We start from the raw sequence: 110,522 nt of genomic DNA on the forward strand, positions 1-110,522 counted from the left end.
TTCCCCAGGACGTCGCCGTAGTGGGCTTCGACGACATCGAAGACGCGCGCTTTTCCAGCCCGGCACTCACCACCATCTCCCCCGGCCGCGAGGAACTGGCCCGCCTGGCCGTCGACCGGGTGCTCGCGCGCATCGAAGCCGGCGACGACGCCGCAGAATCGGTGCACGTGGAGGTCGGCTATTCGCTCGAGGTGCGCGCGTCCACGGTCCCTATCTCTGCAAAGCCAGCCCCTGCCACCATGGAGACCCTGCTCCACGACTAAGCCGGCCGATGCGCCCTTTTGCCACCGCGGTGTTGACAGCACCCAAATGATGCCGTACCTTCAAATTTACATCGATGTAAATTGCGTCGAATACCCATTTCTAGTGGCTTCCCGACAGCGTTGTGGGAAGCAGATAGCAGGTACCCAGTGAAGAAGCTGATGGCCGCCTTTGCGGCTTCCGCCGTCGTCGTTTCCGGCCTGTCCGGCTGCGCCGCCGCTACCCCCGCCGCCAGCGACGGGCCCGTCGCCCTGACCTTCTGGCACGGCTACACCGAGGCCGACGGCGACGTGCTCAACGGCATCGTGGAGGACTTCAACGCGTCGCAGGACGACGTGGTGGTCACCACCCAGACCAAGACCTGGGCGGTCATCGACGACACCCTCCTCACGGCGCTGTCGTCGGGCGAAGGCCCCCAGATCGTCGCCATGCCCGCCGAGCGCCTCCCGGTCTACGCATCCAAGAAGGCCCTGGTCAACCTCGATGACTTCTACGCGGCTGACACGAGCAACACGGCGGAGCTGAATGCCGAGGCCGTTGCGATGGAAACCGTCGACGGCTCCAAGTACGGCGTCCCGACCGGTTTCGTGCCGCTGTCGGTCTTCTACGACAAGGACAAGCTGGCCGCGGCCGGCGTCACGACGTTCCCGACCACCTGGGACGACTGGGTCGCCGCGGCGAAGGCCACCACCATCGACGCGGACGGTGACGGCACGCCCGAACAGTACGGCATGGCGCTGCCCGACCACGGCACCGTCGGCAATGGCGTCTGGGCGAGCCTCTTTGAGGGCGGCGGCGGCTCGATCACGAACGACGACGGCACCAAGGCCACCGTGGACTCGGCCGCCAACGTCGACACCCTCACCTACTGGGCCGACGCCGTGCAGCAGGATTTGATCTCCCCCACCGGTCTGGATGGCATCGACGCCGACGCCCTCTTCACCTCGGGCAAGGCTGTCATGCACATCGGCGGCCCCTGGATGACGGGTCTCGCCACCGACGCCGGCATCAACTACGGCATCGCGGCCATTCCGGCCGGCCCCGACGCTCAGGCCGCGTCGGCGATCGGTGTCTCCATGGCCGTCACCGCTCAGGCGACGGACGCCGAACAAGCCGCCGCGCAGGACTTCCTGGCTTACTTCAACAAGAAGGATGTGGCCACAGCATGGTCGCTCGGTTCCGGCTGGCCGGCGCTGCGCACCGACGTGACCGCGGAAGACGTCAGCGCGAACGCCACCGTCGCCGCCCTCACCGAAATCTCTGACACCAGCCGGGCGCTTCTGCCCGGCGTCGTGAACAGCACCGACGCGCTGACCGCCGTGGACGAGGCCACCCAGAAGGCACTTGCCGGCGGTGACCCTGCCGAGCTGCTCGCCGCCGCACAGGCATCCGTGCAGCAGGCGCTGGACAACTGAGCCGGAATCCGATGACGACTTCATCCCTCCAACGACGCCGACCGTGGCGCCCGCCCGGTCAGCTCGGCGGCAGACGACCGCTGAACGACGGCTTCCGCCGGCGGGCCGTCGTCGTCGGGTTCCTGGCCCCGGCCCTGATCCTCCTCACGGCCTTCGTGGGCTGGCCGATGTTCTCGGCCCTCCGGCTCTCCTTCACCGACGCCAGCGGATTCGGGCAGGAAACTTGGGTGGGCCTGGAGAATTATGCGCGGGTCTTCACCGATCCGAGCATCCTGCAGTCGATCGGGAACACCGCGTTGTACGCCGTGTTGTTCACGCCCGTCGCCCTGATCGTGGCGCTGGTGCTCGCCCTCGCAGTCAACAGTCCCCAGCTGCCGTTCCGCGGATTCTTCCGCACCACCCTGTTCCTTCCGTTCATCGTGTCGCTGGCCGTCGCGGCGTTCGCCTGGTCGTACCTGCTCGACCCGCAGATCGGGCTGTTGAACTATTGGTTGCAGGCCGTCGGTATTCGGATCGGTAACGTGCTGGAGGACCCGGCGCTGGCCATGCCGACCGTGGTGCTCGTGGCCGTGTGGAAGAGTTTCGGCTTCTACATGGTGATCTTCCTGGCAGGCCTGCAAGACATCCCTAAGAGCCTGTACGAGGCGGCATCGCTCGACGGCGCGAACGGGTGGCGCCGGTTCACGAACGTGACCTTCCCGATGCTCAGCAACACGATGGCGTTCGTGGTGGTGATCGCGCTGATCGCCGCGCTGCAGGCATTCGACCAGATCTATGTACTCACCGGAGGCGGCCCGTACCGGAGCACCCAGACGATCGTGATGGAGATCTACCAGTCCGGGTTCAAGGACCTCGAACTCGGCTTCGCCTCCGCGCTGTCCTACGTCCTGCTGGTGGCAACTCTGCTCCTCAGCCTCGTGCAGTTCCTATTCTTCGGTCGGCGTGGAGAGGACACCAGCTCATGACCAGCACCCTCAGCCGGGCGGCGCTCCCGACCCCGGCATCCACCCGCACCGCTCGCCGACGCCCACCACGGATCAGCCTGACCCAGGCGCTCTACTTCGTCGGTTTCCTGGTCGTGACTGCGGCGATCATGCTGCCCGTCATCATCATTGTGTTGACCGCGTTCAAGCCGGCCTCCGAAGTCAACGCCTTCCCACCCACGCTCACCCCGACCCAGTGGACGCTCGACAACTTTCGGGCGATCTTCTCCGAGCTGCCATTCGCGCGGCTGATCGGCAACAGCTTCGTCTTCGCCGGCGGGGTCACCCTGTTCGCCCTGGTGTTCGACTCGCTCGCCGCCTACGCGTTAGCCCGGCTGGATTTCCGTGGCAGCAAGGTGCTGTTGATCGTCATCATCGCCAGCCTGATGATCCCGTTTCAGGCGACGCTGATCCCGATCTACCAGCTGGTCTCCGACCTGGGCTGGGTGAACACCTTTGCTGGGCTGATCCTGCCGCGGGCGGCCGACGCGTTTGGTATCTTCTTCCTCCGGCAGTTCTTCCTGTCCCTCCCGCGGGACCTCGACAATGCCGCCCGGATCGACGGCGCCTCCGAGTTTCGGGTGTTCTGGAGCGTGGTGCTGCCCAACGCCATCCCGGCGCTGCTCACGCTGGGCATCTTCACCTTCGTCAACAACTGGAACGACCTGCTCTGGCCGTTGGTGTTCACCACAGAATCGGACCACGGCACCATCACGTCGGGCCTGACCCTGTTGACCGGGCCCGGCGGCATCATCCCCCAGGGCGTGATGATGGCCGGCGCCCTCATCGCCGTGCTGCCGCTCGCAATCCTCTTCCTGCTGGTTCAGCGGCGCTTCATTGAGAGCGTCGCGAGCAGCGGCCTGAAATAGGCCGCCGCTATCCACTGACCACCATCACCACCGAATCGAGCAACATGACCTGGTTTGACGACGGCCGACTGCACTTCGCGGTCGGCATCGAGGACACCTTCGTGCCGCAGGCCCGCCTGGGCGAGCGCGCCATTGACGAATACGAGCTCACCGAGCACTACGCGCAGTACGCCGGCGACCTGCAGTTGGCCAGCGACGTGGGCGCCGAGATGGTGCGCTGGGGGGTGCCGTGGCATCGGGTGGCCGCCGAACGAGGCCGATGGGACTGGTCGTGGGTGGACGGCGTGATGGCGCGGTATGCCGAGCTGGGGCTGCGCCCGGTGATCGATCTGCTGCACTACGGCACGCCTCTCTGGCTCGAGGGCCAGTTCTCCCACCCGGACTATCCCGACCACGTCACCGAGTATGCACAGCGGTTCGCCGAACGGTACGGCGACGTCGCCACCGATTACACGCCGGTCAACGAGCCCGTCATCCACGCCCTGTTCTCTGGCGAGTACGCGTACTGGCCGCCCTATCTCTCGGGCCCGACCGGCATGGTGAGCATCGCCACCGCCCTCGCTGAGGGGTTCGTGAAGACTCAGCACGCGATTGCGTCGGTGCTTGGTGACCGGGCCACCTTTGTGCACGTTGATGCGGGCATCCGGTACTCGGGCGCCCTGGATGCCCCCGAGCACGCGGACACCGTCACGCGGCTTCGGCACCAGGGATTCCTCGTCGAGGATCTCGTCACCGGCGCCGTCGGACCGGACCACCCGCTGCTGGGCCAGCTGGAACGGGGCGGCGCCGACGACTCTCTCCTCGACTGGTTCCGGGCGCATCCGGTTCGGCCCGATGTCATGGGCGTCAATTACTACCCGCTGCACTCCACCGAGGTGTTCGAGGCGGGCATCCATCACGGCGGCGGTTTCGCCGATCCTCGCCCCTATGAAGACACCGGCACGGAGGGCCTGAAAGACGTACTCACCACCTGGGCCGACCGGTATGGCGCACCCGTGATGCTCACGGAGACGAGCGTGACCGGCACGGTCGATGAACGGCGTCGATGGCTCGATGCCTCGGTCGGCGCGCTCCACGAGCTCAAGGCCGACGGCGTCAACGTTGTGGGGTACACCTGGTGGCCGCTGTTCGATATGTACGAATGGACCTGGCGCCACACCGAGGCACCCCGGGCAGACCACCTGCTGACGATGGGTCTGCATGACCTGGTGGAAACACCGTCGGGGAGCCTGGCCCGTCGACGCAATCCCGTGGCTGATACCTTTCAGCGGCACGCGACGCAGGCTCGGCTGGCGCCCGCTGCGATGGTTGAGGATTCGGCTGACGTCGTCGCCTGACACCGGCAACAGACACGTCACCTCGACCAGGGCCGTGGGTACCCACACTGGGGGTTAGCGGATGCGCCCCGTGCGCTCATACGCTCCAATCTGCGTCGTGTCGGCGCGCCCACGCGACGGGAATCCCTTGGACTCTGCCTTTAGCCGGTTGGTACCGAGACCCAGAAGATGGCGCGCTGCTGCGCTGGTGGACAGGCGCTGAGCGGTCAGATCAGCGGCGCACCGCCGAACCCATGCCGGTACCGCCGCCTGCCTACCACCCGGAACGTGGTGAGAGTGGCGAGACCGACGGCACAATCGACGCGTTCGCCTCTGTGGAGATGACCGTCATGAAGAGCGGCACCCTCACCATCATTAAGGCGAGCGTTGCCGACTACGAGCTGGACTCGAACGGAGACTGGATCGGCTTCTAACCCTGTAAGAGCCGGGATGCTGCGGCTTGGTCGAGCCCCCGGGCGCACGGCCCTGTTCTGAGTGAAGAGGGCGCGGAGCATCCTAGGCTCAGAGGTATGGCACCCGAGATCAGAGCCGCGTATGCCCGCCGTGCGGCGGAGTATGCGGAGCACCTGGGCTCGATCACGTCGGTGCATCCAGCGGACCTGCAGCTTGTCACCGGGTGGGCAGATCGGCTCGACGGGCCACTGATCGATGCCGGCTGCGGCCCGGGGCAGTGGACCGGGCAGCTCGCCGAGCGTGGGGTGAGGATTCGAGGTGTCGACCTGGTGCCGGGCTTCATCGACCACGCCCGACAGGCCTATCCGGAAGTGTCTTTCGCGATCGGCGACATCGGTGCGCTGCCGGAACCACCCGGCACGGTTGCGGGCGTCCTCGCCTGGTACTCCCTCATTCACCACGAGCCGAAATCACTCCGGGATGCGCTTTCCGAGTTCGCGCGTGTGCTGCGCCCGGGCGGCGAGCTTCTGCTCGGCTTCTTCGAGGGCCCGGTGGTCGAACCGTTCGAGCACGCGATCACGACGGCGTATCGATGGCCCGTAGCGGCCCTGAGCGACGAACTCCGCGCCGCTCACTACGACATCATCGAGACCCACACCCGCACCGGTCCCGGGCACCGGCCTCACGGCGCACTCCGCGCCTGCCTCTCCGCCAGAGCGGATGCCGCGAGAGCGTTGCCAGCCACCAGTCAGTTGGAGAGTAGGCGGTAGGGGCCTATGGGAGCCCCTACCGCCCAGCAGTGGTCGGTGTGCCACACCCACGGAGCCCACACCGCGGCAGATGGTTCCAAGCGGCACGGGCACTGCCTACCCCGTTCAACCGTGCTGCTTGATGCGAATGACCCCAATCTCGGGGCTCATCGCCATCTCTGCCGGCGGTGCCGTGCGGGGCCAGGTCCAGGCGGAGCGCAGGATGAAGGCCAGGATCAGCACCTCGACTCCGATGGTGAAGCCGTAGTAGAAGGCCCAGTCCCAGGACGCCCCGGCCGCGTTGAACACGCAGATGGGGATGAAAAGCACGGCAACGACGAGGTTCGTAGCACGGTTCACCCGGGCGGGCAGCGTCATGGAGAGCAGCACCATCAGGGTCGGGATCGCTATGAGCGCGAAGAAAATTGAAATCAATGTCCCGCTGATCTCGAACGCAAAGATGTCGCCTCCCCGGATTTCGTCGATTTCGCCGGGCTGGTAGAGGTGGAAGTAGTCGATGTATATGACGAGGAACATGAAGCTGGTCCAGGCTGCCGCGAGCTTGGCCTGCACTGAGATCCGCTGGTCTTCCAGCGCGGTGGTGGTGTGTTGACGTGTTTTCATCAGGTACTCCGTTGTTGTGGTGAGGATGGGTTGGTCCACGATCGCTGACGACGACCGCGGGCACTTTCTGTCCTTACGGTTGTAAGGATGAGAGCCATGCTAGCCTTACGTCCGTAAGTGCACAAGAATGGATCTATGGCATCGCGCACACCGCTCAGCAGGGATCGGATCATCAACGCCGCCGCCACCGTCGCTGATGGCGCGGGGGTCGCCGCCGTGAGTATGCGCAGTGTCGCGAAGGTTCTCGGCGTTGAGGCGATGTCGCTTTACCATCACGTGCCGAGCAAGGAGGCGCTGCTCGATGACCTGGCCGACTGGGTGTTCGCGAGGATCGAACTGCCCGAGGTCGGCGATAGCTGGCGGGAGGCGATCACCGCCCGGGCACGATCGGCACGGTCGGTGCTCACCGCTCATCCCTGGGCGCTGGGGATGATGGAATCGCGCCCCAATCCCGGCCCGGCGCTGCTGCAGCACCACGACCGGCTACTCGGCGTGCTCATGGCGGAGGGCTTCAGCGCCGCGCTCGCGACACACGCGTTCTCCGCGCTCGACGCCTACGTGTATGGGTTCGCGCTGACCGAGACGAGCCTGCCCTTCGAACCGGGGGACGGCGCCGAGGAGGCGTTCGCCGTCAAGGTCGCGGCGCCGGCGGAGCTGTATCCGCACATTGCGCGCTCGCGCGCCGAGCTGTTCGGCGGGGGCGGTTATGCGTTCGCGGACGAGTTCGACTATGGGTTGGAGCTGCTGCTGGAGGGCCTGGGGCGTCGGGTCGCCGACGCGAGCCCCGCGTTACCTGGGCGGGTAACGCATCCCTGATGGGCCTGAGTCAGCTCTACCCATAAGCGCTCGTCACAAGTCAGATTTCCAATCTCGACGCCCTGGGGTGCTACGGTATCCGAGGCCCACGCAGGGCCACGACAATCTTCGATCGAAGGCAGGTGAGCGGCCATGGCTGGTGATAGTCCGCGCTCCACTCCCTCGGCGAATGTCGTTTTCGCTCTGACCTTCTAGGCCGGGCGTCGCGCTGGGAGTGGCGCGCAACTGAACCTCCATTGCGAGGTGACCTCTGGTGCACCGTCGAATCCCGACGTCTGCCTAGTCACCTCCGGCTTGCTCACGTGCTCTCGTCGACCGAACGACGGAGTAGGACCATGGCACTCATCGACAACGGCATCTACGTGACCGGGCAGCGCACCTCCAGCCCCCACAGCCTCGACGAGACGTACCGCCAGTTGCGCGAGTGCGAGGGAATGGCGTGGATCGGCTTGTACCGGCCCGATGCAGACGAGATCCGCAGCGTCGCCGACGAGTTCTCGCTGCATCCGCTGGCCGTGGAAGACGCGCTCAAGGGCCACCAGCGGGCCAAGCTGGAGCGGTTCGGCGACACCCTCTTCGTGGTGCTGCGGCCGGCCTGGTACCTCGACGCCGAGGAGCGGGTGGAGTTCGGTGAGGTGAACGTGTTCATCGGGCCGGGCTTCGTGGTGACCGTGCGGCACGCCGAGAACCCCGACCTGGCCAACGTGCGCCGGCGGATGGAGCAGAACCCGGCCCTGCTCGCGCTCGGACCCGAAGCAGTACTGCACGCCGTGCTCGACGAGGTCGTCGACGCCTACTCCCCCGTCGTCGCCGGCCTGGAGAACGACATCGACGAAATCGAGAACCAACTCTTCGGCGGCGACCCGTCGGTGTCGCGGCGCATCTACGAACTGCTCAGCGAGGTCATCGACTTCCAGCGCGCCACCGGGCCGCTGCGCGGCATGCTCGAGGCGCTCCTTCGCGGCTCGGAGAAGTACCAGGTGGACGTGGAGCTGCAGCGCTCGTTCCGGGATGTGCTCGACCACGTGCTGCGGGTCACCGAGCACGCCGCCTCATTCCGGGCACTGTTGGAGAACGCGCTCACCGTGCACGCCACCCTGGTGACGCAGCAGCAGAACGACGAGATGCGTCGCCTCTCGGAGGCCGGGCTGGCCCAGAATGAGGAGACCCGACGGTTGTCAGAGGTGGGCCTGGCCCAGAACGAGGAAGTGAAGAAGATCTCCTCGTGGGCGGCGATCCTGTTCGCGCCGACGCTGGTAGGCACGATCTACGGGATGAACTTCGACAACATGCCGGAGCTGCACTGGCAGTTCGGGTACCCGGTGGCCGTGGCGGCGATGGGAGTGATGGGGCTGGGGCTGTGGGGGATCTTCAAGAGGCGGAAGTGGCTGTAAGGCTGGCTCCGAAACCGTGCAGGGCGCCGAAGAAGGCTTGGCTGGTTCGTCGCGCAACCTTCCGAAGCGAACTAGCGAACGGATGACCGCGCGCGGCCGGAGTACCGTTTAGTCGTGCCCCCTCGCCGCAAGTTCTCAGCCGTTTCACCCGCAGCGCGTGCGCGCTACGCGAAGCGCCGGCAACGACGGCTCGCCCGCGTCGACAACGACCTCACCGCGTCACAGTGGGCTGACCTCCTCGCCGCTTGGGGAGGGTGTGCATACTGCCAAGCAGAGAGCCCGGCCCTGCAGCGTGACTGCATCATGCCGATCTCTCGGGGCGGCCGGTACACCCTCGAGAACGTGGTTCCCGCCTGCCCGTCTTGCAACGCGAGCAAACACAACAACGAAGTCACCGGGTGGCTCCGGCGCAAGCATCTCGACGAGCGCGCGTTCCTGCTCCGTTACGCGACGATACTGCCGACGCTCCTCCCTACAGGTTAGGGCTGCCAACGCTCCTGGGCGCATGGCCCCGGGCGGGCGCTCTCTGCCATAGGTTGCCTCTTCGGGGGTTCGTGGGGCCACGATCGGCGGACGCTCTCTGCCGGCTATGGCTTGCACCTTAGACCTGCTGAATGGAGCTGGGCGGCGGCCGGCCCGCTGCGGCCGGGCAGGTACCGAAGCCGCCGTCGGGGAGCCTGGCCCGGCGACGCAAACCCGTGGCTGATACCTTTCAGCGGCACGCGGCCCAGGCTCGGCTGGTGCCCGATGCGAAGCTGTCTTCGCCGTCGATGACACTGCCGTGAATATTGGTCGGGGATTGATTTGATAAGCACCTGAACACGAGTAGCTTTGAGGAGTGGCTGAACGGTTCGGCTGCGTGCCCGGGGGAGGACGTTGCAATGGGTCCGGTCGCTGCAGACGGCGCAAAAGAGACTCTCGAAACGGTCGATGGAATTCTCCATCTGCGCTGGCAGCCCGGGGCTCACATTCAGATCGAAGATGCCCACCTCGCGATGGCGAAAGTTAACGACGCGTGCGGGAACGAACGTCGGGGCATGCTCGTCGATATGGCAGCGGTCGGGTCGGTGAGCCGAGAGGCCAGGTCCGTGTGGTCTATTCCCTGCAGCGCCTCGCGCATTGCTCTTCTGGGCAAATCACCTGTTGACCGAGTCTTGGCGAATTTCTTTCTCGGTGTGCACATTCCGCCGTGTCCGACCAAATTCTTTACCTCGCGCAGCGAAGCCATGAAATGGCTTACTGCCGGTGTCTAAGCGTGCAGAAGCGCTGCGCAGAGTGCGTCTTTGGGTGATATGAGCTCGGGAGACGACGCCGATGACCCTCGTTTGCAGCAGTTGGTGGAGGGGGTTGTCCGGTTGGCTGCCGGCGACCTGGACGCGCGGATAGAGCCGTCTGACTTGAGGGATGACATCGACGCTGTGATCACCGGCGTCAACCTCCTCGCCGAGGAACTCAGCTACATCTACTCGAATCTGGAACAGCAGGTTTCTGACCGTACCGCCATGCTGCGGCAAACTCAGGCCGAGCTGGAACAGATGGCAAAGACTGACGACTTGACGGGCCTTGCGAATAGGACCCTGCTCAACGAGCGAATCAACGAGGCAGTCCTGGCCAGCACGGACAGTGGAAAACCCCCGGCTGTGCTGGTGCTGGACGTGGATTCCTTCAAAGCCGTCAATGACGCTCTGGGCCATGGGGCCGGTGACGCAGTACTGATCGAGGTTGCCCGGCGCCTCAAGTGCGCCGTACGGGCCGTCGATACCGTGGCACGTCTGGGTGGGGATGAGTTCGCCATCCTCATCATCGAAGCGACGGAAGAGGAAGTCCTGAATATTGCGCACCGGGCGTCGGCGCAGCTTCAGGACAGCGTGCAGGTTGGAACCGAAACCGTCTGGGCGATGGCCAGCATCGGGGTGCGTATCGGCACGCCGGGCCATCCAGCTGAGTCGCTGATTCGGGATGCTGACATCGCCATGTACCAGGCGAAGGCGCATGGCCGCAACAACATCCAGCTGTTCCACCCCGACATGCTCGACTCTGTCCGTGAACGCTCACGCATCACAGCCGAGCTTCGTAACGCCGTCGCCGGCGGCGAGCTGGCGCTGCGTTACCAGCCGGTGGTTGAATTGGCCTCAGGAACAGTCATAGGTTTCGAAGCCCTCCTTCGGTGGCACCATCCGGTGCGCGGACTCATCATGCCGGATAGCTTCATTCCCATCGCGGAAGAAACCGGCTTGATCCTGGAATTAGGACGTTGGGTGCTTCACGAAGGAGTCGCCCAGTTGCGACGCTGGAGCGAAACCGAGCCTGAGCTCACAGACTTCTGCCTACACATCAATCTTTCCGCCGCCGAACTGCTGCGCGGTGACCTGCTGGAAGATGTCAGGGAGACGCTCGCTAGGAATCATGTGGCTCCGCCTCGATTGGTTCTGGAGATCACCGAGACCGTCTTGATGTCGAAGGGAACGGCGGAAGAACAGGTCTTGGGCGAGCTGCGAGATCTCGGTGTGGGGCTGCAAATTGATGACTTCGGCACCGGCTATTCGTCCATCAGCTATCTCCGAACGCTTCCAGCAGACACGGTCAAAGTCGACCGTTCCCTGATTCAGGACATGGCATCGGACCCACAGCAGCAGAAATTCGTTGCTGCCATTCTCCAACTGATTTACTCGGCGGGCCTGAAGGCGATCGTCGAAGGCATTGAGACCGCCGAACAGGCGATTCTGCTGCAGACGATGGGTTGCCTATACGGACAAGGCTATTTCTATGACCGCCCGCTACCGCCCGAGATGGTTCTGGGGAGGCTCAGGAGTCTCGCGCAGCGTCAGTAGAGTGAGATCATGTCAAAGCTTTGGGAGCAAATGCTACTTGTTCCATCGGTAGTGCGCCTCACCTCCCGGGCACCGAAGGACCCGTCAGCGGCGTGGGACGGGTACTGGCGCGGAATCCGCACCACCGGCCGTTCGGGAGACGTGCTGTGGGACTCCGGATCCCAGACCGAGCTCGAGCAGTACACCGACGCCGTCCTGGGACATTTCAATCCGGCTCTTCCCGTCATCGACATTGGATGTGGCAACGGAACCAATACCCGCTGGCTTGCTGGTCTTTTCCCGAGGGCTTTCGGCGTTGATGTATCGGTCGGAGCCATCGCGCTAGCGAGGCGGGAAGCCGCAGGCCTCCCCAACGTTGAGTTCCTGGCTATGGATGCAACGGAACCTGGTGCTGGAAAGCACCTGCTGGAGTCAGTGGGGCCTGCCAACGTTTTTGTTCGCGGAGTTTTTCATGTGCTGAAACCAGACCAGCAAGCCAACCTGGCTACCAACCTACGCACCGTTGTCGGGAACAACGGCCGGGTATTCCTAGCCGAAACCAACTTTCCCGGAAGCAGTCTCGCCTACCTGCAAGAGCTGGGCGCCACCCGGCGAAGCATGCCACGGCAGTTGCAAAGGGCATTGGAACACCTGCCCCGCCCCGGACATTTTGGCACGCAGGAACGGCACAACACCTTCCCGGACTCGGACTGGCACTTGATCGCCGACGGGCCGGCACACATCGAAGTGACTCCTATGAACGCCAACGGCCATTCGCAGCATGTTCCGGGATATTTCGCTCTATTAGCCGGCGCCTAAACACCTCGCCGTGAGCGCCTATGGCTGGTGATGGTCCCCGCTCCACTCCATCCGCGGGTGTCGTTTTCGCCCTGTGGCTCCTTCTCTGCTCAGCCCCGCTCGTGCACCGGTCTGGCACTCGCCGGGGGCTCTCCGACCTCTTGGATCGAATGGCCGCCGCAGGCCGTCTTGGTAACGCTGGCCCGTTCGATTCGAGACACGGTGAACCATCGCATTGCGTCGCGCAGTCGGCACCACCCGACCAGGTACCACTGGCCGTTCGCGCAGGCGAAGAGCACGGGTTCGACGTCGCGTGTGGTCGTGGTCCCGTCTCCCGATGTGTAACGAAGACGGAGTACTCGCTGCTCGGCCATCGCCTCCTCCAGTGCCGATCTGATTGCTCGTGAAGCGGAGGGCGGCGCGTTCACCCACACTCGGCCGGCCAGCTCGTCGGCTCGTGCTCGGGTTCGGGGATCGAGGACGTCCAGGATCTTCTTGATGCCGGCTGCGGCCAGATCGGCGTAGGGGGCATCGGACGCAGCGGACACGGCTGCCATGAGCGCCACGGCCTGCGACGGGGACAGGCTGACCGGCGGCAGGGACGCGCCTATAGCCAATCCGTAGCCGCCGCCCGGACCTGGGCGCGACCAGAGAGGCGCGCCGCTGTTCTCTAGCGCAGCGAGGTCTCTCTTGACGGTGCGCACCGACACTTCGAACTCTCTCGCCAGCCGCTCGGCGGAGCAACCCCGCGATCCGTTGCGGCGTAGCATCTCGGTCAACGCATGGAGTCGTTCTGTTCGCTTCACCGTTCGGCCCGCAGCAAATTCATGACATAAATAGTGACACACACCTGCCGGTAGTGCCAACGAGAGTAGTGACATGACAACTACATCGAGCAGTCCCACCATCATTCTCATCGCCGGTCACTGGCTCGGCGCTTGGGCGTGGGATGAAGTTCTTGAACACCTGAAGACCGACCTCTCTCGGGCAATCGCGCTGACTCTGCCCGGTCTCGACGGGGACGATCCTGAGCGTGCGGCGAAGACCCTCGACGATCAGGCCGCAGCGATCCTGGACGTCATCACTCGACTCAATGACTCTGAGCATCAGCCCGCGATCATCGTCGCTCACAGTGGCGCAAACGCCCCCGTCAGCCTCGTCCTGGACCGGCACCCCGAGCTTGTCCATCGGGTGGTGTGGGTCGATTCCGGCCCAGTGGCGACGGGAAGCGTCTACGCCCCCGACCTCCCGGAGGATATGGAGGAGCTTCCGCTGCCGCCGTTCGACGTTCTCGCCCAGCAGGCGAGCCTCGAAGGTCTCAGCGCAGAGGTCCTCGAGCGTTTTCGGGCCCGGGCGGTGCCTGAGCCCGGCCCCGTGCTTCGTCAGCCCGTCGAGCTCACGAACGACGCCCGTCGCATGGTCCCGACCACCCTGGTGTGCTGCTCGCTCCCGAGCGCGCAGGTGCTGGAGTTGGCCCGAGCAGGCCATGCCATGTTCGCCGAGGTCGCGAACCTCGCGCACCTCGATGTCGTCGACCTCCCGACCGGGCACTGGCCGATGTGGAGCCGCCCTGGCGACCTCGCCAAGGCCATTCGGTCGGCGGCATCCCGAATCGACTGAGCCCGCATGCGCGCGGCCGACCTCGCGAGTACCATTCCGGGCATCACTAATCCGTGACCGGCTCGCCAGCACTGCCAGCGCGGAGCCACCCAGAGGAACGCACCGTGCGCGCAGCCAACGAAGACAACAGCGGGACCGCGGCGGCAGGGATCGCCGCGAACACCAATCGGGCAGCGTTGCGTGCCGGTGGAATCACGGTGGTCATTGCCGGGCTCGGGGGTATCGCCTGGTTCACCCTCGAGCTGCTGCCACCGGTGCTCGGCTTCGATGACACCGACAACCCCGCGGTGAGCCTCGACTATCTGCGCCAGTATCCCCAGTTTTACCCTCTGGCCGGGGTCGCACTTGTCACCATGGCACTCGCATTCGTAGTGGCGAGTTTCGCCGTCTCGGACGCGCTCGCACCCCGCACCAGCAGCATCACGCGCCGAAGCCTGAGCGCGCTCGGAGTCCTGTCGGCGGCGTTCCTCTTCATGCACGGGGTCTTGCGCTTGTCGGTGGGGCCGTTGCTCTACATCGACGGAATGAACAGCAGCTGGGGTGAGTCCGCCTACCTCACCATTCAGACGTTGGGAATCCACGGTTTCGCCCAAGCGAGCCTCCTCTCGCTCTGTGTCTGGACCGTGGGCATCAGTGTCGCCGGGGCACGCTCCCGTGCCCTGCCGATTTGGCTGTGCGTCCTGGGAGTCGTCACCGGCCTCCGGCTCGTGGTGGTCGTCGCTGGTCCGATCCTGACGGCAGCACGTCTCGATCTGCCCGAGATTTTCTGGCTGGGCTCGATGGCACTGATTCCGCTGTCCATGCTGTGGTGGCTGGCGCTCGGGGTGGTGCTGCTGGTCACGTCTCGCCCCATCCGCAAGCGGAAACCTGTCGATTCGGTGCCGTGAGCTACGTCGAAGCGGGGGCTTGACCGCACAAAACCACGGCGCTATGTTCCGCCGTGTCGGTGTGGCACGCCTCGGAAGGAGTCCTCGGATGTCCCATGTGTTCTACGGTGTCTGGTTGGTTCGGCGGGGAGGTCTGGGTTGGGCCACGCACGAGGCGAAGTTCCCCACCCTCCCGATTTTGGCTCACATCCAGCTGAGCTCTGTTCACCTGCAGGACGGTGACAGGTTCCAAATGTTTCGACAACAGTATGCGCTGGCCTATATCGAGACGGTGAATACTCCCAGCGGAATCTGGGGGATCCCGAACCCGAACAAAGAGACGGACAACAACGTCTGGCTCACGACGGACCATCTCACATTCCAGCTGCAGGTCGACGGCGTCGTGACCGCTTCGGCGTTCGGTCTGATCCACGACCTGAGCCCGGGAGCAGGCAGCGAAGCCAAGGTGACCTACAGTCGGGATCTCGCCATCTTCGATGACGAGGGCCGGGTGCTGGGCACTCATCGAGTGGTGCAGCTGGAAGGCGGCGGGCGAATCGACCTTGACGACGTGCAAGAACGCGTGCTGGAGCGCGCCACGGCACGGTCCGATCGGCACGTCGATGTGGTTCCGGTCGACCTGGAGGGGATTCCGCCAGACGCCGAGTTCCGCATCAACCTGCGTACGCGCCGCCCGGCGCCTCCCCGCGGTTCAAGTCTGGGCTGATCGTTAGGGGTGATCTCGGGCGCTCCCCCGCTCTCGTTTACAGAAGGAGTGCGTGCAGGCGACGGACCTACTTGCCGGTTGCCGCAGCGACTTCGGGCTGGCTTGCCAGGTGCGCGGCGAGCACGTCCCGCACTGATGTCCAGGCATGGACGCCATAGCGGTCGTTGTCGACGTGGTGCAGCTGGGCCTGGCCGCTGAACATGCTCACGAAGTACTGCATGCCCTGCCAGGCGGGGAAGGTCGCATCCTCGCTCTTCGACAGGCGCCGCACACCCTTGGCCATCGCCGAGAGGGTGCCGGTGGTGCCGGCCCACTGCAGCGTGAATTTGGTGCCGGTCAGCTCCGACATCGTTTGGGCCACGCTCCGCGCGGTGACCCGGTCGCCGGCGATCTCCACGACCCGGGGCGAGTCGGGGTCGAGGGCGACGAGAGCCACGACCCGGGCGACGTCGTCTTTGGTGGTGAAGTCGAGGATCTGGTCGGCCGAGGACCAGTACATGACTTTGCGGCGACCGAACGCGATCATCGGCGCGGTGCCGGTGAGCATGTCGGCAAACGCACCATTGAGAACGGAGGTGACCTTGATCGGGGCCGCGTCGAGGTCGGCGGCGAACTCGCGGCGCAGCTCGAAGTTGCGATTGGTACCCAGCGCGATCTGGCGGTAATCCGACGAGTAGTCCGAGGGGATGAACCGGGGCACGCCGGCGGCCACGGCCGCGGCCAGCAGCGCGCGCTGCGCATCCACGATCACCGGTCGGGTTCCGCTCACGGCCGACACGACAACGTCGGAGGCGGAGACGGCTTGGGTGAGCGCCGCGTGGTCGGTGTACTCGGCCGTGACGATGTCGACGCGATCGTTGGCGGCGTAGAGGCCGGCGGCCGAGGCGCTGCCCGGTCGGGTGAGCACGCGGATGCGGGTGTCGTGGGTGAGCAGTTCGCGCACGATGCGCTGGCCGAGGTCACCGGTGGCGCCGGCGACGAGAACGGATGTGGTCATGGGCGGGTCTCGGTTTCTGTCGTGGTCTGGGGGCGGCGGCGGGATCGCTCCGGGGCCGGCACCGGAAGGTTGAGGTCGGAGTTGGTGTCGGGGAGGGAAGCCGGGGTGGCGCCGGCGCCGAGAGCGGCCTTGGCCAGCAGCTGCCGCAGTTGGTTTTGTTCGTCGGTGGACAGACCGCCCATCAGGGCGCCTTCAACCGTGCGGAGAGCCACGCGGGCCGTGCGGAGCAGCGCGTGGCCCGCCTCGGTGGGGTGCACCTGACGGACGCGCCGGTCGCGCAGACCGGGGCGCCGCTCGACGAGCGCATCCGTCTCGAGCGCATCGATGATGTAGGTCATCGCGGTCTTGTCGATGCCGAGCCGGTGCGCCAGCGCGAGCTGCGACGTGGGCTCTTCGGTCGTGACCGCCACGAGCACCTGGTAGCCGCGGGGACCGCCTGGGACATCGGCCACGGCGACGCTGCCGGCCCGGGAGTAGCCATGGAACATCAACGCGAGCGACCAGCCCAACTCGGTCTCGATGCCGTTGCTGGTCCAGTCGATCTGCGCCGCGGCATCCGTGGGCGAGGTTGGGAGTGATGCGTGCATGCAGAGATCGTATCAGTTTCAGATCATCTCAGCGCCAGAAGGTATCTGTGGAGGCACCGACCTCTAGGGTGAACAGCATGGGGCAAACATGGGGACTTCGATGGGTTGGCGTGGTTGGGCTTCCGGTCGCGTTGGTGTTGAGCGGATGCACATCGACTGCAGATGCGGTCTCGCCGCCACCGGCTACCGCCTCCGACTCTGCGACAGATTCGGCAGATGACCAGGCGTCGGATCTCAGCGCGTTCGAACAGCAGCTGCCGCTCAGCGGGAAGTTCGTCTCGCAAGCAACGGCCACTGAAGGCACCGTCGACATTGAGCGCCGTAGTGACGGGTCCGTCTGGGTCTTGCTGGACGACTTCCACACCGGAGACGCGTCAGACCTGCGTCTGTATCTGAAGGAAGACGCGCTGGTTCAGGATGCGGACGGGTACTGGGGCTCCGCCGAGGGCGGTTACGAAATTGCCGTGATCGATCCGGACGCGACGACCCAAGAGATTGAGGTTCCCGGCGCGTGGGACATGCCGGAGATCCGTTCGCTCACCGTCATGGACTACACCCCGCCCGACTTCCCCGCACTGGGTTCTGTCGCGCTCGACTGACGGCGTGAATTCAGGTTCGCGGCGGGTGGCCAGGCCCGGCCGGCGGCTGCGGATGAGCCTCGGCGCGGGTGAGCTCATCGGGGTGATCACGTTCGGATTGCTGATGGTCGGCGGCATGGTGTCGCTCTTCTACTAGCCCTGACCCGCTCCCGGGCCCGGCCGGGGCTGGGGCCCCAGAACGGCACGAGAACGGGACGGTCGGTGGCTCGACCGGAACCGGTCCGGCGGTCCTTCCCACAACTGGCCATAGCAAAGGACCATCGCTGCTGGAAGGGTTGTTTCCATCGAGCATCCGCTCGTCGCAGCCGTCGATAGTGCAGTCGCACTGCCCGAGTTCTGCGCCACCGATTGAACGGACCGCTCATCTCCTCCACCGCTTCCCACCCCGCGCCGACCGACTTCGACTTCGTCATCGGCGACTGGACCGTTCACCACGAACGCTTGGACGGGATCTTCGTCGGCGCCGACACCTGGACGGCATTCGAGGGGCTCTCCTCCACGAACAAAATCCTCGGTGGCCACGGCAACCTCGAGGACAACCTCCTTAGGCATCCGTCGGGCGACTTTCATGCGGTGGCGCTGCGCTCCTACTCCGTCGCCGATGGCGAGTGGAGCATCTGGTGGCTCGACGGACGTAACCCCACGCAACTCGATACGCCCGTGCGCGGAGCGTTCAGGGATGGTATCGGAACCTTCCTGGCGGAGGACGTGTTGGAGGGAGTGCCCATCCGCGTGCGCTTCATCTGGGATGCGACCGGGCTTCAGCCCACGTGGGAGCAGGCGTTTTCGAACGATGCGGGCCTGTCGTGGGAGACGAACTGGCGAATGACGTTTCGGCGCGCGTAGCCGTCAGGCCCGGGGCGGCCGTTGGTTGCAAACGCAGTCGGCCCGCGGGGTCTCGACAAGCTCGGCCAACGGCGAGGGGCGTGGCATCGAGATCGATTCAGCCCGCCTATTCGATCCAGCCCATCTCGTCGAGCCGGTCTAGGAAGTCGGCCGGGCCGGCGAAGACCCTCTCGGCACCGGCCTGTACGAGCAGCTCTCCGGCGATGCCGCCGGTGAGCACCCCGAACGAGCGCACACCCGCGCTGGACGCGGCCTTGATGTCCCACTCCGAGTCGCCGACGAAGACGGCCTCCTGGGCTTCGACACCGGCACGGTCGAGAGCCACTCGCACGATGTCGGGGTTGGGCTTGGCCACATCCACGTCGTCGGAGCTGGTGGTGGCATGGATGGCGTCGTCGGCGTTGATCAGATCAAGCAGGACTTCCAGCTCATCCTCGGGCGCGGAGGTGGCGAGCACCACGATGATGCCCTCGTCGTTCAGGGCTTCGAGCAGTGACCGGGCCTCCGGCAGCAGCCTGAGCCTCGGGGCGAGAGCCTTGTAGTTCTCGGCGTGCAGGTCTTTGGCGCGGGTGATCCAGGCCTCGTCCTTCTCCCCCACCAGCGAGGTCAACAGCTCACCGGCATCCTGCCCGATGGAGCGGTGGATGAGCCAGGCCTCGACGTCGACGCCGAGAGTCTGGAAGGCCTGATGCCAGGCGTCGACGTGCAGGTAGTTGGAGTCGACCAGGGTGCCGTCGATGTCGAAGAGCACGGCCTGGGGCGCATGTGTGGTCATCGGGTGCTTTCGTCGAGCAGTCGGGGGCGGAGGTCGTTTTCGAAGAAGTCGAAGAAGCCGTCTTGGTCGGGGCCGGCGTTCATGAGGGCGATGTGGTCGAAGCCGGCCTCGGTGAATTCACCGATCACCTCGAGGTGTCGCTCCACGTCGGGGCCGCAGGCGAACTGCTCGCGGATGTCGTCCTCGCGCACGGTGGCGGCCGCGGCCTCGAAGTTCACCGGGTTCGGCAGCTCGCTCATCACCTTCCAGCCGCTCAGCGCCCAGGCATTGGTACGGTGGGCGGCCGTGACGGCTTCTTGCTCGGTGCGCGCCCAGGCGAGCGGCGCCTCGGCGTAGAGCGGGCCGGTGCCGCCGGCCTCGCGGTAGCCGGTGACCAGGTCGGCCTTGGGCTCGGTGGCGAACAGGCCGTCGCCGTGCTCGGCGGCGAGCGCCACGGATTTGGGCCCGCTCACCGCGACGGCCAGGGTGGGCAGCACGTCGGGCAGGTCGTAGATGCGGGCGTCTTCGAGCTTGAGGTACTTGCCGTCGTAGTTTTGGAAGCCGCCCTTCCAGAGCAGGCGGATGATGTCCAGCGCCTCGTTGAAGGTGGCGTGCCGCTCGTGGATGCCGGGGAATCCCCGGCCCACGATGTGCTCGTTGAGGCGCTCGCCCGAGCCGACGCCGAGGGTGAAGCGACCATCGGAGAGAAGCGCCAGGGTGGCGGCGGCCTGCGCGATGATGGCCGGGTGGTACCGCACGCTCGGGCAGGTGACGCCCGTGGCGAGTTCGAGGGTGGTGGTCTTCGCGGCGATGGAGCTGAGCACATTCCAGACGAAGGGTGAATGGCCCTGGGCCTCCACCCAGGGGTGGAAGTGATCGCTCATCTCCACAAAATCGAAGCCGGCCTGTTCGGCGCGCACGGCTTGGCGAACAAGTTCCTGAGGTCCGAAGCTTTCAGCGATCAGCTTGTATCCGATTTTCATCCTTCGACGCTACGCAGACGGATGCGCCGGTGCAAGCCTTTGCGGCGGCATCGGCTCGGTCCACTCCACCCGCACGGCACGGATGGCGTCGGCGAGGGTGAGCCCGCCGAGCGCGGCGATGTACTCACGCGCGGCCGCTCGGGCCTCGGCGGGCAGGGGCGTCACATCGCGCACCCGGGTTCCCGAGCGGTTGGAGACGAGCAGGCCGTCGGATTCCAGCTCCGAGTAGGCGCGCGCCACGGTTCCGGGGGCGAGCCGCAGGTCGCCGGCCAGTTGGCGCACGGAGGCGAGCTTGTCGCCGGGCGCGAGGTTGCCGGAGAGGATCTCGTCGGCGAGCTGCTGCCTGATCTGCTCGAACGGCGGGGTGGGGCTGGCCTCGTCGATGGTGATCATGCGCGCGTGGTCGGCTCGGCGGGCTGGAGGGTGCTGGGCGCGGGGCGCACGGTGAACGGCGGCGTCACGGCATCCAATACGGCCAGCAGCAGCAGAGCCACACCGATGCCCACCACGATGAGCCCGACGCAGAAGAGGGTGAGCGCCACCGTGAACCACGGTTCGATCTCGGCGTAGCTGCCGTCGAACCACTGCCCGCTCGCCGCGCTCATAGCCCTGCCGCCCATGAACATCAGCCCGCCCAGATAAACGATGAACGTGCCGGTGGTGAGCTTCACGATCACCCGGGTGATCAGCAGTCGCATCACCTGGTCGGCCTCGCGCAGTGTCGTGTGGGTGGGGCGGGCGGATGCGGCGACCCGCGCCAGTGCCGTCGCGGCCGCGATCGCGAGGGCCACGGTGACGAGCAGCACGGGCACGCCGTAGTACCAGCCGGGGTACGGGGTCGCGGTGCTGCTATAGGCGCCGCTGTCGATGCGGATGGCGCGGAACAGGCCGTCCTCCGACGCCTCCGACGTGACTCCGAAGGCGACGATCGCGCCGAGCAACAGCACCCCGGCGGTGGCCGGCAGCACCCGCGCCCAGGCCGGTGCGAAGCTCCAGGGGTGCCGCGGCGCGAGGTCGGCACTGCGTTGACTACCGGATTCCGCCACCGGCACCCCGGGCAGGGCGGCGATGACGAGCAGGCCGGCCAGGCTCATCAGGGCGGGGACCAGGAGGAAAACCAAGTCGTAGCCGGCGGGCATCGCGTGGTCCACCGCAACGGCCAGGGCACCCACCACAACCGCCGCCGTGGTCGCGAGGGCTGCACGACGCCGGAAGGCGCGCCTCGCGGCGTGCAGGCTGGGCGCCAAACCGGCCGGCACGGTGACGCGCCGGAACGCCTCGGTGGAACGCAGCCGAGCGACCGCCAGCCAGACGAGGGCCAACGCGGCGATGATGACGACGAGCGGGATGAGACCCATGAGCGGCACCCTTCTGTACCAAGTGGTCAATACAGTATCAGGTGTGTCAGGTGATTGATACAGCGCCGTGCCGGACGAGTCGACGGACGCAGAGGCGACTTGCTTTTGCAAGCGAACGCACTGGTAAGGTTAGGCAACCCTTATGACCGCGCCGGACTGGACCTCTGCGCACGGCCGACGGGTGCGGCATCACAGCTGCCGCCGGTCCGTCCCTGACCCCTGCATCACGATCACGAGGAAAACCATGCCCCGCGCATCCACTCTCATTGCCTTCTCGGCCGCCGCCGTGCTCACCCTGGGCCTGGCCGGCTGCTCCACCTCCCCCGCCGCCGACACCGCCGAGGCCGCATCCGGCGACTTCACGCCGGTCACCATCGAGCACGCCTTCGGCGAGACCGTCATCGAGGCCAAGCCCGAGCGCGTCGCCACCGTCAACTGGGCCAACCAAGAGGTGCCGCTGGCCCTCGGCGTGGTGCCGGTGGGCATGGCCGCCGCCACCTGGGGCGACGACGACACCGACGGCATGCTGCCCTGGGTGAAGGAGAAGCTCGACGAGCTTGATGCAGAGACCCCCGTGCTGTTCGACGAAACCGACGGGATCGACTTCGAAGCCGTCGCCGACACCAAGCCCGACGTGATCCTGGCCGCGTACTCCGGCCTCACCCAGGAGGACTACGACACCCTCACCGCCATCGCACCTGTCGTGGCCTACCCGGAGACCGCCTGGGGCACCTCCTGGCGCGACATGATCTCGCAGAACGCCGCCGGCATGGGCATGGCCGCCGAGGGCGACGACCTCATCGCCGAACTCGAGACCGAGATCGCCGCCACCGCAGCGAAGTACCCGTCGCTCGAGGGCAAGACCGCGATGTTCCTCACCCACGTGGACGAGGCCGACCTCAGCGAGGTCAGCTTCTACACCACCCACGACACCCGCACGATGTTCTTCGACGACCTCGGTATGGAGAGCGCACCGAGCATCATCGAGGCCTCCGACGCCACCGACAAGTACTCCCTCACCGTGAGCGCCGAGCAGTCGGATGCGTTCAGCGACGTGGACCTCATCGTCACCTACGGCGGCGCCGACCTGGTCGCCACCCTCGAGAGTGACCCGCTGCTGTCGCAGATTCCCGCGGTGGCCAACAAGTCCATCGTGAACCTCTCCGGCGACGGCCCCATGGGCACCGCCGCGAACCCCACCCCGCTGTCGATCTCGTACATCCTCGACGACTACGCCGCCCTGCTCGCCGCGGCGGCCGACAACGCTAAGTGACCTCGACAACCACTGCTTCATCAGCCGCTTCGAGCGTCGCCACCGTGCGACGCCCGAAGCGGCTGCGGTCGTTGTGGTTGCTCGCCGCGCTCGGGGTACTCGCCCTGCTGATGCTGGCCTCGATCACCATCGGCTCCCGCGCGGTGGGCTGGGACGACATCCTCGCCGCGCTCGGCGGCGCCACCGACGGCTTCGACCGGGCCGCGGTGGCCACCCGCATCCCCCGCACCCTGCTGGCCGTGGTCGCCGGGGCCGCCCTGGGCATGTCCGGCGCGGTGATGCAGGGCGTGACCCGCAACCCGCTGGCCGACCCGGGCATCCTGGGCGTGAACGTGGGCGCGGCACTGGCCGTGGTCAGCGGCATGGCCTACTTCGGCCTCACCTCCGCCTCGTCGATGATTTGGGTCGCGATCGTCGGCGCCGGCATCACCGCCGTGTTCGTCTATACGATCGGGTCGCTCGGCCGCGGCGGCTCCACCCCGCTCAAACTGGCACTGGCGGGTGCGGCCACCTCCGCGGCGCTGGCCTCATTCGTCACCGCCGTGGTTCTGCCCCGCAACGACATCGCCGGCGGGGTGCGGTCCTGGCAGATCGGCGGCGTCGGCGGCGCCACGATGGAGAGCATCCGCCAGGTGGCACCGTTTCTCCTAGTGGGCTTCGTGCTCTGCTTCCTTTCCGCCCGGGCGCTGAACTCGCTCGCGCTCGGCGACGACCTCGCCGCGGGGCTGGGCGAACGCGTGGCCGTGGCCCGCGCCGCCGCCGCGCTTGGCGCCGTCGTGCTGTGCGGCTCGATCACGGCCGTGGCCGGGCCGATCGGTTTCGTCGGCCTCGTCGTGCCGCACGCCTGCCGGCTGCTGGTGGGCGTTGACCACCGCTGGCTGCTGCCGTTCTCCGCGGTGCTCGGCGCCGCGCTGCTCACCGGCGCCGACGTGCTCGGCCGCATCGTGGCGCGGCCCAGCGAGATCGACGTTGGCATCATCACCGCCCTGATCGGCGCCCCGTTCTTCATCTACATCGTGCGCCGACGCAAGGTGCGTGAGCTGTGAGCGCCGCCGTTGCCGTGAAGCCGCTGTCGACAGCGGATGCGGTGGCCCGCAGCCGCGCGCGCCGCGGCATCCGTCGTCGCCGGGTGATCACCGTGCTGGCGTTGGCTATCGCCGTCGGCTACCTCGTCAGCCTCATGGTCGGCCAAACCATCTACTCCCCCGCCGAGGTGCTCGCCGTGATGCTCGGTCAGGACGTGCCCGGCGCCGGTTTCACCGTGGGCCGGCTGCGGCTGCCGCGGGCGACCCTGGCCGTGCTGGCCGGGCTGTGTTTCGGGCTGGGTGGCGTGACCTTCCAGACCATGCTGCGCAACCCCCTGGCCAGCCCCGACATCATCGGTATCAGCTCGGGCGCCAGCGCCGCGGCCGCGTTCGCGATCATCGTGCTGGGGCTGGGTTCGACCGCGGTGTCGGTGGTCGCGATCGTGTGTGGGCTGGCCGTGGCGCTGGCCGTCTACGCGCTCGCGTACAAGGGCGGCGTGGCCGGCACCCGGCTGATTTTGATCGGTATCGGTGTGGCCGCGATGCTCGACAGCATGACCGCGTACGTGCTCTCCCAGGCCGCCGAGTGGGACCTGCAGGTGGCCATGCGCTGGCTCACCGGCAGCCTGAACGGCAGCACCTGGGCGCAGACCCTGCCGGTGTTGGCCGCGCTGATGGTGCTCGCGCCGGTGTTGCTCGGGCAGTCCCGCAACCTGTCGATGAGCCAGCTCGGTGACGACACCGCATCCGCTCTGGGGGTGCGGGTGGAGCGGTCTCGGGTGATTCTGATCGTCGCCGCGGTGGGACTGATCGCGTTCGCGACCGCGGCGGCCGGGCCGATCGCGTTCGTGGCGTTCCTGGCCGGGCCGATCGCGTCGCGAATCGTGGGGCCGGGCGTCTCGCTGCTCGTGCCGGCCGGGATGGTGGGCGCACTGCTCGTGCTCGTGGGCGACTTCGCCGGTCAGTACGCGTTCGGCACCCGGTTCCCGGTGGGCGTCGTCACCGGCGTGCTCGGGGCGCCGTACCTGATCTACCTCATCATCCGCACCAACCGCGCCGGAGGCTCCCTGTGACACTCATTCATACCCTCACGGTGGAGAACCTCACCCTCGGCTACGGCGACCGCACCGTGATCGACGGCCTCGACCTGGTCATGCCGACCGGCCGGATCACCGCGATCGTGGGCGCGAACGCCTGCGGCAAGTCCACCCTGCTGCGCTCGATGTCGCGGCTGCTCGTGCCGCGCGGCGGCCAGGTGCTGCTCGACGGCACCCAGGTGCACCGGATGCCCGCCAAGGAGCTGGCCCGCACGATGGGGCTGCTGCCCCAGTCGCCGATCGCGCCCGAGGGCATCACCGTGGCCGACCTGGTCGGCCGGGGCCGCAACCCCCACCAACGGATGTTCTCCCGCTGGAGCGCTCTCGATGACGAGGCCGTCGCCGCTGCGCTGGATGCCACCGACACCGCGTCGTTGGCTGACCGGTCCGTCGACGAACTCTCCGGCGGGCAACGCCAGCGGGTGTGGATCGCGATGGCGCTGGCCCAGCAGACCGACCTGCTGTTGCTCGACGAGCCGACGACGTTCCTCGACGTGAGCCACCAGGTGGAGGTGCTCGACCTGCTCACCGACCTCAACCGGGCCCGCGGCACCACCATCGTGATGGTGTTGCACGACCTCAACCTCGCCGCCCGGTACGCCGACCACCTCATCGCCCTGGCGGATGGCCGGGTGCACGCGGTGGGCGAGCCGCACGAGGTCCTCACCGAGGAGACCGTGCAGGCGGTCTTCGGGCTGTCGAGCCGGGTGCTGGTCGACCCGACGTCGGGCCGCCCGATGATGCTGCCGATCGGGCGGCACAACGTGGTGGTGCCGGTCTAGCGCTCGTCTCGGGGTCGAGCTCGTCGAGGCCACGGTCGGCCCAAGGTATGCGGGTCACGCGCCTAACGCGAATCGGGCATCCGTTGCGCCGGCCCAGCCGGCACGGATGCCCCCGCACTCACCCCGGCTGCACGTCAAAGACGCTCATCGGAGCACCGCCACCGTCGCCGGTGAACAACGACGGCCCGTGCACAACCTGCCGGGCCGTGGGCCGGATCGCGGTCAGATGGTGCCGGGCGCGGTGCTCCTCGAAGGCCAGCAGGTGCAGGTATCCGGCGGCGGCCTCGTCGACCGGGGTCGGCTCGGTGGCGGATGCAGCGGCGAACGTGACCTCGACGCGGCGCGGCAGAGTGCCGGCCACCGCGGTGACCGTGCTCCCGGTGCTCGCGTGCACGGCCTTCTCGATGCGCGCGAGGGCGGCCGAGTCGAGGCCGGCCCCGCCGGAGCGGGCCAGGAGCATCTGCCCGCTGGCGTTCCGGACTCCGGTGTCGGGCACCGCGGTCCAGCACACGGTGGCCGGCTCTGCCCCGAGGTCAGTCAATGCGTCGCGCAGGCCCCCCTCGATGGCGGGCATGTCCACGGCCAGCCCGGTGAAGGTCTCGACGCGGCCCTCGGCATCCTCGGGGAGGTCGAGATCGACGATGATGCCGACCCAGTCTTGGGCGGCGGCGGGAGTGCTGTGGGCGATGAAGTCGTCGGTGTCGAAAGTGCTGATCTTCTCGGCCACGGCGAGGGAGAAGTCCTCCAGGTGCCGCCGCAGCGCCACGGTCTGCCGCCACCGGTCGAAGGGGAAGTCCGGTGCCGAGGGCAGTTCAGCCAGCGGCACCTGGGCGCGGCGCAGGAGATCGACGGTCGCGCCGTGTTGGAGCTGCTGCCGGGCGTAGTAGCGGTACCCCGACCCGGGGTCGACCCACGCCGGCGTCACGATCCCCCGTTCGGCGTAGAGCCGGAGTGCCTTGGCGGTGAGTCCGGTCATCGCCTGGAATTCGCCGGCGGTCAGGTCATCGGTCATGGTGCTCCTGGCTCTGGGTTGATGGGTGTCTCCCCATCATGGGCGTCGCCCCTGGGGCGAGGTCAAGCCGGCGGCGGGGTCTCGACAAGCTCGACCGACGCAAGGGGGACGTTCCCGAGGTCGGGTCGCGCGGTCTCTACGAGCACGGGCGACGAGCACGGGCGACGAGTCGTTGGAGGACCCCGAAACCCGTTTCAGCCTCGGGTCCTTCCCAACCTCCCCTGCTATGGTCACTCCCTGGCCGCGCCGCCACTCGGGCGTGCGAGCCGGTCGATAAGAGCGAGGTATGGCACGTGAGAATCCCCCAGTCCCGAGGTCCGGTGAGCGCCGCCCTGCTTGAACTCCTGAAAACTTCTCCTACTGCGGCCGAGACTGACCTCGCCACAACGCTGCGCGAGCTCACCGCCGCAGCCCTGGGCGAAACCGCCGACATCCTGCAGAATGATGACCTGCAGACCGCCCTGTTCCTGGCCTACGAGCTGCGCTACAGCGGCCTGCGCGGCGTCGACGACGACTGGGAATGGCACCCCGAGGTGCTCGCGCTCTGCGCCGGCATCGAACTCGAGTTTGAGAAGGCCCTGCGCGAACGCGCCCCGATGCCCGAGCTGCCCGCACCCGGCGTGGAGAGTGTCGCCGCCGCCCTGTTCGAGCTCACCGGGTCAGACACCGGGCCGAGCGTCTCGCGGTACATGGCGAAGAAGGCCACCGACGAGCAGGCGCACGAGTTCCTCATCCTGCGCTCGATCTACCAGCTCAAGGAGGCCGACCCGCACAGCTGGGCGATCCCGCGCCTGCGCAGCCGGGCCAAGGCCGCGCTGGTCGAGATTCAGGCCGACGAGTACGGCGGCGGCCGGTTCGACCGCATGCACTCTGAGCTGTTCGCCCGCACGATGCGCGGCGTGGGCCTGGACGCCACCAACGGTCACTACGTCGACGTGGTGCCGGCGATCACGCTGGCCTCCAGCAACATGATGACGATGTTCGGCTCCCACCGCCGGCTGCGCGGCGCCATCGCCGGGCACCTCGCCGCGTTCGAGATGACCTCGTCCCAGCCCAACCGGCTCTACGGCAACGGTTTCCGTCGGCTCGGCTACGACAAGGACGTCACCTTCTACTTCGACGAGCACGTCGAAGCGGATGCTGTGCACGAGCAGATCGCGGCCCGCGACCTGGCCGGTTCCCTGGCCACCGACGAACCCGCGCTGCTCGAGGACGTGTTCTTCGGGGCGGCGTCCGGCCTCTTCGTGGACGGCCTGGCCGGCACCCAGCAGCTCGATGCCTGGACCGCCGGCACGTCGGCGCTGCGCGTCGCGGACTCCGCGAGCCTGCCGGCATGACCGAGCCCGACGAGCAGCCCGCCACTCGGTGGGACGACCAGTGGGCCGATCAGCCCGCTGCCGGTGCGGACGAGCCCGTGAGCATCACCGCGTACCCGAATGGTCCGCTGCTGGTGCGCGGCACCTTCGAGATCCTCACGCCGTCGGGCGAGGTGATCCCGCCGCGGCGCAAGACCGTGGCGCTGTGCCGCTGCGGGGTGTCGACGCTCAAGCCCTTCTGCGACGGCAGCCACAAGGCGATCGGGTTCAAGACCGAGCAGGAACCGCCGGCTCCGCAGCCGCCACTGTCCGCCTAGTCGGCTGATCGCCTGATCGCCTGCTCGTCGGTCGAGCCTGTCGAGACCTCCTGAGAGGTGCGCCAGCCGCCGCAGCCCTCGACACAACGGCATTGTTCTACTAACATTGCAAACATGTTGTTTCGTGTAGATCCGGCCTCGACGGTCTCGCTTGCCGAGCAGCTCGCCGTGCAGGTGCGAGCCGGCGTCGCCGACGGCACGCTCGCGCCGGGCACCCGGCTGCCGCCGGCCCGGGAGCTGGCCAGCGCGCTCGACATCAACATGCACACGGTGCTGCGCGCCTACGCCCAGCTGCGCGACGACGGGATCCTCGAGATGCGCCAGGGCCGTGGCGCCTCTGTGCGAGCGGATGCGGGCGCCGGCACCGTGCGCCTCGTCGAACTCGCCGACGCGTTGCTCGCCGAGGCGCGCAAAATGGGGGTCGCCCTGCCCGACGTCATCACCCTGATCCAGACGAGAGGCTGACCATGCCCACCCGAACCATCCCCGAGGCCACACCCGCGCTCACCCCGCACGCCACCGGGCGAGAACGGTTCGCCGCCGCCACGCTCTGGCTGCCGGTGGTCGCCATCTCGTTGACGGCCACGCTCTGGTACGACCGGCTGCCGGCCGTGCTGCCCAAGCAGTGGAACGGCGCGGAGATCACCTCGACCGCCGGCACCGAGGTCATGATCGGCATCACGGGCACCATCGCGCTCCTCGCCGCTCTGGCGGGGCTGGTCGCCCTTTCCGACGCCGCGGCCGACATCCGTCGTGGCCTGGTGCTCGCGGCCGGCTGCGCCGCGGGTCTGGCAGCCGGCGTCTGGTTGGTGGTCGCCGGCCTAGTCATCGCCACCGGCTCAGCCGAACCGGAGGCGGGCGCCTGGCCGCTGTTCGCGGTGCTGGCCCTCGGCTACGGGCTGATCCCCTTCGCGCTGTCACCGCGCCGCCCGCACCGCCGCGAGCTGGCGGCAACCGCCGGCCCGACTTCGGTCCCGCTGGGCGCCACCGAGTCCGGCGCCTGGTTCACCACCGTGACCGTGCCGATGTTCCTCTGGCTGGCCGGCGGGCTGGCAATCGGCGCGGTCGGACTGACAGTCTTCAGCATCCTCGAGGACGGCGCCGGCACGGGCGGGGTCCTCACGTTGCTGCTGGCGGCCGGCATCTGCCTCACCTTCGCCCGACTGCGAGTCAGCGTGGACCGTCGGGGGCTGCGAGTCGTTTCGAGCCTGTTGCGGCTGCCGATCAAGCAGATCGCGCTCGACCAGGTCGCTTCGGCGCGCGCCGAGACCATCCGTCCGCTCGAGTGGGGCGGCTGGGGTTACCGGATCCTGCCCGGCCGCTCGGCCGTGGTGCTCACGAGCGGCCCCGGCATCGTCGTCGAGCGACACAACGGCACCCTGTTCGCCGTGACCGTGCCCGACCCCGAGCTGCCGGCCGCGCTGCTGACCACCCTCGCAGCGCGCTGACCACGTCTGCATTCTCATTTGCGGACTTCCCGCCGTCGCAGCGCCCACGAAGGGGGATGTCCGCAATTGAGTGACGGCGGTGCCGCAACCCGCACGGCTCGAGCACCGTCATCCGTCAAGAGTGAGAGCGACTCACTGGTACGTTCAAGGTATGTGTCGCCGCCGCCACCAGGTGCTGCTCCGACACGATCCAAAGAAAGCAGTCAGATGGTCGCAGTCGGGGAACGATCCACGTTGAACAGAGCCGGTCACAGGATGACCACGTTCGGATCCGCGCTGCTGGACCGACCCGCTGGAGTGCTGGAGGGCACTCGGTGGCTCTTCACCTGGTTGGCGCTACTGTCGGTGGTGTTCAGCCTGCCCGGCATCATCCCCAACGTCACCGCAAGCCGGCTGGACCTGCTGCTGGCATCCGTGTCCACAGTTGCACTGATCGGCTCGTGGATATACAGCCTGATGCGGCAGCGGGTGCCGTTCGCCCTCGAGGTTCTCGATGCCCTCGCTCTCACGGCGTTCGCCCTGGCCGGGCCGGTGCCTCTGGCGGCAGCCCCGGTCTTTTTCGCCGCCGCCTGGCTGCGCACCCTCTACGGCACGTCGTGGCGGTCCGCGATTCGCGGCGCGCTCTACACGGTTGCGGTGCTCACCATCACGGTGCTCTGGCCGCTGACGCCTGGGCACCCCACCGCCCCCGACATGGCTCGCCAGGCCGCCACTATCTCCATCATGCTGCTCATCATCCTGGTAGCGGAACAGCTGCGCACCGTGCTGCAGGCCAACGACTGGGCCATCGAACGCGACAAGGCACTCACCGAGACCGGCTCCAGGCTGCTCGGCATGACCGACGCCAACGCCATCCGCCTTCTCTCCTGGACCACCGCCGGCGAGCTCGGTGCCACAACCCCCGGGTTGCGGGTGGTCAAGGTCGTGCGCCACGAGGAGCTGTTGCTGGTCGGAGCCCACACCGGCGACTTCATCGTGCCGCCGCCAACGTCATTTCCCGGCGACGTGCTGCGGACCATCGGGACCGACGGCGACGCGCAAATCATGCGTACCGGCCCGCTCGACGATGCGGCAGGCCTGCCTTTGCTCTGGGAGTGCGTGTCGCTCACCGAGCAGGAGGAGGACGCGTGGCTGCTCGTCGGGGCGCCGAAGCGGATTCCCGAGGGCACCATTCTGTCGGTGCGCAGCCTGGTGAACCAGGTGAACCTGGCACTGCGCAATAGCCGCTCGCACCATCAGCTCACCGCGCAGGCGCAGCACGACACCCTCACCGGACTCGACAACCGGCTCTCCTTCACCTCCCAGCTCGGTGCCCTCCTCGCTCGCACCGACACCACCGAGGGTCTGCACGTGTTGTTCCTCGACCTTGACGACTTCAAGGACGTCAACGACCACATGGGGCACCGTGCCGGCGACGCCGTGCTCACCGAGGTGGCCGAGCGGCTGCGGAACTGCACTCGGCCGCAGGACATCTGCTCCCGGCTGGGCGGAGACGAGTTCGCGGTGGTGCTCACCGGCACCACGATTGCCGCCGCCAAGGCGATTGCGCAACGCATGGTGGGGTCGCTGGCCGCGCCCATCATCGTGGACGGACGGCCCTGCCGGGTGGGCGCCAGCGTGGGGGTGGCCACGGCCGCTCCCGGCGCCAACCTCGATGAGCTCGTACACCAGGCCGACGTGGCCATGTACGCCGCCAAGGCCCACGGCAAGGGCCAGGTACAGCTGTTCCAGCCGGGCCTTCTGCAGAATGAGTCCGCGTTGGTGTCGTTCGAGCGGCAGCTGGGCCGGGCCGCCGGTGGCGGCCAGCTCGAGGTGCACTACCAGCCGATCGTGTCCCTGCCCGAGTTGCACTGCACCGGAGCCGAGGCACTCGTGCGGTGGCGGCATCCGGAGCGGGGCATGCTGATGCCGTGCGACTTCATCCCGCTGGCCGAAACTTCCGGTGCCATCCTGGGCATCGGCGCGTTTGTGTTGCGGCGCTCCTGCACGGATGCCGTGACCTGGCCGGAGGTCCGGCCGGGCGTGCCGATGACGGTGAACGTGAACATCTCCGCGCGGGAGCTCGAGAGCGATCACTTCGTGGACTCAGTGCTCTGGTGCCTGGCCGACAGCGGGCTGCCCGCCCAACGTCTGGTGCTCGAACTCACCGAGACTGTGGTGCTGGAGTCGATCGCGGCGGTGGACCGGCTGAAGGCCCTCGCCGCCCACGGCATCCGCGTGGCGATCGACGACTTCGGTACCGGGTACTCGTCCCTGGCGACGCTGCGGTCGCTGCCGATCTCGGTGGTCAAGCTCGACGCGAGTTTTGTGTCCGGTGCGCTGAGCAACTCGGTGGACCGCACGGTGGTGGAGGCCATCGTGCAGATGAGCGCGAAGCTGGGCATCGACACCATCGCCGAGGGTGTGGAGCGGTTGGACCAGCAGGAGCTGCTGGCGCAGATCGGCACCGACGCGGTGCAGGGGCACCTGTATTGCTCGGCTGTGCCGCTGGCGGAGCTGCGTGAGTGGCTGGCCCGCACCGGCACTCCCCCGCTGGTGGAGCCCGTCGCGCCCGTCGAGACCCCGTAAGCCAACCTCAAGGCGCCCACCCGTTGGTCGAGCTTGTCGAGACCCCACAAGCCGACAGCCCCACGCGAGGCTGTGGCCCGCAGATCCGGTCACCAGGTCTCGACACGCTCGACCGACGAGACATCCGCTAGCTGCTGGACAGCACCTCGTAGCTGGACTGGGTGAAGCCCGCGCCGAGCTCGCGGGAGCCCACGTGCCGCAGGTGCACGTCGCCGTCGAGCGGGCCGAACAGCGGGATGCCCGTGCCGAGCAGCACCGGGGCGCGCGTGATGGTGATTTCGCGGATCAGCCCGGCCCGCAGAAAGCTCTGGATGGTGCGGCCACCGTCGACGTATACCCGGCGGCGGCCCTCTGCGACGAGGGTGGCGATCACGTCGTCGAGCGTGGCGTGTGCGGTGGTGTCCGGCTCGTCCTCGGCGTCGAAGCTGCGCAGCAGGGTGCGGCTGAGCACGAGCACCCGCTTGCCGGTATAGGGCCAGTCGACGAAGCCGCGCACGGTGTCGAAGGTGGCACGGCCTACGACGAGGGCGTCGACGCTGGCGAAGAACTCGTCGTAGCCGGTCTCGCCCAGGGCGTCCCCGGCGGCGACGAGCCAGTCGAAGTCGCCGTTCTCGCGGGCGATGAAGCCGTCGAGGCTGGTGCCCACGAACACGCAGCCGATCAGGGGCGGGACGGCGCCGCCCGACTCAGAGGTGGGGGTCATGCCAGCACGGTAGCAGTGGCCGCCGACACAGGCGAGGGGTGCGGCTGCTGCCGGTCCACCCGCAAACCATTCGAACGCATCCTGCTTTCGTCGACGCTTCGGCACACGGTACGGTCAGCATATGGATCGGACGCACCACATGTCGCACGGGGGTGACCTGCAGCCGGAATTCCTGGACGACGAGCACCCGCAGGCGATGGGCGACTCCGAGGCCGCCCAGGGTGCCCGGAACCTGGGCTTCCGCAACCGCCGGCTGAAGCTGGCCGCGATCGGCGTGCTGATAGTGCCCACCGGTTTGGTCGTGCACTTCTTGACCGAGGGCATCGTCGGCGATTTCGTCGGCGACGCGCTCTATGCGGTCCTGGTGTACCTGATCGTGTCGATTATCGCGGTCCGTACGCCCAGCCGGCAGGTGGCGGCCGTCGCGATCCTGATCTGCGTGGCCGTGGAGCTCTTACAGCTCACCGGCGTGCCCAGCAGCCTCGCCGAGCTCTTCGCGCCGGTGCGGTACCTGCTCGGCACCACGTTCAACGCCCTCGACCTGGTCGCCTACGTCGTCGGTGTGCTCGCGGCCACGGCCGTGAGCACCTGGCGGAAGCCGGACTGACGCCGGCCGAGTATCCGTTAGCGGCCGGGCTCACGCCGACCTGACCATCCGATATCGGCCGGACTGACGCCGCATTCGCGGTTTCGCGCCGCCTCAGCCGGCCAGCAGGGCCTGCGCCGCGAGCAGCACTCCGCCCACCGAGCCCGCGCACAGCGCCGTCGTTCCGGTGGCGGCCCAGAACACCCGGCGCACCCGGGCCCGACGCACCTGCCCGTCGAGCGCCGCGAATCGGGTCATCACATCCGCCGGGGCCGGGGTCGGATGCTGGCGCCAAGTGGCCGGGCTGTCCAGGATCACCACGGCCTCGGCGATCTCGTCCTCGCTGAGCACCGGCTGCAGCTTGAGCAGCCACCGGCGCAGGGAGCGGGCATCGAGCACTTTCACCTGCACGGGTTTGTCGCGGAAGGTGATCTGCTTGGGGTCGACGAGAGCGATCACCGGTTGCACCGGCGCGACCAGCGGCATCCGCTCACGCAGCACCGTGGTGACCCGTTCGGCCTCGTGCTCGGCGGCGGGCAGGTAGGCCTTCTTGTGGCCGGAGACGGTGACGGTGCGGGTGCCCACCCAGATGTGTTTGCCGCAGTGGTGCTTGGTGTTGATGGTGAAGATGCCGCCGGGGCCCACCAGGATGTGGTCGATGTCGGTGTCGTTCTTGCCGATCGGCACGGCGTGGAAAGCAGTCCAGTCGGGGGGCAGGGTGGCGAGCATCTTGCCGACCGTGATCTCGCCCTGCGCGCCGAGGTACCAGCTCACGCTCTCGGGGCAGAGCGGCGACTGGCCGAACAGTCGGGCCACCCTGGTGCGCGGCGGCACCGCGGATTGGCGGGACAGGAGGTGTTCGATGACCAGCTGAGCAGCGATGCGGTTGCGCATCGCGGGTGGGTGCAGGGTCACGTTGCTCCTTCGGACGCGCCCGGACGCGGCTGCGCCAGGGAGACCGCGTGGGCGGGGCGGTCGCGCCGGGACCACCACACGGATGTGCGCCGCTTCGGGGCGTGCAGACCATCCAGGGAGCGGTGCGGGCGGGGCACCCACCACGTTCGGTGGTTCGAGGTTAGCGACCGGACAGGCCCCGGCGGCACCCCCATTGTGGGTGGCGGCGCACAGCGGATGAGCGTGCGCCCGGCCCGCCGCGCGGCAAACCCGCGCCGGCGCGCACAACTGTTGCCCGTGCGGACATCTGCGTCCGGCGCACCGGGTGCAGAAGTCCGTTTCGGCAACAGTTGGCCCGGTGCAGCGGCGAGCGCCGGCGAGCGGCGAGCGCGGCATCCGGCACAATGGCAGGAACACCGAGGAGACCCCATGGCCACCGCCACCGCCGCGACACCGACCATCAGCGCCCGCGCCTGGGTCGTGCTCGCCCTCGGCGTTGCCGCACAGACGGCGGGCACCGTCTTCGTCAGCGCCCCCGCCTTCCTCATCCCCCTGCTGCACACCGAGCGGGGCCTCTCCCTGGCCCAGGCCGGGCTGCTCGCCGCGATCCCCACCTTCGGCATGGTGCTCACCCTCATCCTCTGGGGCGCCCTAGCCGACCGCATCGGCGAGAAACGGGTCATCACCGGCGGCCTGATCCTCACCGCCCTCGCGGCCGGCGGCGCGATCCTCGCCGACGGATACCTCGCGCTGGGCGTGTTCCTGCTGCTGGGCGGCATGGCGTCGGCGAGCACCAACTCCGCCAGCGGACGCATCGTGGTGGGCTGGTTCCCCAAGCACAAGCGCGGCCTGGCCATGGGCATCCGGCAGATGTCGCAGCCGCTGGGCGTGACGGTCGCGGCCGTGACCATCCCGGTGATCGCTGCGGATGCCGGGGTGGGCGCGGCCCTGTTCGTGCCGTTCGCGCTCACCGCGGTGCTGGCCGTGGCGTGCGCGATCGGCCTGGCCAACCCGCCCCGGCCGGCCCCGCGCGCCGGCACCCCGTCCGTGCGAGCCGGCAACCCGTACCGGTCCAGCGGGTTCCTCTGGCGGATCCACGCGGCATCCGTTCTGCTGGTGGTGCCGCAGTTCACCATCTCGACATTCGGGTTGGTCTGGCTGGTCAGCGACCAGGGTTGGGATGCCCTCGCCGCGGGCGTGCTGGTGGGCGCCGCGCAGTTCGTGGGCGCGATCGGGCGCATCGTGATCGGCGTGGTCAGCGACAGGGTCGGCAGCCGGGTGCGACCGCTGCGCTGGGTGGCGGTGAGTGTGGCGAGCGTGCTGCTGGTGCTGGCCGCGGTGGATGCCGCGCACTGGGGCGCCGCCGCCGTGGTGTTCGTGCTCGCGACCACCTGCACCGTGGCGCCGAACGGGCTGGCGTTCACATCGGTGGCGGAGATGGCCGGGCCGGGCTGGTCGGGCAAGGCCCTCGGGGTGCAGAACACCGGCCAGTTCGTCGCCGCGTCCCTGGTCGGACCGCTGATGGGCGCCCTGATCGGGGTGGTCGGCTATCCGCTGACGTTCGCGGTGGCGGCGGTCTTCCCGGCACTGGCGGTGCCCGTCGTGCCCCGCGCGCACGCCGAGCACGACCACCTGTAGCGCCCGCCTCGCACCGGCACCCGCGACGTGCCGGAAGGTGCCCATTCAGCGGGCCGGAAGGGGCAGTATGCGGCAACTCGGCCGGCAACCGACGACGGGGATACTTCGCCCTGTGTGGCAGTGAGTTCCGGGCGGGCCACGAAGCCGGGGGCTTGAACCGGCCGACGAGGTCTGCTTGCATGGTGCAACCAGTCCCGAGCCGTCGGCGCCGCGGGCAGTTCCCCAGAGAAGGGCACGGCCGTGATCGGATTTCACGCATCCCACGAGCAAATCGACCCGCGCGCACTGCTGGCCGCGGTGAAACATGCCGAGGAGGTGGGCTTCACCGCGGCGATGTGCTCGGATCACATCGCGCCGTGGAGCGTGCGGCAGGGCCAGTCCGGTTTCGCCTGGTCGTGGTTGGGCGCAGCCCTGGAAGCGACCGACCTGCCGTTCGGAGTGGTGAACGCCCCCGGGCAGCGGTATCACCCGGCCGTGATCGCGCAGGCGATCGGCACGCTCGGCCAGATGTACCCCGGCCGGTTCTGGGCAGCGCTGGGCTCGGGCGAGAACGTGAACGAGCACATCACCGGCGAACACTGGCCGCGTAAGGACCTGCGCAATGCCCGCCTGGAGGAGTGCGTAAAGGTTATGCGGGCTCTGCTGAACGGCGAGGAGGTCAGCCTGGATCACCACGTCAGCGTCGACAGGGCCCGGGTGTGGAGCCGGCCGGACACCCCGCCGCCGCTGGTGGCCGCGGCCGTGTCGGCGGAGACCGCCGGCTGGGCGGCCTCCTGGGCCGACGGCTTGGTCACCGTGGCCCAGCCGCCCGAGAAACTCCGGCGGGTGCTGGATGCGTACGAGCAGGCCGGCGGCACCGGCCGACGGGCCCTGCAAATTCACCTGAGCTGGGCGAGCACTGACGAAGAAGCCCTCGCCATCGCGCACGACCAATGGCGCACCAACGCCTTCGACCCACCCGTGCCGTGGGACATCGACACCCCGGAGAACTTCGACGAGATCTCCAAGCACGTCGCCGCGGAGGATCTGCGGGCATCCGTACTGATTAACAGCGACCTGGGTTGGCACGCCGACAAGCTGGCCGAGCTGGCCGGCCTGGGTTTCGATGACATCTACCTGCACCACGTGGGCCGGAAGCAACAGAGATTCCTGGATGCGTTCGGCGAACGGGTGCTGCCCCAACTCACCAGTGCGCTCACGGCGAAGGCGGTCGGGGCATGAGGATCTCGGACACCAGTGACCGCTGGTGGAAGAACGCGGTGATCTACTGCCTCGACGTCGAACGCTACCTCGACAGCAACGACGACGGCTGCGGCGATATGCGCGGCCTGGCCCAGCGCATCGACTATCTCGCCGAGCTCGGCATCACCTGCCTGTGGCTGATGCCGCTCAACTCCAGCCCGGGCCGGGACGACGGCTACGACATCACCGATTTCTACGCGATCGATTCGCGGCTGGGCAACTTCGGCGAATTCGTCGAGGTCATCCGCACCGCCCGCGACCGCGGCATCCGGGTGGTGATGGACCTGGTGATCAACCACACGTCCGACCAGCATCCGTGGTTCCTCGCGTCCCGCTCGAGCACGGAGTCGCCGTACCGGGATTACTACGTGTGGCGCGACGACCCGCCTACCAAGGACCAGCCCTCCGCGTTCCCGAATGATGCGAAGAGCATCTGGGAGTTCGACAAGAAGACCAAGCAGTATTACCTGCACAACTTCTATAAGCACCAGCCCGACCTCAACATCGCGCACCCTCCGGTGCGCGACGAGATCGCCCGCATCGTGGGTTTTTGGACCGAGCTGGGCGTGTCCGGCTTCCGGGTGGATGCGGTGCCGTTCCTTATCGAGGCCAAGTCCGAGGCCGGCGGCGAGGACTCCGACGCGGACGCCTCGGACGAACCGCTGCCCGACCCGCACGACTACCTCGCCGATATCTCCGGGTTCCTCGCCCGGCGAAACAGCGAGGCCATGTTGCTCGGCGAGGTGAATCTCAGCCACAAGGAGCAGCTCGCCTACTTCGGTGCGGGCGAGCGGCGGGAACTGCAGATGCAGTTCGACTTCGTCGTGATGCAGAGCATTTACCTGTCGATGGTGCGGGAGGACTCCCGGCCGCTGGCCACAGCGCTGGCCGACCGGCCGGAGCTACCCGCCGACTGCCAGTGGGGCAATTTCGTGCGCAATCACGACGAGCTCACCCTCGACAAGCTCGGCGACGCCGAGCGGCAGGAGGTGTTCGACGCGTTCGCACCCGACCCCGACATGCGGCTGTACGACCGGGGAATCCGGCGCCGGCTGCCGACGATGCTGGGCGGCGATGCGCGGCGCATCCGTATGGCGTACAGCCTGATGTTCTCGCTGCCGGGCGCGCCGGTGCTGTTCTACGGTGAGGAGATCGGCATGGGCGAGAACCTGGCGGTGAAAGACCGGTACGCGGTGCGCACACCGATGCAATGGACCGACGGGCCCAACGCCGGGTTCTCGCGAGCGCCCGCCGATCAGCTCGTGACGCCGGTTGTCACCGGAGCGTTCGGCCCGGAGTGGGTGAACGCCGCCGCTCAACGCCGCGACCCGGACTCGCTCGCGCACTTCATGCGCACCCTGATTCAGGCTTACCGCAACTCCCCCGAGATCGGCTGGGGCGACCTGACCATCCTCAAGCACGGCGACGACCGGGTGTTCGCCCACCTTGTGCGGGCGGACATCGGCTCGATGCTGGCGGTGCACAACTTCGCGAACGCACCTGTGGAGCTCGCCCTCACGCTGCCCGACGTCGCTCCGGGTTCCCGGCTGGTGGACATGCTGCACAACGGCGTCACTGCAATCGACGACGGCGAGGTAACGCTGCGACTCGACCCGTACGGGTACCGGTGGCTGCGCATCACCAGTGACGCCGACACCCGACTCGGCTGACCCGGGCCCGGCCATGTGGTCGAATAGAACCGATGCATACTCCCCCAGCCCCGCCCGCCCGCACCGTCATCGCCCCCGACAACGTGCAGATCGCCACCTACGAGTTCGGCGACCCCGACGCTCCCACCGTGCTCGCGGTGCACGGCTTCGCGTCCAGCGCGCTGGCGAACTTCCACGCGACCGGCTGGATCCGCGACCTGGTGCGCGAGGGCTACCACGTGATCGCGATCGACCAGCGCGGCCACGGCCAGAGCGACAAGCCGCACTCCGCCGACGCGTACTCGATGGACCTGCTCGTCACCGACGTGCTCACCGTGCTCGACACCTTCATGCTCGACGAGGTCGACTACGTCGGCTACTCGCTCGGCGCCCGGGTCGGCTGGCACGCCGCCCGCTTCATGCCCACCCGCATCGACCGCGCCGTGTTCGGCGGCATCCCCGACGGCGACCCGCTCACCCGGTTCCGGGTCGACCAGGCGCGGGCTCTGGTGCGCGACGGCGTGCCGGTGACGGATGAACTCACCGCCGCCTACCTGAAGATGGCCGGCGCCATCCGCGACAACGACCTCGAAGCGCTCATCGCGCTGGTCGAGGGGATGCGCGACGGCCCCCAGCCGCACGCGGCTAATGCGCCCGAGCAGCGGGTGCTCTTCGCCACCGGCAGTGAGGACCGCATCCTGGAGGCGTCCCGCGCCCTGGCCGAGGCGACCCCGCGGGCCGCGTTCTTCGAGATCCCCGGCCGCAACCACTTCAATGCGCCGACCTCCCGGGCGTTCCGGGATGCCGCGATCGAGTTCCTGGGGCTGCCCGGCTCCGACTGAGCGCGCCTACACACGGGCGCAACCATCCCGCCGGTCGAGCCTGTCGAGACCCCGCGAGCCAACCCTGTCGACGCAACCACGACACACACGCCCCTCACCAGGTCTCGATAAGCTCGACCAACGACCGGGCGCGACGGCAGCCGGCTAGCTCGGCTTGGTGGCCTTGATGATGGCACCGTGCATCTGCGGGGCCACCTCGTGGGTGAAGTCCACGCTGATGTCGGTGAAGCCCGCCGCCGCCAGCGCCACACGGTACTCCGCGTCGGACAGCGCCCCGGCGATGCACCCCGCGTAGGAGCCGCGCTCGATGCGTTCGCTCTCGCTGAGCTGGTTCTCGGCGACCACATCGGAGAGCCCGAGCCGGCCGCCGGGACTGAGCACGCGGAACATCTCGCGCACGACGGCATTCTTGTCGGCCGAGAGGTTGATCACACAATTGGAGATGATCACGTTGACCGCCGCATCCGCCAGCGGGATCTCTTCGATGAAACCCTTGAGGAACTCGACGTTCGTGGCGCCGGCCTTGGCGGCGTTCGCGCGGGCCAGGGCCAGCATCTCGTCGGTCATGTCGAGGCCGTAGGCGAACCCCGTAGGGCCCACCCGGCGGGCGGAGAGCAGCACGTCGATGCCACCGCCGGAGCCGAGGTCGAGCACCGTCTCGCCTTCGCGCAGGTCGGCCACCGCGGTCGGGTTGCCACAGCCGATGCTGGCCAGCATCGCCTCGTCGGGCACCTCGGTGGACTCCGCGCCGGTGTACAGCACCGAGCCGAAAACGGCGCTGGTCTCCAGCGGCGTGCCGCAGCAGGAGCCGCTGCTGCTCACATCGGTGACCTGCAGGGCCTGCGCGGCGTAGCGCTCTCTTACCTGCTCGGTGATGGCGGACTTCTCGGTCGCTGTCTTCTCGGTCATACGTGGTCCCATCCCTGGTCGATATAGACGGATGTCGATATAGTCAGTATGGAGGGAGGATCGACGTGCGTCAATCCGACCGCGCCGCAGCGTGCCGGGCGCGGGCGCCAGCTGACACCGCCGCGCAACTGTTGCCGGTGCGGACAATTGCACCCGGTGCGCCGGTAACACTTGTCCGCACGGGGCACAGTTGAGCCGGATGCGCGCCGCCGGCGCCGCTCACCGGCTATGGCATCCGAGCAGCCATGGCCGGCTCCGCTTGGGCGGCAGCGGCATGGGCCGCGCCAGCAATGCGGGCGGCGTACGCGGTCGCCGCGGCCGAGACCGGCGTGCCCGGTGCGGTGAGCGGCGAGGTCTCCGGCGCCAGGGCGGTCGGCCGCAGCGGCAGCACTCCGGCCCAGACGGAGCGGTCCTCGCCGTCGTCGGGCTCCTCGGAGGCGCCGTGCGCGCGCACCTTCACGCTGACCTCGTCCAGCGGCAGGCGCAGCACGAGCGTGGCGGCCAGTTCGCGTTTTGTCATCGGGCGCACCTCGGCCGTGCGGCCGGGCATCAGGTGTTCGGAGACGATGCGCATCGCCTCGGTCTTCTCGGCCGGGTCGGCGACGATCGTGGCCGTGCCGAACACCACGGCACTGCGGTAGTTCATCGAGCTGTCGAACAGGGACCGGGCGTACACGAGGCCGTCGAGGTGGGTCACCGTGACCGAGATCGGGCTGCCGGATGCCATCATTCGGAAGATTCCGCTGCCGGTGGAGCCGTGCAGATAGATGGCATCGCCGCCGCGGCCGAAACCCATCGGCAGCACCAGCGGCAGGCCGTCGCGCACGATCGCCACGTGGGCGACCAGGGCGTCGTCCAGGATGCGGTACAGCTCGGCGCGGTCGGTGCGCTGGCGCTCGGGGGAACGGGTGACGCGGGTGCGGTCGGTGATAGGCAGGTCCGCCGAAGGCACGTCTGGCGCCGGCAACGTGGCGTCGGGCCGGGCTCCCGGCAGCGCGACGGCGGCGAGGCCCGCAGGTGACGATTCGGTTTTCGAGTCTTCGTGGGGCTGGCTGGTGTGGGGCATGCTACTAGGATCGGGGACACAGTGGATCAACGACAGAGCCACCTATCGCGCCGATGAGTAGACCAGTTGGCGCCGCGGCGCCCCGGAGCACCACAAGAACAAGGACCGATCATGAACGCACACGAGCTGCCGATCCTGCTCGACCGCGGGGCCACGCTCCCCCTCGCGGCGCAGCTGGCCACGGCCCTCCGGCGGGCCATCCTCGACGGAACGCTGCGCCACGATGAGGCCCTACCCTCGACGCGCGCCCTCGCCGCCTCGGTGCGGGTGTCGCGCGGCACCGTCGTCGCCGCGTACGACCAGCTCGCCGGCGAGGGCTACCTGTTGGCCCGACCCGGCTCGGCGACCCGGGTGATGGTGGAGCGACCCCCAACCGGGACCCCATCGCCAAAACCTCCGGCGACCCCACCGGCCGGCCTACCCAGCGCGCGGCCGCTCCTCGACCTGACCCCCGGGCATCCGTCGACCCGCACCCTCGTCGACCCGGCCTGGACCGCCGCCTGGCGCGCCGCCGTGTCGGCGTCCGGTCGCAGTGACTCACCGCCCGCGAACGGCACCCTCGAGCTGCGCACCGCGATCGCCGAGCACGTGCGGCGAACCCGCGGCCTGGCCTGCCAGCCGGCTGACGTGATCGTCACGGCCGGCACCAGCGACGCCCTCGCCGGCATCGGACTCGCTCTCGCGACCCCCGCGGATGCCGCTCCGGCCGACCCACCCAGGTTCACCCCACACATCGCCGTCGAGGACCCGGGCTACCCCACCGCCCGGCGGGTGCTGCGCCGGGTGGGCGCCCTCATCCGGCCGGTGCACACCGACGAGAACGGCATCAACCTGGCCGAGCTCGCCGCCCTCGCGCCGAGGCCGCACGCGGTGCTGGTGACCCCGAGCCACCAGTACCCCCTGGGCAGCAGCCTCTCGGTGCAGGGTCGCCTCGATCTGCTCGACTGGGCGCGGGCCACGGATGCCGTGATCATCGAGGACGACTACGACAGCGAGTTCCGTTTCGACGCGATGCCGCTGCCCGCCCTCGCCACCCTCGACGGGTCGGGCCGAGTCGCGCTGGTCGGCAGCTTCTCCAAGACCGTCACCCCGTGGATCCGCTGCGGCTACATCGTGGCCACCGGGCCCCTCGGTGCGGCGCTGCGCCAGGTGCGGGACGACCTCGGCCCGTCGGTCTCCGGGGTGCAGCAGGCGGCCCTCGCCCGGTACCTCGACAGCGGCGGCCTGGCCCGCAATGTCACCCGGGTGCGCCGCGAGTACGCCCACCGCCGCGCCCTGGTGATCGGCAGGCTCGGCGCGCTGCCCGGCGTGCGGCTGACCGGCCTCGACGGCGGGCTGCATGTGGTGGTGCACACCGGGGCGGATGCCTCCGCTCTCGTCACGCAGGCCGCCGCGCGCGGGGTGCGGGTCGCGTCGCTGGCCGACTACGCGGTTCTAGCCCGAGGGCAGCACGGCCTGGTGCTCGGCTACGGCACCCCGACGGATCTCGAGCTGGGGAGGGCGCTCGACGTGCTCGTGGGGCTCCTCACCGCGCCGACCGCGAGTTGATGTGCGGACTTCCCGCCTTCGTCAGCGCAACGAAGGGGGAAGTCCGCAACTGAGTGGTGCGGCCACGAGTAACTCAGCCCCGAGCGAGGCTCCTGGCCGTGCGCCCGGCGAACACGGTCTTGAACGACACCCTGTTCGTGTACTCGATGGACCCGTACCGAAACAGCCGCACCGCGAGCTGCAGCACGACAGCGCTGAGGAGGAACAGCTCCGTGATGACGATGGCCGCTTCCCAGCCCGCGAGGGAGCCGAACGCGTTGCGGAGCATTGCGGTGATCGGCGCCGAATAGGGGAAGTAGGTGAACACCTGCACGACGGCGCTGTGCGGATCCGACAGCACCAGCGATACCGAGTAGAGCGGCACGATCATCAGGATGATCAGCGCGGTGAACCAGCCGCCGGCATCCTTCGCGTTGGGCATCACCGCCCCGATCGCGACCGCGGTGCCCGTGAACAGGGCGAACCCGCCCAGGGCCAGCAGCGCGCCGACGATCATCTGGCCGGGATCAAAGGTGAAACTGGCGAGATCCACCTCCGGCAGGTTCAACGACGTGCGGAAGAACAGGTAACCGACCGCCACCGGCACGAGGAATACCAGCACTTGCACGAAGCCGACGATGAAGACCGAGATGATCTTCCCGCTGATCAGGGCGGTGGGGTTCAGGGTGGTGAGGATCATCTCCGTGACCCGGTTCTCCTTCTCTTCCAGGGTGCTGGTGAGCATCTGGTTGGAGAGCAGGGTGAAGGTCAGGAAGAACATCGCCAGGAAGATCAGCGGCGGGATCACGCCCATGAACCCGGCCGCTTCCTGCCCGTCTGTGTAGGTGGTGGAGGTCACCGACACGTCGCCCTGCGCCATCGTTGTCAGCGCCGGATCCCCGATCTGGTCCTGGGCGCTGGTGATCAGCACCTGGGTCGCGACACCCTCATACTCGCCGTTGCCGAACAGGCCCTTGTCGATCCCATACACCTGGGTCGGGGTTGTGGCCGGGTCCGCCGGGTACACAAAATGGGCGTCCTCCTCGCCCGCCTTCACGTCGGCGATCGCGGATGCGTCATCCGTGACCGGCGTACCGCCCAAGGCTGCCGCCACGGCCGGGTCGACATAACCGGATTCGTCGCTGTAGGTGAAGGTGAGCTTCGCGTCTGACTGGGCATCGATGTTACTCATCGACGACGTGTTGCCCAGGGTCACCAGGCCCACCACGATGCCGATCGCAATCGGCACCAGCAGGGTGATGACCCAGAACTTCTTTTTGCCCAGGGTACGGCCCACTTCGAACCCGATGACCGTACGGAGATTGTGCTGACCCATCTCAGGCACCTGCCATTTCGTTCTGGTCGCCATAGACGCTGACGAAGATCTCCTCGAGCGAGAGCTTGCTCGTGGTGAAACTCCGGATCAGAACGCCGGCATCGACCAGGTCGCGCAAGATCAAGGCCTCATCGACGGTGCCGATGAGGGTGAGTTCGGCGTAGTTGCGGTCGCGGAGGCTGATCTCGTAGTGCCCAGATGCGGGTATCTCGCCGGAGTAGCCGACCCGGATCATCGTGCCGCCGTACTGGTTCTGCACCTCAGGGATTGTGCCGTAGGCCTCCGCCCGGCCGCCCTTCAACAGGATCACCCGGTCGCACAGCCGCTCGACTTCCTCCATCTGGTGAGTGACCATCAGCACCGTGGCACCGGCCTTCTTCTGGTCCTCGATGATGTCCATCAGCAGTCGCCGGTTCACCGGGTCGAACCCCTTCGTGGGCTCGTCCAGGATCAGCAGCTCCGGGTCGTTCATGATCGTGACACCGAGCTGAACCTTCTGCTGCTGACCGCCGGAGAGCTTGTCCACCCGGACCTTCGCCTTATCCCCCAGCCCCACCCTCTCGAGATAGTTCGTCGACCAGGCCACCGCGGCTTTTTTACTCAGACCCTTGAGCTGGCCGAAGTACGTCATCACGGCGAGAACGGATTCCTTCTTATAGAGTCCACGTTCTTCGGGGAGATAGCCCAGCCGGATGCCGGACTCCGGCGTGAACGGGCGCCCATCGATATGCAGGATGCCGGCAGTCGGGAGGTAGATGCCCAGCAGCGCCCGCAGCGTGGTGGTCTTGCCGGAGCCGTTGGACCCGAGGAACCCGAACGTCTCGCCGCGCTGCACATCGAAGGAGAGGTCCTCGATGACCGTGGTGCCGGCGAAATCCATCCGGAAATGGTCGATGTGAACCAGAGACTCTGCTGCAGACGTCATGCCAACACCCTAGCGCCGGGCTGGGCTTCGCCGCAGATAACCCCGCCTTGACCAGCAGATTTTTACCGAGCCGTGAGGACAGGCCGACCGGCGGGACACACCCACGTCACGGCGCCCACTCATTTGCGGACTTCCCGCCTTCGTCTCCGCAACGAAGGCGGGAAGTCCGCGAACGAACCGCCTAGGACCGACGATCCAGCAGCATCCGGGCCGGTCACAGCAGTTTCAGCTTGCCTTCAGCGGCATCGGCCAGACTGGCAGCGGCGGCCGTGCGGCCGACCTACTGACGAGGGGGCCGGATGCGCGTGCTGGTGGTGGAGGACGAGGTGCGGCTCGCGACCGGGCTCAAGCGCGGCCTCGAGGCCGAGGGCTTCGCGGTCGATATCGCCGGCACCGGTCCGGATGGGCTCTGGCTGGCCCGCGAGAACGAGTACGCGGTCATCCTGCTCGACATCATGCTGCCGGGCCAGAGCGGCTATAGGGTCTGCGAGACCCTGCGGGCCGAGCAGAACTGGACCCCGATCCTGATGCTCACCGCCAAGGACGGCGAGTGGGACCAGGTCGAGGCCCTCGACACCGGCGCCGACGACTACCTCACCAAACCGTTCTCCTCCGCCGTGCTGCTGGCCCGGATGCGCGCCCTGATCCGCCGCGGCACCAGCGCCAGGCCCACCGTGCTGCGCGCCGGCGACCTGCACCTCGACCCCGCCACCCGCCGGGTCAGCCGGGGCGACGCATCCGTTGACGTCACCGCCCGGGAATTCGCGGTGCTCGAATACCTGATGCGCAACCGGGGCACCGTCGTGAGCAAGCGTGACGTGCTCGACAACGTCTGGGACTTCGACTTCGAGGGTGACCCCAACATCGTGGAGGTGTACGTGCGGCACCTGCGCAACAAGGTAGACCGGCCGTTCGACCGGGCCGCGATCGAGACCCTGCGCGGTGCCGGCTACCGGTTGGCGGCCAACGGTGGCTAAGCGGGCCCGCAGCCGGTCGTTGCGCGGCCGGATCACCCTGGTGTCCACCGCGATCGTTGCCGCAACGCTGGTCGGCGGCGCGGTCGTGTTCGCGCTGGTGCTCCGCGGTGTGCTGCTGGACGAATTGCACACGGCCGTGGAACGCGACCTCGAGCAGATCGAGACCGAGCTCGACACCGGCAGCGGTCTGAGCGGCCTCGACGCCGACGATGACGACGTGCTCTTCCAGATCACCGACGGCTCCGGCACGCTCCTGGCCGCCAGCGAGGCGCTCGAGGGCCGGCAGCTGGGCATCGACGGCGACGACGACGCGCAGACCATCCGGGTACCAGACGAAGACACCGACTACCTGGTCGTGGCCGAAGACCACGGCGACGCCACCGTCGTCGCCGGCCGCTCGCTGGAGAACGTCGACGAGGCCGTCGCCACGGTCGGCGTGCTGCTGGCCGGAGCCGTGCCGCTGCTGACCGGGATCGTCGCGCTGCTCACCTGGATCGTGGTGGGCCGGGCGCTGGCCCCTGTCGAACGGATGCGCCGGGAGGTCGACGCCGTCACTGCCACCAACCTCGAGCGCCGCATCAACGACCCCGGCCGCGACGACGAGATCGGCCGGCTCGCGCACACCATGAACAGCATGCTCGACAGGCTCGACACCTCCCAGCGCGCCCAACGGCAGTTCGTCTCGGATGCCTCGCACGAGCTCCGCTCCCCGCTCGCGTCGCTGCGCCAGTACGCCGAGGTGGCCCAGGCGCATCCCGACAGGGTCAACCTCGGCGACCTGTCCGAGGCCGTTCTCGACGAGGGCGACCGGCTGGAGCGGCTGGTGGCGGGGATGCTGCTGCTGGCGCGGGTGTCCGAGCGCAGTGCCACGACGACCGGCACGGCCGTGGACCTGGACGACCTGATGCTCGCCGAGGCCCGCCGGCTGCGCGACACCATGGCGCTCAGCATCGACAGCACCGGGGTGGGTGCGGCCAGGGTGCACGGTGACCAGAACCTGCTCGGCCAGGTGGTGCGGAACCTCGTCGACAACGCCGCCCAACACGCCTCCGGGCGGGTGAGCCTGTCGCTCGGCCTGGTCGACGGGCAGGCGCTGCTGACCGTGGAGGACGACGGCCACGGGGTGCCGCCCGGCGAGCGCGACCGCGTGTTCGAGCGCTTCGTGCGGCTGGACGAATCCCGGGCACGGGCATCCGGCGGCACCGGGCTGGGCCTGGCCATCGTTCGGGAGAGCGTGCAGGCGCATGGCGGCACCGTGCGCATCGTCGACAGCGCTCTGGGCGGCGCCCGGTTCGAGGTGCGCCTGCCCGCTGTTGCCGAGGCCTGACCTCGTTTCTGAAGCGGCCTTCAGCGGGCTTCAGCCTGGCTTCAGCGGTGGCTTGGCACAGTGGGCTTATCAGCCACGGCAGCCGTGGCACTCACGAACAAGGGACACACCATGAAGAAGAAGACCATCTGGATCACCGGTGCAGCCGTTGCCGCCGTTCTCGTGGTGGGCGGCGCCGGCCTGGCCATCGCCGACCCGTTCGAAACTGACGGCCCGCTCACCGGCAGCGCCCTCGACAAGGCCAGTGCCGCCGCGCTGGATGCCGTGGGCAGCGGCACGGTCACCGACACCGAGTCCGGCGACGACAACGACCCGCACGCCTACGAGGTGGAGGTGACCCTCGCCGATGGGGCCGATGTCGACGTGGCGCTGGATGAGAAGTTCGCCGTGCTCTGGGTCGACGGCCTGCCCGCAGATGGCGCAGCCTCGGTGCCGGGAACCGGCAGCGGCTCGAACTCCGGCTCCGGCTCCGGCTCTGACGACGGTGACGGCCGCAGCGACGACACCGGCAGCGACGACTCGGCCACCGACGGCACCGGCACTGACGACTCGGCCACCATGACCCCGCTCACCGACGCCGACCGCGACGCCGCCTCGGCCGCGGCGCTCGCCACCCTGCCCGCCGGCACCGTCGGCACCGTCACCGAGGTCGAGCGCAGTGACGACTTCGACCACGCCTACGAGGTCGAGATCACCCTCGAAAACGGTCAGGACGTCGACGTCGAGCTCGATGCGGCCTTCGCGGTGCTCAAGGTCGACGGCGCGCCGACCGCATAGCCCCGGCGGTCCTGGCGTTTCAGAGCCAGGTCTGGCGGTGGTCCTCGATGAAACCGCGCAGCGTGGTCGCCGGCCGACCGGTGAGCCGGCGGATGCCGCGATTCGGCAGTGCGGTCAGCCGCCGGCGCGCCGCCCGATACCAACTCGCCTGCGCAGCGATGTCCGGTCCGGTCACACCCTGTTTCGCCGCCAGCTCGGCGAACTCGGCCTCGGTCGTGGCGGTGTAGCGGATGGGCCGACCGAGCACCTCGGTGAGACTCTCCGCCACCTGCGGGAAGCTCAGCGACTCCTCCCCCGCCAGGGAGTATGACTTGCCCAGATGACCGGGTTCGGTGAGCACCCGGGCGGCGCAGCGGCCCACGTCGGCCGCGTCGACGAACGCGACCCTGGCCCCGCCGGCCGGCAGCACGATTTCACTGCGCAGGCGGATGTCGTCGCGGTACAGGGTGGACAGGGTCTGCATCAGCACGTTCGGCCGCAGGATGGTGTGCGGCGTGCGGGTGCGCTTGAGGTACTGCTCCACCACGTGATGCGGCGACCGGGTGTCGAACCGCACACCGGGCGCCGACAGGAACACGATCTGCCGCACTCCGCTCTCCTCCATCGCCTGGTCGATGAACGGGATGAGGGTGCGCCCCACGTTGCCGATCGTGGGCGGCACGAGCAGGAACACCCTGTCGACGCCGGCGAGGGCGCGCGCCCAGGTGCTGCGGTCGGCGAAGTCGAAGGCGCGCACGATGGCCCCGCCGCCGCCGGTTGTGCCGGTTGCGGCCGCGGATGCGTCGGCCGCGCCGACCGTGCGTCCGGGCGGCGGCGAGGTGGGAAGGCCGCCCGGCTTGTGGGCCGGGTTGCGTGCCGGCTTCTGGTTGGGCGCCCGCAGCGGCTTACTGCCGGGTCGGGCTGTGCCGATCCGTGCAGTGCCGGGCCCGGCGGGCTGCTGGCCGGCCGCGGTGCCGCTGGCGCGCCGGGCGCCCTCGGCGATCCACGCGCGGGGGTCCCGCATGCCGGCGATCACGGTTTCGCCCGCCTCGGCCAGGGCATCCACGACGGCCCGCCCCACGGTGCCGGAGGCCCCGGTGACCAGGATCCCGCCCGTCAGCACTGTGCGCCGCGGCGACGAGGTCTGCTCGGTCATGCCCCTTACGTTAGTGCCGCCCAGCCCCACATCCTCCGCGAAAGCGGGCGTGTGGCTGCCACGACCCCCTCGAAGCAACCACATAACCGCTCTCGCGGATCCACCCTCACGCTCTCGCACATCCACCCCCACGCGAAAGCGGGCGTGTGGCTGCCACGACACCCACGAAGCGACCACATGGCCGCTTTCGCGGATGCTCAGGGCGCGGTCAGACCGCGTCGAGGGTGAACAGGGCCGCCTGCTCGGGGGTGAGGAGCGGGGCGGGCAGGCCCACCTCGGCGAGCACGGCGCCGGTGAGCACCAGCTCCCCCGCGTCGGCAGCCAGCCACGCCGGCGGCACGGTCTGCACGGTGCGCGACACCGGTCCTACGAGCAACGGTCGCACCCGGTAGCGTCGGGCGGGGTCCAGGCCGGGAAACCGAATCGGGGCGGGTAGCGCGGTGCGCGGCGCGGCCAGCGCGACCTGCGCGAACACGGCGGCGGAGCCATCCGTGGCCACCACGCCGTGCAGTTCGATCGCCGGGTCCGACCCGTCGGCGTGCACAACGTTGCCGCTGTGCAGCAGCGCCCGGTGCTCCTTGTATATCGCGATCCAGGCCGCGATCTGGTCGAGCTCGACGGCGGATGCCTGGGTGAGGTCCCACTCGATGCCGGCGCTGCCGAACAGTGCGGTGGCCAGCCGGAAGCCCAGCGCCGAGGTACGCCCGGTGGTGTGTGCGGTGGCGGCGCCGAGGTGGCCGCCGAGGTATTCCGGCGGCACCAGCACGCTCGTGTAGCGCTGGATCTGCTGGCGTTCCAGCGGGTCGTTGGTGTCGCTGGTCCAGACCCGGTCCACCCGTTCGAGGATTCCCAGGTCGATGCGTCCGCCGCCGGACGCGCAGGACTCGATCTCCAGGCCCGGCTGCGCGGCGCGCACGGCGTCGATCAGCCGGTACAGAGCGGCGGTCTGCCGGTGCACGGAGCCGCCGAGCAGGTCCCGGTTGTGGTCCCACTTGAGGTACGCGATGGGGTATTCGGCCAACAGCGCGGTGAGGCGCTCGAGCAACCAGGCGAAGGCATCCGGGTTGGCCAGGTCGAGCACCCGCTGGCCGCGCCAGGTGGGGGCGGATGCCGAGCCGAGCAGCCAGTCCGGGTGCGCCCGGGCCAGGTCGGAGTCGGGGTTGACCATCTCCGGCTCCACCCAGAGGCCGAAGTCCAGGCCGGCCGCGTGCACCCGCTCGATCAGCGGGTGGAGGCCCTCGGGCCACTTGTCGGCGTCGACGAACCAGTCGCCGAGGGCTCGCTGGTCGTCGGTACGGCCGGAGAACCAGCCGTCGTCGAGTACAAACCGTTCCACGCCGACCTGCGCGGCGGCGTCAACGAGGCGGCTCAGGGTGGGCAGATCGTGGTCGAAGTACACGGCCTCCCAGGTGTTCAGAAGCACCGGGCGCGGGCCGGTGATCGTCGACCAGGATCGGATCCACGGGTGCAGCCGGGCGCTGAGTCCGTCCAGGCCCGCGTCGGAGTACACCGCCACGGTCCACGGGCTGGTGTAGCTCGCTCCCGCAGCCAGGCTCAGCTCGCCGGGCGCGAGCAGTTCACCCGCGCCGAGGGCGGCGTAGCCCAGCGCGCTGCGTTCGGCCCAGACCACCTTGTCGCCGCTGTGCGCCAGGTGCACCGCCCACACCTCACCACGGCGGAAGCCGAAACCGGGGGTTCCGGCCACGGTGAGGTAGGAGTCGTCGTGGCCGGGCCGGCCGTGCCGGGACTCCCGGCTCCAGACGCCCTGGCCGAGGATGCTGCGCTGCGGCCGCCGTTCGTGGCTCCACAGTCCGGTGAAGTCGAGCAGCTCGGCCGCCCGGTCGGGCACCGGCAGGATCGCATCGAGGCCGGCGAGTTCGAGGGTGCCGGCGCCGCTGTTGGTGAGGGTGTGCCGCAGGCGCAGCACACCCTGCACGGTGAGTTCGAGCTCGGTCGAGACGGTGACGGATGCGTCAGCATCCGCCAGCTCGATGACCACCGTGTTGTCGCCGCCCTCGTGCACCGCCACCAGCGCCAGCGCCGGGTCGAGGGTGCCCGTGCCGGTGCGGAACCCGCCGAGCGCGGGCCGGCCGCTCCAGCCCTCGGCGAGGGCGGGCAGCAGGCTGAGGCGGAGCGGCACGTCGAGGGAACTGGGGCCGACGGGCGGCACACTCGCGGCGGCCAGCGCGGCGAGGTCCGCCGCCGGCAGCTCGCCGAGGTCGGCGCCCCAGTGCACGATCACCGGTGTGCCGCTGCCGGACGCGTCGAGAACAAGGCTGGTGCCCGCGGCACGGAGGTGGTGGATCATGACACTGCTTTCTTCGTTCGATGAAGGAGGAGTTTGAGTACATCGCACGCGGACCTGCGGACGGCGTCCGATCGTTGGTGGAGCCCGTCGAGACCCCGTGAGCCGACAGCCCAACGAACCACAGACTAGGTCACCAGGTCTCGACAAGCTCGACCGACGCGGCGGGCACGACGCCGAGGCTTCCGCACGCGTCACACACGACCGTACCGCCCGGCGCGAGAAGGCACCGGGCGGTACGGGGTAACGGGCGAAAGCGGGTCAGCTACTCCTTGACGGGAATCGACTGCGCCTTGAGCGCATCGACGGTGGCGCTCTGACCGGTGGTCAGGGCCTCGGCGAGGGTGCCGTTGCCGCTGACGGCTGCCTTGAAGCCATCCGAGACGTCGTTGTACGTCTGGGTCATGGTCGGACCCCAGACGAAGTCGCTCGACACCTGGCCGGAGGCGGCGGCGAACTCGTCGTAGATGGGCTGGTTGCCGTAGAACTCCACGCCTTCCTTGAGCACGGGCAGGTCCAGGCCGGCCTTGGCGGCCGGGTACAGGTTGGCTGCCTCGTTGAGCATGGTCAGCGATTCGCTCGAGCTGTTCAGCCACAGGGCGAACTGCGCGGCTTCGTACGGGTGCTCGGAGCCGGTGAACACTGCGGTGGACGAGCCACCCCAGTTGCCGCTGGCCTCATCGCCGGCTTCCCACTGCGGGGACTGGGCCACGGCCCACTTGCCGGCGGTGTCGGGCGCACCGCTGGCGATGGAGTTCGCACCCCAGGCTGCGGAGTTCCAGGTCCAGGCCGCGCCGGTGTTGTAGGCGTTGTCCCACTCGGTGGTCCACGGCGGCTGCGTCGAGACGAGGTCCCGGTCGATCAGGTCCTGCCAGTAGTCGGCCACCATGATCGACTCGTCGCCGGTGAGGTCGACGTTCCAGTTCTCGCCGTCGTTGCCGAACCAGGTTCCGCCGGCCTGCCAGACGAGCCCGGCGAACTGGTTGATGTCGCTCTGCGAGAAGTTGGTGATGTACGCGCCGGTGGCCCGCACCTGCTCGGCGGCGGTGGCGTACTCTTCCCAGGTGGTGGGGATAGCGATGCCGTTGGCCTCGAAGAGGTCGGCCCGGTAGAACATGGCCATCGGGCCGGAGTCCTGCGGGATGGCGTAGACGGCGTCGTCCTCGTTGAAGCTGACCTGGCCCCAGGTCCAGTCGACGAAGTCGGCCTTGGCGTCCATCACACCGTCGCAGGATGCGAGGTTGACCAGGCCGTCCTGCACGCGGAAGTTGGGCAGCGCGTCGTATTCAATCTGGCCGAGGTCGGGCGCATTGCCGGCCTCGAGCTGGTTGAAGAAGTTGGCGTAGGTGCCGCCGTTGCCGTTCGGGCCGGTCTGCACGGCCACCTGGATGTCGGGGTTGGCCTCGTTCCAGACGTCGACGACCTCTTCGATGCCGGGGATCCAGGACGTGAAGGTCAGATCGACCTTGCCCTCGGCGGGCTCGCAGGCAGCAGCGTCGGCGCTGTCGCTGGAGGTGCCGGAGGCTGAGCAGCCGGTCATGGCGACCGTGGCTGCGGTGAGCAGGGCAACGGTGGCCGCTCTCTTGGTGATTCGCATTGTTTTCCTTTGTTGGGGTGTTCGCTGAAAAGGAGTGGTGCAGGGTGACACGGATGGTGCGGGATTAAGCCGGGTGAACAGTCGGAAGGAGTCGAGGGGGTTACTTGACGCTGCCCGCACCGAGGCCGTTGCGCCAGAAACGCTGCAGCAGCAGGAACAGGATGATCAGCGGGATGATCGACAGCAGCGCGCCGATCAGCACGTAGCCGCGGAGTTCGGGGATCTGGTTGACCTGCGAGTTCCAGGCGTAGAGGCCGAGGGTGACCGGGAACAGGGTCTCGTCGCGAAGCATGATCAGCGGCAGGAAGAAGTTGTTCCAGATGGCCACGAACTGGAAGAGGAACACCGTGACCAGGGCGGGGAACATCAGCTTCACCGAGACGGTGAAGAAGGTGCGCACCTCGCCGGCGCCGTCCAGGCGGGCGGCCTCGATCAGTTCGTCCGGCACGCTGGCCGAAGCGAAGATGCGGGTGAGGTACACGCCGAACGGGCTGACCAGGCTGGGCAGGAACACCGCCCAGAAGGTGTTGGTGAGGCTGACCTGGCTGAAGATCAGGAACAGCGGCAGCGCCAGCGCGGTGGCGGGCACGAGGACCCCGCCGAGGACGATGTTGAACAGGAGTTCCCGGCCCGGGAAGCGGTACTTCGCCAGGGCGTAACCGCACATGGCGGCGAACAGGGTGGCCAGCAGGGCGCCGGCGCCGGCGTAGAGGGCGCTGTTGAGCATCCACTTGAGGAAGACGCCGTCACGGTAGGCGATCAGGTTTCCGATGTTGGCGAACAGGTTGAAGTCGGCGAACCAGAGCGGGTTGGTGCTGGTGAACTGGGAGCTGCTCTTGGTGCCGGCGACGAACAGCCACCAGATCGGGATGAGGAAGTAGAGCGTGAAGACCAGCATCACGGTCATCGCGCCGACGCGGGAGAGCGGGCTCTCCTTGGGTCCCTTCGGCGTGTTCTCGGCGCGACGCATCGCGCGCTTGGTCGGGACGGCGACGGGCTCGGTGAGGGCGCTCATTTGCCTTCCTTCCGCTGGGTGAACTTGAGGAACGAGAACGAGAGCACGAAGGTGGCCAGGGCCAGCACCACGCTGAACGCGGCGGCGAGGTTCACGTTGGGGATCGAGGACGTGGAGTAGACCATCAGGTTCGGGGTGAAGGTGCTGGTCACCGCGGAGCTGAAGGAGCGGAACACCTGCGGCTCGGCGAGCAGCTGCAGGGTGCCGATGATGGAGAAGATGCCGGTGAGCACGATCGCGGGCATGATCAGCGGGATCTTGATCGACCAGGCGATGCGCAACTGCCCGGCGCCGTCGAGGCGGGCGGCCTCGTAGATCTCGGTGGGGATGGCCAGCAGTGCCGAGTAGATGATGAGCATGTTGTAGCCCACGTAGACCCAGGTGACGACGTTCGCGATGGCCCAGAGAACCAGGTCGGCGGAGAGGAAGCTGACGTTGCTGGTCAGTGCCGTGAACGGCGACAGGTTGGGTGAGTAGAGGAAGCCCCACATGATCGCGGCGATGACGCCGGGCACGGCGTACGGCACGAAGAAGGCGAGCCTGAAGAAGCGCTTGCCGCGCAGCAGCGGGCTGTCCAGCAGCAGCGCGAACAGCAGCGCCAGGCCGAGCATCACCGGAACCTGCACCACACCGAAGGCGAGCACCCGGGTGATCGACTCCCAGAACGGTCCGTTCTGGAACACCAGGATGTACTGGGTCAGGCCTCCGAACACCTCGGTGGCCTTGCCGAAGGTGCCGTCGCGCTCCACCACGAGCAGCGACTGGTAGATCGCGTAGCCGATCGGCAGCAGGTAGAACAGGGTGAACAGGATGGCGAACGGCACGATGAAGATCGCGATCGCCCCCGGGTGCGAGACCTTGATCTTGCGGGGCCGGGGCGCCGGGCTGCGGGAACCCGCACGCCGGGCATCCGCGGCCGGAAGGGCTGGTGCGCTCATGATGCGGTGTCCTCTCTGAGAACGCGTACGGCTCCGGCCGGTACGCGCAGGGTGCGGGCGATGTCGGCGCCGGTGATGAGCTCGACCCCCGCCGCGCTCACCTCCAGGTCGGTGTCGCCGTGGTTGATGATGAAGCGGTAGGAGCGGCCGGGCGCGGCGCGGCGGATGACCTCGATGAGGCCGTCGCCCTCCGGACCGACCGCGGTGACGTGAGCGTGCCCGGCGATGGTGCGGAGCACGTCGCGGTAGGTGTCGGCGTCTGGCGCGGTGGCCAGGTACCAGGCGGTGCCGGCGCCGTGCCGGTTGCGGGTGAGCGCGGGCACACCGGGCAGGGCGCCGTCGGTGTAGTGCACCACGGCCTCCGCGCCGGTCAGCTGCAGGCGTTCGGTCCACAGGGTCCCGGCGGCACCGGCCGCCAGACCGATCGGGGCGCCCAGGCCCACGGTGGTGCCGGGGCGGAGCGGCACGAACTCTTCGACGCGCACGCCGAGCAGGTCGCGGAACGCGCCGGGGTAGCCACCGAGGCGCACCCTGTCGTCTTCGTCGACGATGCCGCTGTAGAACGTGACCAGGGTGTGGCCACCGGCGGCGACGTAACCGGACAGGTTGTCGGCCTGGGCGTCGGTGACCAGGTAGAGAGCGGGCACCACGACGAGGTTGTAGCCGGCCAGGTCGGCATCCGGGGAGACGATGTCGACGGTGACGCCGAGCCTGTGCAGCGCGGTGTACGCGGCGTGCACCTGCTCGAGGTAGGTCACCGACTGCGACGGCCGGGATTCGCCGTCGCCGGCCCACCAGGCCTCCCAGCTGAACAGGATCGCGGCATCCGCGACGACGCGCGTGCCGATGATCTCGTCGAGCCTGTCGAGGGTGGCGCCCAGCTCAACGACCTCACGCCAGAGCACGGTGTCGGTGCCGGCGTGCGGCACCAGTGCGGAGTGGAACTTCTCCGAGCCCTGCTGGGAGGCGCGCCACTGGAAGAAGCAGATCGCCTCGGCGCCGCGGGCCACGTGGGCCAGCGAGTTGCGGGTCAGCTCCCCCGGCGTCTTGGCCAGGTTCAGCGGCTGCCAGTTGACGGCGCTGGTGGCCTGCTCCATCAGCAGCCACGCGCCGCCGCCGGCCAGGCCGCGGGTGAGGTCGGCGGCGAAGGCCAGCTCGGTGGTGGGGTCGGCGAGGCGGTGGTCGAGGTAGTGGTCGTTGGCGATCACGTCAACGGCGGATGCCCAGGACCAGTAGTCGAGGTTGCGAATGTGCGCGGCGACCATGAAGTTCGTCGTGACAGGCAGGCTGCTGTGCCGGCGGATGACGGCTTCTTCGGCCTGGTAGTAGCCCAGCAGCTCGTCGGAGCTGAACCGCTGGAAGTCGAGCACCTGGCCGGGGTTGCGGCTGGAGAGGGTGAGCCTGGGGGTGTGCACCTCGGCCCAGTCGGTGTAACGCTGGCTCCAGAAGCTGGTGCCCCAGGCGGCGTTGAGGGCGGCGATGCTGCCGTACTTGGCCTCGAGCCAGAGCCGGAACGCGGCGGCGGTGTCGTCGTCGTAGCAGAGCGCGTTGTGGCAGCCGAGTTCGTTGGAGACGTGCCAGAGGGCCACGGCGGGATGGTCGCCGAAGCGCTTGGCGACCTGCTCGACCAGGCGCAGCGCGTGCTCGCGGAACACCGGCGAGCTGGGGCACCAGGCCTGGCGGCCGCCGGGGTAGCGGGTGGTGCCGTCTTCGGTCTGCGGCAGGATCTCGGGGTGCAGGGTGGTCAACCACGGCGGCGGCGACGAGGTGCCGGTACCCAGGTTCACCCGGATGCCGTGAGCGTGCAGCAGGTCCACGATGGTGTCGAGCAGGGTGAAGTCGTACTCCCCCGGGGCCGGCTCCAGGGCGGACCAGCCGAAGATGTTGATCGCGACGAGGTCGACGCCGGCCTGCTGCATGAGGAGCACGTCCTCGGCCCAGACTTCCGGACCCCATTGCTCGGGGTTGTAGTCACAGCCGTAGGCGATGCCGTTCTGCACGAACGGTGTCGTCGGGGTGACCTGACGGGTCACGGCCGGGGTGGCTACTGGCGTGGTCATCTGCTCCTGCTTCATGCTACGTCTGTGAACGTGCACAGATCGAGGAGCAAATGACTCCCCGTTGAGTGTCTGTGAACGTACACAGAGTAAGTACAGCCTGCCCACGATGTCAAGCTCGGGGACGGGTACAGTTATCGAATGGTGACAATTCCGGGGCGGCGCAAGCGTGCGACGATCCACGACGTCGCCGCGGAGGCCGGCGTGTCCCGCGGCACCGTGAGCCGGGTGGTGAACAACGAACCCTACGTGTCGGCCGAGGCTCGTCTGGCCATCGAGGCGGCCATCGCGAAGGTCGGTTACGTGCCGAACACCGCCGCCCGCAACCTCGTCATGCAACGCTCCCAGGCCGTGGGCCTGATCGTGCACGAGCCGCATTCTTTGTTCCTCGAAGACCCCAACATCGGCGAGATCCTGCTCGGCGCCAACTCGGCGCTCTCCCTGGCCGACTACCAGATGGTCAGCCTGGTCATCGAGTCCGAGCGCGACACCGAGAGGGTGGCGCGGTACCTCAGCGGTGGCTTCGTCGACGGTGTCGTCGTCGTGTCGGCCCGGGAACAAGACCCGATCACCCGGGTAATTGAACGGCTCGACCTGCCGGCGGCGTTTGTCGGGCATCCGCAGGACCTGCGCGACCTGCCGTACGTGGGTATCAACAACCGCGCCGCGGCCCGCGCCATCACCGAGCGCCTGATCGGCACCGGCCGCCGTCGCATCGGCATGATCGCCGCGGCCCTGGACCGGGACTCCGGCGCCGACCGGGTGGCCGGATTCACGGACGCCCTGGGCGACCGGTTCGACCCCGCGCTGGTGGCCCCGGTGCCGCTGTACACCTACGCCGACGGCCGCGACGGCATGCGCGCCCTGCTGGCCCGCGACCCGCTGATCGACGGGGTCTTCGCGGCCTCCGACGTGATCGCCGCCGGCGCCCTGAACGCCCTGCGTGAGGCCGGCCGCAGCGTGCCGGGCGACGTGGGCATCGTCGGCTTCGACGACAGCGCCTGGGCACTCCGATGCCAGCCGTTGCTCTCCACGGTGCGCCAGCCCGCCAACGGCCTCGGCCAGCGCGCGGCCGAGTCGGTGCTCAGCCAGCTGCGCGGTGAGGCGCCGGAGCTCGGCGGCATCCTGCTCGACACCCAAATAGTCTGGCGCGACTCCGCCTGACCGCCGGCGGGTCGATCTCGAGAAGCCAACCCTATTCGTCGGTCGAGCTTGTCGAGACCCCGCGGGCTGACTCTTCAACGCATGTCCCCCGGTCTCGACAAGCCCAACCAGTGGGATGGGAACGAACCGCAGACCCGACGGGCGGGCGGGGTTGTCGGGGCGGTGGCGTGCGCCCAGAATGGGGAGCGTGAGTCGCAAGCGAGTGATCGTCAACGGGATGGTTCAGGGCGTGGGGTTTCGGTATTACACCGAGGCGCAGGCCGGCACCCTCGGCCTGGGCGGTTTCGTGCGCAACCGGTCCGACGGCGCCGTCGAAGCCGAGATCGAGGGTGACGACGACGCGATCGAACGGATGCTGGCCTGGCTGCACACCGGACCGCGTTCGGCGAGCGTGGAATCGGTGCAGGTGACCGACCTGGCCGAACACGGCGAGGCGAGTTTCAGCATCCGCCTGTAGCAACCCACAGCGATGCCGGTGATGGCCGCGGGCGACCGGCACTCTGGCGTACCGTGGGAGTATGGGCGCGCAGGCATCCGGTCCCGGCCGGACGGGATCGACGGTGCGCGAATCCTCTCCGCAACGGGAGGAACCACAGGCGCGCGAGCCGTTCCGCGCGCGCAAACGCCTGTCCATGCGGTCCAGTTACGGCATCGGCCGGCTACTGTTGGCCGTCGCCGGGATTGCGGGGCTGATCGGCAACTACGAGTACGTGTTGCTGTTCCCCACCTTCGCCGCGTACAACGTGTTCACCTATTTCACGGTGCAGAGTGCGATCGCGGCGGTGATCGCGTTCGTGCTCGGCGCGATCGTGGCGTTCCGGCAGCCGAAGGACCCACAGTGGCTGGACGTGTTCCGGGCGCTCGTGACCACGTACATCCTGGTTTCCGGAATCGTGTTCCTCACCATCGTCATCCAGTCGTCATCGCGCGACTACTCGATCGAGGTGCCCTGGCCGAGCCAGGTGCTGCACTTCTACATCCCCACCCTGGCGCTGCTGGACTGGCTGACCGATACCGGCAAGGCCCGGCTGTCCTGGCGTTTTCTGCGCTGGATCTTGCCGTACCCGATCGCCTGGGGCATCTTCACGTTCGTGCGAGGCTCGTTCGTGGGCTGGTACCCGTACTTCTTCCTCGACCCGGCCCAGGTCAGCGGCCCGCTCGAGACCGCGTTCTACTGCCTGATCGCCGTACTGCTGTTCCTCGGCATCGCGGCGGTGCTCGTGGCCACGTCGCGGCTCAGTTGGCGTCCCCGCCCGCGCGGCGACCGCGCGTCATCGGTGCCCAACTAGAACCGGCCCGGCCGCGCCCGACCCGCTACTGCTCGACGGGGAGAAAGGTGTACTGGCTGGTGAGGTGCTCGGACTCGCAGGTGCCGCAGTAGAGCACGCCGGAGGCCTGCATCGCCGAGACCCGCGGCGAACACTGGATCACCTTGGGACCGCAGCACGGGGAGATCACCATGTAAGCGCCGGGCTCGGCGGCGGCGTGGCCGCTCAGGCTCCGGTGGTGGTGGCTGCCCTCGCAGGGCAGGTTGGTGTCGAAGTCGAGCAGCGACACTGAATCAAGACTTGTCAGAATATACATGTTTCACACGGTCAATCAGAATTGGCATTGGCCGCGGTGCAGGTGGGACACCAGGATCGCGACCGCACCCGATGACCGACGGCGAAAAGCACCCACCCGGACTCCGTCGGCACGTCCAGTCGGGAAACGACTGGATCTCCCCGTGGGGGTGTCCCTGAGATGGGCGGCCCCTTCACCGACTAGACGTTTCGTGGAGCTTACACCGGAACTCTGAGCTTTGCTCGTTAATGTTCCGACGGCGAATCACTCCGCCCGGAGCCCCAAACAGAAGGGCCGGTCAGGGCGCCGGGGTGGCCGTGGCGACGACCGCGAACGGTTCCAGGCTGCGCAACGCGGCGTCGGTGAACTCCGTGTTGTCGGACTTCGCGAGCCCCAACGCCCGCTCGCCGCTGACAAAACCCACCAGGATCGGCTCGTTGGTGATCGGCATCATGTTCACCCAGACCCTGAAGTCGAGGGTGTCGTCTCCGACGGTGGTCCACAGGGCGGCGTCGGTGTCCCAGAACGGCTCCTCGAAGCGCAGCCAGATCTTGTCGAGAGCGCCCATCCCGAGCGCGGCGATCGCGCCTCGGTGCGCGAACGGCAGGGGCGGGTCGAATTCGATGACATCGCTCTTGAGCACGCCCAGCGGCACGGTCACGATCGCGCGGTCCACGGTGAGGGACTCGCCGGTGCCCAGGCGCAGGCTGACGGAGGTATCGGTGTACGCCACCCGGGTCACCACGCTGGAGAAGAGCACGTCCAGGTCGGTCGCGTCTTCGTCGAGCAGCGCGCCGTAGCCGCCGATCACGATGCGGATGTCGTCCGCGGCGGTCGTCGCCGGGGTGGGGGCATACCAGCCGGACATCTCCTCGGCCGGGGCACCGGACTCCAGGGTGGTGGAGGTGGCGAGCTGGTAGTCCAGCCAGTCGGCGTCGGAGACCCCGGCTTCGCCATCCGCCATGGACAGTGTGGCGGAGCCGTTGGCGACGAGGGCCTTGGCCAGGGAGGTGTCTTCGGCCTGCGCGGCGGCCCAGGCCAGCGCCGCGGTGACGGCGTCGGCTCCGACCGGAGAGACCGGGGTGACGATGCCGGCCGGGGTGCGCGCCTCCGGGGTCGGGGTGAAGGGCGCGTGCGAGACCTCGAGGCCGGTGAACTCCTCGTCGAGGGAGTTGGTGCTGCCGGCGACGATGAACGACGGGCCGAGTTCAACGGGCATCGGCCAGGAGTCACTGGTGACGGTGTGGATGCGGCCGCCGAGCCTGTCGCGGGCCTCGATCACGAGCACGGTAAAACCGGCGTCGGTGAGCAGCCGGGCGGCGGCGACGCCGGCAGCTCCGGCGCCGATCACGGCCACCCGCTCGCCGGGTTCGGCGACGTCCGCCAGGGCTCTGGCGGCGCGCTGGCCGGAGCCGCGGGCGCCCTGCACGGTGCCAGGGGCGGTGTCTGAGAGCGCCTCCCCGGCGAGGAAGAGCCTGTCTAGGATGGGTTCGGCCAGGTCCTCGCGCTGCTGAGGCGTTGAGGAGACCGCCGCGAAGCTGTAGGAGCCGCGGGCGAACGGGTCGTCGGACCAGGAGCTGCGCAGCATGTCCTGGGGTTGCGGCACTAGGGACGGCGCCGGCGTGGCGGAGGGAGTGGGCGAGCCCGTCGGCGTGGGCTTGGGCGGCACGCATCCGCTGAGCGCGAGCAGGGAGAGCCCGGAAAGGGAGCTGATCAGGAAGGTCCGACGTTGCATCGCTGTGTTCGCGTCAGGTGACGCACTCCTCTCGGCCCCTCGAAGTGGTACCCCTCACGCTACCTCAGGCCGTGGCCGCCCGGTTCGGCCGCGGTCGGGGCGCGCCGGGTGGGGCCCCTCAGCAGCAACTGTTCCCGTTCCGGACAAATGGTCCCGGCGCACCGGGCGCAAATGTCCGCCTCGGCAACAGTTAGCGCCGCTGGGTGTGGGGCTGGCGGGTCGGGCGGGCGGGTCCGGCGGGCGCCCGTGGCTAGGCGGCGGGCGGCTCGAGGAAGCCGTCGTCGAGCAGGCCGCGCACCCGGGGCAGCAGCTCGGCCCGCAAGGCGGCCGCGTCGGCGTCGAGCAGCTGGGCGATCGCGTCGATGATCGCACCCACCGGAAGCTCGCCGTCGCAGGCGCCGATCAGGGCGGCCTGGGCGGTATCCAGCGGCACCGATCGGCCGAAGCCGCCGCCCTGGTGCAGGGTCATCAGCGTCGGATCCTCCTGGCCGGGCCAGAAGTGCCGTTCCTCGGTGACGTCGGATGCCACGGTGAGCGTGCTGCGGGACAGCGCGTCGTCATCCAGCCCGGTTTGCCAGTCGTGCGCGGCCAGGCACTCGGCAAGGTGGTGGCCGATGCCGGCCGGGTTGTGCCCCAGGGCCTCCGGCAGGCGTTCGAGCCGGAGCAGGCGGGGGCGGGTCGGTGCGGCGGCCCGGCGGCGGCCATCCGTCGGGCGGCGCAGCAGCATGTAGCCGAAGCCCACCTGACGCACCCCGCGGGCCTCGAAGTCGTCGAGCCAGGCGCCGTAGAGCCGGTCGAAGTCGGGGGTGTCCGGGCGGGTGCCGCCGTCGCGGATCCAGGTTTCGGCGTAGCCCGTGGGCGGCTGCACCTCGCGCTCGATGATCCAGGCGTCCAGCGCGGTCTCCGCCGGGCTCGCCAGCCAGCCGGTGAGCCTGTTGAAGGCGTCGTCGTCGTGATACTCCCAGTTGCCGAGCAGCTGGGCCACCCCGCCGGGGGTGAGGTGGTCGGCGGCGCCACGCACCACGGCCTCCACGAGGGCGTCGCCGACCATGCCGCCGTCGCGGTACTCGTAGCTGGGCACACCCTCCACCCGTGGGGTGATGACGAACGGCGGGTTGGAGATGATGTGGTCGAACCGCTCCCCCGCGACGGGGTCGAACAGGCTGCCGAGCCGGAACTCGATGTTCTCGACGCCGTTCAGCCGGGCGTTGAGTGCCGCGAGCTCGAGGGCGCGCTCGGAGATGTCGGTGGCCACCACCCGGGTGGCGTGTCTGGCGGCGTGCAGGGCCTGGATGCCGCAGCCGGTGCCGAGGTCCAGCGCGCTGTCGACCGCGGTGGGGATCATCAGGGCACTCAGGGTGAGCGACGCACCGCCGACGCCGAGCACGTGGTCTTCGCCGAGCGGATGCCCCAGCGCCAGTTCGCCCAGGTCCGAGGTGATCCACCAGCTGCCGGCGCCGTGCGCGTCCACGAAGCTGTACGGCCGCAGGTCCACCAGCGGCGCCACCTGTGCCGGGCCGAGTGCCGGGTCCGCCGGGGCGACGAGGTCGGCGACGGGGCCGGGCTGCGTGGCGGCCTCGTCGTGGCGGGCGGCGACAAGGCCGAGCTGCTCGGCGCCGTCCACGCCGAGGGACGGCAGGGCCGCCGCGAGCTCGGCCCGTTGGACGGGTAGGCCGAGCACGAAGATCTGGGCGAGCACCACGTTGGGTTCGGGCACGGCGAGGGTGGCGCGCAGCTTGGTGAGCGCCCGCAGGGCCGGCACCCGCTGATTGCGGCGCAGGGCGGCATCCGCTTCGATGCCCCACAGCCCGGTCAGGGCGGTCACCGAGAAGTTGGCGGCGGCGAGGTCGGCGCGGAGCAGGTCGATCAGAGGTGCAGTCACCCCTCTATTCAACTGCACGCCGGGCCCGGCCTACGCGACCCAACCAACCCGTGGGCGCGACCCAGGGACCGGGTCACCAGGTCTCGACAAGCTCGACCAACGACGTGGACGTGATCCTTGGACCAGGAAGCCGGCTAGAGCCAGCGCATCGTGAACGCCCGCGTGAGCAGGCCGTTCAACGGCGGTGTCGCCAGGACCCGCACGATCACGTTGCGCAGCCGCAGCCGCAGTCCGCGTGCCGGACGGCCCATCGCCATGTTGAAGCCGGCCTGCCTGGCGGCAATGCGGGCGCTGCGCCGCCGGCGGCGGTCGTAGCCGGCGAGCGTCACCCGGGCCTCGATCGGCTGCGCGAGCGCGTGCGTGAGCGCAGGCGCCAACGCCACCGCGTCGAGCCACCCCAGGTTCATACCCTGCCCGCCGATCGGGCTGATCTCGTGCGCCGCATCCCCCACCAGCAGCACCCGGCCCTGCACCATCGTGGCGGCCAGCCGCTGCCGCACCGAGAACGAGCTCGGCACGGCGTCGGAGGCCGGCAGCAGCACCCCGGTGCGACCGAGGACCAGGGCCGTCAGGTCCTCGAGCGAGGCATCCTCCATCAGGGTCGGCGTCAGCGCCACCCAGCGGCGCCGGCCGCCCGGCAGCGGGAACGACTCGACGACGCCGCCTCGTTCGAAGAACAAAACGGCCTCGCTGCCGTGTTCGCCGGTGTCCGGATAGTCGGCCATCAGGTAGGTGTCCCCGCCGCCGAGCGGCCGGGAGGCGATGCCGACGGCATCGCGCAGCTGTCCGCGGGCGCCGTCGGCCACCACGACGTACCGCGCCGTCCCCACGATCTCGAGCCCGTTGTCGCCGGTATCCCCGGACCCGTCGGCACCCGGCTCGGCGATCAGGTCCACGTGGTAGCCACGATCGTGCAGCATGCCCACAGCCACGCCGGAGCGCAGACCGTCCGGCCGCAGCTGTCGGAATCGCGCCCGCAGCACAGCTTCGGTTTCGTACTGCGGCAGCGCCACGACAAACGGGAACCGCCCCGTCGTCTGCGCGAACGACAGCCGCCCCAGCGTGCGGCCGCCGCTCTGCACGCTGCCGGTCTCGATGCGCACTGCCCGGGCCAGCACCTCCTCGGCCACGCCGGCCTGGCGCAGGACCCGCATCGACGGCGGGTGGATGCCGATGGCCCGCGCGAGCATCGACGGCTCGGTGCGCCGTTCGAGCACCTCCACGTCCACGCCGCGCTCGGCCAGCAGACAGGCCAGCAGGATGCCCACCGGGCCGCCGCCGACCACGATCACGTCACGCATGCGCCCGACTTCCAGCTGCCGGTGCGGCCGAATCAGTCGAAACGGCCCGCCGCGGTTCGGTCACCGCGGGGGCCTGCCAACGCAGCATCAGCCGGTACGGCACCTCCCGGTGCACGCTCCAGCCCGGCGGCGCCACGGCCGCCAGCTCGCGCCAGGTGAAGCTGCGCCGGATCGAGGTGAGGCCGTCGGCGCGAATGTAGGAGCGGCGAAAGAACGGCCACGTGCCCAGCCCGAAGCCGAGGTAGGCCAGCGGGGAGCGCTCGATGTCGCCGTGCAGGACCAGGCCGCGGCCGAGCCGTTCCGAGTCCACGAGCAACGCGCCGAGCTCGACGCCATTGAGGTGGTGCAGCACGTGGTTGGAGAGCACGATGTCGAACCGCTCTCCCGCTGCGACGAGGTCGCTGCTGAGCGCCCGGCGAAACTCCAGCCCGGGCAACGGCGGCCGGCCGGCCGCGTAGGCGTGCGCGCGGGCATCCGGGTCGATCGCGGTCACGCTCAGGCGCAGCCCGTCGCGCACGGCCCAGCGGGCCAGCGACCGGGCCACATCGCCGCCGCCGGAGCCGATGTCGAGCAGGCTGGTCTCGGTGCCGGCCGACAGGCGCGGTCGGATGTCGCGGCGGTAGGTGTGCCGAAGCCCGGAGACGACGGCGTTGACGTACCGGAAGTTCGCGTAGGTGCGCCGCAGCGTCTCGGCGTCGCAGTGCGGATCGTCCATGATCTCGACGGCGTCGACCGCCCGTTCGCGGAGCCTCGGGAGCACGGGTCAGCCGCGCTGCACTGTCATCAGGCCTGACTCCACGGTCAGACCCGGCCCGAACGCCATCGCGCAGACCCGGTCCCCGTCGGCGGTGGCCGCGCCCTCGAGGATCTCCTTCATGACGAAGAGGATGGTGGCGCTGGACATGTTGCCGTTGGTGCGCAGGGTTTCCCGCGACGGCACCAGCTGCGCCTCGGTGAGGCCGAGTTTGGCCTCGGTTTTATCGAGGATGCTGCGCCCGCCGGGGTGGATCGCCCAGTGCGCGATGGCGGTGCTCAGAGCCGAACCAGGGGTCGCGGCCGTGAGCACCTGGCCGGGGCGACCGCCGCCGTCCACCGACTGCGATTGCTGCTCCTGTGCCTGCACGGTCACGGCGTCGGCCTCGGCCACCACGCCCGCCGCCAGCGCCAGGGTCAGCGACTCGTCCCGGCCGAACAGCGGCGCCAGGGCCGACTCGATGTGTTCGTCGATGATGTGCGGCACGTACGAGCTCAAAACCATCTCGAAGCCCTCGTCGCCGATCTTCCAGGCCATGTCGCCCTCGCCGACGGGCGTGATCACGGTCTCGAAGTGGTCCAGGTTGAGGGCGGTCTCGCCGGCGACCGGCGCACGGCTGCTCACGATGCCGGCGGCCGCGCCATCCGAGAACAGCGACGACGCCACGATGGTGTCGGGGTCGTTGGAGGTGCGCAGGTGCAGCGAGCACAGCTCGGCGCTGACCACGAGCACCACGGCGGACGGATCGGCCAGCACGAACTGCTTCGCGGTGCGTAGCGCCGGCATGGCCGCGTAGCAACCCATGAATCCGAGGTGGTAGCGCTGGGTGGACGGCGCCAGGCCCAACTCGCGCACCAGCATGTAGTCAGGGCCCGGCGCATAGAAGCCCGTGCAGGAGACCGTCACGACGTGGGTGATGTCACTGGCGTCCAGCCCCGGGCAGGCGGCCAGCGCACGCCGGCCGGCCTCCACGAACAGCTTCGTGGCCTGCTCGATGTACAGCTCGTTGCGCACCCGGGTGCCGGGCACGAGCAGCCGCTGGGTGGTGGCGTCGAAGAACTGCGGCTCGGGCGCCTGCGAGTCGAGGGTGAGTTCCTCGATCACGGTATGCCGGGTGTCGATCCCCGACAGGTTGAAGGATGCGGTCACCAACCGCTGCGCCAGCCGGCTGAGGCCAGGTTGGGCGGCGAAGATGTCCCTGACCTGCTCCTGCACAAGGACGGTGGGCGGAACAACGGTCTGGAGCGCTCTCAGCGTGACGGCCATGCCCCAGTGTTACACGCACCGCGCCGTAGGCACATCCCCCTGCAGGGCGAGGCGCGCGGCGGATGCGGCGGCAGATGGGCTCCCGGCCGCGGGCTCCCGCCCGCGACCGCTACGGCAGGCGGTCGAAGAGGCGGGTGGCGGTGATGGCCAGCACAAAACCGACCGCGACGATCGCGGTGACCGCGCCGAGATAGGCCACCGGCGCATCCGAGATGCCGAACGCCCCGGTGGCGCCGATACCCGCGGCCACCGCGGTGACGATGCCGGCGAGCACCGCGATCCCGGTCTGCAGCTTCAGGCCCACCCTGGCCGGGGTGGGGGTGCGTGCGGTGCGCTGTCGGCCGCCGGACCGGGTGAGCACGGCCCCGGCGACGCAGCCCCAGAACGCCACGACGAGCAGCGCCGCGATCACGTCGCTGGGCCGGTGCCACAGGCTCACCAGCGTGGATACCCCGGCCGCGACCGCGAATGCCGCCCCGATGGTGCCGGCCAGCCACCGCGTGTGCGGGCTGGCGACGAGGAACACCACCAACGCGGATGCCGCCGCCACCGTTGTATGCCCGGAGGGGAATGAGTTGGGGACGTAGCCGTCCACACCGAGCTCCGGGCGGGTGAGGATCACGTTCTTGAGCAGCTGAGTGGTCACGACGGCCACCATCGCGGCGCTCACGGCGACCACGAGCGGGAACCAGGCGCGTCGCACTGTCGCGATGATCAGGCTCACGATTGCTCCGATGGCGACCATCACCGAGGGGATCAGGTCGAGCAGCTGCCGGGTGACCGTGGTGCCCGTTGAGCCGTCCTCGGCCCCGTTGAAGGCCAGCTGATCGATGGCCTGCCCGGCGACATCCCGCACGAAAAAGAGGTACAACGCCACAAACGCGACGACGCAGAGCAACGCTGCGCCGATGTAACGGGTGGGGGTGAGGCGGGAGATCGAGGGCACTCTCTAGCTTCCCACGGCAGCATGGGTGAACCGTGAAAGCCTGGTGCACAACACATGTGCGTCAGGTGATGAGCCACGCTCAGGTTGCCTCTTGACATGGTGATTCTGCGGCGTATCGTCGAAATATGTTCGGTAGGCAGACAAGGCGGGAACGGTCCACGCGCGGCGCGGATCGCTCACTCGACCGCGGTGGGTATCCGGGCCTGGAGGGCGACTTCGAGTCGGAGCGGCGCCGGGCGGCGGCCGCGGACCACGACACCATCGAACCGTATGAGCACGACGAGGGCGCCGTAGCGGTGCTGCCGGTCACGGAGCCCGGGCTCACGCATCCCTGAGACAGGTCACGAGACGGGACCCTGAGGATTTATCCTCAGGGTCCCGTCTTTTCGCGTGTTGGACACGCTATGTTCATGATTCTCTGATCGACTGGTCTTGTAGCATCCGCAGCGTAATCCCCGTAAAGTGCCTAAGTACCAAACGAATGGAAGCTCCGTGAGCGTTCGAACGGCCGAATACCCCAGGCCGGATTATTTCCTTCTCCACCTCAGCGACACGCACCTGCTCGCAGACGGCAATCGTCTCTACGGCAGCGTGGACAGTGCCGCACACGTGCAGCGGTTGGTCGCGGATGTCGAGGCATCCGGCGGCAGACCCGATGCGATCATCATCACCGGGGACCTCGCCGACAAGGGTGAGCCGCACGCCTACGCGCAGCTGCGCGGCATCGTCGAACCCGCCGCGGAGCGCCTCGGCGCCAGGGTCATCTGGGTGATGGGGAACCACGACAATCGGGCGAACTTCCGTACCGAGCTCCTCGGTGAGGAACCCAGTCAGGCGCCGATCGACCACGTCGACTTCATCGGCGGGCTGCGCATCATCACCCTGGACACCTCGGTGCCCGGCAGCCACTACGGCGAGATCACCGAGAATCAGCTCGAGTGGCTCAGCCTGCAGTTGAGCGTCCCCGCGCCGGACGGCACCATCCTGGCCATGCACCACCCGCCGGTGCCGAGCATGCTCGACCTGTCGGTGGCGGTGGAGCTGCGCGATCAGGCCAGCCTCGCTCACGTGCTGCGCGGCACGGATGTGCGCAGCATCCTGGCCGGGCACCTGCACTACTCGTCCACCGCCACGTTCGCCGGCATCCCGGTGTCGGTGGCGTCGGCCACCTGCTACACCCAGGACCTCAACGTTCCCGTCGGCGGCACCCGTGGCCGCGACGGCGCGCGAGCGTTCAACCTCGTGCACGTCTACGCCGACACCGTGCTGCACTCGGTGGTGCCGCTGGGCGACTTCGAGCCGCTGGACTACATCGACGCCGCCGAAAGCGCCCGTCGCCTGGCCGCCTCCGGCATCGAGATCATGCCTGCGGGGAGTCTGCCCGCATACCGGGAGCCGCCAATGACCAGGCCGATCCAGGTTCTGCGCTGACGTCGCCGTTTCCCAGGCCCAGGGCACTCTCGATGAGGGTGTCCTCGCCGTGCTGGCTGGCCGCGATGACGCTTTCGCGTTCCCACGGGGCCACGATCGGGAAGTAGCGCTCGAGGAAGTCGGTGACGGCCTCGGTGCGCACCTCGTCGCTGATCTCGGGAAAGCTGCCGTCGTTGAGGCAGAACATGTCCTGGTCGCGGCGCTTGAGCAGCTTGTTCATCTGGCGCAGCGCCAGCTTGAGCGTCGTTTCGACGTACAGCGACCGAACCTGGGTCTGCTCCACGGCCCGGCCGGTGGCCAGCGCGTAGTAGTGGTACAGCGAGTTGGTGACCGAGATGTCGGTGGCCGAGCGGAACCGGCTGGCCATGGTGCGTCGGAAGTCCTCGGGGAATTCGGCCTCGAGCTCGGCCATGACGCTCTTGCGCAGCGGTGCCGGGGTGTGCTCGAGGTGCCGGGTGGTGACCTTGCCGAACCGTTCGCGCAGCAGCGCCCGGTTCACCCGCGCGGCGTTTTCGAACCCGCTGCGGCTGGGGTCGTTGTCGCCCAGGCCGATCCGGGTCGCCGCCTCGACGAACTTGGTGATTCCGCCGGGTGAGTAGAACAGCTCAGGTCCCACCGGACGGCCGAAGAACATGTCGTCGTTCGAGTAGATGAAGTGCTCGGCGATACCCGGGATGTGGTGCAGCTGGCTCTCCACGGCGTGCGAGTTGTGGGTGGGCAGAACGGAGACGTCGGGGAAGAAGTCCTCGCTGTTCATGATGGTCACCCGCGGGTGGTCCACCAGCCATTCGGGAGCGGGCGAGTCGGTGGCGATGAAGATGCGGCGCACCCACGGCGCGAACATGTAGACACTCCGCAACGCGTACTTGAGTTCATCGATCTGCCGGAAACGGGCATCCGAATCGTCGCCGGCGCCGGCGACGTAACCGTTCATGCGCAGGGCGCGGGCCTTCTGGAAGTCGCTGGAGGACCCGTCAACCCAGGAGAAGACCAGGTCGATGTCGAAGCTGATGTCGCTGACGAGGTCGTCGAACATGTTCTGCAGGGTGCGCCAGGTGCGGCCGAAGAGCTCGACGGTGGTCTCTCGGGCCTCGGACCGGGGCAGCCGGCGGCGCATGAGGGCATTCTCGACGGGAGCGACGATCTCGTCTTCGCCGAACCGCCACAGCTCGAGCTGGAACGCGGTCTCGGCACCGTAGCGGAGCCGGCCGATGGGTTCGATGCGCGGCTGGTAGACCCTGAAGACGTCGGAGGTGCCCAGGGCGGCGAGGGCGCCGTCGGCGGCGAGAGCCGGGCGGGCGAGGTCGCCGTCGAGGGGCTTGAGGTAGAAGGGCGTGTTCGCGAAGGCCTCGGCCAGGACGCGGCTGATCTTCTTGCGACGCTTGCGGTTCACGGCGATGACCGGACGGTCGTGGTCGCCGCGCACCAGCAGGTAGTCGATGCCGGCGGTGTCCAGGGCGTCGGCCAGGGCGAGCAGGTCGCTGACCCTGGACTCGTGCGGAGTGAAGTGCCCGTTGATCAGGGCGATCTCGCCCTTTCGCACGACAACGTCTTCGCGGTCGAAACGGCGGGTGCGGTCGTCGAGGGTGCGCAGCACCAGCTCGGGTTCGCTGCTCAGCGAGAGGAGGGGAATGGACGCGGTGTCCGGAGCCGGTTCATCGACCGGGTTCGCCGGGGCCTCAGAGAAGCCAGTTCCGGCAGCGATGTGAGAGTGTCGGGTGGAATCGGTGCGGTCAAAGCGTGCCATGGTCCTCCTTGGAGAAAAATACGTGGAGCGGTAACGGATGCAGGGCTGACTGCGGGGTGCCAAGCGGTTGTGCGGGAAAAGCGACGGGCGATCTGCTCAGGGCGGGCATCGATGCGCCAGGCCCCGGAGTATGCGCCCGGGTCTCCCGGGCATCCACGCACCGGTCCAGGCCGGGCAAGGGGCCCGCTGGGAAGAGTGACGTTGCTCTAGTGTACGTTGCCGGGGCGGCCGGGGCGTGACCGGCGCGGACGGCGGCGGCGTGGTCAGGCCGTGGTGCCGGCGATCGAACGCGTCGTGGGTGATCATCCGGGAAGCGGTGGCCAGGGCGGCACCGGCCTGCCTGGTCTCGTCGGTGTGCTCGCCCGGCCGGCAACTGTTCCCGTTCCGGACAACTGTGCCCGGTGCGCCGGGCGCAGTTGTCCGCACGGGCACCAGTTGCATGGGGCGGGGGCGGCGGATGGGGCGGGTCAGCCGAGCGCGGCGGCATCCGTGCTGGGCAGGCGGCAGACGAAGTCGTGGCAGAGGTATGCGGTGGGCAGGCCGTCGCGGGTGGTGCGGTCGGCGAACAGCTCGAAACCGGCGGCGGCGAAGGCGGCGCCCTGCCGTTCGGTGACCACGGCGACGACCCCGGTGCGACGCCGGGCCGCGTCCAGCAGTGCCGAACCGGCCGTGGCGGTGACGGGCCGTTCCGAGGCTCCGTCAGGGGTGACGACGACGAGTTGCTCCACCGGCGTGGTGAGCCCGTTGACCAGCCGGAGGGCGGCGCCGAACGCGAGCGGGTTGATGTCGCCGGATCCGACCAGCCGCACCATCCCGGCCGTGGCCGCGTCGCGATAGCGGCCGGCGCCGGTGAGCAGGTGCAGCCGCCAGGCCGCGCTGGCGATGGCCGTGAGTCCGGATGGGTAGGCGCCCTCGGAGGGGTCGGTGGCGAGGTCGAGTCCCTGCGCCGTGAGCACCGGATCGGCGCCCTCCGGGGCGGCGAAGGTCATTCCGGGTTCACGGCCGGCCGTCGAACCGTGGCCGGGCATGGTCCGGTCGATGAGTTCCCCGGCCACGACCGCGTACCGTACCTCTCCGGTGGCGGTGGCGAGCTCGAGGAGGCCGCCGGCGAACATGCCGTAGTCCTCCAGTGTCGCGACCGCGGCCGAGAGGCGACCGTCGATGGAGGCCCGCACCAGGGCGCCATCGGCGCGGCGGTGCGCCTGGAGCAGCCTGTCGGCCGCACGTCGGGCCAGGTGCAGCGCGGCATCGTCGGCGAACGCGTGCCCGGCCAGTGCGAGGGCCCCGATCGCCAGGCCGTTCCAGCCGGTGAGCACCTTGGCGTCCAGGGCCGGCGGGGCCTGGCCGCGGCGGGCGTCTTCGTCGAGGGCGTAGTAGCCGCCCTCCACCCGCACCCCGTCGACGGTGCTCTCCGAGTCCTGGGCGCTGGCGAAACCGCCATCGGGTAGCTGAAGCACCGCGCCGAGAAACCCGACGAGGCCCTCGGCCACGATGCGGGCCCAGCGTTCACCGGTGAGCATCCACGCCCGGGTGTACAGCTCGAGAAGTTGCGCGTTGTCGTAAAGCATCCGTTCGTAGTGCGGGTCGCTCCAATCGCGGTTGACGGCGTAGCGGAAGAAACCGCCCTCGACGGGGTCCCGGAGCGGCGACGCACCCATCCGCTTGAGGGTGCGCAGCGCCAGCTCCCGGCCGTCGGCCCGGTCGAGCAGCAGGCCCAGGGTCGGCGCGGCGGGAAACTTGGGAGCACCGCCGAAACCGCCGTAGACGGGATCCTCCGCCGTGGCCAGCCGGGCGACGGTGTCGGCGACTCTGGCCTGGTCCGGCATCTCCCCCACCGCCGCGGGCGCCGCCTGGGCGAGCGCCTCGGCCAGGCCCGCGGCACTGTCTTCGACGGCGTCCCGGCGGTTGGTCCAGGCATCCGTGACGGCGTTGAGCACCTCACGGAACGCCGGATGCCCCGGCATCGGCGTGGGCGGCGAATAGGTGCCGGCGAAGAAGGGCCGGCCGGCCGGGGTGACGAACACATTCAGCGGCCAGCCGAGGTTCTGGGTGAACGCGCCGGCCGCGGCGAGGTAGCTGGCATCGACATCCGGATGCTCCTCCCGGTCGACCTTGACGCTCACGAAATGCTCGTTGAGATAGGCGGCCAGCGCCGGATCGCTGAAGCTCTCGCGGGCCATCACATGGCACCAGTGGCAGGTGGCGTAGCCGATCGACACCAGGACCGGCACGTCGCGCCGGCGGGCCTCGGCGAAGGCGGCCGCACCCCACGGATGCCAGTCGACCGGGTTCTCGGCGTGCGAGCGCAGGTACGGGCTGATGGCGTCGGCGAGGCGATTCGGCATGGCTCCATTGTGACCCGGCAACCTCCGTTCCGGCTGGTCGCGGCGATATCCGAACGCCGGCGGGCACCGCACTTCTGGACGTGGAGAGGGTTGCCTAGTCGGAGGGCTGCTGTGAGACTGGATGCGACGAAGGGGCACGATTGATCTGCGGGCGCTGCTGCTGGGCATTGGCACGATTGCCCTGGTCGCCGTCGCCGTTCTCCTGGTTTCGGCTCGCTCTTTCGCACCCCGATGTCTGGCACCGGATGCGCGCTCTGGGTGCTGATCATCCTGGCCTTCCCGATCCTGGGCGCCTTCGTCTGGCTGTCCTGGGGCCAGGACCCGTTTCGCCGCCGGATCGGCGCTCCGACCGGTCACCCACCAGTACCCGCGCCCGAACGGCCTCGCCGCTGACCGGGCATCCGCCCATCGGCCTATGAGCACCCGCCGCCGTCCCGTGACCGTCTGCGCGACATGACCGAACGCACGATGACCCCCGTCGAGGCGGCGGCACTCCTCGAGGTTGCGGTCGATGCCGAGCTGGAGCAGGTGGAGCGGGCGTTCCGGTACCAGGCCCAGCGCTCGCATCCCGACCGGTTGACCGCCGCAACACCCGCCGAGTTGGCCGCGGCGGCCGCCCGGTTCGACAGGTTCACCCAGGCCCGGGCCGTGCTGCGTGAGGTCGAGGCCGAGCGGATGCGCCGCTCCCCCGGATCCGCCGGACCCCGGCCGACCGGCGAAGGGGCGGGCTCCGGCTCGAGTTTCGGCTCGGGCGGGGAGTGGGCCGGGACCGGCCGGGGACCTGCCACGGGTACGCCGCCGGGCTGGGCGGCCGACGAGCCGTACCAGCCGGTGCAGCCCGCCGGTCCATGGCTGTTCTGGGTGTGGACGGCACTGTACGCGCTGGCTGCCACGATCTCGGTCATCGGCGGGCCGCTGCCCCAGTCCCAGGCGGACCTGTGGCTGCGGCTGGTGCCGCTGGGACTGGCATCCGTCGCCTTCGCCCGCACCGGACGCACCGTCTTTTTGGTGATCGTGTTGATCCTGGGCACCGCGACGGCAGTGCTCACCGTGGTGTTCGCCTCGTTCGGTCCCCTCGTGGCGCTGCAGCTGCTCATCGCGCCGGTGCTGGGCCTGGTGGCCCTCGGCCGGCCCAAGCAGCTCCGGCGCCGGTCGTCCGCCCCGCCCAGCCCCGCCGGCTGACCGTCCCCACGGCGCCCGAGCACCCGCATGCGCTCGAAGGACGACCTCGCGAAAGCGGCCATGTGGTCACTTCGCCCCGGCCGAGGCAACCACACGGCCGCTTTCGCGGATGGACGACCTCGCGAAAGCGACGTTCTGGCTACCTCAGCCGAGCCAGGCAACCACAGGGCCGCTCTCGCGGGCGCTGCAGGGTGGGATCAGGCCAGGGCCCGCTCCACGAGCGCGCGGCGGCGTTGCACCCGGGTCCAGATCACGAAGCCGGTGATGGTGAATGCGCCATAAAAGAGGTAAAGGATCGCGGAGGCGTAGTAACCGGCGCTGATCAGCAGGGGCACGCCGACGATGTCCACGGCCACCCAGATCAGCCAGAATTCCGTCCAACCGCGGGCCATGCCGTAGGTGGCCAGCAGCGACCCGGTGAAGATCCAGGCGTCGGCCCAGACTGGTTCGAACGAGCCCAGCGCCCGGAAGATCGGGGTGAGCACTAGCGTGCCGGCGACGAGGCCGATGCCCAGGCCCACCCGCGCCCGGGTGCCGGCCCAGTGCGGGGCGACGGCGACGGTGCCGACCGAGCGGCTGCGCGACCACTGCACCCAGCCGTAGATCGAGACGATGATGAACATCACCTGCCGGCCGGCTTGACCGAGTAGGTTCACCGGGTTGGGTGTGCCGAAGACGGCGCCGAGGAACACCGTGAACAGCAGGGCGTTGCCGACGATGCCCACCGGCCAGGCCCAGATCTTGCGGCGCATCCCGCCGACGGCGCTGGCGATGCCGAAGACGTTGCCGATGATCTCGCGCCAGAGAATGGTCTGGCTGCCGATCTGCAGCTGGGCGTCAAAGAGCCAATCGATCAGGGACACAGGACACTTCTCTCCCGGATGGGTCGCATCCGTGCACGTCCCAATGTAAGGCGTTTGCGCGCGGGTCTATTCCGCGGCCGCCCGGAGCGTCACCAGACGATGGCGGCCGAATCAGCCGAGAGGTTGGCCGGCAGGCTGGCCCGCACCAGCGGCAGCCCGCGGTGAATCGCCTGATCGATGCGCTCGTTGAGCTCGGCGTTGGTCACCCGGTAGTCGGTGAAGTCGGAGTCCTTGGCGTACACCCCCAACGGCAGGGTGAGCGCCTGGAAGAAGCTGAACAACGGCCGGAACTGGTGCTCGAGGATCAGCGCGTGCCGGTCGCTGCCACCGGTCGCGGCCAGCAGCACCGGCTTGTCCACGAGCGAGTACTGCTCGACGAAGTCGAAGACGTGCTTGAAGAGTCCGGTGAAGGAGGCCCGGTACACCGGCGACGCCACGATGAGCAGGTCGGCGCCCTCGATGCGTCGCAGGTCGTCCTCGGCCGCGGCGGAGAGCTCGTCCCGGCGAAGCGCCCCGCTGAACTCGCGGCCGACCCGGCTCAGCTCGATCAGGTGCACGTGGATCGAGAGCTCGCGTTCGAGCGCGTCGAGGATCGCCCGCACCAGGGCGGTGGTCTTCGAGGGAGCGTGCAGGCTGCCGGAAACGGCGACGACGTTCAGGGTGTACGACATGTTCCGACGCTAAATGCCGCCGCCGGATGCCGCCAGCCGCGCTGACACACGGCGTAAGACGCGAGCCGGTGCGCATCCGCCGCCCGCGAAGCAACGCGTGCGTGCCAAGTTGCCGCAAAGTGTCCCTTCGGACGCTGCACAGGGGCACTTTCTCGCAAGTGGGCACACGGCCATCCGCTGAGATGCCGCAAACGGCCCCCTCCGACGAGCGGAAGGGGCCGTTTGCGGCACGTCAGCGGAGCCCGGTGAGGCTAGTTGACCTCGTTGGGGTGCGCGCTGACGCGGCCGCCGCGCTCGAGCGCCGAGATGGTGGCGAGCTCGGTGTGGCTGAGTTCGAAGTCGAAGACGTCGAAGTTCTCTGCCATCCGCTCGCGGCGGTTGGACTTGGGGAAGACGATGTTGCCGGTCTGCAGGTGCCAGCGGATGATCACCTGGGCGGGCGTCTTGCCGTGCGCCTCGGCCGCGGTAGTGACCACGCCCTCATCGAGCAACGGGTACTTGCCCTGGCCGAGCGGGCCCCAGGCCTCGATGTGGATGCCGTGCTCGCGGGCGAACGCCGTGATCTCGGTCTGCTGGTAGGCGGGGTGCAGCTCGATCTGGTTGACCGCCGGCACGACGTCGGTCTCGGTGATCAGTCGCTCCAGGTGCGGCACAAGGAAGTTCGAGACGCCGATGGAGCGGGCCCGGCCGGACTCGCGGATCTTCGCGAGCGTCTTCCAGCTCTCCACGAACTTGTCGTTCGCCGGTGCCGGCCAGTGGATGAGGTACAGGTCGACGTAGTCCAGGCCGAGCTTCTCCAGGCTCTCATCGAACGCATCCAGCGCCGACTGGGTGCCCTGCTTGTCGTTCCACAGCTTCGTGGTCACGAACAGTTCCGAGCGGTCGATGCCTGACGACGCCAGCGCCTGCCCGACACCCTCCTCGTTGCCGTAGACGGCGGCGGTGTCGATGTGCCGGTAGCCCACCTCGAGGGCGTCGGTGACGATGCGGGTGGTCTCGGTCGGATCGACCTTGAAGACCCCGAAGCCGAGCTGCGGGATGGTGTGGCCGTCGTTCAGGGTGATGATGGGTACGGAATTCGTCATCCACTGAGCCTAGGGAACCGCCACCGCCCGCGCACGTCACGCACGCCGAGAGCGTAATCAGCGCGCTCTCCGGGGCTGACTGTTGCGACTCAGTGGTAGCGGCGGCCTTCGTCGCGGCGGAAGAGCAGCAGGGCCAGGGCGAAGGTGCCCGCGGTCCAGACCAGGATGCCGATCCACACCCACGGCTCCAGCTCGCCGCCCTGCACGGCCCAGATCACGAACTCCCGGGCCTGCCGCGACGGCAGGAACATCGACAGGGTGTCGAGCCAGTCCGCGAAGAGGTACGGCGGCAGGAACAACCCACCCGCGAACGCCAGGCCGAACATCACGATCTGCACCACGGCGATCGCGGCCTTGGACGACATCGAGTAGCCGATCGAGATGCCGATGAACATGAACGGCAGCGCCGAGATGCCCAGCGCCACGATCCCCGCGAGAACGCCCAGTATGGATGCCTCCGCCGCGGTGAACAGAGCGCCGATCGCGATCACCGGCAGGATCGACGCAAGGCCCATCAGCCCGGTCGAGCAGATCTGCCCGAGCACGCGGGAGACGCCCGGTACCGGCAAGGTGCGCAGGTACGGGTCCCACGGTTGCTCCCGGTTGGCCGAGATGTTCAGGCCGAAGCTGAAGAGCGAGTTCGACATCAAGGCGAACACGCTCAGCGCGATCACCGCCTGGGTGGCGAACTCCGGGTTGTCGGCGATGGCGCGTTGCGGCACCACGAAGAACAGCAGCGACAGCCCGGGAAACACGAGTGACCCGATCAGGGCGGCCGGGATGCGGAACGTCTCGACGAGGATGATCCGGGCGTGCAGCAGCGTGAGGGCAAGGATGCCCGTACGGCCGCCCAGAACCGGGGTGCGGCCGGGCGTGCCGGGAGCGGCGCCGACCGGAGCGGGGATGTGGGTGCTCATCGGTTCATCTCCTTCTGGGCGGTGGGGGCATCCGCCGCCCCGGTGAGGGTGAGGAACGCCTCTTCGAGGGTGGCGCCGCGAACGGTGAGGCCGGAGAACGGAATGCCGGAGCGCACGAGTTCCACGATCAGCCGGTCGCTGTCGCTCGCGTAGAAGGTGGTCGCGCCGTCGTCGGCCTGCTCGTGGCCCACCACTCCGGGCAGCCCGTTGACCCGGTCTGGCTGGTCGGTGACCAGGCGCACCTGACGCAGCGAGACCTGGTTGATCACGGCGGTCACGGTGTCGTCGGCGATCACCCGGCCGTGCCCCATCACCACCACCCGTTCGGCGAGCGCCTCGATCTCCTCGAGGTAGTGGCTGGTCACCACCACGGTGGCGCCGCGATCGTGCTGGCGTCGCACGGCGTCCCACAGGGTGCGGCGGGCATCCACGTCCAGGCCCGTGGTCGGTTCGTCCAGCAGCACCAGGCGCGGCTGCCCCACAAACGCGAGGGCCACACTGAGCCGGCGCTTCTGGCCGCCGGACAGGGCGCCGGTCTGCCGTTTCAGCAGCTCCGCCAACCCGAACTCCTCGGCCACGGCCGCGGTGGACAGCGGGGTCTCGAAGTGCCGGCCCACGAAGTCGATCACCTCACCCACCCGCAGCGTGGGCGGCAGCGCGGTCTCCTGCGGGGTGCCACCGAGCTTCTGGCGCATCCGGTAGTCGCCCGGTGACCCACCGAACAACGACACCGTGCCGCTGCTGGGCCTTCGCAGCCCCTGCAGCATGGTGAGCACGGTGGATTTGCCGGCGCCGTTGGGCCCGAGCAGGCCCAGGATGCTGCCCGAGTGGATGTCCAGGCTCACGTCGTCGACGGCGAGCACGTCGCCGAAACGCCGCGTCACGTGATCGAGCCGGGCGAGAACGCTCATGAGGATTCCCCTAACAGCCCGCGCAGGGCTTCTCGGTAGTCTTCGAACGCGCGCCGGCCGGTGCGCGACAGGGCCAGGTAGGTGACCGGGCTGCGGCCCTGGTGGGACTTGACGACGTCAACATAGCCCGCGTCCTCGAGCTTCCGCAGGTGGGTGGACAGGTTGCCGGCGGTCATACCGAGCAGCTCCTGCAGCCGGGGAAAGGCGATCTGGTCGCCCACCTCGAGGGTCGCCAGGGTGGCGGTGATCTTCAGCCGGGCGGATGCGTGGATCACCGGGTCGAGTTCGTCCATCAGCGGTTCCGGCGCAGGCGCGCGGCCATGACGGCGGCCGTGACGAGGAAGGCGCCACCACCGACGAGCGCAAAGACCAGGTCGTTGCCGGGCGACCCGGCGAAGGGGGCCGCCGCACCGACGACCAGCATGACCAGACCGAGGACCAGCTGCGATTTGTCCCGCCAGAGCGCGGCGCCACCGAGATAAATGGTGCCGCACATCAGCGCGAAGCCGGACGGGAAGAACAGGTTGGCGAGGTCGGTGGACATGCCGTGGCTGATCAGGGCGGTGCCGAGCAGCCCGAAGGCGGTGCCGCAGACCGACCAGGACAGCCCGTAGACGGCGCCGGAGAAGCTGGACATGCCGCGAACGCCGCGGTTGATGCGCAGGCCGATCACGGCGGAGGACACGATCGAGATCACCAGCAGCACGATGAACAGCGGCGTGGCCACGCCCGCGGGAATCGTGAACCACGGGTTGCCATCCACATCGCCCGACCAGAGGGCAAGGAAGCCAACGAACCAGGCGACCCCCCAGATGAAGTACAGCCAGACGACGGGCGCAATCTGTGAATCCGCCACCCGCCGCTGTTGTTCTTCGAGCATCGCGAGCATCTCGCGCGGGTCCCCCAGGGGCTCATCGAGGGCGGAGACGGGCGTCCTGTTGTCATCCATGTCTACTTTGTAACACAAAGTAGTTTGCTCCACAACGGTTCGACCCGAAGTGGGGTACCCGCGCGACGCAATACTATGGAGGGCTAATGATTCCCGTGAAAATCACCTTCCCGCCCGAGTTGCCGATCAGCCAGCGCCGCGACGACATCGCGCGCGCCATCCGCGACAACCAGGTCGTGATCGTGGCGGGGTCGACCGGATCGGGGAAGACCACCCAGCTGCCCAAGATCTGCTTGGAGCTGGGCCGGGAGTCGATCGGCCACACCCAGCCGCGCCGGCTCGCCGCGCGCACCATCGCCGAGCGAATCGCCGAGGAGCTCGGCCAGGAGGTCGGCGAGCTCGTCGGCTACCAGGTGCGGTTCACCGACCGGGTCGGCGCGGACACCCGCATCAAGCTGATGACCGACGGCATCCTGCTCAACGAGATCCACCGCGACCGGATGCTGCGCAAGTACGACACCATCATCATCGACGAGGCGCACGAGCGCAGCCTCAACATCGACTTCCTGCTCGGCTATCTGCAGCAGCTGCTCCCCCAGCGCCCCGAGCTCAAGCTGATCATCACCAGCGCCACCATCGACCCGGCCAGCTTCGCCAAGCATTTCGCGGCCGCCGACGGCACCCCGGCGCCCATCATCGAGGTATCCGGCCGCACCTACCCTGTCGAGATCCGCTATCGCCCGCTGGTGGCCGAGGCCGCGATCGACGACGACGACGAGATCACGGATGCAGCGCCCAGCGTGGACCGCGACTACATCGAGGGCATCTCCGCCGCGCTCGACGAGCTCGAGCAGGAGTCCAACGGCGACGTGCTGGTGTTCCTCTCCGGCGAGACCGAGATCCGCGACGCGGCCGATGCCCTGCAGGGCAAGTTCGCTTCCCGCGACCGCACCAGCCCCACCGAGGTGCTGCCGCTGTACGGCCGGCTCTCGTCCGCCGACCAGCACAGGGTGTTCCAGCCCTCCACAGTGGCCGGCGTGCGGCGCCGCATCGTGCTGGCCACCAACGTGGCCGAGACCAGCCTCACCGTGCCGGGCATCCGCTACGTCATCGACGCCGGCACCGCCCGGATCAGCCGGTACAGCGTGCGCTCGAAGGTGCAGCGGCTGCCGATCGAGGCCATCGCGCAGGCCTCCGCCAACCAGCGCTCCGGCCGCAGCGGCCGCACCAGCGACGGCATCGCCATCCGGCTGTACAGCGAAGAGGACTTCACCCGGCGCCCGGAGTACACCGAGCCGGAGATCCTGCGCACCAACCTCGCCGCGGTGATCCTGCAGATGATCTCGCTGGGCCTGGGCGACATCGCGCAGTTCCCGTTCCTCACCCCGCCGGACTCCCGCAACATCAAGGACGGCCTCGACCTGCTCACCGAGCTCGGCGCGGTCAAGGCCACCGTGGCGCCCACGGGCACCCCCACCGAAGACCCGAGCCAGGCCGGCGGCCGCTCCAGTCGCCGCGATGGTGGCCGCGGGCGCGGCGGTCGTGGGCCGCAGGGCGGGCGGATGGCCGTCACGGCCGGAACGCACACCCTCACCAGGGTGGGCCAGCAGCTCGCCCAGTTGCCCATCGATCCCCGGTTCGGCCGCATGGTGATCGAGTCCAAGGTGCAGGGCACCAGCCGCGAGGTGATGGCCATCGTCGCCGGCCTCACCATCCAGGACGTGCGCGAGCGACCGCTGGAGCGCCGCGGGTCCGCCGACGAGAAGCACGCCCGGTTCGCGGACCCCACCAGCGATTTCCTGTCGCTGCTGAACCTCTGGAACTACCTGGAGAACCAGCAGAAGGAGCTCGGCTCGAGCGCTTTTCGGCGTTTGTGCAAGAACGAGTACCTCAACTACCTTCGGGTGCGCGAGTGGCAGGACGTCTACAAGCAGCTCCGCCAGCTGGCCAAGCCGCTCGGCCTGCACATCGGCGACCCCAGTGTGAACCCCGACGGTATCCACCGGTCGATGCTCTCCGGCCTGCTCTCGCACATCGGCCTGAAGGACGTGGCGAAGAAGGACTACATCGGCGCCCGGCAGCAGCGCTTCGTGCTGTTCCCCGGCTCTGCGCTGGCCAAGAAGCAGCCCAACGCCGTGATGAGCGCCGAGCTGGTGGAGACCAGCCGGCTATTCGCCCGGATGAACGCCGTCGTCGACCCGGCCTGGGCGGAACAGCTCGCCGGCGACCTCTGCAAGCGCAGCTACTCCGAGCCGCACTGGGAGAAGAAGCAGGGCGCCGTGGTCGCCTACGAGCGGGTCACCCTGTACGGGGTGCCGATTGTGCCGCGCCGCCGCGTGCAGTTCTCCCGCGTGGACCCGGCCTACGCCCGCGAGCTGTTCATCCGGCACGCCCTCGTCGACGGCGAGTGGGACCTGGACCGGGTCGACCAGCGGGTCACCGCGTTCGACCGCGCCAACACCGCGCTCCGCAAGGAGCTCGCCGAGCTCGAGGAGCGCACCCGGCGCCGCGACATCCTCTTCGACGACGAGGCCGTCTTCGAGTTCTACCACCGCCGCATCCCCGCCGACGTGCACAGCACCCGCACCTTCGAAACCTGGTGGCGCGTCGCCCGCGCCGAGACGCCGGACCTGCTCACCATGACCGCCGAGGCGCTCGTACCCGAGGATGCGCCGGAGATCGACGAATCGCTCTTCCCGCCGGCCTGGCAGCAGCGGGACCAGCGTTTTGCACTGAGTTACCGGTTCGAGCCCGGCGAGGAGGACGACGGCGTGACCGTGCAGGTACCCCTCGCGCTCCTCGCCCGGGTCTCCCCCACCGGCTTCGACTGGCAGGTGCCGGGCCTCCGCGCCGACCTGGTCACCTCGCTGATCAAGTCGCTGCCCAAGGCCATCCGCCGCAATGTGGTGCCCGCCGCCGACTGGGCCGTGCGCCTCCTCGCCGAGCTGCCCCCCGCCCCCGGCGTGGTTCGATCCTCGGTCGAGCTTGTCGAGACCCCGGGACATGCCTCGAATCGCGACCAGGACGCCGACCCCTCCTTCGCCGAAACCCTCGCCGCCCTCATCCAGCGCCTCACCTACGTGCCCGTCACCGTGCGCGACTTCGACCTCTCCAGGGTGCCCGCGCACCTGCGGATGACCTTCAGGGTCGTCGACGAGCGCGGCCGCTCCGTCGCCTCCGGCAAGGACCTCACCGAGCTCCAGCGGCGCCTGGGCAACAAGGTGCGCGAGTCCGTGGCCAAGGCCTCGGCCGCCACACCCAAGAACGCCATCGAACGCAGCGGCCTCACCACCTGGGACTTCATCGAACTGCCCCGGTTCATCGACACCAAGCAGGGTGACAACACCATTCGCGGCTACCCCACCCTGATCGACGACGGCACGTCAGTGAGCATCCGCATGATGAGCACCGCCGAGGAGCAGGCCCGCACCCTGCCCGGCGGGGTGCGCCGGCTGCTGCTGTTGGCGACCGCGTCGCCGGTGGCGTACGTGCAGCAGCACCTCAAGGGCGGCGAGAAGCTCTCGCTGGCCACCAGCCCCTACCGCTCCACCCAGGCCCTGTTCGACGACTGCCTCGCGGCCGCCGTCGACGACGTGCTCTACAGGGTGCGGCCCGACGGCCAGGTCTTCATGAAGGCCGAGTTCGACACCATCCGCGACAGGGTCTCCGGCGTGGTGATGGACTCGATGTTCGAGACCGTCGGGCTCGTCGCCCGCATCCTCACGGCGTCCCGCGCCGCGGACAAAGCGCTCAAGGCCTCCACCAGCATGGCCCTGCTTGCCGCGCTCACGGATGCCCGCGAGCAGCTGAACGGGCTGGTCTACCCCGGTTTTGTCAGCGCAACCGGCCTGGCCCAGCTGCGGCATCTGCCGCGCTACCTCGGCGGCATCAGCGCGCGCATCGACAAGCTGCTGGACAACCCCAACCGCGACAGGGTCTGGATGAACGAGGTGCAGTCCGCCACGGCCCGCTTCGCGGACGCAGGCGGACGCATCCCGTTGCCCGCCGACTCAGCAGCCAACCTGGTTCGGGCGAGATGGATGATCGAGGAGTTGCGCATCAGTCTCTTCGCCCAGGAGCTGCGCGCGGCGGAGTCGGTCTCCCTCCAGCGCATCCAGAAGGTCCTCGCCTCCTAACGCCGTCTCGCAGTCGCACCCCACCGTCGATCGAGCTTGTCGAGACCCCGCGACGCCCACGCGTCCCGCGCCATCCACCGGTCGAGCTTGTCGAGACCTGGTGACAATACCTGCGTTCAGACTCCAGCTCACGGGACCTCGACAAGCTCGATCAGCGAGGCGGGGCGTTCCACAGACAAGCTCGTTCACCGAGGCGGGCCGTCGCAAGCCGCGTGGTCGTCGGGGTGGGCGAGGGCCCGGGCGATGTCGGTGAGCGAAAGGCTAGTCTATTTGACACAGCAACTACTTCCCCCGCAACAACCGTCGTTCGGCGCTTACGGCCCGACGCCAACCCTGGAATTCCCATGAATATCGCCATCTGGATCATCACCGTCCTCATCGCCGTCGCCTTCATCGGTGCCGGCCTCATGAAGGTCGCACAACCGCGCGCCAAGCTGGCCGCCAACGGCATGGCGTGGACCAACGACTACTCGGATGCCGGCGTCAAGCTCGTCGGTCTCGCCGAGCTGCTCGGCGGCCTCGGCCTGATCCTGCCCGCGGTCACCGGCATCGCCCCGATCCTGGTGCCGATCGCCGCGGCCGGCCTGACCGTGATCATGATCGGTGCCGTGGTTTGGCATGTGCGTGCCGGCGACGGCGCCAAGGAGACCATGCCCAGCGTGATCCTCGGTATCCTCGCTCTCGTCGTGGCCATCACCCGCTTCGGCCCCTACGCTTTTTAGCTCGCGACCTGTGAGAAAGGCCCCAGAATCGTCGAGATTCTGGGGCCTTTCTCACGGTTCGGGGAGGCTAGAGCACCTTGGAGAGGAACGCCTGGGTGCGGGCGTGCCGCGGGTTGGCCAGGACCTCCGACGGGAGACCGGACTCGACCACGACACCGGCGTCCATGAAGACCAGGGAGTCGGCGACCTCGCGGGCAAAGCCCATCTCGTGGGTCACCACGATCATGGTCATGCCCTCCTTGGCCAGGCCCTTCATCACGTCGAGCACCTCGCCGACGAGCTCCGGGTCCAGCGCGCTGGTGGGCTCGTCGAAGAGCATCAGCTTGGGCTCCATCGCCAGCGCCCTGGCGATCGCCACCCGCTGCTGCTGGCCACCGGAGAGGTGCGCGGGGTAGTAGTCGGCGCGGTCGGCCAGGCCCACCCGGGCCAGCAGGTCGCGCGCGGTCGACTCCACCTTCGCCTTGGGCAGTCCCTTGACCCGCAGCGGCGCTTCCATCACGTTCTGCAGCGCAGTCATGTGCGGGAACAGGTTGAACCGCTGGAACACCATGCCGATGTCCCGGCGCTGCTTCGATGCTTCCTTGGGCGCCATCTCGTAAAGCTTGCCGTTGGACTCGCGGTAGCCGATCAGCTCACCGTCCACGCTCAGCCGACCGGCCGAAAGCACCTCGAGGTGGTTGATGCAGCGCAGGAACGTGGACTTGCCCGAACCACTCGGCCCGACCAGGCACATCACCTCGCCGCGCTTGACCTCGAGGGTGATGCCCTTGAGCACCTCATTCGAGCCGAAGCTCTTGGTGACCTGCTCGGCCAGCACCATCGGCACGTCAACGGTTGTCGCGGGCCCCACTGTCGTCGCGCTCATCGTGCTCCTCCGTCGCCGGTCGTGCCCGGCGCATCCGTCTTCGGCGGCAGCACCACGGTGGGCTGGCCCGACCCGATCACGGGTACCACACCGGTGATCGCGCCCGTGCTGGGCGCCGGGTCGCTCTTGTCGGTCTGCCGGTCGCCCACTCCGCGGGAGAAGCGCTTCTCGAGGAAGTACTGGCCGACCATCAGGATCGAGGTGAAGAACAGATACCAGATCGACGCGACGATCAGCAGTGGGATCGGGTTGAAGGTCTCCGCCGAGATGTCTCGCGACCTCGTGAACAGTTCCAGGCTGAACGGCACCGCCGTGACCAGGGAGGTGGTCTTCAGCATCGAGATGACCTCGTTGCCGGTCGGCGGGATGATCACCCGCATCGACTGCGGCAGGATGACCCTGGTCATCGTCTGCGACCAGCTCATACCGAGAGCGATCGAGGCCTCTTCCTGGCCCTTGTCGACCGAGAGCAGGCCGGCGCGCACGATCTCGGCCATGTACGCGGCTTCGTTCAACGCCAGCCCGATGATGGCCAGGGTGAAGGTGTTCAGTGCTGCGTTGGTGCTGAACGAGACCCAGGGGTCCATGAAGGGAATGCCGATATCGATGCTCGTGTAGATCAGCGAGATCAGGCCCCAGATGGTCAGCTGCACGTAAACCGGGGTGCCGCGGAAGATCCACAGGTAGAACCAGGCCACGCTCTTGACCACCGGGTTGGGTGAGAGCCGCATCACGGCCAGGATCACGCCGAGGATGATCGCGATCACCATCGAGAACACCGTCAGCTGGATCGTCACCAGGGCGGCCATCGAGATGCGCCGGTCGAAGAGGTACTTGCCCACCGCCGGCCAGTCGTACGCCGGGCGGAACGCCGCGTCGATGACGAAAAGAGCGAAGATCGCCATAAGCAACACGGCGAACACCACACGCCACGGGTGTCGCAGCCGGATGGCCTTGATCGGCTCCGAGGTGGATACGGCGTCTCGCGGCGGCGGGCTCGAGCCCGCCGCCGGGCCGGACGGGTGCGTGGTACTCATGGGTTATCCGTTCGCGCCTGCGTTGATTGTGATTTCATCGATGCCGCCGTCGGCAACGCCCCACTCGTCGAGGATCGCCTGATAGCTGCCGTCGTCGACCATGGACTGCAGCGCGGCCTGCACGGCCACGGTGAGCTCGGAGCCCTTGGCCACGACCATGCCGTACGGGGCCACATCGAAGGTCTCGCCGGCCAGCTGCAGCTTGCCGTCGGTCTGGGAGATCGCGTACAGGGTGACCGGGGAGTCGGCACTGAGCGCGTCGGCCTGGCCGAGCACGACCGCGTTGGTCGCGGCATCCTGGGTGTCGAACTTGAGCTTGTCGATCGGGGGCTTGCCGGCGGCCACGCAGGCGTCGCTCTTGGCGGGCACCTCGTCGGTGTCCTCGAAGGTGGTGGCCTGCACGGCGACCTTCAGGCCGCAGGCGTTGTTGGGGTCGACATCCTTACCCGCCGCAGAGGCCCACTGGATGCCCGCGGTGTAGTAGTTGACGAAGTCGACCTGCTGCTGCCGCTCGACGGTGTCGGTGAACGAGGACGAACCGATGTCGGCCTTGCCGCCGGTGACGCTCGGGATGATGTTGTCGAACTTGGCGACCTGGAACTCCGGCTCGAGGCCGAGCTTGGCGGCGATGCCACTGGCGATTTCCACACCCCAGCCGATCGGCTCGCCGGCCTCGTTCTTGAACTCGTTCGGCGCGTAGGTCGGGTCGGTGCCGATGACGAGGGTGCCGGTGTCGGCGACCTCGGCGGGCACCAGGGCTGCGGCCGCGTCGTCGACCTCGAGCGTGGGAGCGCTGCTGGCGTCGGAGCCGCTGGTCGCGGGCGTCGAGTTGTCAACGCAGCCGGTCAGCATCAGCGCGGCGGCGGCGGCGAGGGCGGGAAGTACGTATCTAGCGCGCATGGCACGACCTTCTTCATTGGGGCGTCGAGGTGTCGGATCGACTGAATGGCAGTGGACGGTACGACTGCTGTGAGCCTAATACACCCCTGCGCTGGGGGAACGGCCTGGCGATATCGGTTCGGGAACAGCCCAAACGACGCCTGTCAAGGCTAGTGGGTCCTGCGCAGTGGCACTCCGGCGGAGTCGTCGATGCCCCAGGTCAGCGAAAACTTAGGGGATCAGCCGTTCGCGGCTGCGTTGATCGTGATCTCGTCCACGCCACCGTCCGTGACACCCCAGGCATCGAGGATGGCCGTGTAGCTGCCGTCATCCACCATCGACTGCAGGGCGGACTGCACGGCGGCGGTGAGTTCGGAACCCTTGGCGACGACCATGCCGTACGGGGCCTCATCGAAGGTGTCGCCGGCCGGCTGCAACTTGTCGCCGGTCTGGGCGATCGCGTACAGCGAGACCGGGGAGTCGGCGCTGAGTGCGTCGGCCTGGCCGAGCACGACAGCGTTGGCGACGTCGGCCTGGGTGTCGAACTTCAGCTTGTCGATCGGCGGCTTGCCGGCGGCAACGCAGGCCTCGCTCTTGGCGGGCACCTCATCGGTGTCCTCGAAGGTGGCGGTCTGCACGGCCACCTTCAGGCCGCAGGCGTTGTCAGGGTCGACGTCAGTGCCCGTCACCGACGCCCACTGGATGCCGGCGTTGTAGTAGTTGACGAAGTCGACCTGCTCCGCGCGCTCCGGGGTGTAGGTGAACGAGGATGCTCCGATGTCGGCCTTGGCGCCGGCCACGCTCGGGATGATGTTGTCGAACTTCGCGACCTGGAACGTCGGCGTCAGGCCGAGCTTGGCGGCGATACCGGCGGCGAGCTCGATGTCCCAGCCGATCGGGTCGCCGGCCTCGTTCTTGAACTCGTTCGGCGCGTAGGTCGGTTCGGTTCCGATGAGCAGGGTGCCACGATCAGCCACCGCGGCCGGGACCAGTGCCGCTGCCGCGTCGTCTTTCGTGATCGCAGCGGCACTGCCCTCGGGTGACCCGGACTCCGCCGGAGTCGAATTGTCGACGCATCCGGTGAGCATCAGTGCCGCCACGGCAGCGAGGGCGGGGAATACGTATCTAGCGCGCATGGCACAACCTTTTCCTGGGTCTCGACGCTTCACAGGATCGAGTCGACTGAGCGCTCCGTGGATTGTACGACTGGGGTGAACCTGAAACACCCCTGCGCTGGGGTACGGCTCGTACGATCTCGGCTTCGAAATCAGTCGAAACGGAGGCAGGTCAAGGTTACCGTGCTCCGGACAGCCCGTGCTCCAGGCTGCCCTCGCTCCCGGTCGCCCTCGCTACCGTCCGCGATTACTTCGCGGCGTCGGCGGCCAACGCGGCCACCGAGAGCTGGGCGACGTAGTCGTCGATGCCCCAGGTGAGCGAGAGACCGGTGGGCGGGGAGACCGAGGCGACGAAGGCCGCGCCGACCGGCGACGCCACTGCCTTGTTCTGCACCTGCGGCATGACCTGCGCGTAGCCGGCGTTCAGGAACGCGTCGGATTCCTCCTGGGTGGCGGCGAAGTGGACGATCACGTCGCTGGTGAGCTTGTCGAGCTGCTCGTAGCTGATCGTGTAGAAGAAGTCGGACTCGCCGTTGGCGAGTTCGGCGACGCTGGGGGCGCTCTCAAAGCCGAGCTCGGTGGCGAAGGTCACGCGCGGGTCAGCATCCGTGTAGACGTAGAACACGCCGGCCGTGTCGGAGGTCAGGGCGACGGTCTTGCCGTCGAACTCCGGATGCGCCGCGGCCTTCTCGGCGATCGTGTCGTCGATGTCGGCGAGCAGGGTGGTGGCCTCGTCGGACTTGCCCAGGGCCGTGCCGGTGATCTCGATCAGCTCGCGCCAGTCGGTGGACCAGGGCTCGTCGGGGTAGGCCACGACCGGGGCGATGTCGCTGAGCAGTTCGTACTGTTCCTCGGTGATGCCGGAGTACGCGGCGAGGATCACGTCGGGCGCGGCGGCCGCGATCTCCTCGAAGGGGGGTTCGGTGGAGTCGGAGAGCACGGTGGGAACGTCTGCGCCCTGCTCGTCCAGGGCGTCGGCGATCCACGGCAGCACACCGTTCTCGTCGCCGCCGTAGGCCTGGAAGGGGATGGCGACGGGCACGACGCCCAGGGCGATGGCGTCGTCGGCGCTACCCCAGCCCCAGGTGACCACGCGGGTGGGCTCGGCGTCGATGGTGGTCTCACCGAAGGCGTGCTCGATGGTGACGGGGAACGCGCCGCCGGCCGCGGCATCCGAACCGGCGTCGCCGTCGGAGTCGGAGGCGGAGCATCCGCTGAGCGTGAGGGCGGCGATGGCCGCGGTGGCGGCGAGCACGGTGGTCAGACGTCTGGGCACAGGTAACTCCGGTTCTGAGGGGCGGAAATGACCGCCGATGTTTAGGGTAGCCTCACCTAATATAGCGGGTCAGACGCTTCCGTGGAACCGTCCGATGGGCACAACCAGGGGTGAGCCGCAGACCGGGTCGGCGATGACGTGGGCGGTGAGCCCGAAGGCCTCGAGCACGACCGCCTCGGTGAGCACTTCGGCCGGGGGGCCCTCGGCGATGATGCGCCCGTGCCGCATGACGACAAGCCTGTCGGCGTATCGGGCGGCCAGGTTCAGATCGTGCAGCACCATCACCACCGTGGTGCCCTGCTCGTGGTTGAGCTCGTGCAGCAGGTCGAGCACCTCCACCTGGTGAGTGACGTCGAGGAAGGTGGTGGGTTCGTCCAGCAGCAAGATGTCGGGTTTCTGCGCGAGCGCCATGGCGATCCAGACGCGTTGACGCTGCCCGCCGGAGAGTTCCTCCATGCGCCGGGAGGCCAGCTCGAGGGTCTGGGTGGCGGCCATGGCCTGGGCGACGATGGCGTCGTCGGTGCTCGACCAGTGCCGGAACCAGCCCTGGTGCGGGTACCGGCCGCGGCCGACGAGGTCGGCCACGCCGATGCCCTCCGGGGCGATGGGCTGCTGGGGCAGCAGGCCCACGACGGTGGCGACCTGACGGCTGGGCAGGCCGGCGATGTTCCGGCCGTCGAGGGTGACGGTGCCGGCCTGCGGCGGCAGCAGCCGGGCGAGGCCGCGCAGCAGCGTGGACTTGCCGGACGCGTTGGCGCCGACGATCACGGTGATCGCGCCGGGTTCGATGGCGAGGTCGAGGTTGTCGACGATGCGGGTGCCGTCGTAGCCGAGGCTGAGGCCGGTGGCGGTGAGGGCGTGGCGAGCGGATGCGGCCGACTCGGCGGCGTGCGGGGCGGCGGGCTGAGCGATGGGCTGGCCGGTGGGCTGGGGCATCAGGCGCCCTTTCCGATTCGGTTCTGGGTGGCAAGCAGCCAGAGCAGGTAGGGGGCGCCGATCGCGCCGGTGATGATGCCGGCCGGCAGTTCGAGTGAGCCCGGCAGCAGGTGCTGGGCGGTGAAGTCCGCGACGGTGGTGATCAGCACGCCGATCAGGGCCGCCGGTAGCAGGGCCAGACTGCCGGTGCCGACGAGGCGTCGGGCGATGGGTGCAGAGACGAAGGCGATGAACGCGAGCGGACCCACGAACGCGGTGGCGAGGGCCGCGAGGGCCACGGCCGTTACGAGCAGGGCCAGCCGGGAGCGTTCGGCGCGCACGCCGAGGCTGCTGGCGGTGTCGTCGCCCAGCTGCAGCATCCGCATCCGCCCGGCGAGCAGCCCGATGGCCGGCAGCAGCACCGCCAGGAACCCGGCGAGGACCGCGATCTCGGACCAGCGGGCGCCGCTGACGCTGCCGACCAGCCAGGTGAGGGCGTCCTGCGCGTTGCGGAGGTCGGCTCGGGAGAGCAGGTAGCCGAGCAGGCCCTGCACCATGAACGCGACGCCCACACCGATGAGCACGAACCTGTAGCCGACGACGCCGCCGCGCCAGGCGAGCAGGTAGATGGCGGCGGCCACGACCATGGCGCCGGCGAACGCCATGAACGAGGTGGCGACACTGCCCAGGCCCAGCACGAGCATGCCGAACACGGCCGCGGCGCTGGCACCACCGGTGACGCCGATGATGTCGGGGCTGGCCAGGGGGTTGCGCAGCACCGTCTGGAACAGCCCGCCGGAGATCGCGAAGGCCACGCCGACGAGGACCGCCAGGGTCAGCCGAGGCAGCCGCAGCTTGAACACTATGAAGTTCTCGCTGCTGGACCCCCGGCCCACCAAGGTGCGCAGCAGGTCGGGCACGCTGAGGTTGTATGCGCCCACCATCAGGCTCATCGCGGCGACCAGCAGTACCAGCACGGCCAGGACCAGCACGATGCGGCGTTCCCGGCGGTGCCGCAGGGTGCGGGCCAGCGCGAGCGGGGCGGCATCCGCTACGGCCCGGGTGGATGTCGTCACGGTGGCGCTCACAGGCCGGCCAGCTTCACGCGGCGCACCAGGGCGATGAGCATCGGGGCGCCGAGGAACGCGACGACCAGGCCGGCCTCGATCTCGCCGGGCCGGGCGATGACCCGGCCGAGCACATCGGCGGCCAGCAACAGCACCGGGCCGAGCACCGCGGAGTAGAGCAGGATCCAGCGGTAGTCCGGGCCGGTGAAACGGCGGGCGATGTGCGGCACGGCCAGGCCCACGAACACGATCGGTCCGGCCATGGCGGTGGCGGAGCCGCAAAGCAGCACCACGGCGACGGCGCAGACGATGCGGGCCGCTACGAGGTTCTGGCCGAGCCCGCGGGCCAGGTCGTCGCCCAGGGCGAGCGCGTTGAGCATCCGCCCGGCCAGCAGGCAGAGCAGCACCCCGAGGCCGATGAACGGGGCCAGCTGCAGGGTGGAGCCGAGGTCGCGGGCCACGAGGGAGCCGGCCGACCAGAACCGGTACTTGTCGAAGGCGGCCGGGTCGCTGAGCAGCACGATGGTGATCAGCGAGGTGAGTGAGGCTGTGAGCGCGGTGCCGGCCAGCGCCAGTTTGACCGGGGTGGCGCCCTCGCGGCCGAGCGAGCCGACCACGTAGACGATCACGGCAGCCACGAACGCGCCGGCGAAGGCGAACCAGACGTAGCCGAGCGCCGAGGTGACGCCGAACCAGGCGATTCCGGCGACGACGAAGAGCGAGGCGCCGGCGTTGACGCCGAGAAGGCCGGGGTCGGCGAGCGGGTTGCGGGTGATGCCCTGCATGAGGGCGCCGGCCAGGCCCAGTGCGAGGCCGGCGAGTAGGCCGATGGCGGTGCGTGGCACCCGCAGGTCGAGCACCACGGTGTGGTCGGTGATGCCGAGGTCGGGGCGCAGCAGCGCCTCGAGCACGGTGCCCAGCGGGATCGACCGGCTGCCCACCACGAGGGAGGCGGCCACGGCGAGTGCCAACAGGAGCACGGCAATGCCCAGTCCGACGAGCTGACGGCGGCGCGGTACCCGCAGCTCGTTCCCGGCCGCGGGCACGACAGAGCCGCGGGCAGGCGCACCCGCCCCCGGAGCCGCTGAGGTAAGCATTACCTAAGTATGACAGCCTCGACCTGAGCAGTCACCGACGCTGGCAGTATGAACCCATGACCGTGCCCGTGCTGCGTTTCGCCGCCTTCACCGATCCGACCCTCACCCATGCGGCGGTCGGGGGAAATCCGGCCGGCATCGTGCTCGACGCGAGCGGCCTCGACGACGCGGCGATGCAGGCCGCCGCCGCCGAGGTCGGCTACGCCGAAACCGCGTTCATCACGGTGCCGGGGGTGGACGGCGATCCGCGCAGAAGCCGGCTGCGCTACTTCTCCCCCGTCGCCGAGGTGCCGTTCTGCGGGCACGCGACCATCGCCACGGCCGTGGCGCTGGCCGGCCGGGACGGTGTAGGCCCGTTCACGTTCGACACCAGCGTCGGCACCATCATCATCGAGACCCGCACCACGGATGCCGGCCTGGCCGCATCCTTCACCAGCGTTGAGCCCGAGGTGCGGGCCATCGCGCCCGAGGTGCTGACCGAACTGCTCGGGCTGCTCGGCGTCTCGGTTGCGGCGCTGCATCCGGAGTACCCGCCGTTGCAGGCCTTCGCGGGCAACTGGCATCCGGTGCTGGCCTTCGCCGATCAGGCCGGGTTCGACGCCTTCACCTTCGACCCGGCGGCCATGCGCCGTCTGATGGATGCCCAGGGCTGGGCGGGCACCGTCACCACCCTGTCGGTTCTGGGCGTCGGCGAGTTCGAGGCACGCAACCTGTTCCCGGTCGGCACTCTCAGCGAAGACCCGGCCACCGGCTCGGCCGCCGCCGCGGTGGGCGGCTACCTGCGCGAGCTCGGGCTGGTGATGCCGCCGGCGCGGGTGGTCATCCACCAGGGCCGGCACGTGAACCGGCCGAGCCTGCTGCTCGTGGACGTGCCCGTCGCCGGCGGCATCGTGGTGAGCGGTACCGCGACCCGGATCGCCTAGCCGCGCGGCGGGACAGCCCCGGCACGCGCCAGCCCTCGCAGCACGCGCCAGCCCTCGCGGCACGCGCCAGCCCTCGCGGCACGCGCCAGCCCCGGCGCCACGCGCCAGCCCCGGCGGCACGCGGTGTAACACGTGCCGCCGGAGGTACTGCGGGCCGCCAGGACCAAACCGGGCCGCGACGCTGCCGAACCGGCGAGAGGGATCTACCCACGGGCGGATGTCCCGCCGGGCGCGTCCCCGGTCGCAACCGGCCGGCCGGGCAGGTTCGACCACTGCGACCAGGAGCCGGGGTAGAGCGCCGGAGTGAATCCGGCGAGGGTGAGCGCCACCGCCTGGTGCGCGGCCGTCACGCCGGAGCCGCAGTACACGCCCACGTCGTAGCCGGGCGTCTCCGGTCCACCGCCAGCCTCCCGGCCGGGCACCCCGAGCGCCTCGAACCGGGCCCGCAGCTCCGCCGCCGGCAGGAACCGCCCCTCAGCATCCAGGTTGCCGCCCGTCGGAGCGCTCACCGCGCCCGGGATGTGGCCGGCGCGCGGGTCGATCGGTTCGATGTCGCCCCGGTAGCGTTCGGCGGCCCGTGCGTCCAGCAGCACGCCGTCCTGCGCGAGCGCGGCCGCGGCATCGGCGTCGAGCACAGGCAGGGCGCCGAGGGTCAGTGTCACCGAACCGGCCGGCACCGGCTCCTCCCCCGCCACCACCGGTAGCCCGGCGGCGCGCCAGGCGGCCAGGCCGCCGTCGAGCAGACGCACGTCACGCACCCCGGCGTGGCGCAGCAGCCACCAGGCGCGGGCGGCCGACATGTTGCCCAGGTCGTCGTACACCACGACGGTGTCGCCGTCATTCAGACCCCAGCCGCGCGCGGCGGCCTGCAGGTCGGCCGGTGCGGGCAGCGGATGCCGGCCGTCGGCCGGCTCGCCGTGTCCCGCCAATTCGGAGTCCAGGTCCACATACACGGCGCCGGGCAGGTGCCCACGGCGGAACTCGGCACGGCCTGGAGGGCCGCCGAGCTTCCACCGCACGTCGAGGATACGTGGAGCCGGGCCGACGACGAGGAACGCGGCCAGATCGGCCGCCGAAATCAATGTGTGCACCCGTTCACGTTAGCCGGGCGGATAACCCCCGCTGCGCTGGGAAGCTCGCCTCGGCCATAGACTAGACGGTTGTGAGCAGCTACTGGACCCTTCTGAAAACCCCCGGCGTGGCCCGACTCATCGCAGCCCAGCTCACCGCCCGATTCCCGTTCGGGATGCTCTCGCTGGCGTTCCTCATCCACATCGAAAAACTCTTCGACTCCTACGCCGCCGCCGGCCTGGTTCTGGCCGCCATGAGCATCGGCCAGGGCATCGCCGGCCCGCTCACGTCCCGGCTGATGGGCCGCCTGGGCATGCGCCCGGTCCTGATCACCACCATGATGATCTGCACCGCCGCGATCGTCACGATGGCCCTGGTGCCACTGCCCGTGGTGGGGCTGATGATCGTCGGCTTCATCGCCGGGCTGTCGATGCCACCCATCCAGCCCGCCGTGCGCACCATTTACCCCAAGGTGGTCAACTCCCGCCAGCTCACGCCGCTGTTCTCCCTGGATGCTTCCGCGCAGGAGATCATCTGGGTGCTCGGCCCCGTCATCGCCACCTTCGTGTCCATCCAGGTCAGCAGCACAGCGGGCATCCTGCTGGCCGCGTTCTTCCTCGTGGCCGGGGGCATCTGGTTCGTGGTCCTGCCCGAGGTCGGACGGGTGCGCATCCCCCGCAGCCGGCGCAAGCTCGGCGTTGTGCTGAAGAAGCCGGCGGTGCTGCTGAGCACCATCGTCGGCTTCATGCTCCTCGCGGCCTGCTCCGCCCTGGAGGCGGGGGTGGTGGCCGTCTTCGGCCACGGCAGCGCCAACGCCGGCTGGGTGCTCGGCATCTTCGCCATCGGGTCGCTCATCGGCGGTCTCGCCCTGGGCCACCTGCCGATCGGGCCGTGGGCGCTGGCATCGCGGATGCTCATCGTCACCTGCGGCCTGGCCCTGGCCAGCCTGTGGATGAACTTCTGGTGGCTCTCCGGGGCCCTCGTCCTGGCCGGCATCGGCATCGCGCCCGCGTTCGCGGTGCTGTTCGGCATCGTCTCGGCGAGCGTGAAGTTCAGCGACACCGCCGAGGCGTACGGCTGGATCGGCACCGGCCAGCTCATCGGCGCGGCACTCGGCTCGGCCCTGGCCGGGTTCGCGATCGACCACTCCGGGGCGGCTGCGGCCATCTACGTGGCCGCCGGGTTCGCGGCGCTGGGTACGATCATCCCCGCGCTCGGCCGCCGCTGGCACCCCGACCTGCGCGGACGCGACGCGAGCCCGATCCCCGACACCGAGCCGATCAGCATCCAGGTCTCCTGACCTCCCTCTCCCTCCCTCGCGAACTGTGATTTGAGCCCCTAAAGACTCAAGTTCCTGGGGCTTTTCTCTCAGTTCGCGAGGCTGAAACCGCCGTCGCTGGTGAGAACCTGGCCGACCAGCCAGCGGGCCTCCGTGGTGCACAACCACGCGATCAGGCGGGCGGGATCGGTGGGCTCGCCGAAACGGCCGAACGGGAGGGTGCGCAGGTACTCGAGCATGCCGTCCAGCGGCCGGTCGGTGGTCTCCGGATCGAGATAGCCGGTGTTCACCGGACCGGGATTGACGGTGTTGAGCAGGATGCCGCGGACCAGCAGCTCGCTGGCCACGGTGGGAGTGAGCCCGGCCAGAACCGCCTTGCTGGCCGCGTACGCGACCTCGCCCGGCATCGGCCCGTGGATCTGACCGGAGGTCAGCCAGATCACCCGCCCCGTGGCGAACTCGTCGATGGCGGCGGCGGCCGGATCGCCGCGTTCGCCGGGACGCCGCGGCGTCTGCGCCGCACCGACCGGGCCGGCCGCATCCGACCCGGCAGCATCCGGGCGGGCCGTGAGGCCGAACTGCTCGGCGAAGGCACGGGTGAGCAGCAACGTGGAGCGAGCGTTGACCTGCCAGTGCCCATCGAGCATCGTGGCGGTCATATCGAAGATGGAGCCGTCGCCGCCGCTGCGGGCGTGGTTGGCCACGAGGATGTCGACCCGCCCGGTGAGGCCGACGGCCGCGCGCATGACCAGCGTCGCGGCATCCGACTCGGCCAGGTCGGCGCTCACGTCACCGAACACGGCGCCCTCGGTCAGCGCCGAACGGATACCGGCCCGCACCGCGTCGAGGTCGTCACCGCCCCAGGGCTGCGCGTCGTCGTGCGGAGCGAAGTGTTGCACGAAGACGCTGGCGCCCAGCTCGGCCAGCCGCACCGCCACCGCGTAGCCGATGCCCTTGCGCCGCGACACCCCGGTCACGAGCGCCGTCCTACCGTGCAGCGCGGGTTCCATCCCCCGAGACTAGGCCCCGCCAGCCCGCGAGCCGTGAGTCAGCACCACGTTTCCGAGACTTTCGAGGCTCGGCTCACAATTCGCGAGGGGCGGGCCGGGCGGGCCACGGGGTTTAATGAAAGGCATGGACCACACGCTTCTGATGAACGACGGCCACACCATCCCCCAACTCGGGCTCGGGGTCTACAAGATCCCGGATGCCCTGGCGGCGGGCACCGTGCAGATCGCATTGGAAGCGGGATACCGGCACGTCGACACCGCGGCGTTGTACGAGAACGAACGCGGCGTCGGCGAGGGACTGGCCCGCGCCGCCCTCCCCCGCGCCGAGGTCTTCGTCACCACCAAGGTCTGGAACGACCGGCACGGCTACGACGAGACGCTGCGCGCGTTCGATGAGAGCCTGGCCAAGCTCGGCCTGGACTACGTCGACCTGTACCTGATCCACTGGCCGGCGCCACGGCAGGACCGCTACGTCGACGCCTACCGCGCCCTGGAGACGATCAACGCCGACGGTCGCGCCCGCTCGATCGGGGTGTCGAACTTCCACACCCACCACCTGGACCGGTTGTTGGCCGAGACCGACATCGTGCCGGCCGTCAATCAGGTGGAGCTGCATCCGTGGCTGCAGCAGACCGAGGTACGCGCGTACAACGCCGCGCACGGCATCCTCACCGAGGACTGGTCGCCGTTGGCCCGCGGTCGCGCGATCGGCAACAACACCCTCGACGCCATCGGCGCCCGGCACGGCAAGTCCGCCGCGCAGGTGGTGCTGCGCTGGCACCTCGACCTCGGCGACGTGGTGATCCCCAAATCGGTGACCCCGTCGCGCATCCGCGAGAACCTCGACGTCTTCGATTTCACCCTGGATGCCGCCGACCACGCCGCCATCGCGGCCCTGGACGCGGGCGAACGCACCGGGAAAGACCCCGACGACCTCGGCTAAGCCCGCGAACTGTGAGAAAAGCACCCTCCCAGCGCGTGGGAAGGTGCTTAGCTCATAGTTCGCGGACGGGACCTACCAGCGCTCGTGGATGGACTCGCGCAGGAGGCGGTCGTAGATCGACTGCACGCCGACCATGAACTCGTCGGGCAGCTGCGGCACCGCGCCGGCGGCCGCGTTGCCCTGCGCCTGCGACACCGACCGGGCACCGGGGATCACCGAGGACACCCCGTCGATCTGCGCCACCCAGGCCAGCGCGGCCTGAGCGGGCGTGAGGCCTTCCGGCACCAGCGCGGCGAACTCGGTCGCGGCGATCAGGCCGGTCTCGTAGTCGACGCCGGAGAAGGTCTCGCCCACGTCGAAGGCGCTGCCGTCGCGGTTGTAATTGCGGTGGTCGTTCTCGGCGAAGGTGGTCTCCCGGGTGTACTTGCCGGTGAGCAGCCCGCTGGCCAGCGGCACCCGGGCGATGATGCCCACCCCGGCGGCGCGGGCGGCCGGCACAACCTCGTCGAGAGGCTTGAGCCTGAACGCGTTGAGGATGATCTGCACGGTGGCGATGCCGGGCCGGGCGATAGCTGCGAGCGCCTGCTCGCAGGTTTCCACGCTCACGCCGTAGTTGGCGATCACGCCCTCGTCGACGAGGGTGTCCAGTGCGTCGTATACCTCGCCGGATTCGACGACCGCGCTCGGCGGGCAGTGCAGCTGCACCAGGTCGAGGGTCTCGGTGCCGAGGTTTCGGCGGGACCGCTCGGTCCACTCGCGGAAGTTCGCGAGCACGTAGTTCTCCGGCAGCTGCTCGGCCCGACGGCCCATCTTGGTGGCCACGGTGATGTCAACGCCGGGGGCGCCGTGCTCGAGGAAGTGCCCGATGATCTGCTCGCTCCGCCCGTCGCCATAGACGTCCGCGGTGTCGAAGAAGGTGACGCCGGCCTCAACGGAGGCGGCGAGCACGGCGGTGGCGTCGGCCTCGGTGACGTCGCCCCAGTCGGCACCCAGCTGCCAGGTGCCCAGTCCGATGACGGAGACGGTACGGCCGGTTCTGCCCAGTGTTCGTGTATCCATATGTCAAGCCTAACCACGCGCTTCGGCGTTGCCGGGAGGCCGCAAGTCAGCGCGTCACTCTGGTCACTGCCGGTTCCGCCGCGGGTGCACCGAAACCGTCGATCACCCTCACCAGCACCTTCGCGATGCGGCGGCGCACGATGTGATCGTTGGCCTCCACGCGGTGGGTGGTGACGTGCCGCATCCGCTCCACCACCCGCAGGCTGCCCGGCGCCACGAAGGCGTCCAGCGCTCCGTAGATCAGGTCGACGGGGATGCGCAGGCCGGCGATGTCGCTCACCATGGTCTGCGATTCGATGCAGTGCTCCAGCGACTTCACGAACGGGGTCCAGGTGTCCTCGGTGAGTTCCAGGATGCCCTTGGGCAGCAGCCGGCCGAGCACCGCCGCGTTGGCGAGGGTGAAGTCCTTGTTCGACCGCAGGAACTCGTAGGCCCGGAGGTACGCGGTGACCCTGGCGCGCACCCACGGGTCGCCGATGTCGGCGGGCGAGAGATAAATCGGCGGCCCGACGAGCACCAGGCGGGAGACCCGCAGGCCTGGTCGGGTGTACCAGCGGTGCTCGGCGGCGTACCGGGTGGCGATCAAGCTGCCGAGCGAATGCCCGACCAGCACGAAGGGCTCCCGCAGGTTCAGCGCCCGGATGGTCGCGGCGAGCGCCGCGACATGGTCGTCGAGGGTGTACTCGCAGTCCGGCGGTGCCGGCGAGGCGCCGTGGCCGAGGATGTCCACGGCGATGACCCGGTGCCCGGGGGCCAGCATCGGCACGACTTTGCGGAAGGTCACCGCGGTGGACGCGATGCCGTGCACCAGGATCACGACGGGTCCGCTGCCGGTGTCCGTCTGGATGAACAGGTGCGGAGCGCGGCGCCGACGGAGCGCATCCGTCAGCGCCGCCCAGCGTCCGCGGCCCGCGGCCACGGCGCCGCCCCCGGCGGCCGCGGCTAGCGCAGGCCTTCCTTGTAGTCGTTCTTGGCCTTGGTGGAGTCCCGCTCGGCCTCGGCGTGCTTGACCTCGGCCTCGGCCTTCTTCACCTCGGCGTCGGCCTTGGCTTCGTCGAGCTTGTCTGAGACGCGCTCCTTGGTGTCTTCCGCCGCGCGTCCGATCTTCTGGCCGGTGGCCGCGAGGGCGTCTTTGGCGTCGTCTGCGAATCCCATGGTTCCTCCTAGAGCGAGAACTGAACAGTCTTTTCGTACAACGGCGCCGCAGAAACCGGCGCCACTTCGAGCGTACGACGCGGCCCAAGGTCGAGACTCGATTGTGATCCGACTCCCAGAAACCATCCAGATAGCGGATACGGCCCGACCCTACAGTTGGCCCATGAGCAACAGCACGAAGACCCAGGGTGTGGCGCAGGGCGTCCAGGCACGGCGGCCCCGCCGCCTGAGAACATGGGTCGGCGTGACCGGCGGCCTGGCCATCATCGGGCTGCTCCTGGCCGGCTGCACCTCCCTCGGTTCGCAGAGTGCCAGCGACTCCGGCTACCGCTCCGAGTCGATGGATTCCGGCACCGTGCCCGGCCAACTGCCCGCGCCGGGCGAGGTCGTCGCAGGGGATGTCGTGGAGGATGCCGCGGGCGAGGCCACCACCGCCGATCGCTCGGTGATCACGACGGGATCGGTGTCACTCACCGTGGCCGACCCGATCCGGTCGGCCGAGAACGCCGCGATGATCGTCGAAGAGGCCGGCGGCCGCGTCGACAGCCGCACCGAAACCCCCGAAACGGAGAACCAGTCCGCCAGCGCGAACCTGTCGCTGCGCATCCCCGTCGGCGACCTCGACCGCACCCTCGACGCGCTCCGGGCTCTCGGCACCGTGAACTACGTGTCCCTGAATTCCTCCGACGTCACTCAACAGAGCCAGGATCTGGACGCCCGGATCACGGCGCTGCGCACCTCCGTCGACAGGCTGCTGGCCCTCATATCGCAGGCGACGACCACCACCGACCTGATCGCCATCGAGAGCGAACTCTCATCCCGCCAGGCCGAGCTGGAGGGCATGCAGTCCCAGCGCGACTACCTCACCGACCAGATCGAGTACTCCACCATCGGCCTCGAGCTGTACTCCACCGGCACCGTCGCCCCCGGCGCCCCCGATAATTTCTGGACCGGCGTCGTGGCCGGCTGGAACACCCTGGTGACGGCGCTCGGCGCCCTCCTCGTCGGCGTCGGATTCGCCCTGCCCTGGCTCGCCATCCTGGCGGTGGCCGGCGGGATCGTCTTTCTCATCGTGCGTCTGGCCACGCGAAAGGAAAAGGCTACGTAGGCTTGCAGGTGTGACCGAATCTTCCCGCCCCGCACCGACCTCCCCCGCCTCCGGCGCGGTGCTCGACGACGCCCTACTCGGCCGCATCCGCTCCCGTGCCGCAGCGCACGACGCCGCCAACACCTTCCCGTTCGACGACGTCGCCGAACTCGCCGCCGCCGGCTACCTGCGTGCCCTGGTGCCCACCCGCTTCGGCGGCCTGGGCCTCACCCTGCCGCAGCTGGCTGCCGAGCAGTCCCGGCTGGCCGCGCACGCCCCGGCCACCGCCCTCGCGGTGAACATGCACCTGGTCTGGACCGGTGTCGCCAAGGCCATGCACGACAGGGGCGACACCGCCCTCGAGTTCGTCCTCATCGAGGCCGCGCAGGGCGCGATCTTCGGCTTCGGGGTCAGCGAACCCGGCAACGACCTGGTGCTGTTCGGCTCGTCGACGGATGCCGCACCGCAGCAAGGCGGTGGCTACAGGTTCACCGGCACCAAAATCTTCACCTCCCTCTCCCCGGTCTGGACCCAGCTGGGCACCATGGGCCTGGACAGCTCCGATCCGGCCCGGCCGCTGATCGTGTGGGCGTTCCTCGACCGCGCCGACCCCGGCATCACCCGGAAGGACGACTGGGACACCCTCGGCATGCGCGGCAGCCAGAGCCAGACCACCCTGCTGGACGGGGCTTCCGCCCCTGCCGACCGGGTGGTGCGCACCCTCCCGCCCGGACCGGTCAACGACCCGCTGATTTTCGGCATCTTCGCCACCTTCGAGATTCTGCTCTCGAGCGTGTACACCGGCATCGCCCAGCGGGCGCTGGAACTCGGGGTTGCGGCCGTGAAACGGCGCCGCTCGGCCAAGAACAACGGTCGAGCTCTCGCGCAGGATCCGGACATCCGTCGCCGTATCGCCGAGGCGGCCCTGCTGCTGGATGCCGTATACCCCCAGATTCAGACGCTGGCCCGCGACGTCGACACCCTCGTCGACCACGGCCCGTTCTGGTTCGCCAGGCTCGCCGGCCTCAAGCACCGCAGTGTGGAGAGCGCCAAGGAGGTCGTGGACCTGATGCTGCGGGTGAACGGCGGCGCCAGCTACTTCACCGGCGACGAACTCGGCCGGCTGTACCGCGACGTGCTGGCCGGGCTGTTCCACCCCTCGACCGCTGATTCCGCTCACGCCACCGTCGCCACCGCCTGGCTCGGCCCGCTCGATGACTGAGCAGCCGCGCACATTCCCTCCCCGCATCACCGATCCTCGAAGTGTTGAAGTTGTCCAGTTGACTGCCGTGCCCCCCTCCTCTCTCCCCACGAACACCAAACCGGTGCCCGTCGCCGCGACGACCGCACCCATCCCCAAGCAGCCCTACCGGGCGCCGCACCCCACCACCCCGCGCCCGGTCACCACCAGCATCCCGATCCTGCGCGCCGATGCCACGGGCATCGCCGCCGTGCGCGCCTACGAGGATGCGCCGAGCACCTCCACCGTCGCGGTCCCGGTCATCGACATCGCCGCGTACACCCGGTCGGTGCTTGACCTCACCATGCGGCTGGCCGAGGTGATCTTCGCGTCCGGCGCCGGAGCGGAAGACGCCACGGCGGCCATGCTCGCGCTGACTCGCGCCTACGGGCTGCGCGGCACCGAGGCGAACATCACCCACACGATCATCACGCTCACCCACGAAGACCAGTCCACCCACGAATCCATCTCCCGCAGCCGGGACGTCAAGTACCGCACCCTCAACTACGCCAAGCTCACCGCCACGTCGGAGCTCATCGCCGACCTGATCGAAGAGCCCACGGATGTTCCGGAGGCCCGCAAACGCCTGGCCACGATCGTCTCGTCGAAGCCGCAGGTGACGCTGCTGTACCGTCGGATCGGCTGGAGCCTCGTCGGCGCCGGCGCCGCCGCGCTCTTCGGTGGCAGCCCGGTCGTGATCATTGCCGCGTTCGTCGCCGGATTCGTGATCGACTTCCTCACCACCGCGCTCGACAAACGGCGGGTGCCGTTGTTCTACCAAACCGTCGTCGGCGGGGCCATCGGTCCGATCTTCGCCGCAATCGTGCCCCTGATCGATCCCGGCGCCAGTCCGTCCCTCGTCGTGGTCGCCACCATCATCATGCTCCTGGCCGGGGTGACCACCTTCGGCGCGGTGCACGACACCCTGTCGGGGTTCTACCTCACCGGCACGGCGCGGCTCATCGAGGCCCTCCTCATCACCGGTGGTCTGGTCGCCGGTGTGGCCGGCTCCTCGCTGGTCCTGGCCCGGTTCGGCCTCGACCTGGGGATCAGCGCGGATGTGCCCGCCTCCCTGGGTGTCGTGGCAATCCAGTTGGTCGCCGCGGTGGTCATCGTGGCGGGCTTCGCCCTGGGTACCCAGGTGCCGTGGCGGGCGTTCTGGGTCGTCTGCCTGCTCGGCGCCGTGGCCGAGGCGGTTTACCTGGCCGCCAGCAATGCCGGGTTCGGCCTGGTCTGGTCCTCCGGCGCGGCGGCGATGGGTGCCGGGCTCCTGGCGGCCGTCGGGGCACGCCTCGTGCGCACCCCTCCCCTGGTAATCGTCGTCTGCGCCCTGGTTCCCCTGGTGCCTGGCCTGGCGTTGTTCCGCGGGCTGCTGCAGATGGCCGACGGCGATATCAACGGGCTGCTCAACCTGCTCACCGCCGGTGCGATCGCGGTCGCCCTGGCGGCCAGCGCCATCCTGGCTCAGCTGATCGTGCAGTACGTGTGGGGCCCCGGCCGCAGCCTGCAACGTCGTTTCGTGGGTCCGCTGATGGCACTGCCCGTGCGGCTGAGCCGCAGCTCCAAGCCGGGCGCCCGCATCTAGCCGTGCACACCGGCGGCAGCGCTTCCCGCGCTGCCCCCGGTGTGCAGGTCCGACCGGCTAGTTGGGCACATCCCCCACCGCGGTCTCATCAGACACGTCTTCGTCGACGAATCGGTACGGGATGGGTTCCTCGGTCTCCCGGCCCTTGCGGTAGGTGCGGGTGATTGTCTGGCCGTTTTCGACGGCTTCGAGCACCACCACGTCCTGGTATTCCCCGTTGGCGAAATGCAGTTCAATCTCGGTGCCGGACCCGATCACGTTCGGACCGAATAGCACTGCTTTGTACGTTTCCTGTGCGCTCATGATCTCCCGGCTCTCCGTACGACTTCTCGTCCCAGCGACGAGGAGCCTCATCGCAGACAGCCTACGTCGACACCCTCCAAAGGCACAGGCCCCGCAGGGGCCCCCAATCGGGCCGCGTCGGGGGCGGCGTTCAGGCACGCCCTCGTCTCAAGATGCTCTTTGTGCCGAACCCGCGTAGGGTCAGATCATCCGTGCCGCCCAGGTTCAGGTCGAAGGAGTACACATGGCTGACAAATCACCCAAGAAGGATGCGACCAAGAAGGTCGCCGGCAAGTCCCTGAAGGAAAAGCGCGCCGACAAGCAGCTCAAGTCCGCTGAGACCGAAAAAGCCCGCAAGCGCTAATTCGTCTCCGGCCGGGCGCAACGCGCCCGGCGCACGAACCTCACCGGTGTCGCCTGCCTGCAGGCGGCACCGGTTTCGTGTGCGTCAGACCATGAAACGCACCCCCGCGGCGACAGCACCGCCGCCGGGCATGTCATCAGCCCGCACCGCGAAGATCTCCGCCCCCGACAGCAGCGCCCGCCGCAGGATCTCGTCGACGACACCGTAGGTGATGGCGTCGTCCTCCGCGCTCAGGGTGACCGCCCCGGTTTCCTCGTCGACCAGCCCCGGCACGCTCTGGTCGATGTCCACGAACAGAGTGTCGACCGCGCCGTAGGTGGCGGCTCGCGCCACGTCGCTGAGGTCGGTGACGGCCCGGCCGTGCGCGGCCCGGCGGGCCATGCGGTCCTTGAGTCCGTCCAGCTCCGCCGCGTAGAGCTCGTCCAGGATGCCGCGCGCCGCCCGCCCCAGCTCCTCGTCCGGGGTCTCTTCGGGGTTGCCGGGGATGATCGCCTCGGTGAGGTTGGGGTAGCTGTTCACCGAGCGGTAGATGCCGGCCAGGGGTTCGGCGGCGGCGAGGGTCAATGGCAGGTCCACGCCGCTGAGCACCGGCCGCAGCGCCCGGTCGATCGCCCGCGCGTATTGGCGCATCCGCACCTTCTGCCCTTCGGCGCCCTGGATGCGGCCGCCCATGATGTGGCTGTCCTGGGTGCGGCCGTTGATCGAGGGCAAGCCGACCGCGTCGGCGACGTCGCTGGGCAGCCCGGGCACCGAAACCGCGTAGACCGGGCTTTCCGCGCTGATCTCCAGCAACCGCACGGAGTTCTGCGCGAGGGCGAGCACAAAAGCGGCCTGCGGGAACGTGACCGCGCGTAGCAGCGGCTTGAGGTAGAACCGGTCCGAGACCTCCAGCGCCCCGCCGAGCCGGTTTGGCAGCCGGAAGGTCCGCACGCTGTCCGGGGTGGCGAAGATCGCCAGGCTGTACGACAGTGACCGCCAGAAATCCGAGTCCTGGATGAGGTCGTCGAGGGTTTCCTGCAGTTCCTCGATGGGTCCCTTGTCGGTGCCGGCATCGCGCAGTTGTTGCACGGCCTCCGTCAGCCGGTTTTTCAGCTCCATCCTGGCCTTTTCGGACTCCTGGGGCAGCGGGCTGGTGCTGAGGTAGATCGAGACGCACGGATGTTTGCGCACCGTTGCGAGGGTGTCGACGTCGTCTCGGGTGGGTATGTCGGTGTGCAGCACGAATGGGCTCCTTTGATCCGGGTGCCCACGTGCCGCCCCCGCTCGACCGTGAGCCTCTTCTCCGGCCACTCTAACCACTCGGTTGACTTCCCATAAGGGTGTCAGCGGACTGCGATCGCTGGCGATACCGTTGACTCGCGCGCATGATCAAGGGGGCTCCATCCGCACTCGAAATCGCACCACACTCACAACCATGGTCGCCCTGGTGGCGCTGGCAGCGGTTGGCCTCACCGGATGCTCCATCCAGGGAAACGCTGCCGAGAGATGGCTCAGCAAAAGCCAGATCGTCGAGTCCTCGGACATCTCCCTGACCGGATGCTCCGCGATGTGTGATCCGGAGGTCGAGGGGACCATCCGCGATTCCGCCAGACGTCCCACCTGGTGGACCTGGCCCTGACCGCATTCGACGACGACCGGGTGTCCACCGCCTACGTCAATCGGTCGTTCGCCACCCTGTACGGATCGAAGGCCGACGTCACGACGCTGTTCGAGGAGTACGCGGGCACCCCGGATCGTCCGCTCACCCTCCGCGCCGATGCCGGGGATGACGCTGACACGTCCTATTTCATGATCGACGAGGGATCAGAGCAGTGCGACAACTCGGCTGCGCTGCTCGCCGAATTCGACAGGCTCCTGCCGGATCCCCTTATCACCTCGATCCGACTGGGACTGTGCACGAAACTGCAGGTGCTGGTCACCGACGACACGAGCATGGACGCGATGGTCGCCCGGATCCAGCAGCTGGCCTCCGATCCCCGGTACTCCGCGATCGAGTTCAGCGTCGAGACCGAGGACGGCTCGCCATACTCCGTCACCGCCGACACCCCTCAGTTGGATCCGCTGTTCGCCCTATTCGACGCCACGGCCGGCGTGGCCTCCTACTCGGTGGCGGACAACGTCATCCTGGTCGGCGTCTCCGACCCCGCGCTGTTCCGCTCGATAGTGGCAACGATCGATGCCGAACCCCGACCCGGTTTCATCGAGGAGATCCGGGTCGGCCACGACTGGGCATCCGTGTACCTCAACGGTGACGGCACGGTGGACGCTCAGATCAGTACAGCGGAAGCGATGTTCGCCGCCAACGCCACGCGAGCCGAAGACGACAAAATCTCGGTCGGTGCTGGGAGCGGCGGTATCCTGGGGTTCGGACCCGTGAACTGCGACGAGGAAGCCGGGCGGCAGATCGTGGACGCGGTCATTGCCGGTGGCCTCTGGAAGACCTCGAGTACCCCGATCGAGGTCTTCGATCAGCCCGAGCTCTTCACGGTGACAGCCGCTGCCGGGTCGGATCGTTTCGAGCAGACGAGGTCCGATGAGACGCCGGAGACCATCCGTCTCCTGAAGGCACTGAACACGTACTGGTCGACCCAGACCGGCTCGGGCTAGCCTCCCGGTCCCTGGTTCTGCAGCGCAGCCACCGCGCCCTCGCCACGGATCAGGGCGAGCATCACGAGGATCTCGTCGACGAGTGCCGCTGTCACCCCCGCCGTGACGATGCTGTGCGGGCCGAGCGACTCCAGGCCGTCGGCACGCACTCGGATCACCGCCCAGCCCACCTCCTCCAGAGCCGCGTCCTTCTCCCGGTCGGAGACCACTTTGAGGCCGCGGTGCGCGGTCTTGTCGCGGCCGGGTGAGTCGTACTCGATCGCGACCTTGACGGCGGGGATGATGATGTCCGGCCACACCTCCGGCTTGCCGTAGAAGGTGCGGTTGATCCGAATCGCGTTCACCCGGTGCGGCAGAGCGATGCGCTCACCCAGCAGCATCCGCAGCTTCTGTTCCGCCTGCGACGTGCGCGTCTTCAGCCCGGGCTTCATGAACGGCACGCCGCCCTCGTACCGGGCTGCCGGGGCCCGCGCATTCCGGGCGCACTTGGGGCAGCCAGGGCCGGTCAGGGTCTCCCGCACGCTGGCCTGGTACCGGGAGTGCCCGCGGCTGCAGATCCACTCGTAGCTTGCCCCGATGCGGGTTTCCCGCGCCAGGGCGGCCCGTCCGTTCGGGGCCACCCGGTGCAGCAGCTGGTCCCGGGAGCGCCGGGTCTCCGCGAGCAGCATGCACAGCGGGCACTGCCGCTGCAGGGTGACGCGCGCCTCGGCCGCATCCGCGCCGTGCCCGCAGTGGAACCGCACGGTGGTTCCCGCCGGTGTCGCTTCCTCATTCATCCCGTTGCCCGGCTTCCGCTCTCGTGTCGTTGACCGTCACGGTAGCAACGACGACCGACAGCGGCGGCGGCGCCTCCCCGGGCGAGGGGCGCGTTGAGTTGCGGGAGCGTGGTGGCCGAGTCAGGCGCCGGTGTGCGCTTCGATGACCGCGCGCATCCGCGGCAGTGCGAACTGGTCGGCGATCTGGATGCCCGAATGGCTGCCGAGATCCGGGTCGGCGCCGGCCTGCAGCAGGTCGAGCAGAATCGGCTCGTTGCCCCGGAACACGGCGCAGGCCAGTGCCGTCTGTCCCATTGTGTTCACCACGGCGGTGTCGGCGCCGCGTCGCAGCAGCTCCCGCACAGTCTCACCGTGTTGCCCGTACGCGGCCACGATCAGCAGGCTGTCGCCTCGACCGTTGACCAGGTCGAGGGGCACGCCGGCGTCGAGCATCTCGCCCAGCGGGCCGGTGCGGCCGTCCCGGGCCAGCTCGAAGACGCCTTCAACGACGGCTGCGGGCGGCTGGGCCGCCGGCTGGTCCTGCTGGGCTGTCATGGTCGTCTCCGGTCGTCTCAGACACAGGAACCGCCGGGCCCCTGCGGCTCGGCCGGTCCCGGCAGTGCCCAATTCTAACGGCGCGGCACACTGCCGCGGATGCTGACACCAACACAGAAGGACCGCAGCCCGGGGGCCGCGGTCCTTCTGTTTCAGTGGTGGAGCTAAGGAGATTCGAACTCCTGACCTTCTCATTGCGAACGAGACGCGCTACCAACTGCGCCATAGCCCCAGACTGCGTATTTACAATATCACGCGAGTGCGGCGCCTTCGAACCGTCAGCCGACGGCGCGGCGGCGGCGGAGCACCGCGTCAAGGTCGGTCATGCCGGGTTCGGTGTCACCGATGATGCCCATCTTGGCGAACCGGCTCGGCGCCGCCTGCGGGGCGGTCTTGGCGGCGGGGGCGCTGCCACGGGCTACCACCGGGCGGGTGATCGGGGTGACCTCGGACGGGGCGATGGCCTCGGCCATGGCCAGCGCGCGACGCTGCAGTTCGGCTTCGGCGGCGGCCTGGCGCAGTTGGGCGGCGGCATCCACCGACGCCATCGCGGCCTGGGCGATCGAGCCCGGCGACAGGTGCAGGGGCTTGGGCAGCGGCCGCGGGGTCCACGGGCTGGGCTGGACGACGGGGGCCTCGTCGACGAAATGCACGGGCTCGAAACGCTGGCCGCGGGCGCCGGCGGGCGCGCGACGGCCGGCGGCAGCGGCGTCGGCATCCGCTGCAGCGCGCGGGGCGCGGGCGGAGCGGCTGACGGTGGCGAGCCGGCCGAGGGTG

The 110,522-nt window shown here is 68.9% G+C and carries 108 protein-coding genes, 1 tRNA gene and 1 pseudogene (1 of these 110 cut by a window edge); 54 read left to right on the forward strand and 56 right to left on the reverse strand.

Annotated elements, in window-relative coordinates; genetic code table 11:
* The 7 genes from E3T22_RS03410 to E3T22_RS03440 all read left to right on the forward strand — a co-directional run.
* A protein-coding gene (locus tag E3T22_RS03410; protein ID WP_241983579.1) for a LacI family DNA-binding transcriptional regulator crosses the window boundary here: on the forward strand, positions 1 to 263 show its 3' portion. 808 nt of this gene lie to the left of the window's left edge; only the last 263 of its 1,071 coding nucleotides appear in the window; the start codon falls outside the window, past its left edge; its stop codon occupies positions 261 to 263.
* A gap of 147 nt (positions 264 to 410) precedes the next feature.
* The gene (locus tag E3T22_RS03415; protein WP_134480341.1) at positions 411 to 1,676 is read left to right on the forward strand and encodes an ABC transporter substrate-binding protein; all 1,266 of its coding nucleotides are present in this window, start codon (positions 411 to 413) and stop codon (positions 1,674 to 1,676) included.
* An 11-nt stretch (positions 1,677 to 1,687) separates the two neighbouring features.
* Positions 1,688 to 2,641 (forward strand): carbohydrate ABC transporter permease, encoded by a 954-nt coding sequence (locus tag E3T22_RS03420; RefSeq protein ID WP_134480342.1) that lies wholly within the window; start codon positions 1,688 to 1,690, stop codon positions 2,639 to 2,641.
* On the forward strand, positions 2,638 to 3,528 hold the full coding sequence (locus E3T22_RS03425; protein WP_134480343.1) for a carbohydrate ABC transporter permease: 891 nt from the start codon (positions 2,638 to 2,640) through the stop codon (positions 3,526 to 3,528). The genes E3T22_RS03420 and E3T22_RS03425 overlap by 4 nt, the downstream gene beginning before the upstream one ends.
* Positions 3,529 to 3,572: 44 nt before the next feature.
* A complete protein-coding gene (locus tag E3T22_RS03430) occupies positions 3,573 to 4,865 on the forward strand; it encodes a family 1 glycosylhydrolase (RefSeq protein ID WP_134480344.1) in 1,293 nt (430 codons plus the stop codon).
* 233 nt (positions 4,866 to 5,098) lie between these two features.
* Complete coding sequence (locus E3T22_RS19315; protein ID WP_241983580.1) at positions 5,099 to 5,278, forward strand: hypothetical protein; 180 nt, start codon at positions 5,099 to 5,101, stop codon at positions 5,276 to 5,278.
* A gap of 96 nt (positions 5,279 to 5,374) precedes the next feature.
* Positions 5,375 to 6,028, forward strand: a complete 654-nt coding sequence (locus E3T22_RS03440; RefSeq protein ID WP_134480345.1) for a class I SAM-dependent methyltransferase — start codon at positions 5,375 to 5,377, stop codon at positions 6,026 to 6,028.
* A gap of 105 nt (positions 6,029 to 6,133) precedes the next feature.
* Here E3T22_RS03440 and E3T22_RS03445 read toward each other — a convergent pair whose 3' ends face one another.
* A complete protein-coding gene (locus E3T22_RS03445; protein WP_088456906.1) occupies positions 6,134 to 6,631 on the reverse strand; it encodes a DUF6326 family protein in 498 nt (165 codons plus the stop codon).
* A 135-nt stretch (positions 6,632 to 6,766) separates the two neighbouring features.
* Here E3T22_RS03445 and E3T22_RS03450 point away from each other — a divergent pair, with 135 nt between their 5' ends.
* The 6 genes from E3T22_RS03450 to E3T22_RS03475 all read left to right on the forward strand — a co-directional run bounded on the left by E3T22_RS03450 (position 6,767) and on the right by E3T22_RS03475 (position 12,470).
* On the forward strand, positions 6,767 to 7,447 hold the full coding sequence (locus tag E3T22_RS03450) for a TetR/AcrR family transcriptional regulator (protein WP_134480346.1): 681 nt from the start codon (positions 6,767 to 6,769) through the stop codon (positions 7,445 to 7,447).
* A 335-nt stretch (positions 7,448 to 7,782) separates the two neighbouring features.
* Complete coding sequence (locus tag E3T22_RS03455; RefSeq protein WP_088456908.1) at positions 7,783 to 8,841, forward strand: magnesium and cobalt transport protein CorA; 1,059 nt, start codon at positions 7,783 to 7,785, stop codon at positions 8,839 to 8,841.
* Between the two features lie 114 nt (positions 8,842 to 8,955).
* Positions 8,956 to 9,324, forward strand: a complete 369-nt coding sequence (locus E3T22_RS03460) for an HNH endonuclease (RefSeq protein ID WP_134480347.1) — start codon at positions 8,956 to 8,958, stop codon at positions 9,322 to 9,324.
* Positions 9,325 to 9,722: 398 nt separating this feature from the next.
* Positions 9,723 to 10,094, forward strand: a complete 372-nt coding sequence (locus E3T22_RS03465) for an STAS/SEC14 domain-containing protein (protein ID WP_103461756.1) — start codon at positions 9,723 to 9,725, stop codon at positions 10,092 to 10,094.
* A 39-nt stretch (positions 10,095 to 10,133) separates the two neighbouring features.
* Positions 10,134 to 11,672 (forward strand): bifunctional diguanylate cyclase/phosphodiesterase, encoded by a 1,539-nt coding sequence (locus E3T22_RS03470; protein WP_134480384.1) that lies wholly within the window; start codon positions 10,134 to 10,136, stop codon positions 11,670 to 11,672.
* 9 nt (positions 11,673 to 11,681) lie between these two features.
* Positions 11,682 to 12,470 (forward strand): class I SAM-dependent methyltransferase, encoded by a 789-nt coding sequence (locus tag E3T22_RS03475; protein WP_134480348.1) that lies wholly within the window; start codon positions 11,682 to 11,684, stop codon positions 12,468 to 12,470.
* An 89-nt stretch (positions 12,471 to 12,559) separates the two neighbouring features.
* Here E3T22_RS03475 and E3T22_RS03480 read toward each other — a convergent pair whose 3' ends face one another.
* Positions 12,560 to 13,255, reverse strand: coding sequence for a YafY family protein (locus tag E3T22_RS03480; RefSeq protein WP_134480349.1), 696 nt, complete (start codon positions 13,253 to 13,255; stop codon positions 12,560 to 12,562).
* A gap of 73 nt (positions 13,256 to 13,328) precedes the next feature.
* On the opposite strand from E3T22_RS03480, the gene E3T22_RS03485 reads away from it, so the two are divergent.
* The 3 genes from E3T22_RS03485 (at position 13,329) to E3T22_RS03495 (ending at position 15,662) form a co-directional block, all read left to right on the forward strand.
* Positions 13,329 to 14,069: an alpha/beta fold hydrolase gene (locus E3T22_RS03485; protein WP_134480350.1), complete on the forward strand. Its 741-nt coding sequence runs from the start codon at positions 13,329 to 13,331 to the stop codon at positions 14,067 to 14,069.
* 104 nt (positions 14,070 to 14,173) lie between these two features.
* Positions 14,174 to 14,956 carry a DUF4386 family protein gene (locus tag E3T22_RS03490; RefSeq protein WP_166789255.1) on the forward strand — a complete coding sequence of 261 codons (783 nt, stop codon included), beginning with the start codon at positions 14,174 to 14,176 and terminating at the stop codon, positions 14,954 to 14,956.
* 88 nt (positions 14,957 to 15,044) lie between these two features.
* Positions 15,045 to 15,662 (forward strand): hypothetical protein, encoded by a 618-nt coding sequence (locus tag E3T22_RS03495; RefSeq protein WP_103430123.1) that lies wholly within the window; start codon positions 15,045 to 15,047, stop codon positions 15,660 to 15,662.
* 67 nt (positions 15,663 to 15,729) lie between these two features.
* Here E3T22_RS03495 and E3T22_RS03500 read toward each other — a convergent pair whose 3' ends face one another.
* Both E3T22_RS03500 and E3T22_RS03505 read right to left on the reverse strand, forming a co-directional pair.
* Positions 15,730 to 16,659: an NmrA family NAD(P)-binding protein gene (locus E3T22_RS03500; protein ID WP_134480352.1), complete on the reverse strand. Its 930-nt coding sequence runs from the start codon at positions 16,657 to 16,659 to the stop codon at positions 15,730 to 15,732.
* The gene (locus E3T22_RS03505) at positions 16,656 to 17,246 is read right to left on the reverse strand and encodes a MarR family winged helix-turn-helix transcriptional regulator (protein WP_134480353.1); all 591 of its coding nucleotides are present in this window, start codon (positions 17,244 to 17,246) and stop codon (positions 16,656 to 16,658) included. Before E3T22_RS03505 ends, E3T22_RS03500 begins: the two co-directional genes overlap by 4 nt.
* Positions 17,247 to 17,293: 47 nt before the next feature.
* Here E3T22_RS03505 and E3T22_RS03510 point away from each other — a divergent pair, with 47 nt between their 5' ends.
* The 3 genes from E3T22_RS03510 (at position 17,294) to E3T22_RS03515 (ending at position 18,691) form a co-directional block, all read left to right on the forward strand.
* On the forward strand, positions 17,294 to 17,845 hold the full coding sequence (locus tag E3T22_RS03510; RefSeq protein ID WP_134480354.1) for a hypothetical protein: 552 nt from the start codon (positions 17,294 to 17,296) through the stop codon (positions 17,843 to 17,845).
* Positions 17,846 to 17,849: 4 nt separating this feature from the next.
* The gene (locus E3T22_RS19455; protein ID WP_255453180.1) at positions 17,850 to 17,981 is read left to right on the forward strand and encodes a hypothetical protein; all 132 of its coding nucleotides are present in this window, start codon (positions 17,850 to 17,852) and stop codon (positions 17,979 to 17,981) included.
* Positions 17,982 to 18,193: 212 nt separating this feature from the next.
* On the forward strand, positions 18,194 to 18,691 hold the full coding sequence (locus E3T22_RS03515; RefSeq protein WP_198415081.1) for a hypothetical protein: 498 nt from the start codon (positions 18,194 to 18,196) through the stop codon (positions 18,689 to 18,691).
* A 106-nt stretch (positions 18,692 to 18,797) separates the two neighbouring features.
* Here E3T22_RS03515 and E3T22_RS03520 read toward each other — a convergent pair whose 3' ends face one another.
* The 4 genes from E3T22_RS03520 to E3T22_RS03535 are packed head-to-tail and all read right to left on the reverse strand — an operon-like array spanning position 18,798 to position 21,786.
* Positions 18,798 to 19,466 (reverse strand): HAD family hydrolase, encoded by a 669-nt coding sequence (locus E3T22_RS03520; RefSeq protein WP_134480355.1) that lies wholly within the window; start codon positions 19,464 to 19,466, stop codon positions 18,798 to 18,800.
* The gene (locus E3T22_RS03525) at positions 19,463 to 20,428 is read right to left on the reverse strand and encodes a TIGR03557 family F420-dependent LLM class oxidoreductase (protein WP_134480356.1); all 966 of its coding nucleotides are present in this window, start codon (positions 20,426 to 20,428) and stop codon (positions 19,463 to 19,465) included. The genes E3T22_RS03520 and E3T22_RS03525 overlap by 4 nt, the downstream gene beginning before the upstream one ends.
* Positions 20,429 to 20,437: 9 nt before the next feature.
* The gene (locus tag E3T22_RS03530; protein WP_103430130.1) at positions 20,438 to 20,821 is read right to left on the reverse strand and encodes a GntR family transcriptional regulator; all 384 of its coding nucleotides are present in this window, start codon (positions 20,819 to 20,821) and stop codon (positions 20,438 to 20,440) included.
* Entirely contained in the window at positions 20,818 to 21,786 is a 969-nt protein-coding gene (locus E3T22_RS03535; protein WP_134480357.1) for a hypothetical protein, read from the reverse strand. Before E3T22_RS03535 ends, E3T22_RS03530 begins: the two co-directional genes overlap by 4 nt.
* A 244-nt stretch (positions 21,787 to 22,030) precedes the next feature.
* Here E3T22_RS03535 and E3T22_RS03540 point away from each other — a divergent pair, with 244 nt between their 5' ends.
* From E3T22_RS03540 to E3T22_RS03555, 4 genes are read left to right on the forward strand one after another with little or no spacing between them, the layout of a single operon-like run.
* The gene (locus E3T22_RS03540; RefSeq protein WP_134480358.1) at positions 22,031 to 23,059 is read left to right on the forward strand and encodes an iron-siderophore ABC transporter substrate-binding protein; all 1,029 of its coding nucleotides are present in this window, start codon (positions 22,031 to 22,033) and stop codon (positions 23,057 to 23,059) included.
* A 44-nt stretch (positions 23,060 to 23,103) separates the two neighbouring features.
* Entirely contained in the window at positions 23,104 to 24,105 is a 1,002-nt protein-coding gene (locus tag E3T22_RS03545) for an iron ABC transporter permease (RefSeq protein ID WP_241979966.1), read from the forward strand.
* Positions 24,102 to 25,157, forward strand: a complete 1,056-nt coding sequence (locus tag E3T22_RS03550) for an iron chelate uptake ABC transporter family permease subunit (protein ID WP_103478624.1) — start codon at positions 24,102 to 24,104, stop codon at positions 25,155 to 25,157. The genes E3T22_RS03545 and E3T22_RS03550 overlap by 4 nt, the downstream gene beginning before the upstream one ends.
* Positions 25,154 to 25,963, forward strand: a complete 810-nt coding sequence (locus tag E3T22_RS03555) for an ABC transporter ATP-binding protein (protein WP_103478623.1) — start codon at positions 25,154 to 25,156, stop codon at positions 25,961 to 25,963. Before E3T22_RS03550 ends, E3T22_RS03555 begins: the two co-directional genes overlap by 4 nt.
* Before the next feature lie 118 nt (positions 25,964 to 26,081).
* On the opposite strand, the gene E3T22_RS03560 is transcribed toward E3T22_RS03555, so the two are convergent.
* Positions 26,082 to 26,975 (reverse strand): MerR family transcriptional regulator, encoded by an 894-nt coding sequence (locus E3T22_RS03560; RefSeq protein WP_134480359.1) that lies wholly within the window; start codon positions 26,973 to 26,975, stop codon positions 26,082 to 26,084.
* 293 nt (positions 26,976 to 27,268) lie between these two features.
* Here E3T22_RS03560 and E3T22_RS03565 point away from each other — a divergent pair, with 293 nt between their 5' ends.
* The 5 genes from E3T22_RS03565 to E3T22_RS03585 all read left to right on the forward strand — a co-directional run bounded on the left by E3T22_RS03565 (position 27,269) and on the right by E3T22_RS03585 (position 32,624).
* Positions 27,269 to 28,312 carry an iron-containing redox enzyme family protein gene (locus tag E3T22_RS03565; RefSeq protein ID WP_241983581.1) on the forward strand — a complete coding sequence of 348 codons (1,044 nt, stop codon included), beginning with the start codon at positions 27,269 to 27,271 and terminating at the stop codon, positions 28,310 to 28,312.
* Complete coding sequence (locus tag E3T22_RS03570) at positions 28,309 to 28,608, forward strand: CDGSH iron-sulfur domain-containing protein (RefSeq protein WP_103478620.1); 300 nt, start codon at positions 28,309 to 28,311, stop codon at positions 28,606 to 28,608. The genes E3T22_RS03565 and E3T22_RS03570 overlap by 4 nt, the downstream gene beginning before the upstream one ends.
* 114 nt (positions 28,609 to 28,722) lie before the next feature.
* Complete coding sequence (locus tag E3T22_RS03575) at positions 28,723 to 29,073, forward strand: GntR family transcriptional regulator (protein ID WP_134480360.1); 351 nt, start codon at positions 28,723 to 28,725, stop codon at positions 29,071 to 29,073.
* A gap of 2 nt (positions 29,074 to 29,075) precedes the next feature.
* Positions 29,076 to 30,056, forward strand: coding sequence for a hypothetical protein (locus E3T22_RS03580; protein WP_134480361.1), 981 nt, complete (start codon positions 29,076 to 29,078; stop codon positions 30,054 to 30,056).
* A gap of 255 nt (positions 30,057 to 30,311) precedes the next feature.
* Entirely contained in the window at positions 30,312 to 32,624 is a 2,313-nt protein-coding gene (locus E3T22_RS03585; protein WP_166789256.1) for a bifunctional diguanylate cyclase/phosphodiesterase, read from the forward strand.
* Positions 32,625 to 32,751: 127 nt separating this feature from the next.
* Here E3T22_RS03585 and E3T22_RS03590 read toward each other — a convergent pair whose 3' ends face one another.
* Complete coding sequence (locus E3T22_RS03590; RefSeq protein WP_134480363.1) at positions 32,752 to 33,327, reverse strand: dihydrofolate reductase family protein; 576 nt, start codon at positions 33,325 to 33,327, stop codon at positions 32,752 to 32,754.
* Between the two features lie 121 nt (positions 33,328 to 33,448).
* Here E3T22_RS03590 and E3T22_RS03595 point away from each other — a divergent pair, with 121 nt between their 5' ends.
* On the forward strand, positions 33,449 to 33,934 hold the full coding sequence (locus E3T22_RS03595) for a DUF2809 domain-containing protein (RefSeq protein ID WP_088456935.1): 486 nt from the start codon (positions 33,449 to 33,451) through the stop codon (positions 33,932 to 33,934).
* Between the two features lie 93 nt (positions 33,935 to 34,027).
* Here the strand turns inward: E3T22_RS03595 and E3T22_RS03600 are convergent, their stop codons facing one another.
* Complete coding sequence (locus tag E3T22_RS03600; RefSeq protein WP_133159700.1) at positions 34,028 to 34,828, reverse strand: nuclease-related domain-containing protein; 801 nt, start codon at positions 34,826 to 34,828, stop codon at positions 34,028 to 34,030.
* Positions 34,829 to 35,044: 216 nt separating this feature from the next.
* Between E3T22_RS03600 and E3T22_RS03605 the strand changes: the two genes are divergently transcribed.
* The 4 genes from E3T22_RS03605 to E3T22_RS03620 all read left to right on the forward strand — a co-directional run bounded on the left by E3T22_RS03605 (position 35,045) and on the right by E3T22_RS03620 (position 40,178).
* Complete coding sequence (locus E3T22_RS03605) at positions 35,045 to 36,445, forward strand: MFS transporter (RefSeq protein ID WP_370291411.1); 1,401 nt, start codon at positions 35,045 to 35,047, stop codon at positions 36,443 to 36,445.
* Between the two features lie 240 nt (positions 36,446 to 36,685).
* A complete protein-coding gene (locus E3T22_RS03610; RefSeq protein WP_103461784.1) occupies positions 36,686 to 37,666 on the forward strand; it encodes a TIGR03885 family FMN-dependent LLM class oxidoreductase in 981 nt (326 codons plus the stop codon).
* Complete coding sequence (locus tag E3T22_RS03615; protein WP_103478615.1) at positions 37,663 to 39,357, forward strand: alpha-amylase family protein; 1,695 nt, start codon at positions 37,663 to 37,665, stop codon at positions 39,355 to 39,357. The genes E3T22_RS03610 and E3T22_RS03615 overlap by 4 nt, the downstream gene beginning before the upstream one ends.
* A gap of 32 nt (positions 39,358 to 39,389) precedes the next feature.
* Positions 39,390 to 40,178, forward strand: a complete 789-nt coding sequence (locus tag E3T22_RS03620; RefSeq protein WP_088456939.1) for an alpha/beta fold hydrolase — start codon at positions 39,390 to 39,392, stop codon at positions 40,176 to 40,178.
* Positions 40,179 to 40,322: 144 nt separating this feature from the next.
* Here the strand turns inward: E3T22_RS03620 and arsM are convergent, their stop codons facing one another.
* Both arsM and E3T22_RS03630 read right to left on the reverse strand, forming a co-directional pair.
* On the reverse strand, positions 40,323 to 41,087 hold the full coding sequence (gene arsM, locus E3T22_RS03625) for an arsenite methyltransferase (protein WP_134480365.1): 765 nt from the start codon (positions 41,085 to 41,087) through the stop codon (positions 40,323 to 40,325).
* Positions 41,088 to 41,313: 226 nt separating this feature from the next.
* A complete protein-coding gene (locus tag E3T22_RS03630) occupies positions 41,314 to 42,153 on the reverse strand; it encodes a pyridoxamine 5'-phosphate oxidase family protein (protein ID WP_198415080.1) in 840 nt (279 codons plus the stop codon).
* Positions 42,154 to 42,264: 111 nt separating this feature from the next.
* Here E3T22_RS03630 and E3T22_RS03635 point away from each other — a divergent pair, with 111 nt between their 5' ends.
* Positions 42,265 to 43,701: a PLP-dependent aminotransferase family protein gene (locus E3T22_RS03635; protein WP_241979968.1), complete on the forward strand. Its 1,437-nt coding sequence runs from the start codon at positions 42,265 to 42,267 to the stop codon at positions 43,699 to 43,701.
* 73 nt (positions 43,702 to 43,774) lie between these two features.
* Here E3T22_RS03635 and E3T22_RS03640 read toward each other — a convergent pair whose 3' ends face one another.
* Entirely contained in the window at positions 43,775 to 45,016 is a 1,242-nt protein-coding gene (locus tag E3T22_RS03640; RefSeq protein ID WP_134480366.1) for an ABC transporter permease, read from the reverse strand.
* A 1-nt stretch (position 45,017) separates the two neighbouring features.
* The gene (locus tag E3T22_RS03645; RefSeq protein WP_241979969.1) at positions 45,018 to 45,941 is read right to left on the reverse strand and encodes an ABC transporter ATP-binding protein; all 924 of its coding nucleotides are present in this window, start codon (positions 45,939 to 45,941) and stop codon (positions 45,018 to 45,020) included.
* A 299-nt stretch (positions 45,942 to 46,240) separates the two neighbouring features.
* Here E3T22_RS03645 and E3T22_RS03650 point away from each other — a divergent pair, with 299 nt between their 5' ends.
* From E3T22_RS03650 to E3T22_RS19235, 3 genes are all read left to right on the forward strand, one after another.
* Positions 46,241 to 46,918 (forward strand): response regulator transcription factor, encoded by a 678-nt coding sequence (locus E3T22_RS03650; RefSeq protein ID WP_088456943.1) that lies wholly within the window; start codon positions 46,241 to 46,243, stop codon positions 46,916 to 46,918.
* The gene (locus E3T22_RS03655; RefSeq protein ID WP_241983582.1) at positions 46,911 to 48,245 is read left to right on the forward strand and encodes a cell wall metabolism sensor histidine kinase WalK; all 1,335 of its coding nucleotides are present in this window, start codon (positions 46,911 to 46,913) and stop codon (positions 48,243 to 48,245) included. The genes E3T22_RS03650 and E3T22_RS03655 overlap by 8 nt, the downstream gene beginning before the upstream one ends.
* A gap of 111 nt (positions 48,246 to 48,356) precedes the next feature.
* On the forward strand, positions 48,357 to 49,022 hold the full coding sequence (locus E3T22_RS19235; RefSeq protein WP_198415079.1) for a PepSY domain-containing protein: 666 nt from the start codon (positions 48,357 to 48,359) through the stop codon (positions 49,020 to 49,022).
* Positions 49,023 to 49,041: 19 nt separating this feature from the next.
* Here E3T22_RS19235 and E3T22_RS03665 read toward each other — a convergent pair whose 3' ends face one another.
* The 6 genes from E3T22_RS03665 to E3T22_RS03690 form a co-directional block, all read right to left on the reverse strand.
* Positions 49,042 to 50,157 carry an NmrA family NAD(P)-binding protein gene (locus tag E3T22_RS03665; RefSeq protein ID WP_166789257.1) on the reverse strand — a complete coding sequence of 372 codons (1,116 nt, stop codon included), beginning with the start codon at positions 50,155 to 50,157 and terminating at the stop codon, positions 49,042 to 49,044.
* A gap of 208 nt (positions 50,158 to 50,365) precedes the next feature.
* Positions 50,366 to 52,465: an alpha-galactosidase gene (locus E3T22_RS03670; protein WP_134480368.1), complete on the reverse strand. Its 2,100-nt coding sequence runs from the start codon at positions 52,463 to 52,465 to the stop codon at positions 50,366 to 50,368.
* Between the two features lie 262 nt (positions 52,466 to 52,727).
* A complete protein-coding gene (locus E3T22_RS03675) occupies positions 52,728 to 54,059 on the reverse strand; it encodes an ABC transporter substrate-binding protein (RefSeq protein ID WP_088456947.1) in 1,332 nt (443 codons plus the stop codon).
* Between the two features lie 100 nt (positions 54,060 to 54,159).
* Positions 54,160 to 55,074: a carbohydrate ABC transporter permease gene (locus tag E3T22_RS03680; protein ID WP_165787860.1), complete on the reverse strand. Its 915-nt coding sequence runs from the start codon at positions 55,072 to 55,074 to the stop codon at positions 54,160 to 54,162.
* The gene (locus tag E3T22_RS03685) at positions 55,071 to 56,012 is read right to left on the reverse strand and encodes a carbohydrate ABC transporter permease (protein WP_088456948.1); all 942 of its coding nucleotides are present in this window, start codon (positions 56,010 to 56,012) and stop codon (positions 55,071 to 55,073) included. The genes E3T22_RS03680 and E3T22_RS03685 overlap by 4 nt, the downstream gene beginning before the upstream one ends.
* Positions 56,009 to 58,072 carry a beta-galactosidase gene (locus E3T22_RS03690; RefSeq protein WP_134480369.1) on the reverse strand — a complete coding sequence of 688 codons (2,064 nt, stop codon included), beginning with the start codon at positions 58,070 to 58,072 and terminating at the stop codon, positions 56,009 to 56,011. Before E3T22_RS03690 ends, E3T22_RS03685 begins: the two co-directional genes overlap by 4 nt.
* A 138-nt stretch (positions 58,073 to 58,210) precedes the next feature.
* Here E3T22_RS03690 and E3T22_RS03695 point away from each other — a divergent pair, with 138 nt between their 5' ends.
* From E3T22_RS03695 to E3T22_RS03705, 3 genes are all read left to right on the forward strand, one after another.
* A complete protein-coding gene (locus E3T22_RS03695) occupies positions 58,211 to 59,233 on the forward strand; it encodes a LacI family DNA-binding transcriptional regulator (protein WP_134480370.1) in 1,023 nt (340 codons plus the stop codon).
* 187 nt (positions 59,234 to 59,420) lie between these two features.
* Positions 59,421 to 59,690: an acylphosphatase gene (locus E3T22_RS03700; protein ID WP_370028157.1), complete on the forward strand. Its 270-nt coding sequence runs from the start codon at positions 59,421 to 59,423 to the stop codon at positions 59,688 to 59,690.
* A gap of 61 nt (positions 59,691 to 59,751) precedes the next feature.
* Positions 59,752 to 60,522 (forward strand): Pr6Pr family membrane protein, encoded by a 771-nt coding sequence (locus E3T22_RS03705; protein ID WP_134408068.1) that lies wholly within the window; start codon positions 59,752 to 59,754, stop codon positions 60,520 to 60,522.
* Between the two features lie 25 nt (positions 60,523 to 60,547).
* On the opposite strand, the gene E3T22_RS03710 is transcribed toward E3T22_RS03705, so the two are convergent.
* The 7 genes from E3T22_RS03710 to E3T22_RS03740 form a co-directional block, all read right to left on the reverse strand.
* Positions 60,548 to 60,817 carry a hypothetical protein gene (locus E3T22_RS03710; RefSeq protein ID WP_104162633.1) on the reverse strand — a complete coding sequence of 90 codons (270 nt, stop codon included), beginning with the start codon at positions 60,815 to 60,817 and terminating at the stop codon, positions 60,548 to 60,550.
* A 277-nt stretch (positions 60,818 to 61,094) separates the two neighbouring features.
* Positions 61,095 to 62,531 (reverse strand): NAD(P)/FAD-dependent oxidoreductase, encoded by a 1,437-nt coding sequence (locus E3T22_RS03715; protein WP_088456954.1) that lies wholly within the window; start codon positions 62,529 to 62,531, stop codon positions 61,095 to 61,097.
* Between the two features lie 250 nt (positions 62,532 to 62,781).
* The gene (locus E3T22_RS03720; RefSeq protein ID WP_241983583.1) at positions 62,782 to 64,413 is read right to left on the reverse strand and encodes a methyltransferase; all 1,632 of its coding nucleotides are present in this window, start codon (positions 64,411 to 64,413) and stop codon (positions 62,782 to 62,784) included.
* Between the two features lie 134 nt (positions 64,414 to 64,547).
* Entirely contained in the window at positions 64,548 to 65,714 is a 1,167-nt protein-coding gene (locus E3T22_RS03725) for an NAD(P)/FAD-dependent oxidoreductase (RefSeq protein ID WP_134409105.1), read from the reverse strand.
* Positions 65,707 to 66,474 (reverse strand): class I SAM-dependent methyltransferase, encoded by a 768-nt coding sequence (locus tag E3T22_RS03730; protein ID WP_241980242.1) that lies wholly within the window; start codon positions 66,472 to 66,474, stop codon positions 65,707 to 65,709. Before E3T22_RS03730 ends, E3T22_RS03725 begins: the two co-directional genes overlap by 8 nt.
* A gap of 3 nt (positions 66,475 to 66,477) precedes the next feature.
* Positions 66,478 to 67,734 (reverse strand): type III polyketide synthase, encoded by a 1,257-nt coding sequence (locus E3T22_RS03735; protein WP_134480371.1) that lies wholly within the window; start codon positions 67,732 to 67,734, stop codon positions 66,478 to 66,480.
* 109 nt (positions 67,735 to 67,843) lie between these two features.
* Positions 67,844 to 68,680, reverse strand: coding sequence for a phosphatase PAP2 family protein (locus E3T22_RS03740; protein WP_134409106.1), 837 nt, complete (start codon positions 68,678 to 68,680; stop codon positions 67,844 to 67,846).
* A 125-nt stretch (positions 68,681 to 68,805) separates the two neighbouring features.
* On the opposite strand from E3T22_RS03740, the gene E3T22_RS03745 reads away from it, so the two are divergent.
* Both E3T22_RS03745 and E3T22_RS03750 read left to right on the forward strand, forming a co-directional pair.
* Positions 68,806 to 69,015 carry a hypothetical protein gene (locus tag E3T22_RS03745; RefSeq protein WP_088456958.1) on the forward strand — a complete coding sequence of 70 codons (210 nt, stop codon included), beginning with the start codon at positions 68,806 to 68,808 and terminating at the stop codon, positions 69,013 to 69,015.
* Positions 69,016 to 69,172: 157 nt separating this feature from the next.
* The gene (locus E3T22_RS03750) at positions 69,173 to 70,111 is read left to right on the forward strand and encodes a phosphodiesterase (protein ID WP_103478597.1); all 939 of its coding nucleotides are present in this window, start codon (positions 69,173 to 69,175) and stop codon (positions 70,109 to 70,111) included.
* Here the strand turns inward: E3T22_RS03750 and E3T22_RS03755 are convergent.
* Together E3T22_RS03755 and E3T22_RS03760 are read right to left on the reverse strand one after the other, a co-directional pair.
* Entirely contained in the window at positions 70,041 to 71,858 is a 1,818-nt protein-coding gene (locus tag E3T22_RS03755) for a stealth family protein (RefSeq protein WP_088456960.1), read from the reverse strand. The two genes, E3T22_RS03750 and E3T22_RS03755, sit on opposite strands and share 71 nt — an antisense overlap.
* Positions 71,859 to 72,325: 467 nt before the next feature.
* The gene (locus tag E3T22_RS03760; RefSeq protein WP_134409108.1) at positions 72,326 to 74,203 is read right to left on the reverse strand and encodes a thioredoxin domain-containing protein; all 1,878 of its coding nucleotides are present in this window, start codon (positions 74,201 to 74,203) and stop codon (positions 72,326 to 72,328) included.
* Positions 74,204 to 74,434: 231 nt separating this feature from the next.
* Between E3T22_RS03760 and E3T22_RS03765 the strand changes: the two genes are divergently transcribed.
* Together E3T22_RS03765 and E3T22_RS03770 are read left to right on the forward strand one after the other, a co-directional pair.
* A complete protein-coding gene (locus tag E3T22_RS03765) occupies positions 74,435 to 74,596 on the forward strand; it encodes a PLDc N-terminal domain-containing protein (protein WP_088456962.1) in 162 nt (53 codons plus the stop codon).
* Between the two features lie 60 nt (positions 74,597 to 74,656).
* A complete protein-coding gene (locus E3T22_RS03770; protein ID WP_134480372.1) occupies positions 74,657 to 75,385 on the forward strand; it encodes a hypothetical protein in 729 nt (242 codons plus the stop codon).
* A gap of 197 nt (positions 75,386 to 75,582) precedes the next feature.
* Here E3T22_RS03770 and pnuC read toward each other — a convergent pair whose 3' ends face one another.
* The 7 genes from pnuC to E3T22_RS03805 all read right to left on the reverse strand — a co-directional run bounded on the left by pnuC (position 75,583) and on the right by E3T22_RS03805 (position 80,781).
* Positions 75,583 to 76,248, reverse strand: coding sequence for a nicotinamide riboside transporter PnuC (gene pnuC, locus E3T22_RS03775; RefSeq protein ID WP_088456964.1), 666 nt, complete (start codon positions 76,246 to 76,248; stop codon positions 75,583 to 75,585).
* An 89-nt stretch (positions 76,249 to 76,337) separates the two neighbouring features.
* Positions 76,338 to 76,919 (reverse strand): FMN reductase, encoded by a 582-nt coding sequence (gene msuE, locus E3T22_RS03780; protein ID WP_088456965.1) that lies wholly within the window; start codon positions 76,917 to 76,919, stop codon positions 76,338 to 76,340.
* 251 nt (positions 76,920 to 77,170) lie between these two features.
* Complete coding sequence (locus E3T22_RS03785; RefSeq protein ID WP_134409113.1) at positions 77,171 to 78,004, reverse strand: aldo/keto reductase; 834 nt, start codon at positions 78,002 to 78,004, stop codon at positions 77,171 to 77,173.
* A gap of 89 nt (positions 78,005 to 78,093) precedes the next feature.
* Positions 78,094 to 78,921 (reverse strand): ABC transporter permease, encoded by an 828-nt coding sequence (locus tag E3T22_RS03790; RefSeq protein ID WP_241983584.1) that lies wholly within the window; start codon positions 78,919 to 78,921, stop codon positions 78,094 to 78,096.
* Positions 78,918 to 79,832 (reverse strand): ABC transporter ATP-binding protein, encoded by a 915-nt coding sequence (locus E3T22_RS03795; RefSeq protein ID WP_134480373.1) that lies wholly within the window; start codon positions 79,830 to 79,832, stop codon positions 78,918 to 78,920. The genes E3T22_RS03790 and E3T22_RS03795 overlap by 4 nt, the downstream gene beginning before the upstream one ends.
* On the reverse strand, positions 79,829 to 80,125 hold the full coding sequence (locus tag E3T22_RS03800; RefSeq protein ID WP_088456968.1) for a transcriptional regulator: 297 nt from the start codon (positions 80,123 to 80,125) through the stop codon (positions 79,829 to 79,831). The genes E3T22_RS03795 and E3T22_RS03800 overlap by 4 nt, the downstream gene beginning before the upstream one ends.
* Positions 80,125 to 80,781, reverse strand: a complete 657-nt coding sequence (locus E3T22_RS03805; protein ID WP_134480374.1) for a hypothetical protein — start codon at positions 80,779 to 80,781, stop codon at positions 80,125 to 80,127. Before E3T22_RS03805 ends, E3T22_RS03800 begins: the two co-directional genes overlap by 1 nt.
* Positions 80,782 to 80,867: 86 nt before the next feature.
* Here E3T22_RS03805 and hrpA point away from each other — a divergent pair, with 86 nt between their 5' ends.
* Together hrpA and E3T22_RS03815 are read left to right on the forward strand one after the other, a co-directional pair.
* The gene (gene hrpA, locus E3T22_RS03810) at positions 80,868 to 84,857 is read left to right on the forward strand and encodes an ATP-dependent RNA helicase HrpA (RefSeq protein WP_134480375.1); all 3,990 of its coding nucleotides are present in this window, start codon (positions 80,868 to 80,870) and stop codon (positions 84,855 to 84,857) included.
* Positions 84,858 to 85,201: 344 nt separating this feature from the next.
* Entirely contained in the window at positions 85,202 to 85,579 is a 378-nt protein-coding gene (locus tag E3T22_RS03815) for a DoxX family protein (protein ID WP_103461817.1), read from the forward strand.
* Between the two features lie 67 nt (positions 85,580 to 85,646).
* Here E3T22_RS03815 and E3T22_RS03820 read toward each other — a convergent pair whose 3' ends face one another.
* From E3T22_RS03820 to E3T22_RS03855, 8 genes are all read right to left on the reverse strand, one after another.
* Complete coding sequence (locus E3T22_RS03820) at positions 85,647 to 86,399, reverse strand: amino acid ABC transporter ATP-binding protein (protein ID WP_133159708.1); 753 nt, start codon at positions 86,397 to 86,399, stop codon at positions 85,647 to 85,649.
* 41 nt (positions 86,400 to 86,440) lie between these two features.
* The gene (locus tag E3T22_RS03825) at positions 86,441 to 87,481 is read right to left on the reverse strand and encodes an amino acid ABC transporter permease (RefSeq protein WP_134480376.1); all 1,041 of its coding nucleotides are present in this window, start codon (positions 87,479 to 87,481) and stop codon (positions 86,441 to 86,443) included.
* 3 nt (positions 87,482 to 87,484) lie between these two features.
* Complete coding sequence (locus E3T22_RS03830; protein ID WP_088456975.1) at positions 87,485 to 88,381, reverse strand: ABC transporter substrate-binding protein; 897 nt, start codon at positions 88,379 to 88,381, stop codon at positions 87,485 to 87,487.
* A gap of 218 nt (positions 88,382 to 88,599) precedes the next feature.
* Complete coding sequence (locus tag E3T22_RS03835; protein WP_134480377.1) at positions 88,600 to 89,496, reverse strand: ABC transporter substrate-binding protein; 897 nt, start codon at positions 89,494 to 89,496, stop codon at positions 88,600 to 88,602.
* A gap of 226 nt (positions 89,497 to 89,722) precedes the next feature.
* On the reverse strand, positions 89,723 to 90,751 hold the full coding sequence (locus E3T22_RS03840) for an iron-siderophore ABC transporter substrate-binding protein (protein WP_134480378.1): 1,029 nt from the start codon (positions 90,749 to 90,751) through the stop codon (positions 89,723 to 89,725).
* A 69-nt stretch (positions 90,752 to 90,820) separates the two neighbouring features.
* On the reverse strand, positions 90,821 to 91,687 hold the full coding sequence (locus E3T22_RS03845; protein WP_088456978.1) for an ABC transporter ATP-binding protein: 867 nt from the start codon (positions 91,685 to 91,687) through the stop codon (positions 90,821 to 90,823).
* Positions 91,687 to 92,754, reverse strand: a complete 1,068-nt coding sequence (locus tag E3T22_RS03850; RefSeq protein WP_241983585.1) for an iron chelate uptake ABC transporter family permease subunit — start codon at positions 92,752 to 92,754, stop codon at positions 91,687 to 91,689. The genes E3T22_RS03845 and E3T22_RS03850 overlap by 1 nt, the downstream gene beginning before the upstream one ends.
* A complete protein-coding gene (locus E3T22_RS03855) occupies positions 92,751 to 93,830 on the reverse strand; it encodes an iron ABC transporter permease (RefSeq protein WP_088456979.1) in 1,080 nt (359 codons plus the stop codon). Before E3T22_RS03855 ends, E3T22_RS03850 begins: the two co-directional genes overlap by 4 nt.
* 56 nt (positions 93,831 to 93,886) lie before the next feature.
* On the opposite strand from E3T22_RS03855, the gene E3T22_RS03860 reads away from it, so the two are divergent.
* On the forward strand, positions 93,887 to 94,753 hold the full coding sequence (locus E3T22_RS03860; RefSeq protein WP_134480379.1) for a PhzF family phenazine biosynthesis protein: 867 nt from the start codon (positions 93,887 to 93,889) through the stop codon (positions 94,751 to 94,753).
* A 203-nt stretch (positions 94,754 to 94,956) separates the two neighbouring features.
* On the opposite strand, the gene E3T22_RS03865 is transcribed toward E3T22_RS03860, so the two are convergent.
* Positions 94,957 to 95,844: a sulfurtransferase gene (locus E3T22_RS03865; RefSeq protein WP_088456981.1), complete on the reverse strand. Its 888-nt coding sequence runs from the start codon at positions 95,842 to 95,844 to the stop codon at positions 94,957 to 94,959.
* 71 nt (positions 95,845 to 95,915) lie between these two features.
* Between E3T22_RS03865 and E3T22_RS03870 the strand changes: the two genes are divergently transcribed.
* Entirely contained in the window at positions 95,916 to 97,124 is a 1,209-nt protein-coding gene (locus E3T22_RS03870) for an MFS transporter (protein ID WP_134481311.1), read from the forward strand.
* Between the two features lie 68 nt (positions 97,125 to 97,192).
* Here the strand turns inward: E3T22_RS03870 and E3T22_RS03875 are convergent, their stop codons facing one another.
* Complete coding sequence (locus E3T22_RS03875; protein WP_134481310.1) at positions 97,193 to 98,113, reverse strand: SDR family oxidoreductase; 921 nt, start codon at positions 98,111 to 98,113, stop codon at positions 97,193 to 97,195.
* A gap of 124 nt (positions 98,114 to 98,237) precedes the next feature.
* Between E3T22_RS03875 and E3T22_RS03880 the strand changes: the two genes are divergently transcribed.
* Positions 98,238 to 99,056, forward strand: coding sequence for an aldo/keto reductase (locus tag E3T22_RS03880; RefSeq protein ID WP_174776289.1), 819 nt, complete (start codon positions 98,238 to 98,240; stop codon positions 99,054 to 99,056).
* 72 nt (positions 99,057 to 99,128) lie between these two features.
* Here the strand turns inward: E3T22_RS03880 and E3T22_RS03885 are convergent, their stop codons facing one another.
* Genes E3T22_RS03885 through E3T22_RS03895 form a run of 3 tightly spaced genes read right to left on the reverse strand, consistent with a single transcriptional unit; the run spans position 99,129 to position 101,270 of the window.
* On the reverse strand, positions 99,129 to 100,115 hold the full coding sequence (locus E3T22_RS03885; RefSeq protein WP_088456985.1) for an aldo/keto reductase: 987 nt from the start codon (positions 100,113 to 100,115) through the stop codon (positions 99,129 to 99,131).
* Between the two features lie 46 nt (positions 100,116 to 100,161).
* Entirely contained in the window at positions 100,162 to 101,034 is an 873-nt protein-coding gene (locus tag E3T22_RS03890; RefSeq protein WP_198415066.1) for an alpha/beta fold hydrolase, read from the reverse strand.
* Positions 101,035 to 101,057: 23 nt separating this feature from the next.
* On the reverse strand, positions 101,058 to 101,270 hold the full coding sequence (locus E3T22_RS03895; RefSeq protein WP_088456986.1) for a hypothetical protein: 213 nt from the start codon (positions 101,268 to 101,270) through the stop codon (positions 101,058 to 101,060).
* Between the two features lie 163 nt (positions 101,271 to 101,433).
* On the opposite strand from E3T22_RS03895, the gene E3T22_RS03900 reads away from it, so the two are divergent.
* The 3 genes from E3T22_RS03900 to E3T22_RS03910 all read left to right on the forward strand — a co-directional run bounded on the left by E3T22_RS03900 (position 101,434) and on the right by E3T22_RS03910 (position 105,182).
* Positions 101,434 to 102,378, forward strand: a complete 945-nt coding sequence (locus E3T22_RS03900; RefSeq protein WP_166789258.1) for a DUF4349 domain-containing protein — start codon at positions 101,434 to 101,436, stop codon at positions 102,376 to 102,378.
* A 10-nt stretch (positions 102,379 to 102,388) separates the two neighbouring features.
* On the forward strand, positions 102,389 to 103,579 hold the full coding sequence (locus E3T22_RS03905; protein WP_134481307.1) for an acyl-CoA dehydrogenase family protein: 1,191 nt from the start codon (positions 102,389 to 102,391) through the stop codon (positions 103,577 to 103,579).
* A gap of 67 nt (positions 103,580 to 103,646) precedes the next feature.
* A complete protein-coding gene (locus tag E3T22_RS03910; RefSeq protein ID WP_166788863.1) occupies positions 103,647 to 105,182 on the forward strand; it encodes a threonine/serine exporter ThrE family protein in 1,536 nt (511 codons plus the stop codon).
* Between the two features lie 57 nt (positions 105,183 to 105,239).
* Here E3T22_RS03910 and E3T22_RS03915 read toward each other — a convergent pair whose 3' ends face one another.
* Together E3T22_RS03915 and E3T22_RS03920 are read right to left on the reverse strand one after the other, a co-directional pair.
* Complete coding sequence (locus tag E3T22_RS03915; RefSeq protein WP_088456990.1) at positions 105,240 to 105,485, reverse strand: hypothetical protein; 246 nt, start codon at positions 105,483 to 105,485, stop codon at positions 105,240 to 105,242.
* A gap of 427 nt (positions 105,486 to 105,912) precedes the next feature.
* Positions 105,913 to 107,049, reverse strand: a complete 1,137-nt coding sequence (locus tag E3T22_RS03920) for a hypothetical protein (RefSeq protein ID WP_134481306.1) — start codon at positions 107,047 to 107,049, stop codon at positions 105,913 to 105,915.
* A gap of 193 nt (positions 107,050 to 107,242) precedes the next feature.
* Here E3T22_RS03920 and E3T22_RS03925 point away from each other — a divergent pair, with 193 nt between their 5' ends.
* Both E3T22_RS03925 and E3T22_RS03930 read left to right on the forward strand, forming a co-directional pair.
* Positions 107,243 to 107,446 (forward strand): hypothetical protein, encoded by a 204-nt coding sequence (locus tag E3T22_RS03925; RefSeq protein WP_134481305.1) that lies wholly within the window; start codon positions 107,243 to 107,245, stop codon positions 107,444 to 107,446.
* Positions 107,431 to 108,435, forward strand: coding sequence for a hypothetical protein (locus tag E3T22_RS03930; protein WP_134481304.1), 1,005 nt, complete (start codon positions 107,431 to 107,433; stop codon positions 108,433 to 108,435). Before E3T22_RS03925 ends, E3T22_RS03930 begins: the two co-directional genes overlap by 16 nt.
* On the opposite strand, the gene E3T22_RS18970 is transcribed toward E3T22_RS03930, so the two are convergent.
* From E3T22_RS18970 to E3T22_RS19185, 4 genes and pseudogenes are all read right to left on the reverse strand, one after another.
* Positions 108,432 to 109,211, reverse strand: a complete 780-nt coding sequence (locus E3T22_RS18970) for a hypothetical protein (RefSeq protein ID WP_088456995.1) — start codon at positions 109,209 to 109,211, stop codon at positions 108,432 to 108,434. The genes E3T22_RS03930 and E3T22_RS18970 overlap by 4 nt on opposite strands.
* Before the next feature lie 120 nt (positions 109,212 to 109,331).
* Positions 109,332 to 109,745, reverse strand: a complete 414-nt coding sequence (locus E3T22_RS03945; RefSeq protein WP_134481302.1) for an ankyrin repeat domain-containing protein — start codon at positions 109,743 to 109,745, stop codon at positions 109,332 to 109,334.
* Between the two features lie 156 nt (positions 109,746 to 109,901).
* A tRNA-Ala gene (locus tag E3T22_RS03950) sits at positions 109,902 to 109,977 on the reverse strand.
* Positions 109,978 to 110,023: 46 nt separating this feature from the next.
* Positions 110,024 to 110,522 (reverse strand): annotated as a pseudogene (locus tag E3T22_RS19185) (hypothetical protein); the annotation flags it as partial.

The sequence above is a fragment of the Cryobacterium sp. TMB3-10 genome, from assembly GCF_004402305.1.
Taxonomy (GTDB): Bacteria; Actinomycetota; Actinomycetes; order Actinomycetales; family Microbacteriaceae; genus Cryobacterium; species Cryobacterium zongtaii.

Bases quoted from the DNA above. Each gene is read 5' to 3' on its own strand.
- E3T22_RS03420 (WP_134480342.1), top strand. From the start codon at position 1,688: ATGACGACTTCATCCCTCCAACGACGCCGACCGTGGCGCCCGCCCGGT.
- E3T22_RS03425 (WP_134480343.1), top strand. From the start codon at position 2,638: ATGACCAGCACCCTCAGCCGGGCGGCGCTCCCGACCCCGGCATCCACC.
- E3T22_RS03430 (WP_134480344.1), top strand. From the start codon at position 3,573: ATGACCTGGTTTGACGACGGCCGACTGCACTTCGCGGTCGGCATCGAG.
- E3T22_RS19315 (WP_241983580.1), top strand. From the start codon at position 5,099: ATGCCGGTACCGCCGCCTGCCTACCACCCGGAACGTGGTGAGAGTGGC.
- E3T22_RS03440 (WP_134480345.1), top strand. From the start codon at position 5,375: ATGGCACCCGAGATCAGAGCCGCGTATGCCCGCCGTGCGGCGGAGTAT.
- E3T22_RS03445 (WP_088456906.1), bottom strand. From the start codon at position 6,631: ATGAAAACACGTCAACACACCACCACCGCGCTGGAAGACCAGCGGATC.
- E3T22_RS03450 (WP_134480346.1), top strand. From the start codon at position 6,767: ATGGCATCGCGCACACCGCTCAGCAGGGATCGGATCATCAACGCCGCC.
- E3T22_RS03455 (WP_088456908.1), top strand. From the start codon at position 7,783: ATGGCACTCATCGACAACGGCATCTACGTGACCGGGCAGCGCACCTCC.
- E3T22_RS03465 (WP_103461756.1), top strand. From the start codon at position 9,723: ATGGGTCCGGTCGCTGCAGACGGCGCAAAAGAGACTCTCGAAACGGTC.
- E3T22_RS03470 (WP_134480384.1), top strand. From the start codon at position 10,134: ATGAGCTCGGGAGACGACGCCGATGACCCTCGTTTGCAGCAGTTGGTG.
- E3T22_RS03475 (WP_134480348.1), top strand. From the start codon at position 11,682: ATGTCAAAGCTTTGGGAGCAAATGCTACTTGTTCCATCGGTAGTGCGC.
- E3T22_RS03485 (WP_134480350.1), top strand. From the start codon at position 13,329: ATGACAACTACATCGAGCAGTCCCACCATCATTCTCATCGCCGGTCAC.
- E3T22_RS03495 (WP_103430123.1), top strand. From the start codon at position 15,045: ATGTCCCATGTGTTCTACGGTGTCTGGTTGGTTCGGCGGGGAGGTCTG.
- E3T22_RS03500 (WP_134480352.1), bottom strand. From the start codon at position 16,659: ATGACCACATCCGTTCTCGTCGCCGGCGCCACCGGTGACCTCGGCCAG.
- E3T22_RS03505 (WP_134480353.1), bottom strand. From the start codon at position 17,246: ATGCACGCATCACTCCCAACCTCGCCCACGGATGCCGCGGCGCAGATC.
- E3T22_RS03520 (WP_134480355.1), bottom strand. From the start codon at position 19,466: ATGACCACACATGCGCCCCAGGCCGTGCTCTTCGACATCGACGGCACC.
- E3T22_RS03525 (WP_134480356.1), bottom strand. From the start codon at position 20,428: ATGAAAATCGGATACAAGCTGATCGCTGAAAGCTTCGGACCTCAGGAA.
- E3T22_RS03530 (WP_103430130.1), bottom strand. From the start codon at position 20,821: ATGATCACCATCGACGAGGCCAGCCCCACCCCGCCGTTCGAGCAGATC.
- E3T22_RS03535 (WP_134480357.1), bottom strand. From the start codon at position 21,786: ATGGGTCTCATCCCGCTCGTCGTCATCATCGCCGCGTTGGCCCTCGTC.
- E3T22_RS03540 (WP_134480358.1), top strand. From the start codon at position 22,031: ATGCCCCGCGCATCCACTCTCATTGCCTTCTCGGCCGCCGCCGTGCTC.
- E3T22_RS03560 (WP_134480359.1), bottom strand. From the start codon at position 26,975: ATGACCGATGACCTGACCGCCGGCGAATTCCAGGCGATGACCGGACTC.
- E3T22_RS03570 (WP_103478620.1), top strand. From the start codon at position 28,309: ATGACCGAGCCCGACGAGCAGCCCGCCACTCGGTGGGACGACCAGTGG.
- E3T22_RS03575 (WP_134480360.1), top strand. From the start codon at position 28,723: ATGTTGTTTCGTGTAGATCCGGCCTCGACGGTCTCGCTTGCCGAGCAG.
- E3T22_RS03580 (WP_134480361.1), top strand. From the start codon at position 29,076: ATGCCCACCCGAACCATCCCCGAGGCCACACCCGCGCTCACCCCGCAC.
- E3T22_RS03585 (WP_166789256.1), top strand. From the start codon at position 30,312: ATGACCACGTTCGGATCCGCGCTGCTGGACCGACCCGCTGGAGTGCTG.
- E3T22_RS03590 (WP_134480363.1), bottom strand. From the start codon at position 33,327: ATGACCCCCACCTCTGAGTCGGGCGGCGCCGTCCCGCCCCTGATCGGC.
- E3T22_RS03595 (WP_088456935.1), top strand. From the start codon at position 33,449: ATGGATCGGACGCACCACATGTCGCACGGGGGTGACCTGCAGCCGGAA.
- E3T22_RS03605 (WP_370291411.1), top strand. From the start codon at position 35,045: ATGAGCGTGCGCCCGGCCCGCCGCGCGGCAAACCCGCGCCGGCGCGCA.
- E3T22_RS03615 (WP_103478615.1), top strand. From the start codon at position 37,663: ATGAGGATCTCGGACACCAGTGACCGCTGGTGGAAGAACGCGGTGATC.
- E3T22_RS03620 (WP_088456939.1), top strand. From the start codon at position 39,390: ATGCATACTCCCCCAGCCCCGCCCGCCCGCACCGTCATCGCCCCCGAC.
- arsM (WP_134480365.1), bottom strand. From the start codon at position 41,087: ATGACCGAGAAGACAGCGACCGAGAAGTCCGCCATCACCGAGCAGGTA.
- E3T22_RS03630 (WP_198415080.1), bottom strand. From the start codon at position 42,153: ATGCCCCACACCAGCCAGCCCCACGAAGACTCGAAAACCGAATCGTCA.
- E3T22_RS03635 (WP_241979968.1), top strand. From the start codon at position 42,265: ATGAACGCACACGAGCTGCCGATCCTGCTCGACCGCGGGGCCACGCTC.
- E3T22_RS03640 (WP_134480366.1), bottom strand. From the start codon at position 45,016: ATGGGTCAGCACAATCTCCGTACGGTCATCGGGTTCGAAGTGGGCCGT.
- E3T22_RS03645 (WP_241979969.1), bottom strand. From the start codon at position 45,941: ATGACGTCTGCAGCAGAGTCTCTGGTTCACATCGACCATTTCCGGATG.
- E3T22_RS03650 (WP_088456943.1), top strand. From the start codon at position 46,241: ATGCGCGTGCTGGTGGTGGAGGACGAGGTGCGGCTCGCGACCGGGCTC.
- E3T22_RS19235 (WP_198415079.1), top strand. From the start codon at position 48,357: ATGAAGAAGAAGACCATCTGGATCACCGGTGCAGCCGTTGCCGCCGTT.
- E3T22_RS03665 (WP_166789257.1), bottom strand. From the start codon at position 50,157: ATGACCGAGCAGACCTCGTCGCCGCGGCGCACAGTGCTGACGGGCGGG.
- E3T22_RS03670 (WP_134480368.1), bottom strand. From the start codon at position 52,465: ATGATCCACCACCTCCGTGCCGCGGGCACCAGCCTTGTTCTCGACGCG.
- E3T22_RS03675 (WP_088456947.1), bottom strand. From the start codon at position 54,059: ATGCGAATCACCAAGAGAGCGGCCACCGTTGCCCTGCTCACCGCAGCC.
- E3T22_RS03680 (WP_165787860.1), bottom strand. From the start codon at position 55,074: ATGAGCGCCCTCACCGAGCCCGTCGCCGTCCCGACCAAGCGCGCGATG.
- E3T22_RS03685 (WP_088456948.1), bottom strand. From the start codon at position 56,012: ATGAGCGCACCAGCCCTTCCGGCCGCGGATGCCCGGCGTGCGGGTTCC.
- E3T22_RS03690 (WP_134480369.1), bottom strand. From the start codon at position 58,072: ATGACCACGCCAGTAGCCACCCCGGCCGTGACCCGTCAGGTCACCCCG.
- E3T22_RS03695 (WP_134480370.1), top strand. From the start codon at position 58,211: ATGGTGACAATTCCGGGGCGGCGCAAGCGTGCGACGATCCACGACGTC.
- E3T22_RS03705 (WP_134408068.1), top strand. From the start codon at position 59,752: ATGGGCGCGCAGGCATCCGGTCCCGGCCGGACGGGATCGACGGTGCGC.
- E3T22_RS03710 (WP_104162633.1), bottom strand. From the start codon at position 60,817: ATGTATATTCTGACAAGTCTTGATTCAGTGTCGCTGCTCGACTTCGAC.
- E3T22_RS03715 (WP_088456954.1), bottom strand. From the start codon at position 62,531: ATGCAACGTCGGACCTTCCTGATCAGCTCCCTTTCCGGGCTCTCCCTG.
- E3T22_RS03725 (WP_134409105.1), bottom strand. From the start codon at position 65,714: ATGCGTGACGTGATCGTGGTCGGCGGCGGCCCGGTGGGCATCCTGCTG.
- E3T22_RS03735 (WP_134480371.1), bottom strand. From the start codon at position 67,734: ATGGCCGTCACGCTGAGAGCGCTCCAGACCGTTGTTCCGCCCACCGTC.
- E3T22_RS03745 (WP_088456958.1), top strand. From the start codon at position 68,806: ATGTTCGGTAGGCAGACAAGGCGGGAACGGTCCACGCGCGGCGCGGAT.
- E3T22_RS03755 (WP_088456960.1), bottom strand. From the start codon at position 71,858: ATGGCACGCTTTGACCGCACCGATTCCACCCGACACTCTCACATCGCT.
- E3T22_RS03760 (WP_134409108.1), bottom strand. From the start codon at position 74,203: ATGCCGAATCGCCTCGCCGACGCCATCAGCCCGTACCTGCGCTCGCAC.
- E3T22_RS03765 (WP_088456962.1), top strand. From the start codon at position 74,435: ATGTCTGGCACCGGATGCGCGCTCTGGGTGCTGATCATCCTGGCCTTC.
- E3T22_RS03770 (WP_134480372.1), top strand. From the start codon at position 74,657: ATGACCGAACGCACGATGACCCCCGTCGAGGCGGCGGCACTCCTCGAG.
- msuE (WP_088456965.1), bottom strand. From the start codon at position 76,919: ATGTCGTACACCCTGAACGTCGTCGCCGTTTCCGGCAGCCTGCACGCT.
- E3T22_RS03785 (WP_134409113.1), bottom strand. From the start codon at position 78,004: ATGACGAATTCCGTACCCATCATCACCCTGAACGACGGCCACACCATC.
- E3T22_RS03790 (WP_241983584.1), bottom strand. From the start codon at position 78,921: ATGAGCACCCACATCCCCGCTCCGGTCGGCGCCGCTCCCGGCACGCCC.
- E3T22_RS03795 (WP_134480373.1), bottom strand. From the start codon at position 79,832: ATGAGCGTTCTCGCCCGGCTCGATCACGTGACGCGGCGTTTCGGCGAC.
- E3T22_RS03800 (WP_088456968.1), bottom strand. From the start codon at position 80,125: ATGGACGAACTCGACCCGGTGATCCACGCATCCGCCCGGCTGAAGATC.
- E3T22_RS03805 (WP_134480374.1), bottom strand. From the start codon at position 80,781: ATGGATGACAACAGGACGCCCGTCTCCGCCCTCGATGAGCCCCTGGGG.
- hrpA (WP_134480375.1), top strand. From the start codon at position 80,868: ATGATTCCCGTGAAAATCACCTTCCCGCCCGAGTTGCCGATCAGCCAG.
- E3T22_RS03815 (WP_103461817.1), top strand. From the start codon at position 85,202: ATGAATATCGCCATCTGGATCATCACCGTCCTCATCGCCGTCGCCTTC.
- E3T22_RS03820 (WP_133159708.1), bottom strand. From the start codon at position 86,399: ATGGTGCTGGCCGAGCAGGTCACCAAGAGCTTCGGCTCGAATGAGGTG.
- E3T22_RS03825 (WP_134480376.1), bottom strand. From the start codon at position 87,481: ATGAGTACCACGCACCCGTCCGGCCCGGCGGCGGGCTCGAGCCCGCCG.
- E3T22_RS03830 (WP_088456975.1), bottom strand. From the start codon at position 88,381: ATGCGCGCTAGATACGTACTTCCCGCCCTCGCCGCCGCCGCCGCGCTG.
- E3T22_RS03835 (WP_134480377.1), bottom strand. From the start codon at position 89,496: ATGCGCGCTAGATACGTATTCCCCGCCCTCGCTGCCGTGGCGGCACTG.
- E3T22_RS03845 (WP_088456978.1), bottom strand. From the start codon at position 91,687: ATGCCCCAGCCCACCGGCCAGCCCATCGCTCAGCCCGCCGCCCCGCAC.
- E3T22_RS03855 (WP_088456979.1), bottom strand. From the start codon at position 93,830: ATGCTTACCTCAGCGGCTCCGGGGGCGGGTGCGCCTGCCCGCGGCTCT.
- E3T22_RS03860 (WP_134480379.1), top strand. From the start codon at position 93,887: ATGACCGTGCCCGTGCTGCGTTTCGCCGCCTTCACCGATCCGACCCTC.
- E3T22_RS03875 (WP_134481310.1), bottom strand. From the start codon at position 98,113: ATGGAACCCGCGCTGCACGGTAGGACGGCGCTCGTGACCGGGGTGTCG.
- E3T22_RS03880 (WP_174776289.1), top strand. From the start codon at position 98,238: ATGGACCACACGCTTCTGATGAACGACGGCCACACCATCCCCCAACTC.
- E3T22_RS03885 (WP_088456985.1), bottom strand. From the start codon at position 100,115: ATGGATACACGAACACTGGGCAGAACCGGCCGTACCGTCTCCGTCATC.
- E3T22_RS03895 (WP_088456986.1), bottom strand. From the start codon at position 101,270: ATGGGATTCGCAGACGACGCCAAAGACGCCCTCGCGGCCACCGGCCAG.
- E3T22_RS03900 (WP_166789258.1), top strand. From the start codon at position 101,434: ATGAGCAACAGCACGAAGACCCAGGGTGTGGCGCAGGGCGTCCAGGCA.
- E3T22_RS03915 (WP_088456990.1), bottom strand. From the start codon at position 105,485: ATGAGCGCACAGGAAACGTACAAAGCAGTGCTATTCGGTCCGAACGTG.
- E3T22_RS03925 (WP_134481305.1), top strand. From the start codon at position 107,243: ATGGTCGCCCTGGTGGCGCTGGCAGCGGTTGGCCTCACCGGATGCTCC.
- E3T22_RS18970 (WP_088456995.1), bottom strand. From the start codon at position 109,211: ATGAATGAGGAAGCGACACCGGCGGGAACCACCGTGCGGTTCCACTGC.
- E3T22_RS03945 (WP_134481302.1), bottom strand. From the start codon at position 109,745: ATGACAGCCCAGCAGGACCAGCCGGCGGCCCAGCCGCCCGCAGCCGTC.